Raw genomic sequence first — 115,343 nt, forward strand, 5'->3', positions numbered from 1 at the left:
TTTGCTGATTGGTTATAAAGCGGATCTGGAGAAACATATGTGGATGCTTCGATCTTATTTGGGCTAATTGGCAGAATTTCGGTCCATCACTCAATGCCTAGTTCGGTGAATTTAATTCCACTCCATAGTGATGGGGTTACGCTCTGAAATAAACTCTCTACATGTAAAACGCTACTGACGTCATGCTGTCAGTAGCGTTTTTATGGCTGAAAAGAGATCATGCATCTCATGTTTTTGTACAAATTTAAAAATATATAAACATTTGCAGGGTGTATTTTGCTATTTGTGTGCCTGGTAGGGTGAACATTTTATGAAGAAAGTTGGATAACGTGTGTCTGTTGGTTGCACCCTTAAAGATATTTATTATAAAATAACTTGAGAATCATTGAGAATCAGTTTAGAATGATTATAAATAAATTTTTAAATATTACTTGAAATCAGGGGGCTCCCCTGTTTAAATATACTTTCTGATTTCGACACCACACTACATTTTTTGGAGGGTATTGCGAATATGGCTACAAACTTTAAGATTGAAGGTCTCAAAGCGACCATTGAAGGCAAGGAAATTTTGAAAGGTATTAACCTCGAAATGAAGGGCGGAGAAATCCATGCCATCATGGGTCCTAACGGTACGGGTAAAAGTACACTCGCGTCTGCTTTGATGGGTCATCCTAAATATGAAGTCACAGATGGCAAAGTAACATTGGATGGAGAAGACGTGCTGGATATGGAAGTGGATGAGCGTGCACGTGCAGGATTGTTCTTGGCGATGCAGTATCCGAGTGAAATTGCAGGGGTAACGAACTCCGACTTTTTGCGTAGTGCGATCAACGCGCGCCGTGAAGAAGGACAAGAAATCTCCCTGATTAAGTTTATCCGTCAAATGGAAAGCAAAATGAAAGAGCTTGAAATGAACCCTGAGTTTGCTCACCGTTACCTGAACGAAGGCTTCTCTGGCGGTGAGAAAAAACGGAATGAAATTTTGCAAATGATGATGATTGATCCGAAAATTGTCATTCTTGATGAAATCGACTCCGGTCTGGATATCGATGCTTTGAGAATCGTGGCTAGCGGTGTCAACGCTATGCGTTCTGAAGAGCGTGGTTTCCTTATCATTACTCACTATCAACGTCTGTTAAACTACGTTAAACCAGATTATGTACATGTGATGATGCAAGGACGTATCGTTAAATCCGGTGGTCCTGAGCTTGCTGAGCGTCTGGAAGCAGACGGTTACGACTGGATCAAGGAAGAGCTGGGTATCGTTGATGAAACTGTAGGACAAGAGGCGTAAGCCGGAAGCGAGGAGGAAAACTAATGACTACACAAACAATCCTTCCGGTAGATTCCGAGCAACTGCGTGTTCTGTCCGAACGTAACGGCGAACCATCTTGGTTGGCCGAAGACAGACAAAAAGCACTTGAGCTTGCAGGCAAACTGGAGCTTCCGGTATTTGAAAAAACAAAAATCGAACGTTGGAAATTAAACGATTACGGTCAACATAAACAGAGCGAGGTCATTGCATCGGTAGGGCAGGTTCCTGCAGCCATTGCTGATCTTGTCAAAGAGCAACAGGAGGGCGGTCTGATTATTCAGCGCAACTCCGGCGCGGTATATGTGAAGCTGAGCGAGGAATTGGCGGCGCAAGGCGTCATTTTCACGGATTTACAAACAGCGGTTAAAGAGCATGCTGATTTGGTTAAAGCTCATCTGAACACAGTTGTTAAGGCTGAAGAAAATTCATTATCTGCATTGCACGCAGCACTCTGGAACGGTGGAGTATTTGCTTATGTGCCTAAAAATGTAGAACTGAACGTCCCGCTTCAAGCTGTATTCCTGACGGACGATGCGACTGCAACGTTTGCGCCCCATGTGCTGCTCATTGTCGAAAGCCACAGTTCCGTGACGTACGTAGATAATTATGTATCTGCGGATTTGGCGGCACCTGTTCTTCATAACGGTGCGGTAGAAGTTGTTGCAAATGCAGGAGCTAAAGTACGTTATGCGACAGTCCATCAGTTTGGAGAGCAAGTAACGGATATTTCGATTCGTCGTGCTACGTTGGGAAATGACGCAGCTATCGAATGGATTGTGGGCGAAATGAACAACGGTAATACAGCAAGCAATACCATGTCCGTGCTCAAAGGCAATGGCTCCAATTCGGATGCCAAGATCATTGCTGTAGGTTCTGGCTCACAAAAGCTGAACTATACGACACAAGCACAGCATTTTGGTAAAAATTCCGCTAGTCAGATGATTACACGCGCAGTAATGCGTGAAGAAGCGTCTTCCATCATTAACGGAATTACAAAAATTGAAAAAGGTGCTACCAAAGCAGACGGTCAGCAAACAGAACGTGTTCTGATGCTCAGCCCGAAAGCGCGTGGTGACGCTAACCCGATCCTGCTGATTGATGAAGATGATGTAACGGCAGGTCACGCAGCATCGGTTGGTCAGGTAAACCGTGAACAAGTGTATTACTTGATGTCCCGCGGGATTAGCCGTGCAGAAGCTGAACGTTTGATTATTTATGGCTTCCTGGCACCTGTCGTATCTGAAATTCCGCTCGAAGGACTTCAACATCAGCTGCAAAGCCTTGTTGAAAGGAAGTTAGGCCAATGAATACTGCATTGATCCGTGAACAATTCCCGATTTTACATCAGGAGATCAACGGTCATCCGCTGGTTTATTTGGATAATGCGGCCACTTCGCAAAAACCACTGGCGGTCATCGAAGCGATCAAGCACTACTACGAATATGATAATTCGAATGTTCACCGTGGTGTGCATACCTTGGGTAGCCGCGCAACGGATGCTTATGAAGGTGCGCGGGAGAAGGTAGCCCGCTTTCTGAATGCCAAGCGCAGTCAGGAAATTATTTTTACACGCGGAACAACAACGGCGCTGAATCTGGTCGCTTCTTCCTACGGTAGAGCTAACTGTAAGGAGGGTGATGAAATTGTCATCACACAAATGGAGCATCACAGTAATCTGATTCCGTGGCAACAGGTAGCCAAAGCCACAGGCGCGACTTTGAAATATATTCCACTTCAAGAGGATGGTAGCGTTGATCTTGCTGATGTGGAGAATACCATTACAGAAAACACGAAAATTGTAGCGATTGCGCATGTCTCCAATGTGCTTGGTGTTGTGAACCCTGTTAAAGAGATTGCAGCTATTGCGCATCGCAAAGGGGCAGTTATCGTTGTAGACGGTGCACAAAGCACACCGCATATGAAAGTAGACGTGCAAGACATCGATGCTGACTTTTATGCCTTTTCGGGTCACAAAATGTGTGCTCCTACTGGGATCGGGGCACTGTACGGCAAGAAGGCGCTGCTGGAGGATATGGAGCCCATTGAGTTCGGCGGGGAAATGATCGACGATGTGGGATTGTATGAATCCACATGGAAGGAGCTGCCTTGGAAATTCGAAGGTGGAACTCCGATTATCGCCGGAGCTGTTGGCTTGGGAGCTGCCATTGATTTTCTGGAAAGCATCGGACTGGACGCCATTGCGCAGCATGAAAGCCGTCTGTCCAACTATGCCCTCAAACGTCTCCGTGAAGTGGAGGGGTTGACAATTTACGGACCTGCAGAACGTCATGTCGGGCTCGTAACCTTTAACCTGGATGATGTGCATCCGCATGATGTAGCTACTGTACTGGATAGCAAAGGGGTAGCTATACGTGCGGGGCATCATTGCTGCCAGCCGTTAATGCGCTGGCTGAAAGCCAGTGCAACTGCACGTGCTAGCTTTTATCTCTATAACACGGAAGAAGAAGTCGACGCTCTGGTCAGCGCCTTAATCCAAACAAAGGAGTATTTTGGCGATGCAACTTGATGACTTGTACCGACGCGTGATTATGGATCATTATAAAAATCCGCGCAATCGCGGACGTTTTGAGGACGATGCCGTTACGGTGGATTTGAATAATCCTACGTGTGGTGACCGAATTTCCCTTCAACTCAAAACGAAAGACGGCGTGGTCGAAGATGCCCGTTTTACTGGCGAAGGCTGCTCGATTAGTATGTCCTCAGCTTCGATGATGACAGAAGCAGTCAAAGGAAAAACGATTGATCAGGCACTGGATATGGCGAGCCGCTTCTCTTCTTTAATGAAGGGAGAAGCCGTCGAATTTGATGATTATGAAGAATTGGAAGCTTTGTCAGGCGTAAATAAGTTCCCGGCCCGCATCAAATGTGCGACATTGGCTTGGAACGCGCTGCGCAAAGGGATTGATGAAGATCAATAATTAAAATAGAACAGAGGAGGTTTGAGAAACATGGCCAAGAAAGCACCGGAAATGGAAGAGTATAAATACGGCTTTCGTGACGAGCACAAGTCCATTTTCCAAACAGGTAAGGGTCTCACTCCGGAAATCGTAAAGGAAATCTCCAAAATTAAGGATGAGCCAGAGTGGATGCTGGAGTTCCGCCTGAAGGCACTGAAGCAGTTTGAAAAAATGCCAATGCCAAACTGGGGCGGAGATATGGATGAACTGGATTTCAACGATATCCAGTACTATGTAAGACCTTCCGAGAAACAAGGGAAGACATGGGAAGAAGTTCCGACGGAAATTAAAGAAACCTTTGATAAACTGGGTATTCCTGAGGCGGAGCAAAAGTTTTTGGCTGGTGTATCTGCACAGTATGAATCCGAGGTTGTCTACCACAGTATGCAAAAGGATCTGGAAGATCAGGGCGTTATTTTCATGGATACCGATACGGCGTTGCGTGAGCATCCTGAGATTCTGAAAGAGTATTTTGCAACAGTTGTACCTCCTGCGGACAATAAGTTTGCAGCACTGAACAGTGCGGTATGGTCAGGCGGAAGCTTCATCTATGTACCAAAAGGTGTGAAATGTGAAGTTCCATTGCAGGCTTACTTCCGTATCAACTCGGAAAACATGGGTCAATTCGAGCGTACGCTCATTATTGCTGATGAAGACAGCTTTGTGCATTATGTAGAAGGCTGTACGGCTCCAATTTACAGCACGAACTCGCTGCATAGTGCGGTGGTCGAAATTATTTGTAAGAAGAACGCACGTGTTCGTTATACAACGATCCAGAACTGGGCACCAAACATCTATAACCTGGTAACCAAACGTGCGGTTGCGGAAGAAAATGCAACGATGGAATGGGTCGATGGTAACATCGGTTCCAAGTTGACGATGAAGTATCCAGCCGTTGTATTGAAAGGCCGTGGAGCGAAAGGGATGGTCCTGTCTATCGCTGTTGCAGGCAAAGGCCAGCATCAGGATGCAGGTGCGAAGATGATCCACTTGGCACCAGACACCACGTCCACCATTGTATCCAAGTCGATCAGTAAGCACGGCGGTAAAGTAACGTATCGCGGATTAGCTTCATTCGGTCGTCAGGCTCAAGGTGCAAAATCGAATATCAAATGTGATACGTTGATTTTGGATAATCAATCAACTTCAGATACTATTCCTTATAATGAAATCATGAATGACGACATCACGCTTGAGCACGAAGCAACAGTTTCCAAGGTATCGGAAGATCAGCTGTTCTATCTGATGAGCCGTGGTTTGACTGAAGCAGAGGCAACGCAAATGATCGTTATGGGCTTTATTGAGCCGTTCACCAAAGAACTGCCGATGGAATATGCGGTAGAGATGAATCGTTTGATCAAGTTCGAAATGGAAGGTTCCATCGGTTAAAACGCAGTAATCCTTGGTGTGACAAGGTTTTTGAGGTAATTAAAGCTGTTAAATCGGAGTCGTGCCGATTTGTGCCGACTCCGATTTCCTGCTCGTATAGAAGGCGAACTTTTTAAGTTCGTCTTCTTTTATTTTTTCTGTGATGCCTAAGTCCATAAGCCTTCTTTCTGCTACATAAAAAAATTTATGCTTGGACCGCAGATAGTTGCCTAGCACTTATGTATGTTTGCTTAATAGGATGTTGTGAGTGACATAAACATAAGGAGGCATACCAACAGATGCAGAAGAATAAAACGGGAGTGAAGAAGAAAACCCTCTCTTCTAAACAGACACAGAGGCATGTACATGAATTTGAAGGTAGTACCAAACTGGCTGAAGAAGGCGCAGACCGACATAACCATCGCTTTGCAGGTGTTACTGGGCAAGCGATTCGAGTTGGAAGAAGTCATGTCCATGAAATCGATCTTACAAAAACTGATTTCGTGAACCACTTTCATAATCTGAAAAAAATTAGAACAGGACCAGCTATCCCAGTCGGAAATGGAAAACACGTACATTTTGTTACGGGCCAAACTACATTAAATGATGGTCATGTACACCAGTTTAATTTTGCAACATTGATTCAGGCACCTCTTATTTAATGAACGGTGGTTTGACCGAAGCTGAGGTAACACAAATGATTGTTATAGACATCTGCTCATAAAGAATGAGAGCATCGTCTTCGATTTTTTGGTGATGTGTAAATTACTCGAAATAAATCAAAAAGCTCTGCTAACCATAATGGGTCGGCAGGGCTTTTTAGTCTTACATTGATTCTGTACTTCTTGATTTATGACCGGCTATGATTTTATGCCTCATGATAAGCCGCCTTATTCGGATTTTAAGTATATATTTTTTGTTTCATTTTTATGGTCAGTGTCACCCAATAAGCAATCTTTAATGTTGGGAAGACTCGTCTGCTACTTGTTTATTTATCTGAAGTTTTATGGTCCAAGTCATGATGTAATTCGGTTGCTGGTATTTTGGCACTATAGATTTGTCCTTTAGCAACAGGCTTGGAGATGTATACATAGCTCCCGCTTCCATCCGGTGCACTTCCTGTTGCCCACAAACCTTCACTAGATTCTTCGCCTTCAGACAAATTCCAAAACTCATAAGCTTCAGGCTGAGACTCTTGCTCTGCTTCAGGAGGAAAAGAAGCCGGGACCACAACACCGTTTTTTTCTTCTAATTCTTGGATTGCCGCCATCCATTGATACTGGTGATAGCGGTCACGTGCTAGCATTTTCCGTAGTGTAGCTCTGACGCTTTCATCTTGTGTCATATGATATAGCCTTGCTACCTGCAATCGACCCTGACTCTCTGCGTGCAAATTGGACCGCATATCCGCTAAAAGGTTACCACTTGCGACGATATAAGAGCCGTTCCATGGAACTCCATTTGAATTACTAGGTAATCCGCCAAGACCGCTGACCAGCAAGTGCTGCGGGTTAATTCCCCCCATTATGGCAGCTGTAACAGGGTCTTTTGCAGCTTGTTCTTGATCTTCTGGTTTAGCTCCATCAAGTAGTTGACTAATTAAAGCACACAGCATCTCCACATGCCCTACTTCTTCAGTTCCAATGTCCATTAGCATATCTTTATATTTTTCCTCACCACGACAGTTAAACCCTTGAAATAAATATTGCATCATCACGGTCATTTCTCCAAATTGCCCTCCCAAAACTTCTTGTACCTGCCGGGCAAAAAGAGGATCAGGACGCTCTACTTTCACTTCAAACTGCAACTCTTTTTGATGTCTAAACATAATTACTCCTCCTATAATTAAAGCAGCTTAGTGAATTCTAACTGTATTTAACCTTTTCAAGATGTAATAAAACGAGGATCAGCATAACAACAATCTAATAGGAGTCTTTATATTTAACTTTCTGTTTGTTAGGTTTGTATAAAAATTATTAAGGAGGGAAGCATATGTTTCACTTTAGTATGAAAGTCTAAGGAGGTTTTTTGCATTGTATTTTTATAAAGAAGATTTAATTAATTAACTTAATAGTACCTGATAAGCCCGACCCTACTGCTGCTAAAGTGATTCAAGAAGTATTAGGTGGTCGATTCGGAGAAATGCGTACCATGATGCAGTTTTTCTTTCAAAGTAATAATTTTCGGGGTAATGCTGTGCAGTATAGGGATTTGATACGGGGAGTTTTTCTAGAGGAGCTTAGTCATGTTGAACTGGTCCAACATACTATAAATCAACTTCTGACTGGCTCAGGCGCAGACCAAGCCGGTGATGCTGGAATTGATCATGCTCCATTAGATGAGGCGATAAAACACGCAAATCCTCATCATTTTATTATGGGAGCTCAAAGTTCCTTACCTGTTGATGCAAGTGGAAATCCTTGGCTAGGTAGTTATGTTTATTCCCACGGCAATCTGATTAGTGATTTGCTTGATAATCTCGTACTCGAATCTACAGGGGTTCTGCAAAAATCCCGAATTTACGAAATGAGCTCGAACAAAACATTCCGGGAAACGTTGGCTTTTTTGATTGTGCGGGATAATGCTCATCAAAATGCGTTTGCCAAAGCTTTAGAGACACTTGGAGTTGATTGGGGGAAATTGTTCCCGGTTCCAAACTACGATATTAACAAGTATCCAGAATGCCAGAAGTATGTTGAAATGGGCTTTACAATGCAAAGATGGTAACTAGGTTAATAGTCCGTAACATAAAAAGAGGCTGTCCTTCGTAAAGAACCTACGAATCAAGGACAGTCTCTTTTTATTCGCGTAGCCTGTGCTTCGGCAAAACATTCCGTTCTACCGAAGTAACGCCGGGAGGCAGTAGTAGCGGATCAGGATTCCAAATAAATTTCATCAATCGATACATGGCGTTCTCTAGACAAATCTACATATTCATCATCGTTAATTCTCACTAAGGGTCTGAAGTAATCAGCAGGATTGTTTAGAATAATCGTTCCTGTCTGCCCTGTAGTCAACAGAACCTGCTTATTAATGAAATTAGGAAGCATGTGTCTGATGAACACTTGGGTAGCTTCTGGGTTTAGATGTCCAAAACTCATGCTGTGCAGCTCACGTAATACGGCCAGCAGCTCTTGCTTCGTCTGGTACACACGATTGGAAATCATCGCGCTATACACGTCGGCAACAGCTGTTATGCTGGCAAAAGGATGAATCTCTTCTTTGAACAGTCCATGGGGATATCCACTTCCATCTTCACGCTCGTGATGCTGCAAGGCGACAATTGCAGAAATTTCATCGCTGGTGGAATTGCGAATAATATCATAGCCATATAGCGAATGTTTTTTCATCTCATGGAATTCTTCGGGTGTCAGTTTATCCGGTTTGTTCAAAATTTCATCCGGTATCATGGACTTGCCTATATCGTGTAAATATCCAGCTTTACCGGCGGCATATGCTTCTTCTTCCGTATATCCAAGCCATGTGGCAATGTAATATGACAGTACGCCTACTTGGAGAGAATGATTATAGGTATAGTGATCTCCCCGTTCCATAATTAATAGCAGAGATACGACATCTTTTTGACGAGCCAGCTCTGAAACGAGAGGGCCGAACAGCTCATCAACCCGATATTCATCAAATTTGCCAGTTGAGGAGGCTTCGAGAAACATGCTTTCAAAGCCACTGATCGTCTGCTCCATGAGGGGAACGGCACGTTTGAGGGACTCGGGGGAAGCTGGGACATCGGGGGCAAAGTCAACCGGAATGCTCGCAGAACCGGCATCAATGTCGATATAATCGACGCCGTGCATAATGAGCTTGGAAATATCGTCATGCTGTAGCTCGGTGCCCTGAATCATGACAGGTACACCGTGCCCATTGTATGTATCGGATTTGAGGCGATCTCCCGGCTTGGCATCGGTAACGTGTACTCTCATGCGCTAACCTCCTTATTGTCGTAAATTTGTCGAAAATACGAAACAAACTTAATATATCAAGAATTAAATGGGATGACAACGACTAATTTACTATTATTCCAAGCTGTAAAATAGGTCCCAGGAACCCGTTTCCTATCAGATACCTACAGTAGATAACGTCAATACTTTTCACTATGTTTATGATAAGAGATTGCCCAGAGAGTACAGCGAAGCTTAAGGACTATGCCCACTCACATGTACCATATTGCTAAATAACATGATATGCTTAAACATTAGAAGCTCCAAAGTCGATATATATAAAGTATAGAGGAGGGCGGTTATGGAGATGACGACTCGGCAAACGTTGACCATTTTGCATACCAATGATATCCATAGTCATTTTGGCAGTATGCCTTCGATAGCCGCGATGATCGATGAACGAAGAGCCGCATCACGGGATGCGCTGCTTGTGCTCGACATAGGAGACCACATGGATCGGATGGCCCCCGAAACGGAAGGAACGCTCGGTGGGGCAAATGTGGATGTGATTAATCTAACAGGATACGATGCCATTACAATCGGTAACAATGAGGGACTGACTTTTACCCCGGATATGATTGAACAGGCATATGCGGGGATTCATTGTCCGGTCGTATGTGGCAATATGACAGAGCGTGCCACGGGAATGAGCCCTTTGTGGATGAAGGAATCCCTTATTGTAGACAAAGCAGGAATCAAGGTCGGTTTACTCGGTGTGACGGCTCCTTTTGTAGAGTTTTATCAATTGTTGGGCTGGGATGTACTCAATCCGTTTGAGGTGCTGGGTAAGCAGATCGCGGCACTGAGAAAGCAGGTTGATGTTTTGGTCGTGATGTCGCACCTGGGCCTACCTTCCGATAAAAAGTTAGCGTCGCAATTTCCTGAAATTGACGTTATCCTTGGGGGTCACACCCATCATGTGCTGGAGGAACCGCTTTGGATTGGAAAAACAGCTTTATGTGGGGCGGGGAAGTTTGGAACGCTACTGGGTGAAGTGACACTAAGTCGTAACAATAGCCTCGAACCGTTTCGAGTCACGTCAGGCGGCGTAGTTCCTGTGGATCTGACACTACTGGACGAAAAAGTGGCATCGGCCATTGTGGTGCATCGCAGACAAGCAGAGCGCGCCATGGAGAGCACAGTTGCGGTGACGGATCGGAAACTGGAGATCGCATATGATCAGGAATCCCCTTTCGGGAATATGCTGGCACAAGCGGTGTCCCATTTTACAGGAACAGAAATTGCTCTCGTCAATGCGGGACAACTGCTCGGCCCATTACCTCAAGGGGATATCAGCAAAGGAATACTACATTCCTTATGCCCTTCGCCGATTAATGCCTGTGTTATGAAATTGCGGGGAAGAGATATTCGGTTGGCGCTGGAGCAGTCCTTGCTGCCTGAATTTACAGACAAGCCCATGACGGGCTTTGGCTTCAGAGGCAAAGTACTTGGCACGATGTGTGTGGAAGGCTTGGCCATTCAGTATGACCCTGGCCGTGCTCCTTATGAAAAAGTGACGGACATTCGTGTAGCGGGTCAACCTTTGGAAGAGTATGAGGAATACACAGTGGGCACGTTGGATATGTTCACTTTCAAAGCAGGTTATGAGGTGCTTGCGAACGGAACAGATCTCCGATTTATGCTTCCAGAATTTTTACGGGATATGATTGAAATGGAGTTGAAGCGTCCGGGCGCGATGGAAGAATGTTTTGCAGCTAGGTGGCTTCAGGTATCAAAACAATCGGGAGAGGATTAAGCTGCGACTGGTACCTGTTACATTATTGAGAGCCGGCATGAAGCTTGGCAAAAAAATATACAATGAAAACGGAATGGTGCTGCTCTCGGAAGGTGTTGAGCTTACTTCGCGATTGATTGAACGTCTAGGCCAAGTCGGTATTGGATATGTATACATTGAGGATGCTGTGACAGAAGATATCGTCATTCCTGAGATGATCCATGAACAGACTAGGGCCGCGGCGCTACAGGAAATCAAAAAGCAGTTTCAAGGGTTGTCATCCTACTCCGTAGATCATAAGCACAAATATTTTGGCAAGTCATTTTATAAGGTGATGGAATCCATTCTGGACGATATTGGAGGCCGTCAGGATACCATCATTATGTTGATGGATATCGGGGCCGCGGATCAGGATTTATATCATCATTCTTTGAACGTATGTTTATATTCACTTGTACTGGGAATTTCTAATGGCTACGATAACAACCAGCTCATGGAGCTAGGAATAGGTTCACTACTGCACGATATCGGTAAAATGAAAATTTCACCTCAAGTACTCTATAAGCCGGGGAAATTGACGGATGAGGAATATGAGCATATGAAAACACACACGGTGATCGGCTACAAGCTGCTCAAAGACGAACCTGGAATTCCCTTGTTATCGGCCCATTGTGCATTACAGCATCATGAGCGTATCGACGGCAGCGGATACCCACACGGTTGGAAAAAGGACCAGATCCACGAATATGCGAAATGGATCGGTCTGGCGGACTCGTACGACGCAATGACAGCAAGTCGGATATACAAACAGGCTTTGTTGCCCTATGAAGCGATGGAAGTGCTGTACGCTGGGGCAGGAACGTTATATGAGCAGCGAATGCTGGAAGCCTTTCGTGACTGTGTAGCTATTTACCCTCTGGGACTCTCTGTGGTGCTCAACACGGGGGAAGAGGGGGTCGTGGTGCGTATACATCCCAAAATCCCGCAAAGACCCGTCATTCGCATTGTAAGGGACCGGGATGGGCAGGAAGTGAAGGCACCTTATGATGTGGATTTGTCCGTATCCCTCTCGGTTATGATTACAAACACATTGGGTGCTACTGTCGCCCCTTTCGGAGGAGTACACGTAGATTAGCAGATGATGTGGAAGAAAGCATGCAGACACTTTACACATCATGATATGATAATTATACGTCTTTTGAGGTTAATAACAGAAATAAGGTGAAAACATAATGACAGTTCTACAAAATAACACGCTCTCCCAAATATCGCCAACCTATGATCCGTGGGACCCGATTGTCTCACTGCGTACACATGGTCGTCATTTGCTTACGAGTGTGGAAATGACCGTAACGCATCTATGTAATATGCGCTGTGAGCATTGCGCTGTTGGCGATATGCTGGTTATGAAGGAGGCCCCTTTCCTTCCGCTAGACCTAATGCTGAAGCGTTTGGATGAAGTCGAGCATCTGGAGACGATCAGTATTACAGGTGGGGAACCTGCTTTACTCGATAAAACAGTGGATGAAGTAATCGTTCCACTGCTGAAATATGCCAAGGAGCGCGGTATTCGCTCGCAAATCAACTCCAATCTGACATTAGATATTCGCAGATATGAGAAGATGCTTCCTTATCTGGATGTGATGCATATTTCATTTAACTATTTGAATGCAGACGATTTTTATGAAGTGGGTTTTGCAAATACCGGCCGGCCGACTCCACGTGAGGGTGCTGTTCGCCTGTATGAAAAAATGATGGAAAATGCCCGCAGATTGAGTGAAATGGGGATGTTCATTTCAGCTGAATCCATGATTAATTATCGGACACACACGAAGCTGGAGGGCATTCATCAGTTAATCAACGAAATGGGATGCCAACGGCATGAGGTTCATCCAATGTATGCGTCGAATTTTGCCTCTGCTTTGCCTGTGCTCTCACTCGACGACATGCGGAACTCTATCCATAAGCTGCTGGATGTACGTAATCAGGACATGTGGATGTTGTTTGGTACATTACCGTTCTTTGCTTGTTCGGATCGGGAAGAAGACCGCAAACTGCTTCGCCGCTTGCGTCAGGAACCGAATATTACGGTGCGTAATGATCCAGACGGAAGAAACCGTGTGAATGTGAATATGTTCACGGGTAGCGTGTATGTGACAGATTTTGCAGACATTCCGGCTTTCGGAAACATTCAGGAAGACAGTCTGGACGATATTTTTGGTGAATGGCTGAATGAACATCCGCTAAATCAGACTGTGAACTGTCATTGTGATGCCGCTGCCTGTTGTGGACCGAACCTGCTTGTGGCGGATATGTACTACAAAGGAATAGATTTTAAATCAAGAAAAGCATTACAACTATAGAAATGGGGAGTTCGTATTGGATGGTCATACCGAGTTTCATTGGGGATTGCTAGCTGTGAATCTCCTCTTGGTACTGCTGCTTGTCTTTCTAAATGGTGTATTTGTGGCCGCAGAATTTTCGCTGGTCAAAATGCGCCAATCCCGATTGACGCAGCTCCAAAGCGAGGGTCATCGCCTGGCAGGCTATGCGCTGAAGGTAAACCAAAAGTTGGATGCTTATCTGTCTGCCACCCAATTGGGCATTACGCTGGCTTCATTGGGCTTGGGTTGGATTGGAGAACCAGCAATATCCGGCTACCTGATAGAGCCACTCATGCACAAACTCGGTGTAACTGACGGTACACTGATTACAACGGTATCTGTTATCGTCGGATTTTGCGTAATTACCTTTTTGCATATCGTATTGGGGGAACTGGCGCCAAAGTCCTTAGCGATTCAGAAGACCGAAGGTGTGGCGTTGTTTTTATCGGCGCCTTTGCTGCTTTTTTATAAGGTCTTTCTGCCTGTGATCTGGGTATTGAATGCTGCAGCAAACTTACTGTTGCGTGCATTCGGCATTCAGCCGGCGAGTGAAGCCGAAGCGGCTCATTCGGAGGAAGAGATTCGTATATTGATGAATCAGAGCGCCAAAAGCGGTGTGATTGATAAGGACGAAATTAAGCTGATGGATAATATTTTTGATTTTTCCGACTTACTTGCCCGTGAAATCATGTTGCCGCGTACAGATATGGATTGTTTGTATACGAATTTGTCGTTTAAGGAAAATCTCAAGATTATCAGCGAGACCAAGCATTCCCGCTACCCGGTAGCGGTTGAGGATAAAGACCAGATTATCGGTTTTGTCCATATCACGGATCTTCTGCTAGCTGAGCAGGGAGAGCAACTGGATCTGGCTTCGGTGGTACGTCCTATTTTGAATGTGCCGGAGTCCATGGAAGTAAGTCACGTGTTGCGTCTTATGCAGAAAAAACATTCCCAAATGACTCTCGTGGTAGATGAGTACGGCGGAACGGCCGGGCTGCTGACAGCGGAGGAAATTTTGGAGGAAATCGTTGGGGATCTCTATGATGAATTTGAGGATGAACGCCCAAGTGTGGAAATGAAGGAGAACTTCATCTCTGTGGATGGTCGTATGCTCATTGAGGATGTCAATGATTTGACTGGAGTGAACATTGAAGACGACGAGGTGGATTCCATCGGGGGATGGCTGTTCAAGGAATTGGAGGGCATTCCGGTGAAAGGGAAGAAAATTGAGTTTTATAACCTTACCTTTGAGGTGGAGGAAGCAACAAGGCTTCGCATAATGAGAGTGAAGATTCACCGCAAGCCTGAGCCTGTGATTGAAGATGAGCTTTCTACCGATTGATTCCTGATCCACAGATATAGGTATGATCAGTTCAGGTATGTAAGTTATTATAGAGTGCTGAAGAAAGAGCTTTTAGATCCACGTACCGTGGTTTTAAAGGCTCTTTTTTGATTAGAAACAGTTCTATAGTTATTTTCTTTGAACAATTATTTTTATCTGTGATTTTTTGTTCGAGACTTGGGCGATACGGCATATGTTGAATAGTAAAACAGATGGATCAATCAAAGGAGGTTCCGGCCCGTGAAATTTCCACAGCAAGGTGAGTTTGCCCCGTTTGTCGGCCCGTTCGATCCGTGTCCGCCCGTTCTATGTAAGACTTATGTGCTTCCGCCAAACTTGTTTATACAATTTCAGCCCCCTGGTCTACCACAATTCAGTCCAGATGAGGCGCTGACGAAGGGAACGCTATGGCCTTTGCTTTACAGCCCTTATGAGCCTAGGAGAAACCAGGGGGGAGGCGAATAGAATGGAGAATCCAAACCAGGGTCAGTCCCCATTCCAATTCCAGCAGCAAAATCAGCATGAGAGTGGGCAGCAACAGCCGAATCCATATCAAAGCCCTTATTCAAATCCGTATCCATACCAGAACCAGTATCAGAACCAAACTCAGGGCTATAGTCAAGCCGGAAACCCGGCCCAAGGCTGCACGCCCCAAACCAAGCCAGTTGATGCCCAGTTTTATGCGTTGCTGGAGAAGCTCCAAGCGGTGGATTTTGTGTTAGTGGAGCTGAATTTGTATCTGGATACGCACCCAGATGATTTACAGGCTATCGAACAGTTCAATAAGCTGACGCAGGAAAGAACGGCGATTGCGAACGAGTATCAGATGCTATATGGGCCTTTACAAAATTTTGGCCGTGCCTATTCTAAGTATCCTTGGGAGTGGAGTCAATCCCCTTGGCCGTGGCAGGTCTAGGTAGGTATAACCTTTTATAAAGGAGGAACATGAATGTGGGTATATGAGAAAAAACTGCAATATCCCGTACGTGTCAGCAAATGTGATCCTCATATGGCCAAACTGCTTATGGAGCAGTATGGTGGAGCGGATGGCGAGCTGGCAGCGGCATTGCGCTATCTGAATCAGCGATATACGATTCCTGATAAGGTGATTGGTGTACTGAACGACATAGGCACGGAGGAATTTGCGCATCTCGAGATGATTGCGACTATGATTTATAAGCTGACCAAGGACGCGAGTGTGGAGCAAATGAAGGCAGCTGGGCTAGGGGAATATTACGCGGCGCACGATCATGCGCTATATTATCAAAACGCAGGCGGTGTTCCTTTTACAGCGGCCTATATTCAAGCCAAAGGCGACCCGATTGCCGATCTATACGAGGACATAGCGGCAGAGGAAAAGGCTCGAGCTACATATCAGTGGCTGATTGATCTGACAGACGATGTGGATTTGCAGGATAGTCTGAAGTTTCTGCGTGAACGTGAAGTGATTCATTCGCTGCGTTTCCGTGAGTCAGTGGAAATTTTGAAGGGGGAAAGAGACCGGAAGAAAGTGTTCTGAGAAAGTTTTATACCATCAACGCTTTAAATTGTTAGCTTGTTCTATATATTATTACAAATAGGAAAGGCCATCTGCAAGCATCAAGTGCAGGTGGCCTTTCTTTATTTTTTACATTCACCTATCCCCTAATATTAATTGCTTGGAACGATGGATTTTTTGGCCGTCTGTACTAGAAACTGTGCTTTTAATACAAAGCCAGAGGATAGCCTTCCTCAATATTTAGATAGGTAGCCACAAAGGAATAAAATTCCAAAACTACCCTGACAGAAAACTTATTTTTGTTCTAGCTGTGCAAAATATTGCTCGTTATATAAAACACTTGGATGAGTAGGATGGTGCAACTGAGCTATGCGATGATGCGATTTTGCTTTTTCGATGTCACCGATTCGGTCGTAACACAGGCATAATTGCAAGTGTGGAAACCAGGTATAGTACGACGAATTGGTTAAGGCCATCACATCTTGTGGAGGCTCTATCAGCGTCGCCTGACGAAACCAGTAAATGGCTTGAGTATACTGCTCATCTTCAATGAACAAATTGCCAAAGGCACAGCAGAACTGGGCGCGTGGTACATCGAGATTGAGTGTGCGAAGCAGTGCCATACGCTGCTCCTGTTTTTGACCCTGGTGAGCGTAGCAATCCGCTAGCTTAAAGCAAGCAGCAATCCGATCCTCAATCCATCCTTGATCAAGTCCTAGATAGTGTTCGTACTGCTGGATGGCTTCTAGTATGCGTCCGTTATCATAAAGTTCATTAGCAAAGTAGTAGTGATCTCGCTCAGAAAATGCGGTGCCCTGCTCCCGGTGCTGGAGATAAATATGTAAATTACGGTCAGTGTAGGCACGTGTCTTTTTATGAGTCACTGCCATATTGCTGTGAAAGGTGCTGCCAGTCACATGCAGGAATTCGTGCACAAAGCCGATCCATCTGAATCTACGATCACGCCGCACAATTCGGTTTCTTTTGAGCTTATACAACGGCTGTCCTTGTTCATCTACAGACAGCACATAATCCATCGTAATGCTGTCATAAGAGAGGGTGGCTTGTTTTTTCCAGTTGAGAAATGATATTCGGTCTTTTTCTTCCAGTATGTCGTCAGCATCCAGCCAAAATTGATATTCTTGCGTTGCCTGATCAAACGCATAATTGCGGGCTGCGGAGAAATCATCGCACCATTCAAAATTGTATACCCGAGCATTGAACGATGCAGCGACCTCTTGGGTACTGTCTGTGGAACCAGTATCAACGATAATGATTTCATCTACCAGGTCATGGACTGATTTCAGACAGGTATGAAGGGCTTCTTCTTCATTTTTGACAATCATACATAAGCTGACAGTTACCATGCTCTTTGTCCCCCCCAAAAAAAAACTTGGTATAATCTCCATTTTATTAGGATAGCTTGCTCATTATGTAGTAATTCCGACGGATCGTTTAGAGGATGTGTGATGATCATAAATTCAACTTTGCTCTAATAAATTAGAAAATCAAAGTCTGATATGAGGAGGAGGAGATTGTGCGAAATTCGAAATTTTCAAGTGCAATCGGGAAATAAAATTGATGGTTAAATGTAGTTAGAAAACCGGTAAACAGAAAAAAGGCAGTTAACTGGATGGTAAAATTGTATTTTGTATGGATGTCATTTTCATTGATATTTCCAGGTGCAAGTCCATTCATACCACGCTCACTCCCATATCGCTTGGTCGCAATTATGGTATGCCTTAGGACATGGAGGGAGAACGGTTATGAGGCTTCAACCTGATGGAGGCGTTGAATCATGCGTATACTAATCGGTAGCCCGGTGCACCAGAAACCGGAAATATTGTCTTTATTTCTTCAAGCTTTGGAGCGACTGGAGGCACCTGACGTGCTGCCCGATTATTTATTTGTCGATGATAATGACAATCCGACTTCAAGCCAATGGCTTGCCGATTTTTCCAATCGGCTGCCGGGCAGGGTTTTGCCCTTGTTGACAGGCTCACAGCAAGTGGAGAACCGAAGTGATGAGCACACTCATTATTGGCCGCCTGCCCTCGTCTGGAAAGTGGCTGGCTTTAAAAATCGTCTTATTGATTATGCACTTCAGCATAATTATGACGCGCTGTTTTTGGTCGATTCAGACCTGATTCTCCATTCCCGTACCTTATGTAAGCTGGTGGAGGCGGAGAAGGATATTGTATCTGAGATTTTCTGGACACGCTGGCAGCCGGAGGGGCCTTTATTGCCTCAGGTGTGGGTTAGTGATGAATATAATTTGTTCCATCGTGAAGAAGGCGAAGTGTTGTCGGCAGAGGAGCGAGCGCAACGCGAGTTACATTTCATACACCAATTGCATGTTCCTGGTTTGTACGAGGTGGGTGGTCTAGGCGCTTGCACCCTAATCCGCAGACGTGCACTAGAAGCAGGGATTCACTTTGGTAAAATCAAAAACGTTTCCTATTGGGGAGAAGATCGACATTTCTGTATTCGGGCAGCTGCATTTGGATTTCCACTTTTTGTGGATACACACTATCCGGCGATGCATCTGTACCGGGAAGCGGACAGAATGAAGGCAGAGCAGCTACTATCCGCCCTAAAGTATTTTACAACGAGTGCTGTTCATACGGACCATTCAGAACATTTAGCATGTCTGGATCACTCCGATACTTCTACTAACTCTCCTGCCTTCAATCGTTCTGCATCATCAAGTCCCTCTAAGTTCCCTGAACCTCCTGTTATACCGTATGATCTCCGTGAGTCAGCTGTCTTTGCCAAGTACACTGCAGATTCTTTTGTTCTACCACAAACATTCTCTGGTCCACGACAAAGTGAACTTCATACGCCGCCTGTCTCCAAACCCAAATTGACACTGACCATGACGGTATACAATGAGGCAGATCGCAAGCTCATTGACGTGCTGCGGAGTCATCGGGAATATATTGATGAAGCGGTCATTATTGATGATGGCAGTCAGGATGATAGCGGAGAGTTGTGCCGTGAGATCCTAAAGGGAATCCCATTGCGTTTAATACGTAATGAAACAGCTTCTTTTACCAATGAATTAGAGCTGCGTAAGCAGCAGTGGAGAGAGACGTTGGCTTCTTTTCCAGAATGGATATTAAACATGGACGCTGACGAAATGTTCGAATCCCGTTTTGCTCAAGGGGTACATTCTTTGTTAGCGGGAACGAAAGCCGATACGATTTGTTTCAGGTTGTTTGATATGTGGTCTTCCACGCATTACCGTGATGATGATTATTGGCAGGCTCATCGGTATTACCGTCCTTTTTTGATTCGATATAAGGAAGGGTTCTCTTACAAATGGAAGGAGCAGTCCTTGCACTGTGGGAGATTTCCCGAAAATGTGCTTGACCTTCCCAGTGAAATCAGCAACTACCGCATCCAGCATTGGGGATGGTATACACCTGCTATTCGCATGGCCAAATTTCAGCGTTACCAGTTGCTTGATCCAAGTGCTCGTTATGGCTGGAAAGAGCAATATGAATCTATTTTGGACCCGAATCCCCGACTCACGCTCTGGGTGGATCAGGACAACATAAATGTAGAAAAAGAAACTGCACCAGAATATGAAGCTGCCCACCAGGTGAACGACATGGATGTTGCCGAGATTTCGAGTGTCCAGGTTATTAATGATTCCAATCTGCAAATAAAAGGTGAAACCAAGGACTTACTTTATAGTAAATGCAAACTGTGTGGCTCATCTGACACGGCAGTATTTCATAGCTATGAACGCTTTACCTTGATGGGATGCGGTTCCTGTGGATTGGTTTTTCGTAATGATGTGGATCATATACAGCCGGAGGATATGATTGCAGAGATTTATAATGCCAATTGGGTTGCTATGCGGGATAGTGCAGCAGCGTCAACTTATGGGGATCATGCCCTTTTTGGACTCATGCTGCTGGATATGTTCAGTTCCAGTAAAGGAAAATTGCTTGAGATTGGATCAGGTACCGGAGAATTTATCCATGCTGCCCTTCAAGCCGGCTGGGATGCAGTGGGCATTGAACCCTCCATAGACTCGCGTGCTTACGCAAAACACAAATATGACGTGGATTTATTGCCGGGTTACTGGGGCGATGAAGCAGAAGAAGATTCTCAAACCGAAGAAGCAGAAGAAGATACTGACTTAGCACCGGATCACAAATACGAGGCCGTAGCATGTTGGCATGTGCTGGAGCATATTGCGGACCCTGTTACTTTTTTAACAGATTTACGCGAACAGCTTCAACCTGATGGGACGTTATATATCACGGTGCCCAACAAAAACTCGTTCACCAATGAGGCTTATGGCGTTTACTCGCCTTTATTTACGGAGGAAGATCATTTATATCATTATTCTGAGCATACGCTTGCGCTCTTACTGGCAAAGTCCGGCTTGCGCCCGGTGGCTATGTTCACCCGCCAGCTTCCCTCTGGTTTGGATGCCTTGCTGCAAGCCCATCCTTTGTACGGTGAGCTTACCCTTACGGAGCAAATGGGATTGTTGGCCAAACTTCAAGGCGAGAAACGGGGTCATGAACTGTGCTGTGTCGCAAGAGTAATTTAGCCATCCCCAAAAGGAGGCAGCATCCATGAATATGTCTGATCCGTATCTGTCTCGCTTTTTTGTATATTCTGACCCCAACTCCTCCAACATGATTTACAGACTCCCCCAAAGCTGGTGGAGTCGCCCCTATGAGTATGAGTGGTGTCTCCAATTTATGTCTGGGCAAGATACAGTACTGGACGCAGCATGTGGAATCCCTCATCCATTCAAATTTGAGTTGGCCCGCCGTTGCGCTCAGGTCTATGCCTGCGATATGGATATACGGATCGTTTCCGTGGACGCCATTTTGGCCGAGGTGCGGCGGGATATCGGAGAGGAGGCTGCCGAGCGCATTCAGGAGATTTTACCAGTTCGTCTCCACTCCGCACATGCCAATCTGACGGCTCTACCCTATGAGGATGCCAGTTTTGACAAAATTGTATGTATCTCGGTACTGGAGCATTTAACGCCTGATGAATCTTTGGCAGCCTTACGTGAATTTCACCGGACTTTACGGGATGACGGAATGCTTCTGCTGACGTTTGACTATCCTACAGTGGACTTATCAGCGATGGGGCAATGGATAGAGCAGGCGGGATTTTCGTATTGGAATGGTGTGGATCTCAAGCTTCCACGGGGTGCTTTACACACGGATATGTGGGGCGGTCTGCATTGTTTTAGGACTGTTTTAAAAAAATATAAGAGTTAGCGGTATGCGCAATGAGGTTTACACGGACCTCTCTTATTGCTTATCATGAGAGGGGTTAGAGTTGTAAACCTACATAGGAAAGGAATGACTGATAACTACATGAACAATGCACCTGTGTTGAAGAAACCTGAGGCTATGGTATTTGATATGGACGGTACACTTTTTCAGACGGAGACGCTATTGCTCCCTGCGTACCACAAGCTGTTTGATACGCTGCGCGCCGAAGGGCTTTATGAAGGAGAGACTCCTCCCGAGGAGCTTATTTTGAATAGTTTGGGTATGCTGCTGGATGAAATCTGGAGAAGAGTGATGCCGGAAGCCAGCGAAGCGGCCCACAGAAGAGCGGACGAGCTGCTGCTTCAGCTGGAGCTGGAGGGATTGAAGAACGGAAGTCATGCCCTGTATCCACATGTAAAAGAAACACTCCAATCCCTTCATGAGCAAGGTGTCCGATTGTTCGTAGCCAGTAACGGGCTGGAGGATTATGTAAAGGGGATCGCTGCTGCGTACGAAATGGTTCCCATTTTTGAAGGACTGTACAGCGCTGGGGAGTACAGCACGCTTTCCAAAGTGAATTTGCTGGAAATTCTGTTGAGCAAGCACGATATTTCGAATGTATGGATGGTAGGAGATCGCTCCTCAGATGTGGAAGCAGGCAAAAAGAACGGACAGACGGTGATCGGTTGTGCTTATGCTGGATTTGGTGTGAACGATGAGTTGAAGGGGTCTGATGCGATTATTACGGACTTTACGCAACTGCTTACACTTTATAAAAACGCTGAGTAACTGTGAAACACAGGTTATTGGTTATAAATAGGCTTGACGTACCATATAATTAAAACATGCTGGCACTGTCGGGCAGACGAAAAAGAAAGGAAGGAAGGCAGCCACTTTACGCGGAGCCTTCCTTTGTCTTATTCTCAGTCTTACTCTCTGCTTTATCTTCTGTTTTATCTTCTGTTTTGTAGTCCGTCTGAGGCTTTGGATTAATTTGTGTGTGGTAGACCCACAAGGCATATTCCATGGGCTTGGCGATGGAACGACGATAGGTATCTTTTTCTCCAATACGTGAAAATACCTCGCGTGCTGGCTTCGGGTTGACTTCCAGCACGTATATATGACCGTCCTTATTAATTGCCAAATCGAGCGCAAGCTCGCACAATGCCCCGTAGCTTTCTTCCAGATACGCAGCGATGTCCAGTCCGAGTTTTTCCCCCTGCTTGATGATTTTCTCTCTATGGCCCTCATCACGAATCCATTGCGTCAGCAATTGGTTCATCGGTACCGCCTTGCCTCCACCATGCAGGTTGGAAGTGACACTCCGATGTGCTCCGATTCGCCCGGCGCATCCGGTTAGCTCCCATACTCCTTGGCTATTTTTTTGTACCAGCATACGGTAATCATGGACCCTGCCATTCGGTAACTGCACAGGAATGCCTTCCTGAACAATGTAGTTATCCATGTTCCAGCTGCTCAGACGCGGCTCCAGACGGTCTAGACGTACCCGCTGCTGGGGAATAATATGGCGTTTGCGATTGCGGCCTTCAATCAGATACAGGCCCCCTTGCTTGTTAACAGGTTCAATCCGTAAAATGCCGCGTCCTCCCGTACCATTAATCGGCTTGAGGTACACTAGTGAATTCTGTTTGAGCATCCGTTTTACACTATGAAATCCATTGAACAGCTCTGTTGCAGGCAAATGGGGGCGAAAGGCAGACCTTCTCGCAAGTTGCTGATGAATGACCCACTTGTTACTCAGCGGTCGGTTTAAATATACAAGGTCTGTATACTGCAATCGGAACTGCTTCAACTGACGATATCGCTCACTGCGCTGTACTCGGCAACGGTCGAAAATCATATCTGGGAACTCTCGCCACTTTCGGCTCCATTTTCCGCTGTGTGGATCATAGATTTGGGCAAGGAGCAGCCTTCGATCCTTGTGGACATCTGCAGGAGTGAATACATACATATCTAGTCCCAGTCTTTTCCCTTCTGCAATCATGCGCTCATATATGTCGCGTTCCTCCAATTGCTTCTTGTTGTTCAAATACAAGGTCATGATGCCTAGGACAGGTTTTGGCACAGCATTCCACCTTCCTCTGCCGTCTGCTTATCTTGGGATAACTCCCCGTGAAATATCAGCGTGGGTTTCCCGGTCGGTCCAGTCGTCATTTCATGCGCAACCAGTCCAGCGCGGAAACAGGTTTTGAGACTGGCCATATTGTCGGCGGCTACGCTGCACGTCAGACGGCGCAGCTGTTTGAGCTGGGCGGACAGCAGTCTAGCGCCCAGTCTGCGGCCCCGGTAAAGCGGACGAACAATTACGATGCAAGCATCCTTCCCGTAATTCAGAGCGAGGGAAAATCCCGCAATCCGCAGCCCCTTCTCCGTGCGCACATATGCGCACAGGAGGGAGGAACCAGGGGTGTTCAATTGCTCCGGCGTCAATACAGCCAACTGCCGTAGAGCATTACGAGTAATGCGCATGCCCCCTGAGCTGCGGGCCAGAAACAGTAACTGTCGTCGTCTCAGCAGCCAGCTCCGGGCAGGCAAATGTTGAACATCGCTAATTTGCGGCATGATTCCACTTCCTTGATCATGATTTCATTCGTCCGGCCAAAAAGGAGCTGTACTGGAATATGCGTCTAAGCGACTTTTGGCGGATTTCCGGCTCGTCAAATTTCATCGGTTTGGCATTGGCCTCAAAAAACCAGAGGGTCCCGAGCGTATCCACGCCCAAATCCATGGACATTTCGCCGTGAGAAAGACCGGATGCGCGTTCAATTTGACGTGCAATCTGTATGGCCGTACTTTTAACTTTGTTCAGTAGATCTGTGCTGTCCTCAGGCCCAAACAGTGAGGACAGTAGCTTGAACGGGTCCTCTACACTCCCGCCACGCGGGACATGTGTGGTAATGCTCCCTTTACCCGCCAGTCTGGCACCGACCCCGGTTATACTCCAGGAGCCACGGATATTTTTTTGTACCAGGATACGCAGGTCGAAGGGTTTTTTCTGATAGGTTGCCAGATCGATACCCTGTTGAATGATATAAGGCGAGTTGCCCGCTTCCCGGCGGATACGTCCCCACAGCCGGGATAGCGATACAGATCTGTAGGTTACACTTTTTTTGTCATGCTGAATGGTCAGTCTGTAAGCCATTAGATGCTCTGGGCGGAATTTAAGAATCATAATCCCTTTTCCGGCCTTACCGTTTTCCGGTTTGAGATACAGGTATGGATACGCAGACAGCATTTTTCCTAAGGAAGACAGGTTGCTTAACCGTTTGGTTGCCGGAACAAGCTGACGAGTGGTTTCCGAGGTACGCAACCACTTGAACAGTTCCCATTTGTTAAAAAAGCCTGGATTGTACAGCTCAATGCCTGAGGCATGTGAAATTTCATCCAACTTTGTGCGCACAGAGGTTTTAAGTTCATAATTACGGTTGGGGATGCGATTATAAATGACCTGTGGAGGTGGAAAATTCTGTTCCTCCCACGTCTGTAAGCTCTTGTTGAAAACGTAGCCCTTAACCGTTTCGTCTGCCAGTTTCAGGTCCCTGACGGTAACAATGTATACCTGATAGCCCATTCGTGTTCCCGTTTCAAGAATATCCCTGAAATTGCGCTGATTGCCCTTGAAGAATTGTTCTTCGTCGTGCACTGTCAATACAGCAACGACTGGCTTATGCTCCGCCCGGGTATTCATAGTTCCTCTTTTCTGCGGAATTTACTGAGGTAAAGACAGTGGTCCAAAATATGCTCCACGGATGCTTTACCCTCCGCACGCAACGATGGATGCTGAAAAATGGATCGACCTGGCTTAGAGTTGGCTTCAAACATCCATACCTTTTCATCCTGATCAATGCCCAGATCAAAGCCGATTTCACCCAGTAGATGCTGGTGATGGTGTTCAATAGCTTCTGCGAGCGTAACTGCTACGTTCTTGGCACGTTGAAGCACTTCACCCGCCCGGTCTCCGAATACCCGGTTTAACGCCTGTTCAGGTGTCATAAGGGAGCCGCCGTTTTTGATGTGGGTCGTGACACTGCCACGTCCGGCTTTTTTGGCTCCAATGCCGACGACGACCCACTGGTTATTTCCATTTTTATGCATGTGAAACCGGAAATCAATCGGGCAATTGTCAATCTCGATCAGCTGGATACCCTGTTGAATGACGTAACCCTTTAACATCTGTCCCTGATTGGAGTGAAGCATCCTGAGCATGGAGTTAAAAGAGGTGAATTTTAGCAATACATTGCTATTTTTCTTACGGTATCTCACAAAATAGCCTTGCTTGGGAACATGGGACAGACGGTAGATTCCTTTACCGAGGCTGCCTCCACTTGGCTTGTAATAAGCAAATTGATGTCGCTCCAACATACCTCGGATACGTTCAGAGCTGGGATTCATATATGATTCAGGGACATAGCGGTTAACATCTGGGTTATTCTCCAGCAGATTATAAATATCGGACTTATTGAAAAAGCTCCAGTTAAAAAAGGGAATTCGTCTGCGGGAAAAGCGTTCGCGTAGTTGATTGATCGCTGGGGAAAAATCAGAGCGTCGGCTCGGCAAACGATTATAAATTACGTCCGGCAGAGGTACAAGTTTACGTGTGAATTCCCCGCTGGAAGACAGAAAATAGCCGTTAATCGTATCATTTTGCCAGTTAATATCCCGAGGGGTGAAGGCGAAAATATAAGATTTTTTGCTGCCTTCCTTCAGCAGTTGCTTAATAAAGCCTGTGCGTGATCCGAAAGGGCGAGTGGTGGAGTTGGTACCGTCAGACAGCACGCCAATCAACGGTCCTAGCTGTATATCCCCATCCAGATTTCGCAAATAGATGGACCCGCTTTTGGGAACACGGATTGCATTACGTAAGCCCGAGGTCAAGTATAGATGGCGTCCCGCCTTCTGAATTGGTTTTACTGTAGCGGGAATCTGATCCTTACCGAGCCGCAGACGAACGGACTTGGCTCCGGATAATTTAAGGCTTTTCAACAAGGAAGTGGATATATACGCCACCTTGTCGGGCTGCTGTGAGAAATGCACATTGCAATGCGTTAAACTCATCTGTTTATCCTCCTATACCGTATGTTCAAGGGAGGCGCCCGCGCCCTTTGGCCCTGTCGCTTTGGAATGGGTCATTAAATATCGAGCATATTCGAGCGGGCGGTTGACCGACTGGAAAGCGCACTCTGGCTGACGGGTCTGAAAAAAGGAGGCCCGACCAGGTCGGGAATTAACCTCCAATAGCCAGATGTTCCCGCTCCGGTCAATACCGTAATCAATTCCCAACTCGCCAAGGCGGCCGTAACGTTCCTCCAGCGCCCTGGTAATGGTTAAGGACAGCGCCATCATCTGCCCGATGATGAGACGCGTGGTGTCCGCGCCAAATTGTTCACGAAGGTAAGGCTCAGCCGGGTGGGCTTCGCCCCCACCGTGAAGATTAGAAGTCAGAGTTCCTTGTCTGCCTTCTCTTACGGCAAAGCCCGTCAGGCGCCAATAGCCGTTGCCATCCTTTTGCATGAGTGCGCGAACATCAAAAGGATGATTGTTTTGGCTTGTTAATTTCAAATAAGGCTGCACGATATAAGCGCGTTTGTGTGCAATGCCGTGGATCCATGATAATCCTGCATCCAATTCTGAAAACAAGCGCCGGAACGGGCGGTTACGGGAGTCTCTACCCTGTACAAGTAGTCCCTGGCCTCCTTCTGCCAGCCGGAGATACAGTGTGCTCTTGCCATGTGTTCCGGTCTGTGGCTTCATAAACAGCTCCGAATGGCGTCGTAGCCATTCCACAAGCTGGATCGTGTCCCGGTATGGCGCCGTAGGCGGCACAAAGGGACGCACTTTATCTACCGCATGCAAAGCGCGATACACCTGCCATTTGCCAGGTAAGTTACGCGACCAGTAGATGAGCTTGCGCGACTTTTGCTCCGCCATATCTTCCAGTGTGCGCCTGACGTTCTGGCTCTCGTGAACATGGAGACAGCGGTTATACACAATGTCCGGCAACGGAAAGCGGCCGGATGTCCATACTCCGTTACGGTAAACATAACCTCGTATGGAGTGATCTTCAGGTGAAACTCCTTCGGCGGTAAACGCCATTACGCTAAGACCAGAGCGCCTGCCTAACAGACTTAGCCTGCGGCAAAAATCAGCTTCGGTAATAGGGGGAGTGGCGGCCTGATTCCGGCTAACAAGCACGCCCAGCGTGCCTGGCACAACAAGAGACACCGACAACAGCTCCTTTGGCAGCCAGACTCTGGAAGAGATGAATTCATTTGAAGCCGGCTGAATAACGGCAGTATTCAATCATTTTTTTAACGGACGGGCGAGTTTTCTGATCATTTAACGGCGTGTTGTCATTCTTCGATGGCTTCGAATTGACCTCTAGCAACCAGATGCGTCCCGTACTGTCTATTGCCAGATCAATACCAAATTCCGCGAAATGGGCGGGGATCGCCTTTTCCACTCCGCTTGCGATATCCAGTGCTGCTGTTTTGAGAGAGGTATGCCCATTCGATTTAACAGTTGCGGGCAGTGTGGTTTTGGCCAGTGCTTCCTTGACTGTACTCAGCGTGCCGCCTCTTGCCAGATTGGACACAAAGTGGCTGCCTCCTGCGATCCGGGCGACAATGGATGTTACGGTCCAGGTTCCGGACGCATTTTTCTGTACAAGCGCACGAAAGTCGACCGGACGCTTACCGTGATCAATCAAGGTAAGTCCCTGTTGGAGTTGAAAGCGTGTTGTTTTCATTTTTCCTGATAAGCTTTTGTATAGCTTATCGACGTTGGCATACATTTGCTTACGGGGCGTGCCCGCTGTTGTGGATAACACTGAAAAGGTGCCATCGGTTTGCTTGTTAATGCGCATTATGCCTTTACCTAGGCTTCCGCGCACTGGCTTGAGAAAAACAGCGGGATACTGGTTGCACATTTTTTTGAAAACAGCAAAGGTTTGCAGCAAGTGGGACTCGGGTAAATACTTGCGCAGGGAAGAATTTGATTTAAGCGCATCAAATACTTCATTCTTATCCAGAAACTTTTCGTTAAAAATGGTCGTGCCGTACTGCGATTTTACTTCTTTCATGAAATGCTGTACGCTAGTTCTGTTCTCGAGTTTACGGGAGGTAAGACGGTTATTGACGACATCGCCGGCGGGCATGACCGCCTTTTTCCAGCCTCCGTCATACACCCATCCCTGAACTCGCCCGGGCTGACTCCCGATATGCTCCGGGGTGAAAAAATACACATATGCTCCTTGTCTGCGGCATTCCCCGACTAGTTCACGGCAGAACAGGGTGATCGACCCGAAAGGCTTGTCGGGCTGTTCGGGATAGTCCCGACTGACCAGCACGCTAATAAGTGGGCCCACTCGAAGTGTCCGGCGACCTCGGCTGTAGGTTACTCGCAGATCACAATTGGCATGAAGCCCCATTTTTCGGGCTAGCACGCTTCCCACACGTAGGCCGCTGTAGCGGGGCACCGATATGACGGTAACCTCTTGGCGGAACGAACCGAAGGCGAGCTGAACGGGGTGGCCAGCGGATATTTTCCATTTGCGAAGCAGGGACTCGCCGACCATGAGTACGTCATCCTGCAAGATGCCCGATCCGATGATTTGAATCGTTGTTTTTTTGATGGACATCGTGGATCTCCTTCCGGGCAGCAACTTGATGTCTTGAAAGTAACGGGAAACGTGAATGGGCTGTAATAGCACTGATTCATCATATGAGGACATATATCCCTTGGTGATTGACGGACAATGTGAAATGTTGACACTACACTTGTATTGGAGGAATAAACAATCATGAACATCTATGACAAAGCCCATGATTTAGCGAAAGCATTGAAGGAAAGCAAAGAGGTAGAGGAAATTACGTCAGCGATGAAGCTGATCGAAACCGATCCAGAAGCCAAGAAAATGCTCGACGATTTCCGTGAACGCCAAATGGAAGTACAGCAACGCATGATGAGCGGCGATATGCCAGCACAGGAAGAGATGGAAAAGATGGAGAAGCTGTTTGAGGTACTTAGCTTGAACCTCAACATCCGTCGCCTGTTCGACGCTGAACGTCGCCTGAGCGTGATTATTGAGGACGTTAACAAAATTATTGCAGACAGCCTTCAACATTTGTATGGTTCATCTCTGTAAGTTTGTCTCATATTCCTTCCTGTCCTCTCATAGACTAGATACATAGAGTCACAGGGAGAGGAAGGGATACGATTGGGTTCTTTCAAAAAATGGAAACACGGTTTGTACACACTCATTGCATTGACTATGGTTTTGGTCGCGTTACCACGCATCTCGCTTGCAGGCGGTTTGAACTGGGTCAACGGCTTTGGGATGGTATGGGTACTTTTTGCGCTGCTAGTCATCGGAGCGAACATGCATTTTTTGCTGGGTGTGGATGAGGAAAAGCGCAAAACGCTGGAGCGTGTGCGGCGGGCCAAAATGCAGCAGTGGCAGATGAAATGGGATAAAAAAGCTGACAAAGGCAGCATGCAGTGAGTTTTCTCAGCTTGTCCTAGGCTTGCCTCCCAGATTACAAATCAATCATAGTAAGAAGCGGTCCTTGTAAAAGAGGGGATCGCTTTTTTTGCTATTTGCGAAGCGGAGAACTCAAAATGAACAAGGGTCTAAAATGTAGGGATATTGTGCTATAATAGATACAGAATGATACAGATTGAACGTTGGGGGTGTAACAGAGTTGGACGGGCTAGATGAAACAGTTACGAAGCATGAGCAGCTATTGCGACATATCGAGCAGTTGAAAATAGGCTCCAAAATTTCTGTGCGCAGGTTGGCTAAAGAAATGAGCGTCAGCGAAGGAACGGCCTATCGGGCCGTGAAGGAAGCTGAGAACCTGGGAATTGTCATTACCAAGGAACGAATCGGAACAGTACGAGTGGAGAAGCGCCCTCGCGGCTTGTCCGAACAGCTGACTTTTGCAGATGTCGTGAATATTGTAGAGGGACATGTGCTGGGCGGAAGTGAGGGGCTGGAGAAGCCCTTGCACAAGTATGTGATCGGAGCGATGCGCGAGGAAGCTATGGCCCGTTATATTGACGCAGGTAGTTTGCTGATCGTAGGTAACCGTGAGGATGCGCATTCACTTGCACTGGAGCAGGGGGCAGGTGTGCTGATTACAGGGGGCTTCGGTACGAGCCGAGAGGTTAAGCAGCTCGCAGATCAGATCAGTCTGCCGATCATTTCCTCACGCCATGATACTTTTACAGTGGCATCTATGATTAATAGAGCCATATTTGACCGCTTGATCAAAAAGAAAATTATGCTGATTGAAGACATTGCGGCAGGCAAACCGAAAACGTTGACCTTGAAAATCAACAGCACGCTTACCGAGTTTGAAGAACTTTCGGTGACGACCGGACATCATCATTTTGCAATAGTGGATGAATGGAATCGTTTAATTGGTATCGTCAGCCGCAAAGATGTGGAGGGGCTTCTACCTGAACATACGATGGATAAATGTCTAATCCGCAATCCGATAACGGTCACCTACCAGACCTCGCTGGCTTCAGCCGCGCAAATGATGGCGTGGGAAGGTGTAGATTACTTGCCGGTCGTGGACCGCAACCGCAAGCTGCTCGGGTCCGTTACACGGCGTGAGGTGCTGGAGGCACTGCGTAACGCCCAAAAGCAGCCGCAACTTGGCGAGACGTTCGACCAGCTGATCTGGAACGGGTTTGCCGAGGAGCGTAATGAGGACGGATCGTTATTTTTTCGCGGGTTTATCATTCCGCAAATGGCGACCAATTTAGGTACGATCTCGGAAGGCGTATTGGTCAACGTGATGACACAAGCGGGCTACCGGGCAGCTAGAGACATGAGCGGCAAGGATTATGTGCTGGACAATTTGACGACATATTTTATTAGACCTGTACAGATAGAGGATGCTGTCGTTCTTCGTCCGATGCTACTCGAGATGAGTCGCCGCACCTGCAAGCTAGAAATTGCAATTTCACGGGAAAATCATTTGGTATGCAAAGCAGTGATGACGCTTCAATCCATTGAACATGGTTAGTCTACCTATGGATCGGAGCAGGGTGTGAAGTCGAATAGATCGACTTAGTGGCTTTCAGGGAGTCTTTCTTTTGCTTCCAGCCAAATTTGCAGCACCCCTTCCATTACAAGCATCGTTTTGACCTGGATCGTATACTCCTTGTCACGAACGGTGTATTTTTTTTGGTGCAGCAACATACGTACCAGCTTGCTGTCAGAGTCAATCTCGAACATATCTCTGCCGCGCAGCACCTCCAGATCACGACTGACACGGCGAAGAAGTTCCTTCAGGTTGATAGAATCAATTTTTTCGGCCGAAGCTTCCTCCGCGATCAGCTTGATTTCTTTGACAACGGTTTGGCGCTTGCTGTATTTGCGCAATGTTTTGTTGTCCTCCTCGGCTTGCTGGAGCTGGAATTGAAGATCCTGGTTGTTCGTCCACAGCTGATTGAAGCTGGCATGCCAGATGGCATTGTAGATCATTCCTCCCGTAATCATACCGAGTACAAAGACAGAGGATAATTGCATAAAAGGGCGCAGGCGCTCAAAAGGGGGGACTCTCATAGTCGTTTCACCTCACGGTCTTCCGTTGCCGCATACCCACTTGACCAGCTCTGCACCCATATGAGCGCCTAAAAAGGCGAAAATCAAATACAATATCTGCTTAATGGCAGGTGACAAATTACCATCCAACATATTGCTTTCAATGACCCGGATCGGGTCCATCGTCCCCCCCACAGCGGCAGCAAGCGCCCATATTTTAATTCTTCCGGCAACCTCCAGCATCGTCTGGGTTGGCGGCTGGAGCGATACCACAGCTCCCATTCCGCCGAGCATGGCTCCCCCAAGCACGATGCCGAAGGCAATGAAGAAGTCGAGAATCGCTTTGGATATAAAAGTGCTCATGCTCTTTTCCTCCTTAGGTATACGAATCAGGACCGCGCTTGTCCGCCGAGGTCTGTACTTTTATTCTATGGGCGCTACTAACGCGGATATGATAAAATAGTTTGAAGAAAATCAAGCGGTGAAAGGAAGAGAAGCGCATGAGTTCATTTGTGCATTTGCATGTTCATAGCGAGTACAGCCTGCTGGACGGCGCGGCTCGTACCGCGGAGTTGGTCAAACAGGCGTCAGCTTACGGAATGAAGGCGCTGGCCCTTACAGATCACGGGGTCATGTACGGTGCCATTCCTTTTTATAGAGCGTGTGTAGAGAACGGCATTAAGCCGATTATCGGGTGTGAGGCCTATATGACGGCAGGATCGCGCAAGGAGCGTGGCAGCCGGAAGGATCAGCCCATATATCATTTAATTTTGCTCGCCAAAAATAAAACAGGCTATCAAAATCTGATGAAGTTGTGCTCCATCGGCCATTTGGAGGGCTTTCACTACAAGCCGCGCATCGACATGGAGACTTTGGCTGCCCATCATGAAGGCATCATATGCCTGAGCGCTTGTTTGGGCGGTGAAGTGCCGCAGCATTTACTGCATGGTCGGGAAGCCGAAGCACGACGAGCAGCGGAACGATATCGTAACATTTTTGGCGATGATTTTTATCTGGAACTCCAGGACCATGGTCTTTCGGAGCAAAAACGTGTAAATCCTCTCTTGATCGCACTGGCGAAGGAACTGAATATTCAATTGGTGGCGACGAATGACGTGCATTACTTGACTGAGCCAGATGCGGACGTGCAAGACGTTCTGATCTGTATCGGGACAGGGAAGACAGTTGACGATGAGGAACGCTTGCGTATACCAACACGTCAGTTGTATCTGAAAAGTCAGGAGGATATGGCTCGTTTATTCCCGCATGTGGCAGAAGCCATCGCCAACACGGTGCGTATTGCTGAAAAATGCGAACTAGAGCTGGAATTCGGTCAATCCATTTTGCCTGAATATCGCCCGCTGCCGGAAGGAATGACCTCTTCGTCCTATTTACGCAATCTGTGCGTGCAAGGGCTGGAGCGTCGCTATGGAAGCGATCCCGGATGGGAGCAACCGGAGGAACGGGAAAGGCTGAACCAACGGCTAAACTATGAGTTGAATACCATTGACAGTATGGGTTTCAGCGATTATTTCCTGATTGTATGGGATTTTATTGCCTTCGCACATAAGCATAAGATTGCAACGGGACCGGGGCGGGGTTCCTCAGCAGGCAGTTTGGTTGCCTATGTGCTTAACATCACGAATGTCGATCCGATAAAATACAACCTGCTCTTTGAACGGTTTCTGAATCCCGAACGAATCAGTATGCCGGATATAGATATTGATTTTAGTGATGAACGGCGTGACGAGGTTATCGACTATGTAGTGCAAAAATACGGAAATGAGCATGTAGCGCAAATTATTACCTTTGGAACGCTGGCGGCAAGAGCCGCAGTCCGTGACGTCGGCCGTGCATTGAACGTGCCGTATGGCGAGGTGGACAAGGCAGCCAAGCTGATTCCCGCGCAGCTCGGCATTAATATCCGTCATGCGCTGGAAATCACCCCGGAGCTGAAAACGCTATATGAAACGAAGCCCAAGACACGTGAACTGCTGGATATGGCGATCAAGGTTGAAGGAATGCCTCGTCATGCTTCGACACATGCAGCAGGTGTTGTCATTTCGCGGACTCCATTGACCGATGCAGTTCCGCTTCAAGAGGGGAGCGAAGGGGTACCTTTGACGCAGTACTCGATGGAAAATCTAGAGCGCATTGGTTTGCTCAAAATGGATTTCCTTGGGCTGCGTACGCTCTCTATTATTGAACGGTGCATACACTGGATTGCGGAAGAGCATGGAGAAACGCCTGATTTTAGTCGTATTCCCGATAACGATCCGCATACCTATGACTTGCTGGGCAAAGGAGATACAGGAGGCGTATTCCAGCTGGAGTCGGCCGGTGTACGCCGGGTACTCAAGGATTTGAAGCCGAGTGTATTCGAGGATATCATTTCTGTCCTGGCTTTGTATCGTCCGGGCCCGATGGGCTTTATTCCTAACTTTATACAGGCCAAGCATGGTCAGATTGAGATTTCTTATCCGCATCCTGACCTGGAACCGATCTTAAAGGATACGTACGGCATTATTGTGTATCAGGAGCAAATCATGCAGATTGCTTCGCGCATGGCGGGCTTTTCCCTGGGAGAAGCCGATCTGTTGCGTCGGGCTGTGTCCAAGAAAAAGCGCGAAGTGCTGGATCTGGAGCGCGGACATTTTGTCGAAGGCAGTATCAAGCAGGGATACACGGAGGAGGAGGCCGGAAGGGTTTACGATATGATTGTCCGTTTTGCTGACTACGGCTTCCCGCGTGCCCATGCAGCTGCTTATGGTGTGCTAGCATTTCAAACGGCTTATCTAAAGGCCCATTATCCGGTACAATTTATGGCTTCAATGCTGACAGCGGTGATGGGAAGTCATCGGAAAGTGGCTGAATATGTCGTCGAATGCCGTCGTATGGATATCGCAGTGTTGCCGCCTGATGTGAATGAGAGCGGGGTGTTGTTTACTCCGTTACAGCAGGGAGGCATCCGCTTCGGCCTAGCAGCGATTAAAAATGTCGGCACACAGGCGATGGAGAGCATTCTCGCTGTTCGCAAGGAACGGCCTTTCGACAGCCTACTCGATTTTTGTCGACGTGTCGATTTGCGGGTATGTAATAAGAGAGTGATTGAATCGCTTATTCAGGCAGGAGCCTTTGATTCTTTAACGGGTCATCGGGCACAATTGCTTGCCATGCTGGATGAAACGGTGGATGCAGCCGTCAAGTGGCGCAAGGAACGGGATGACTTGCAAATTGATATGTTTGGTTTTGTGGAAATGCCCAATTGGGATATCGAATATCCCAATGTACCCAAATTCAGTGCCAGCCAGCAGTTAGAGCTGGAACGCGAACTGCTGGGACTGTATTTATCCGGGCACCCGTTGGATGATTTTGAGTCGCTGCTGGAAAACAGCGAGGCGGATCGTTTGATGGAGCTGGGCGATGTGCCAGATGAAACGGTTGTTGTGACCGCAGGCATGGTAGTGTCACTTAAAACGATTACGACCAAGCAGGGTAAGGCCATGGCCTTCATTGAGCTGGAGGATCAGATTGAGCGGTGTGAGGTTGTACTGTTTCCTGAGGTATGGAAGCGAAGCCAGCAGTGGATTGAAAAGGGAGCTTTGCTTACACTTCGAGCCAAGATGCAGCAGCAGGACGAGCACTTCAAGCTCCTTGCGGATGAGACCGCCCCGCTGGCGGAAGACTCGCTGGCACGACTCCTTCAGCGCCGACGTGCCAGTACGCGCTCGTCCGCCGCAGCTGGAACATCCGTGCCAGCTGCTGGCTCTGCTGCTGGCAGCCCGGGCGGGAGAGCGTCGCGCGTGTCGCCACCGCCTACGGCAGCCAATGCATCTGCTTCGCCTCAACCGAAGGCGTCCCGTCCCGTGATGGCTGCTTCACCGCTCGGAGCCGAAGCGGCTCGCGGTGGGCAGGTGCCAGTCCCGCGCAGCTCGGAGCCGACCACTCGTCAGCGGGTGTTTGTCAAAATCACCCGCCAGGCCGAGGAGGACGCCAGCTTGCTGGTCAGTCTCAAGGCACTGCTACAGGAGCATCCCGGTGTTATGCCTACCGTACTTTTTTATGAGAGCAACCAGCGTCTGCTTGCGTTGAGCGATGCTTACAACATTAAGCCCTCTCCTCAGCTTTTGGATCAAATGGAGTCGATGTTGGGTGAAGGTACGGTGAAAGTCAAATGATAGGCACACAACAAACCGCCCTTATTGTAACGGTTTAATGAACATTTTCCTTCCCTCCCGCATACACTTGGAAAACTGGCGGAACAGGAGATTCAACACGTACCCTGCACCATAAGGTCCCGTACGGTGAAAGAATAGAACTGCACGGTGAAAGCGGGAGGGAAATTATGTCCTATGAATATGCAGAAACTTTGTTAAATCGCAGAGGCATTCGTATCGAGTCCATTGCGGACATTGTTTTTCAGCTTCAGCTAAAATATTATCCTCATTTGACGATGGAAGAATGTATAGACAGTGTCAAAGCGGTTTTGCAAAAGCGCGAGGTTCAATATACGTTGCTCACAGGTATTGCGCTCGATGAGCTGGCCGAAAAAAAACTTCTCCCCCAGCCATTGCAAGCCATTATGGAGGCTGACGAACCGCTGTACGGAGTGGACGAGACACTGGCTCTTGGAATTACGAGTGTGTACGGCATGATCGGCTTAACCAGTTTTGGTTATCTGGATAAGGAAAAGACGGGGATTATTGAACAGCTGAACCAAAAAGGCAGTGGTATTCATGTGTTTTTAGACGATCTTGTCGCCGGACTAGCTGCCGCTGCTTCTTCGCGCATTGCACATCGGAGCCTCCATGCCAAGCATTATCCTGCATCATTGGACGCTTAATTGACCTGTGTAGACAGAGTTGATGATTTTCTAGGCCCTCCGACGGAACTTGAATGATCAGGAGGGCTTTTGTTGCGGGAAAAAAGTAAGGTATGTTATCATGAGTCTATTATATGGGCTCAAAACTTGAGGCTTAGGGGGTAGAAACAAGGCATGTGGACGGTGATTTATATTGCACCGACGGCCAGACTGGCTGACATGATTAAGCTCAAACTGTCTGAAGAAGGTTTTATGGTGCAGGCCCGGGCCATCAGCGCGTCCAAGCAACAGTTTGAGATACTTGTGCCTTCGGGTGAAGTCGAAGAAATACAGGAAGTGCTTAATTCGATTTTGCGCCCTTGAGTCCGGAACGGCGGAAGTGATACAGCAGCATGAATGGAACAAAGGATGCACGATCGGCGGTAATGTTTTAGTAACAGGCGTTGACGTGTGTATGAACATAATGCTTAAAGGTGCCGCATAGACGGCAGAGGACCTTGTATCGGTTACGGCTGACAAATAAACGGCTGGAGAGGTGTAGTTGTGTTTAAAGATTTATTCCAAAAGAAGCGTAAATACGCGACCATCCCTTCGGAACGGGCGCTGAGCGGCGATCAAGCGGACATGCCGGATCGTCCCAAACGGGAAATTCCCGAAGGTCTTATGACCAAATGTGGCAAGTGTGGAAGTATTCAATACAGCAAGGAATTAGAGAAGAATTTGAAAGTGTGTCCGGTGTGCGGATACCATATGCGTTTGAATGCAATGGATCGCATTCGCATGGTGCTCGACGAAGACACGTTTACGGAATATGATGCCGATATGATTTCGGTTGACCCGCTGGACTTTCCGGGATATGCGAGCAAGCTGGAGCAACAGACCCTGAAATCTGGCTTGCGAGAGGCTGTCGTTACGGGCGACGGCCTTATTTATGGACATCCTGTTGTCGTTGCTGTGATGAGCTTTGACTTTTTTACTGGCAGTATGGGTTCGGTCGTAGGAGAGAAAATTACCCGCGCCATTGAGCAAGCAATAGACAAGCGTCTGCCGCTAATTATTTTCTCAACTTCTGGCGGGGCACGTATGCAGGAAAGTATTTTAAGCTTGATGCAGATGGCCAAAACAAGTGCTGCTCTTGCTCGTCTGGATGAGCAGGGCTTGCTGTATATTTCTGTTATTACCGACCCGACTACAGGTGGAGTGTCCGCCAGCTTTGCTACGCTTGGAGATATTAATATCGCAGAGCCAGGAGCTGTATTCGGTTTTGCAGGGCGTATTGTAATTGAACAGACGATCAGACAGAAGCTGCCGGATGATTTTCAAACTTCCGAATTTAATTTGCAGCACGGACAATTGGATATGGTTGTACATCGCAAGGAACTGCGCGATACCCTCGGGCAACTGCTTGATCTGCACAGTGTGAAAGGGGTGGAATAGATGGCTGGTGAATTGCCTTATGAAAAGCCCCTGGTCGAGATGCGACAGAAGATCGAAGAACTCAAGCAATTCGGACAGGATAAGCAAATTGATTTTACAGATGAAATCAACCGCCTCGAGGAACGTTATCTCGAGATGGAAGAAGAAATATATTCGAACATTACAGCACCACAAAAAATGCATCTGGCCCGTCATCATCAAAGACCAACATCTCTTGATCTGATTGAGCAGGTGTTTACGGACTTTATTGAATTACACGGCGACCGCTTGTTTGGAGACGATCTGGCGGTTGTGGGCGGAATTGCCAAGCTAAATGGTATTCCGGTGACCGTCATTGGTCAACAGCGTGGTAAGGATACGAAAGATAACATTGCACGTTTCTTTGGCAGTGCTCATCCGGAAGGATTTCGTAAAGGCTTGCGTCTGATGCAGCAGGCTGAGAAATTTAAACGCCCTATTATTACATTTATTGATACGAAGGGCGCTTATCCGGGTAATACAGCAGAGGAGAGAGGTCAATCGGAAGCAATTGCTCGCAACTTGCGGGAGATGGCAAAGCTTTCGGTGCCTGTTATTTGTGTGGTCATCGGCGAGGGTGGAAGCGGCGGTGCGCTTGCGTTTGCAGTCGGTAACCGTGTGCTGATGCTGGAACATGCCATTTATTCGGCCATTTCTCCAAACGGTGCAGCTTCGATTCTATGGAAAGATGCTTCCAAGGCCGATCAGGCAGCTGAAGCCATGAAGATTACGGCTAATGACCTCCTGCGCATGGAAATTATCGAGGATATTGTGCCGGAGCCGAAAGGGGGCGCGCATCGTAACTATGAAGTGACCGCTGCCGCAATCAAGGAGCTATTGGAACGTCATTTGGCAGACCTTACGAATATGAGCTGCGATGAATTGAGGGAAGATCGGTATCAAAAATTTCGAAAAATAGGTCAATACACCTTCTTGAAGCCTTCGGAATCTGGGCCTATGTTGTAATACGCTGTAAACGGGTAACAATAAATATGACGAACTTCCTATACAAATAGGAAAAAGTGTAGTAGATTTAATTGTTGGAAAAAGATATAAAGAGTAGCACCTTTGAAAACGGAGGAAAAACCCAAATGCGCAAAACTAAGATTGTATGTACCATCGGTCCTTCCAGTGAGTCATTGGAAAATGTGAAGAAACTGATTTTGGCTGGTATGAACGTAGCCCGCCTGAATTTCTCTCACGGTGATTTCGAGGAGCATGGCAACCGGATTAAAAACATCCGTCAAGCTTGTAAGGAGCTTAACAAAAACGTTGCTATTTTGCTCGATACGAAGGGGCCGGAAATCCGGACAGGAAAGCTCGAAGTTGAACCTATTGAGCTTGTTCAGGACGAGTTCATTACGCTGACAACGGAAGAAATTCTCGGTACGCAAGATCGTATTTCCATTACGTACAAGGATCTTCCCTCGGACGTGGAGCCCGGCTCCACCATTCTGATCGACGATGGTCTGATCGGACTCACCGTTATTGAAGTATCAGGCACTGAAATCAAATGCCGCATTGTTAATGGCGGAACGATCAAAAGCAAGAAGGGCGTTAACGTTCCAGGCGTTGCTATTTCTTTGCCTGGTATTACGGAAAAAGATGCTAATGATATCATTTTCGGTATTGAGCAGGACATTGATTTCATCGCGGCTTCTTTTGTTCGTAAAGCAAGTGATGTACTGGAAATTCGTGAATTGCTGGCGAAACACAACGCCAGTCATATTCAAATCATTTCAAAAATCGAAAATCAGCAAGGTGTGGACAACCTGGACGAAATTTTGGAAGCTTCGGATGGCCTGATGGTTGCCCGTGGTGACCTTGGTGTGGAAATTCCTGCTGAAGAAGTGCCTCTGGCGCAGAAATTGATGATTAACAAATGTAATGTATCTGGCAAGCCTGTTATTACGGCAACACAAATGCTGGATTCCATGCAACGTAACCCGCGTCCGACTCGTGCGGAAGCAAGTGACGTGGCGAATGCTATTTTTGACGGAACAGACGCAATTATGCTGTCCGGCGAAACAGCTGCGGGTAAATATCCGGTAGAATCCGTATTGACGATGTCACGTATTGCAGAAAAAGCTGAGTCCTCTCTGAACTACCGTGATTTGTTCAAGAAACAAAGAACGGCTCAAGAAATTAGTATTACAGAAGCAATCAGCCAATCTGTTTCTATTTCTGCACTTGACCTGCATGCCAAAGCGATCCTGACGTCCACACAAAGCGGAACAACGGCGCGTATGATTTCTAAATACCGTCCTGAAGCTCCGATTGTTGCTGTGACAACACAGGAAAGAACAGTTCGCCGTTTGGCTCTGATCTGGGGCGTACATGCAGTACAAGGCAGACCAATCGTTGACACAACAGATAGTCTGTTTGACAACGCACTGGAAGGCGGTCGCAAATCTGGCCTCGTTAAAGAGGGCGATTTGGTTGTGATTACTGCGGGCGTACCTCTTGGTGATTCCGGTTCTACGAACCTGATCAAAATTAGCTGCGTTCCAGCACAAGCGTAATTAAAGTCTCCATGAAATAATACCGAGGCTGTATGTATCGTTATAACAAGCAAAAGAGCATTCAAGTCAATAAGACTTGGATGCTCTTTTTTTATGTTCTCTAGCTTTTCATTTCCAGTCCTTCTCGTCGTATGAAATCAAGAAATGCCTGTTGTATCAAGTTCATATGTGTATCTTGTTGATACACGATGTTTATTTGATAATGGCTCCTTTTGTTATCAGCCTCGGGATAAGGAAGCCATTCCACCGAGGGAGCAGCATTGTCATTATTATCGACTCCGCTTGCAGGAAAGAAGGCAAGCGCTTCTCCGCCGCTTACGACTTGCTTTACCGCTTCCCAAGAGTTGATTTCCAGATGAGGCTTAACTAGCGAGGAATACTGATCTACAACTGATGAACCGCTATATTTTACCCATGTGTGCTTGTCCAGCATATCGGGTCCATCGACCTCCTCTAATTTGGATGCAGGTGCAAGTGCAGATGCAGAACGGATAACTCCTACTTGATCTGAAGCCACTGGCTCTGCCACCGTATACTCTGGAAGAGAATCTCTATCGTCGAGAAAAGCAAAATCAATTTCCCCCTGTTTCAGTAGCTGCTTAATTGCATCCGGGGATTGAATCTCCAACTGAATACGACAATCTGGATATCGTTGAGCAAACTTAGCCATCAAAGTGGGGAGGAGATACGTACCTGATATCGACTCTGCACTCAGATGTAATTGCGCCTGTGACTCTTCTGTCAGTTCATCTACAGCTTGTCTAGCTTCTTGCTCCAGAGAGATGATCTGCTTTGCGTAAGGTAATAATTTTTTTCCAGCTTCCGTTAGCATAATCCTGCCTTGTTGAAGAGAGAATAGGGAAATACCCATTTCCTTTTCCAAGCTTTTCATATGAAAGCTGACGGTAGGTTGTTTGACTTGCAAAGCTTCGGCCACATCCGTCGCCTTATGGAATTTGTCGATCAGCATCAAAATACGCAATTTTAGAATATTCATGGAATCCAACAGTTCTCCTTATATGTCATTCATATGTGAATTTCAAACTATAGATTAATTATATACCGAAAAATAATTTATCTATCAATATTTTATATTTGTTTTACAAAACCACGTCGTTCGTCTAACATTCCAGGCCTACAATGTAAAAGTGTTGATGGTCATAAATAAAAAACCGTCACTTAACTAAGGGGAGGACAATAAAAAATGTTGAAAAAATGGCCGTTCATTCTGATGACTCTCACCATGGTATTTGCACTTGCAGCTTGCGGATCAGGTAACAATGCTGCACCACAAGGAGAAGCTGCTACAGGAACAGACAATAAAGCAGCTGCTGAACTGACAGGAAACATTCTGGCTGTTGGCTCCACTGCACTTCAACCATTGGTAGAGCAAGCGGGACAAAAATTTATGGCTGTCGATAAATATAAAGGCATTGCAGTTCAAGTGCAGGGCGGCGGTAGCGGTACTGGCTTGACTCAGGTTTCCGGCGGACAAGCGGACATCGGTAACTCCGACGTGTTTGCAAAAGAAAAACTGGAGAGCGGCGCAGATGAGCTGGTCGATCACCAAGTAGCTGTTGTAGCCATGTCAGCGGTAGCAAATCCTAAAGTAGGTGTTACAGACCTGAAAAAAGATCAATTGGTACAAATCTTTACAGGTAAAATCACGAACTGGAAAGATGTTGGCGGTGCAGATCAAAAAATCGTTATTGTAAACCGTCCAAGCAGCTCCGGTACTCGTGCAACATTTGAAAAATACGCATTGGGACAAAAAACGGAAGATCTGCCGGGCTCCATTCAAGAAGATTCCTCCGGTACTGTGAAAAAGCTGATTGCTGAAACACCGGGTGCGATTGGTTATCTGGCTCTGTCCTACATCGACAACACAGTTACTACTTTGAAATACGATGGCGTTGAAGCTAACGTTGAAAATGTAGAACAAGGTAAATATCCAGTGTGGGCTTACGAGCATATGTACACTAAAGGTGAGCCAAAAGAGCATGTGAAAGCATTCCTGGACTACATTCTGTCAGATGAAATCCAAAAAACGGATGTCGTAGACTTGGGATACATTCCAGTAGCAGGTATGCAAGTGAAACGTGATGCTGACGGTAATATCACGAAATAAGGAGAGTCATACCTCCTGTTCGATGAACGCAGCTAACGCGAGTATATTCACGAAGAAGAGGCGGACTAGCGTCCGGCCTCTATTCTTCGGTTAAAGGAGTTACAGTATGGAACCAATTGAAGGGAAGGCATACATGGAACAGAATAAACGATCCCGAGTTATGAAAGAAAGACATTACTGGGAAGAATGGACCGGCCGCATATATACGTCGGTTTGTGTCGTTTTTTTAGTTGCAGTCATTGTCTCCATCGTATATTTTGTTGCCTCCAAAGGTGTAGCTACATTTGCGGTGAATGGAGTCAGTCTGCGAGAGTTTTTCTTTGGAACCAAATGGAGCCCGGATGGCGAGCCTAAGTCTTTCGGCGCGCTTCCGTTTATTACGGGTTCTTTTGCAGTAACCATACTGGCGGCTTTAATTGCCAGTCCGCTCAGCTTATGTGCGGCTTTATTTATGACGGAAATCGTGCCGAAATCGGGTAAACGTATCCTTCAACCCGCGATTGAATTATTATCCGGTATTCCGTCTGTTGTATATGGCTTTGTCGGCTTGACCGTGATCGTCCCGCTGCTGCGGAACGTGTTTGGAGGACAAGGCATCGGCATTCTGGCAGGCTGCCTAGTGTTGTCCGTCATGATTTTGCCGACGATTACGAGTATTATGGCGGATGCGTTGTCTTCCTTGCCGGGGGGGCTGCGTGAATCCTCTTATGCTTTGGGTGCTACCCGCTGGCAGACAATCGCCCGTGTCATTATTCCGACGCTGTTGCCTGCTCTTTTAACAGGAATTATTCTCGGTATGGCTCGTGCCTTCGGAGAAGCGTTGGCTGTACAGATGGTAATCGGGAATGCTCCGCACATACCGCATTCCTTGCTGGAATCCGCTTCGACCTTGACCAGCGTGATTACACTTAGCATGGGGAATACAGCGATGGGCTCCGTTCATAACAATGCTCTCTGGAGCATGGCGCTTGTTCTTCTGCTCATGACATTCATTTTCGTGCTGCTGGTAAGGCTGCTTGAAAGGAGAAACCGGGTTTGATGAAAGCTAAAACGACCGACAAGATCGCTACATTTGTAATCTGTTTCTTCGCCTTGTTCATTGTTGCTCTTTTGGTTGGATTACTGGGCTTCATCTTGGCCCGCGGAGTCAGTCATATTTCTTTTGACTTTCTAACCAGTGCTCCCCAAACATTACGTGCAGGCGGTGGTATTGGCCCACAACTATTTAATTCCGTATTTTTGTTAATCTTAACTTTGATTATCACCATTCCGATTGGCTGGGGCGCAGGTATTTACATGGCGCAATATGCAAAGCCGGGGAAAATTACGGACTTTATACGACTTGTCGTCGAAGTATTGTCCTCCTTCCCGTCTATCGTCATCGGATTGTTTGGACTACTACTTATCGTAAATACGTTTGATTTTGGCTTTTCCCTCTTATCAGGAGCCTTGGCTTTGGCCGTATTTAACCTGCCGCTGATGGTTCGCACAACTGAGCAGGCTTTCCGAGCTGTGCCGAAGGAGCAAAAGGAAGCTGGACTTGCACTTGGATTGTCCAAATGGAAAATCATCACCTCCATATTGCTACCAGCCGCACTGCCAAGCTTAATTACGGGTACCATTTTAGCCGCAGGCCGTATTTTCGGGGAAGCCGCCGCATTGCTGTTTACAGCAGGGATGAGTACGCCGCCGCTTGATTTTACCGATTGGAATCCATTGCATGCCAGATCGCCTATTAACCCGATGCGACCTGCTGAAACATTGGCTGTTCATATTTGGAAGGTCAACAGTGAGGGGATTGCTCCTGACTCCAAAGATATTGCTGCAGGCGCTTCTGCCGTACTGGTGCTGCTTGTGCTTGCATTCAACTTGAGTGCAAGATGGTTCGGAAGAGTTGTATACCGCCGTCTGACAGCTGCCAAACGTATGGATTAGAAAGGGGATGGAGAACAATGGAACATGTGATTACGCGAACGGCAAAAACCGCCGCACCAGCAACATCCGTTCAGTCTACGCGTTCGGAACAGCTTGCGGGGCAACCGCCGCATCCGTTCAGTACTGAGGATTTGAGTATTTATTATGGCAGCTTTGAGGCTGTGAAAAAAGTGAATCTGGCATTTCCCGAACAGACAGTGACTGCCCTGATCGGGCCTTCCGGCTGCGGTAAATCGACCTTTTTGCGCTCCCTTAATCGGATGAATGATGAGATTGCGTCTTCCTCTACAACGGGGCACATCTGGATGGATGGACAGGATTTGACGGCACCGGAAACGGACGTGATCAAGCTGCGTCAGCAAATTGGCATGGTGTGGCAACGTCCCAATCCTTTTTACAAATCCATTTACAATAATATCGCTTTCGGTCCCAAATACCGTGGGGTACGCAAGAAGAAACAACTTGATGAAATCGTTGAAAGCAGCCTGCGTAAAGCAGCATTATGGGATGAGGTCAAGGATCGCCTTCACGACTCGGCTCTGGCACTGTCTGGCGGGCAACAGCAGCGGCTTTGCATTGCACGTGCACTATCCGTTCAGCCGAAAATTCTATTGCTTGACGAGCCAGCCTCCGCACTAGACCCTGTGTCTACAGGCAAGGTAGAAGAGCTCATCAGCGAATTAAAAAAAGAACTGCGCATCGTTATTGTGACGCACAATATGCAGCAGGCTGCACGAATTTCCGATTATACTGCTTATTTTTATATCGGAAGTCTGGTTGAACATGGGAAAACGAACGATATTTTCACGAATCCTGAAAATGAGCTGACTCAGGAGTACATCATGGGTCGATTTGGTTAAGCGATGCTGCTCATCGACCTACTTTATATTAGCTCCACGTAAAATCCTCTTACTAATCCAGCATTAGTAAGAGGATTTTTATTGTTCGCAACGTTTTGTAACTTTTTTAATCTATTAATAAATTAAAATATATTGATCATTTGGGTATATTTTCATATAATACAACTAACTATTTATCATACATAAATAGTGGTTTAGTTCCCCTCGCTATCAAAAAGAATCTTCAGCAAGAATATATAGGGTTAAACTGAACGCAATTACCCAACTCAAAATAAAGGAGAGGTTCAAATGAAGAAGAAGATGTGTTCAACCGTAAATATGATAGCGCTTTCAAGTTTGGCGATTACAGTAACGTCAGGACTCCTAAGTCCCTCATGGGCTGCGGCACAGGAGATGGTGCCTGCTACATATGATTCAGGACTTGAATCGGCGACTGCTTCTTATGAACTTACCACAGATTCAGCTGTGGGACCGGACGTTTATGGTGGCGATGTAAATTCAGGTGTTTTGGATCGTGAGCAATTATTTGGGCTGTCGGCTGTGGCGAAGCCAACCGCTGTTGTGAATACAGACAGCCTCCTGAACAAAATGCGCGACTTTAGCAAGTTTTCTACGGGGAATATATCCAAGGATACTACGCTTGCCTTAAATATTGTATCCTGGCAATTGCCACATGGCGGATTCTTCAAAGCTATGGAAAAGAATTATAAATCCAAATGGGATGGCAAAACTGCACGCTCCACATGGAAAAGCAAGGATGGTGTTGAGCTCGGAACGTTTGATAACGAGGCCACGACAACCGAGATTCGTTTTTTAGCGGATGTATACAAAAAAACCAAAAATAAAGATATTAAGAACAGTGTACAAAAAGCAGTCGACTTCGTACTAACCTCTCAATATTCCTCAGGTGGCTGGCCTCAAGTATACCCTAAACGTGGTAATTATTCCGATGCCGTAACTTATAATGATGATGCGATGGTCAGAGTTATGGTTTTGGCTGACGATATTGTGAACAAGAAGCAGCCGTTTGATAGCGATATTCTGGATAACTCTTACCGCTCCAGACTTCAGCAAGCACTAAACAAAGGTATCCAGTACACAATTAAGTCCCAAATTGTAAATAATGGTACACCGACAATCTGGGGTGCACAGCATGATCCCGCCACTTATGCATCGGTTGAGGCTCGGGCATTTGAGCTACCTTCCAAAACAACTACAGAATCAGTAGGCATTACTGCTTTTCTCATGTCCCAGCCGCAAACCGCTGAAGTGAAAAAAGCGGCTCAGAGTGCTTTGAAATGGTTTGACGCGAACCGAATCGACGGTATCAAATACAATCGTCAAGGTCCGGAGTTTTTCCAAAAGGACGCATCGAGCGTAATGTGGTATCGGTTCTATAATGTGGAAGACAACAAGTATTTCTTTTCAGATAGGGATGGCAAAAAGTATACCGACATCATGAAAATTAGTGAGGAAAGACGACTTGGTTACGCCTGGGCGGGAAGTCAGGCTAAGAGCTTGCTTAAGCTGGCTTCGGATAGCGGATATTATAAACTGTCCAAACCGTTGCCACAATAATAAAGGCATTATTATATATGATTGGCGAGGGCGGACCGTTCGGTCTGCCCTCTTTTTGTTCCCGGGCTGTAAATATGGTTTAATGGAGAGAGGGTAAAATAGAGATAAAGATGCACAAAGATAGGAGAGCTTGTATGACTCAAGAGGAGAAACAAACGGAATTACGCTGGTATGGCGCACCGCTACGCGTCCGTTATCAGGAAAGCGACCAGATGGGGGTCGTATATCATGCAAATTATTTGAACTGGTTTGAGATCGGGCGCACCGAAATGATCCGACAGGCGGGTTTTAACTATCGGAGTATGGAGGAACGAGGAGTCTTGCTGCCAGTTATTGAAATCAATGCGAAATATGCGAGTCCTGCTCGATATGATGATTTAATTACCGTTTATACCGCAATTACGGACTTCTCCAGACTACGTCTAAACTATATCTATGAGGTTCGACGGGTAACGGAAGATGAGCATCAAAGGTATCTGGGAAAGGTATGGACTCAGGCAGACACGCTGCCGGGAGAGCTGCTTGTCACAGGGATGACACGGCACGTATGGTTGAACACCGAATGGAAGCCTGTTCGACTGGATCAGGCGCTACCTGAGCTGTACACTGCGTTAAGGTCTGCTTTTACAGGCGGGGAGGAACAGAAGTCATGATGATGCGTAAACGTCTGTGGCTGTTGCTGCTGCTCATTCCTTTGGCGGAGCTGTACGGGTTTATATGGGTAAGTCACTGGATTGGAGCGGGTAAAACGATTTTACTCATCATTCTGACGACCCTAATCGGGGCTGCCATGATGCAATTTGAAGGTCGTAAGGTGATTGCCGATGCGAAAAATGAAATGAACCGGGGACAAATGCCCGGCCGTAAAATGCTGGATGGATTATGTGTCTTTTTCGGTGGGAGCTTGCTGCTTATCCCCGGATTTTTAACAGATATTATTGGCTTTACGTTGGTGTTCCCTTTAACACGAGCGTTGTACCGACGTTTTTTATTGAAGTGGCTGGAGAAAAAAATGAAAAACGGCAGTATTACGTTTCGGCGGTTTTGACGTAAACTGCCGTTTTTCCTATCCATGATCTAGTGGACTCTTCCAGCGAGAATATAGTTGCGCAAGTCCTGAATGACATTCGCGCGATTGAGTGCATCAACGACAATGAGGGATACAGGTCCGATAATCAGTCCTAAAACGCCAAACAGCTTGAGCCCGATGAACATACCGATGAGGGTGGGAAGCGGGTTCAAGCCCACGCTGCTGGCCAGCACCTTAGGTTCTACGATCTGTCGTCCAACCAATAGGATGATATAAAGGATCGACAATCCTACCCCTAGTGCCAAATTACCAGACATATACGCATACAGTATCCACGGGATCATCACAATGCCAACCCCCAAATAAGGTAGCAAGTCCACCAGCCCGATCATCAAACCGATGGTAAAGGCGGATTCCACACGCAATATGAACAGCCCAACAATGACCGTTAATGCCGTAATGGAGATGATAATAAACTGTGCACGCAAATAGCCGTACAGTGCTTTACGCAGATCGTGCCATATATCCGACAATGGTTTGCGAATCGTATCAGGAATCGTATTTGAGAGCATCCGACTATGTCGGTCCCAGTCCTTACTAATAAAAAAGGCTGCTAATACAATAACCATTAAGACTGCTCCCATATTAGGCAGAGAGGTCAGCAAGTTCAAAACTCCATTGAAAAATTGAGCGACTAGCGTAGTAACAGCTGAACTGACGGTTTGGGTTGTTTTATCAATATTGCTGTTAATGGTGTGTTGGTAATCCGGATTATCCCGGATAAAATGGTTAATTTCAATAATTACATTTTGAATCAAATCGCTTTGTGTCCAATCGATAAACAGACTTTTAAAACGCTCAATATGTCCGTCGAAAGTCATGGCCAACTTTATAACTTCTCGGACCATGCGGGTGATTGCCGCAGATAGGATAATTGCAATTCCACCTAAATATACAAATAATGAGACCGTGACAGCCGTCCAACGCGGCATACGGGCTTTGTTACGCAGAAAACCAACTAGTGGATTCATGGCATAAGCCACAAGCCAGGCGAATAGGAAAGGATAGATGAGAGGGAAAAGCGCATATATGCCCAGTAACAGAGCTACAATCACGATTGCTACCCATAGAGCACGAAATATGCGATTCAGGATTAACCGGCTCAAGCTTTCACGGCTCCTTTCTTTTACGATAGTTTTTCATAAAATAAATGCTCTATTATACATATGCGGGAAAGGGGGGAGACAAGACCTGTGTAAAAAAGTGCAAATGAATCAATATTTTTTGTAAGGGGTTTCAAAAATTTATTTATGGAAGCGATAAAACATTTGAATGTGTTGGAATAGCCCTCAATGTTCACATAAACGACAAAATCCAGTATAGTGAAAGAAGGTTTAAATATTGACATATGGCGTTAACATTACTCAGCTATTTAAAAGACTTATCTTACTTTTGAAAATGTTTACATTGCAAGTCCGTTCACAATGTTTTTACAAAGGAGAGATGTAACGATGACAGCGACTAAAGGTCTGGAAGGGATCGTAGCAACCACTTCCTCCATAAGCTCTATCGTAGATGGCGTTCTCACGTACCGGGGTTATAACATTGATGATTTGGCTGTTAACGCCGATTTTGAAGAGGTAGCTTATTTGTTGTGGTTTGGAAAATTACCTGATAAAGAGCAATTGCAGGAGCTTCGCAACCAGTTAAGCGAATACGCTGCTATTCCGGAGGAAATTGTTACTCAATTAAAGTTATACCCGAAAAATTTGAGCACGATGGCTGCCTTGAGGTCAGCCGTATCGTCTCTCGCTTTGTATGACCCAGAGGCGGATGATATGTCGAGAGAGTCTAATGTGACCAAAACCGTCAAGCTTCAGGCGCAATTGCCTACCATTGTGGCAGCTATAGCACGTATACGCGAGGGCTTGGAGCCGATTGCGCCTAAAAAAGGTATTTCCATCGCTGAAAACTTTTTGTATCAGCTGACTGGCAAGGATCCAGAGGAGACGGCTATTAAAGCGTTCAATCAGGCTCTCGTGTTGCACGCCGATCATGAATTAAATGCTTCTACCTTTGCTGCGCGTGTAACGGTAGCCACATTGTCGGATATTTATTCCGGAATCACGTCTGCAATTGGAGCTTTAAAAGGACCACTGCATGGTGGGGCCAATGAGGCTGTGGCCAAAACGCTGGAGGAGATTGGTGGCTTGGATCAGGTGGACTCCTATATTCAGGCGAAACTGGATAACCGCGAAAAAATTATGGGCTTTGGACACCGAGTCTATAAAAACGGTGATCCGCGTGCCAAACACTTGCACAAAATGTCCCGCGAGCTGGGGGAAATGAACGGCGACACAACGTTGTTTGATATGTCAGTTCGAATTGAGGGAATTGTAACAGGGCAAAAAGGCTTGAAGCCCAATGTGGATTTTTATTCTGCCTCTGTGTATACCCAGCTGGGTATCAAGAGAGACCTGTTTACACCTATTTTTGCTGTGAGTCGTGTATCTGGGTGGACTGCACACATTTTAGAGCAGTATGAAAATAACCGCCTGATTCGTCCTCGCGCCGAATATACAGGTCCATTGGATCAAAAATACGTATCACCAGAGTTGCGTTAACCCTTTGTCGAAGGAAGATTGAGGTTGTATACCCTGAATTTAAAAAATAAGGTACAATAGAGGGGACGACGAGAGATGTACGTTTTTGTCTGTGATAAAGATCATGTCTTTCGTCCTGTACCCATTCATATCTGAGGAGGAAAAGGAACTTATGGCGAAATTCGAAAAGTTTGAGCTCCCAACTGAAGGCGAAAAAATTACGATTGATAACGGTCAACTACAGGTTCCGAACCATCCGGTAATTCCGTTTATCGAAGGTGACGGCACGGGTCGCGATATCTGGAAAGCTTCCAAGCGCGTACTGGACGCAGCTGTAGAAAAAGCATATAACGGCAGCAAAAAGATTGCCTGGTATGAAGTATTCGCTGGTGAGAAAGCTTTCAATACATACGGCGAATGGCTCCCTAACGATACTTTGGAAGCCATCCGTGAGTATATTGTAGCCATCAAAGGTCCACTTACGACACCTATTGGTGGTGGTATCCGTTCGTTGAATGTGGCATTGCGTCAGGAACTGGATTTGTACGTATGTCTGCGTCCTGTTCGTTATTTTAACGGTGTTCCTTCTCCAGTGAAACGTCCTGAATTGGTAGACATGGTTATTTTCCGTGAGAACACAGAAGATATTTACGCGGGGATCGAGTATGCTGAAGGGTCCGAAGACGTGAAAAAGGTTATTCAGTTCCTTCAACAAGAGCTGGGTGTGAACAAAATTCGTTTTCCTGAAACCTCTGGTATTGGCATTAAGCCAGTTTCTTCCGAGGGTTCAAAGCGTCTGGTGCGGGCTGCCATTCAGTATGCTGTTGACCACGGACGCAAAAGTGTAACGCTCGTACACAAAGGTAACATTATGAAATTTACCGAGGGTGCCTTCAAAAACTGGGGTTATGAAGTGGCTGAGGAAGAATTTGCAGATAAAGTATTTACTTGGGCCCAATATGATGTAATCAAGGAAAAAGACGGTGAGGATGCGGCGAATGCAGCTCAAAAAGCAGCTGAAGATGCAGGCAAAATCATTATCAAGGATGCAATTGCTGATATTGCACTTCAGCAAGTACTGACTCGTCCTTCTGAATTTGATGTGATTGCTACGCTCAACCTGAACGGGGACTATCTGTCAGATGCTCTTGCTGCCCAAGTTGGTGGAATTGGTATTGCACCAGGTGCAAACATTAACTATGTAACAGGGCATGCTATCTTTGAAGCTACACATGGCACAGCTCCAAAATACGCTGACAAAGACGTAGTAAACCCTGGTTCCGTAATTCTGTCGGGCGTAATGTTGCTTGAACACTTGGGTTGGAAAGAAGCAGCTGACCTGATTTACAAAGGGCTGGAGACGTCCATTAATAAGAAGATTGTAACTTATGACTTTGCTCGTCTGATGGATGGTGCTACACAAGTGAAATGCTCCGAGTTCGCAGATACCATTATTAGTAACCTGTAAGGAAGGGGAATACCACTTGTCCATTCAACGTAAAAAAATATCCATTGTTGGCGCCGGTTTTACCGGTGCCACTACCGCATTGCTGCTGGCTCAAAAGGAGCTAGGTGATATCGTACTGATCGATATTCCGCAACTAGAGAATCCGACCAAAGGCAAGGCGCTTGATATTTTGGAGGCCGGTCCGGTACAGGGATTTGACAGCCAGATCACGGGCACTTCCAGTTACGAGGATGCAGCTAACTCGGATATCGTCATTATTACAGCCGGGATTGCACGCAAGCCGGGTATGAGCCGTGATGATTTGGTAAATACGAACGCAGGAATTGTAAAATCTGTTTGTGAGAACGTGAAGAAGTATGCGCCGGATTCTATCGTCATTATTCTGAGTAATCCGGTAGATGCTATGACCTATACTGCCTATCAAACGCTTGGGTTCCCGAAAAATCGGGTTATTGGCCAATCAGGTGTGCTGGATACAGCGCGATATTGTACCTTTATTGCACAAGAACTGAACGTTTCCGTCGAAGACGTACGCGGCTTCGTTATGGGGGGGCATGGTGATGATATGGTGCCCCTGGTACGCTATTCCAGCGTTGGAGGTATACCGATCGAAACCCTGATTTCGCAGGAACGTATCGAAGCGATCGTACAACGGACACGCGGTGGTGGCGGTGAGATCGTTAACCTGTTGGGTAATGGTAGCGCATATTATGCACCGGCAGCTTCGCTTGCACAGATGACAGAAGCGATTGTAAAAGATAAAAAACGGATTATCCCGGTCATTGCCTATCTGGAGGGAGAGTACGGCTATCAGGATTTGTTCCTTGGCGTACCGACACTTCTTGGCGGTAATGGTATCGAAAAAGTGTTCGAGTTGGAATTGACAGCCGAAGAAAAAGCAGCGCTCGATCAATCCGCCGAATCGGTCCGCAGTGTGATTAAAATAGTTACCGTATAGATTCAATTTTCTACTAACGGTACTTTTACTTGAAGAGGTGTTCCCAAGCCATAGTCATGGCCACCGGACACCTCTTTTACTTTTAAACGGAATATAAGGAATCTATTCGCTTTCTTCCTTATTCCTTTGCTTTGATTCATTTCCCCAGTATAATAGAGTTCATATGCATTGACAGTTACATGAGAAATTTTGCAAAATCCTGACATAGAAAAACATGTCCCAAAACACTGTAAAGATGGTAGTCATTCGTTGGACTATGATCGTTCTATGGAAAAAGAGTTTGTGAGAAAACAAAGAAATGGAGGTTGTAAAAAATGTTTTTTATTCACATTATTGGATCACTGGCGATGGGTTTTTATTTATTGCTCCCCTTCGTTGTGGGCAAAATCGACAAATTGGCTCCTAGCGTGCAGGAGGGAACGATATCGGCTGTTCAGCTTTTGAACCGTTTAGCTCAATTTGCACTGATCCTAGTGCTTGTTAGCGGTATCTATATGATTTTTGCCTGGAATTCTTATTCGGTAGCATGGATCGTTGTCGTTTTGCTGTTGTTTCTCGCCATTTCTGGTATCGCGGGAGCCATGGGTAAGCCGTTACGGCTGTCGCTGGAAGCGATTCGTAGCCAACAGCCTATTACGCAATACGCTGGCAAAATGCGAATGTTCAGTACGCTGCTTGCCGTCTTCCTGATATTAATTACGTTTTTAATGGTATACAGCCATATTATTTAATTATGTATTTGGTGAGAGCCTATAATCGAATGATGACAAATGCTAAATTGAAAAAACGGTCTATGCTGAAATAAGCATAGGCCGTTTTTTGTGCACTCAAATAACTACATTTATCTTTTTTCGTTTAACGAATAACTTTGTGTGGTAAATCAGGAGTAGAGTGGATGCAAATGTTGCATCCTAAAAAATATCTGATTTTGAAGGGAGAATGTACAATGCCTAAAAGTAATCAACCTCAGCAAACTTTGCCCCCGCAGCATCAGGACCAGCAACCGGGGATTGAGTCCAAAATGTCGCCTGCACCCCAATTTGAAAAACCAACTTACAAAGCCGCTGGCAAGCTAACAGGTAAAGTTGCACTTATTACTGGTGGGGACAGTGGAATTGGACGGGCTGTAGCTGTCACGTATGCCAAAGAAGGTGCGGACGTAGCTATCATCTACTTGAATGAGCATAAGGATGCGGAAGAAACAAAACGTCAGGTAGAGCAGGAGGGACGCAAATGCGTATTGATTCCTGGCGATATCGGAGATGACCAATTTGCCAAAAAAGCGGTTCAACAGACGGTTAACGAGTTGGGTAAGCTCGACATTGTCGTGAACAATGCGGCAGAGCAACATCCACAACAAAAGCTGGAGGATATCACCAAAGAACAGTTGGAGCGCACGTTCCGTACGAATATTTTCGGTATGTTCTTCCTGACGCAAGCAGCATTGCCGCATTTGAAGAAAGGGAGCACAATCGTCAATACAACATCGATTACCGCGTACGCTGGGAACAAGACACTCATTGATTATTCATCGACCAAAGGGGCAATCACATCCTTTACTCGTTCCCTTTCACTTAATTTGGCCGATCAAGGTATCCGGGTGAACGCTGTAGCACCAGGGCCGATCTGGACACCGTTAATCCCGTCTACATTTGATGCTAAGACGGTCAGCGAGTTTGGAGGAGCACAGCCTATGAAGCGTCCGGGTCAGCCGGAAGAATTGGCGCCGGCCTATGTGTACCTTGCTTCAGACGATTCTTCATATGTAAGCGGGCAGGTTATTCATATCAATGGCGGTGAAGTTATAAACGGATAAGAGGACAAGGGAAAGGCTGGGGCTGTGTTATACCCTAGCCTTTTTTATTTTCACAGTGGAACATAATGAAAGTAGCCTGTAGAATGAGACTTAACTTACATAAAGGATGGGCATATTTTATGAAATCGTTTCGTTTCAGGCTTACCCTGATCATGCTGATTTTGATTGGCGTATCTGTCCTTGCTGCTGGAATCACGATGGGACAAATTTTTAAAAATTCGAATATGAAAGTGCTAGAGGAGAACATGGGACGGGAGATCGACCTACTTCGAGCTACATTCCCTTTTGTTAATGCAGATGCCCTGTCCAGCACGGATTATGTCTCCTATTATTCTCAAAAGGCGAAGGAAATTGCTCGTCTGACGGAATCGCGGGTGACTTTCATTCGCAAGGACGGGACGGTGGTTGGCGATTCGTTAAGCGATCCGCGTAAGATGGAAAACCACGCATCTCGTGAAGAAATTCAGCAAGCCTCAACAGAGGGAATCGGACGCACGATTCGTTACAGTGAAACCTTGCAGCGGAACATGCTATACGTTGCAGAGCCGGTTGTATCGGACAAGGGCTTTGACGGATATATCCGTTTGTCCATGAGTCTGAAAGCGGTGGAGGAGGGGGTTCAGCGCGGCTGGACGGCTATCGGGATTGGTCTAGTGTTGCTGTTTATTGCTGCTGGACTGGTGAGCTATCGTATTGCTCGCAGTCTCACCTCGCCCATTGAACATATTACAGGGGTAGCCAACCGTATATCAGGACTGGATTATGACGCAAGAGTTGGTGTGCAGCGCCGGGATGAGGTAGGGCAGCTGGGTGAAGCCATTAATCGTATGGCTGATAGTCTCCAAAACCAAATGAAAACGATACGTGACAATGAGGATCTTCTCCAGAGCGTCATGAGTAATATGACAGGTGGGATTCTAATGATTGATGCAAGTGAGTGTATTGCGCTTGTAAACCGTGAGTCTGAGCGAATGCTTGGTGTCGTGGGTAAACGGGTGACAGACAAGCCGTATCATGAGCTGAAGAAGCACTATGAGCTCACAAAGCTAATTGAGGGCAGCATACAAAGCCGAGAAAGGCTGCATGGTGAGGTTCATTTGTACAATCCCGAGGAGAGACTCGTTTTGCTGGACGGTGTTCCGATGTATGAGGATGAAGGCGGATACCGGGGGATGCTGTTCCTCTTACAGGATATTACGGCTATTCGACGGTTGGAAAATATGCGGAGCGAATTTGTGGCTAACGTTTCTCATGAGCTAAAAACACCGATTGCCGCGGTCAAGGGCTTTGCCGAGACGTTACTCGGTGGCGGGGTTAAAGATGAGGAGACGGCCCGTTCATTTTTGCAAATTATATATGATGAAAGCGAACGATTGAATCGACTGATCGGTGATATTCTGGAGCTATCCAAAATTGAATCCAAGCGTTCTCCGCTGGATTGTTCGCCAGTACACGTTTCGTCGTTCATAGAATCATTGCTGGAAAAACTGAACAATGTAGCTGCCAAAAAAAGAATTACGCTGCATATGGATATCCCGGATGAGCTGTTTATGGAGGCAGATGAAGATAAGCTTCAGCAGATTTTCCTGAACCTTTTGTCTAATGGCATCAACTATACACTTGATGGTGGCAAGGTAAAGATTAAGGTTTTAACGGTACAGCGGGAGAATGACACGGAAAAGGTCGTATTTACAGTCAGTGATACAGGTATTGGAATTCCAAAGAAGGACCTGCCACGTATCTTTGAACGCTTTTACCGGGTGGATAAAGGACGCTCGCGCAACTCTGGCGGAACGGGACTGGGATTGTCGATCGTCAAACACTTGGTCGATTTGCATCATGGCACCCTTTCGGTGGAAAGTGAGCTTGGATTGGGTACCACATTTACAGTTGAATTACCGCTATTGCAACAGGAAGAATGAACTATAACCTTTTTTACATTCTGTTAACAATGCCGTGATAAAATAAACGGGTGTCGCATGAGTATGGAAAAGGTTTCAGGATTTTGACCAATGCGCCTTTAACAGGTAAACAGGAGATGAAGTTATTTATGGGACAACGCTTGCTGGTTATTGAGGATGAACCAACGCTTGCCAGATTGCTATCCTACAATTTGATACAAGAAGGCTTCGAAGTGGACACGGAGGATCATGGCAGTGCAGGGTTTGAGAAAGCCTCCAGAGAGTCCTACGATTTGATCCTGCTGGATTTGATGTTGCCGGGAATGAACGGACTGGACATTCTGAGCAGACTTCGCCATCAGGGGCTGACAACGCCGATCATTATTTTAACCGCCAAAAACGGCGAAGCCGAGGTTGTCCAAGGGCTGAAGTCGGGTGCGGATGATTACATCACGAAGCCTTTTGGCGTTTCTGAGCTGTTGGCCCGTGTAACGGCTGTGCTGCGAAGAACTTCCGGCGGGGATGAAGGAGTGCTGTCTGATCAGAAAGATAGCTCCAAAATTCAATTGGGCGAGCTGGAGATTTACCCTGAAAAATATGAAGTCATTCTTGGAGGTCAGTCCATCAGCCTCAGACCAAAGGAATTTGAAGTGCTTCTTTATTTGTCCCGCAAGCCGGGTGTGGTCCTGACCCGGGATGATCTGATGAATGCTGTTTGGGGTTTTGACTATATTGGCGGTCAACGGACCGTGGATGTGCACGTCAGTTCCTTACGTAAAAAGCTGGAGCTTGATCCCGACTCGGTTCATATCGATTCGATCCGTGGAGTGGGGTACAAGCTGGTTGTAAATAAAAAAAGAAGCGCTTCTCATTTGTTATAAATGAGGAGCGTTTTTCTTTGTCCAGGTGGTGTGGGAAGACTTTTGTGTCCATTTCGTGATTTTACATTTCATTAACAAAAATAGGCGCTAGAATCAATAAATGACCGATATGATGTTCCCGTCACTCCAAGTAGTTAAAAAAAGGGGACTTCAGAACGATGATAACGGAACCAAAGACCCAGCCGAGTTCCACTGCCGTGATTGAACGTGAAGCATGCAAGCCGATTACTAACTATGTGCCATGCCGGGAGGTTCCGATCATTGGTACGGATATGTCTTGTAAACAACTGTTAGCCCTTATGAAAACACAGGAAGATATACCTTGTGTCATTGTTGTGGATAAAAATGATCTTCCATTGGGCATTATTATGAGAGATGCGTACAATCGCCATTTTACGGGCAGATTTGCTGCGGCGTTGTTCTATGACAAGCCTGCGGCCATATTTGCCGACCCCGATACATTAATTGTGGATCTGAAAAGCCGGGCATCGGACATTGTGGAATTGGCGATGCTGCGCGAAGATCAGCGTTTTTACGATTGTGTGTTGATAAAGGAAGGAACACGGTTACTCGGCGTACTTACGATTCGTGATATCCTGTCCGTCGTGCAGCGAATGCAAAGAGAAGCAGATGAAGAGCGGGGCGATGTGATTCGGCATAGCTATGACGGAGTCCAGCGTATTCAGCTCACTGTGCTGGATGCAGCTAAAGAGGCCGATGACAGTGTGCAGCTAACCCGCTCAATGAGTGAATTATCCCGCCGTGGCAAAGTAGAACTGGAGGATGTTTTGCTCTCCTATCGTGCAGTCACGGAGCAAATGAAGCGCCAGCATGAGCAGATGACGGCGTTGACTCAATCGCTGAATGACATTGCGGGCATGGCCTCTTCCATTCGTGCATTGGCAGATCACAGCGGACTGCTCGCGATCAACGCGTCCATTGAAGCGGCACATGCTGGCGAACACGGACGAGGCTTCCAGATTGTGTCTCAGGAGGTGCGGAATATGTCACTCCAGACGAAAGCCTTTTCCACACAGATTACAGGCTTACTCACCCATATCGAGCAAATGCTGCGTGACACCGCTGAACTGACGGATACGAGTATGCAGCAGATTCATGCAGGCTCTCAATATATATCTGCCGGAACACAAACTTTTGCCAAACTACTGCAGGCTGTCAATGAAATAGAAGCCAAAAACAGCGAAATGTCCCGTTCCGCAGAGGAAGCGGCTTTGAATGCAGCCGAAATTGCGCAGGAGCTTGAGCTCATGCTAAGTTCTTGATCATTTTACATACCGTTAACAAATCCACCACACTAAGTTTACACACAGCTTATATAATCTTCATATTGTGCAAATCAGGTGCAATGCTTGAGGATCATAACTGCAACACGAAGGAGATCATAAATCCATGAATGATTCCGTAATTCGGATCGATAAGCTGAATTTATATTATGAGAAATTTCACGCGCTGAAACATATAAACCTCGATATTCCTGAAAAAACGGTAACTGCCTTTATCGGCCCGTCTGGCTGCGGCAAATCAACCCTGCTGCGTACGCTGAACCGGATGAATGACATGATACCAGGTACGCGTATTGAAGGCACCGTGAGTATCGCAGGCCAGGATATATACGGCGATGCTATGGAAGTAGAAACTCTGCGTAAGCAGGTGGGAATGGTTTTTCAACAGCCTAACCCATTTCCCAAATCGATTTATGATAACGTGGCCTACGGCCCGCGTCTGCATGGAATTCGGCAAAAGGACAAGTTGGACGAATTGGTCGAGCAAAGCCTGCGGCAAGCGGCACTCTGGGAAGAGGTCAAGGACTTTCTGAAGCGTTCTGCTCTGAGCTTGTCCGGTGGACAACAGCAACGGTTGTGCATTGCCCGGGCGCTTGCTGTACAGCCAGATATTTTGCTTATGGACGAGGCGACATCTGCGCTGGATCCAATCTCCACGATGAAAATTGAAGAACTGGTTCAGGAATTGCGAGACACGTATACCATTGTCATGGTGACGCATAACATGCATCAGGCAGCGCGTGTGTCCGGTCGAACTGCGTTCTTTTTGAATGGTGTTGTGGTGGAAGCGGCGGACACACAGACGATGTTTTCCACGCCGCAAGATTCACGTACGGAAGATTATATTTCAGGGCGATTTGGCTAAAGCCTACCAGATAAATATGCCAGAAGGGGTGACTTCGAAATGATACGTAGAAGAGGTTTTGATGAAGGGTTAGATGAACTGAGAGCCGTACTGCGCGAAATGGGTGCACACGTTTCGAAGGCGCTCGATCAGGCCATTGAATGTTTGCAGACCAAAAATACAGAATTGGCTCAGCAGGTGGTCAAAAATGATGCATCCCTCAATACGCTGGAAGAGAGTATTCTCGATATGGGTTCCAAGCTCATTATTACCCAACAGCCGGTAGCGAAGGATTTGCGCCGGATCATTGTTGCATTTAAAATTTCCAGTGATCTGGAACGAATGGGCGATTTGGCGCTTGATATTGCCAAGGTGACACTTCGCTTGGAAGGGCAGCAGATCATTAAGCCGCTGGTGGATATTCCGCACATGGCTTCCATTGTTAAAGAAATGATAGATGATGCGATCAAATCCTATTTGGATGAAAATACAGATCTGGCCTACAAAATGGCCAAAGAGGATGATCGTGTGGATTCCATGTATAGCCACATGATCAGCGATCTGTACGCCTTTATGGTAGAAAAGCCGGCAGAGGCTTCACAAGCCATGCTGCAACTACTTGTAGGACGATACATTGAACGAATTGGTGACCATGCTACGAATATCGGTGAAAGCACTGTATATCTCGTGACAGGGGAGAGACCAGATTTGAACCAGTAGAGCTTTCAGGTATATAGCGGTTGTTTCTGACCCAGACTTGTCTTTGAGCAAAAGGCAAATTTGGTTAAGAAGCAGCCGTTTTTTTCTGAAAAAGGAGTCTTGTATGTTAAGATAGGAAGAGGAATGCGTAAAACGTAAGAACGTTACGAATGCATTGATGAACTTGCGAGGTGCTAAATGGATAAACTCATGCTTATAGATGGTAACAGTATCATTTACCGGGCGTTTTTTGCTATGCCACCGTTAACGAATTCGAGCGGGCAGCAGACGAACGCGGTGTACGGATTTACGACGATGTTATTGCGGCTCTTGGAGGAGCACAAACCAACACATATTCTGGTTGCCTTCGATGCCGGTAAAATAACGTTTCGCCATAAAGGATACGAGGATTACAAAGGTGGACGGGAGAAAACACCGCCAGAGCTGTCTCAGCAATTTCCGTTGCTGAAAGAGCTATTGACCGCTTTTGGCATTGCCCAGTTTGAACTGGATGGCTATGAGGCGGACGATATTATAGGCACCCTGTCCAAGACAGCGGACGAAGCCGGTTTCAATGTGCTGGTCGTGACCGGGGACAAGGATATGCTTCAATTGGCTTCAGACCATGTCACAGTCGGCTTGACCCGCAAAGGGGTTACTGAGGTGGAGACGTATGGACCTGAGCAAATTCAGGAACGATATGGCCTGAAGCCGCTGCAAATTATTGACCTTAAGGGTCTGATGGGCGATACGTCGGACAATATTCCTGGTATTCCCGGCGTGGGTGAAAAAACAGCGCTCAAGCTGCTGCATCAATACGGTTCAGTCGAAGAAGTGCTGGCGCACACGAATGAGCTGAAGGGCAAAATGAAAGAACGCGTTGAGACACATGCTGACGATGCGCGAATGAGCAAAGATTTGGCGACCATTTATCGGGATGTAACGTTGGACAAGCAGCTGGAAGATGTGGCCTTTGGCGGGCTGCAAGCAGAAACGGCCGGGCCAGCTCTGGCGAAGCTGGAGTTCAAGTCCTTACTGGAGCGTTTATCCTTTTCAGGTGAGGTTGGCAGTACTGGGGTAGACGTAGAGGAAGCTGCGGCTGACGTAACAGTGCTGGATGAGCAGCGGATTAGCGAATTGGTAGAAGTGTTGGATCATGTGGATGTGCTGCATGTTGAGACGCATGGTGATAATCCGCATCATGCTGACATTGTAGGTCTGATATTTGCCGCAACGGGGCAGCAGTTTTTTATGACACTGGATGTATTGCAAAGTGATGCAGCTACACCTATTCGCGAATGGCTTGCTGACCCTGGACGCAAAAAACGTGGTCATGATCTGCATCGTACGGATTTGGCTTTACACTGGCATGGAATTGAGTTTGCAGGTGCCGAGTTTGATGTGCAACTAGCGGGGTACTTGCTGGACCCAACCGATGCAAACCAGACATTGAGCGGATTGGCAGCCAAATATGGCTTGTCTTCGATCCGTCCAGACGAAGAAGTGTTCGGCAAAGGAGCTAAATACAAAGTTCCTGACGTGGATGTACTGTCCGATCATGTGGCGCGTAAGGCAGCGGTGATTGAAGCGTTGGTACCTGTGCAGCAGGCGGAGCTGGAAAAAACGGAAATGCACAAGCTGTTCCATGAACTGGAGATGCCGTTGTCCCGCATTTTGGCGGATATGGAGAAGCAGGGCATTTTGGTAAACGTAGAAGAACTGCGCGCTTTGGGGAAAGAATTTGAAGCCCAGATTGCAACGTTGGTGGGTGAAATCTACAGTATTGCCGGTGTAGAGTTCAATCTGAATTCACCTAAACAGCTGGGTGAGATTTTGTTTGATAAACTGGGTTTGCCTGTCATTAAAAAGACGAAAACGGGGTACTCGACTGATGCGGAGGTTCTGGAAAAGCTGGCTCCCTATCATGATATTGTGCAAAATATTTTGCAGTACCGCACCATTGCCAAACTCCAATCGACGTATGTCGAAGGATTGCTGAAAGAAATTTCGGAGAAAACGGGTAAGGTGCATACGTATTTCCGGCAGACGGTTGCAGCAACTGGACGCTTGAGCAGTCAATTTCCGAATTTGCAAAACATTCCGATTCGTCTTGAAGAGGGTCGCAAAATCCGTAAAGTATTTGTTCCATCCGAACCGGGCTGGTCTATTTTGGCGGCAGACTACTCACAGATCGAGCTGCGGGTGCTGGCTGATATTTCGGATGATGAACGTTTGAAGGAGGCCTTTGTCCACGATATGGACATCCATACCAAGACCGCTTCCGATGTGTTTGGGGTAGCAGCGGAAGATGTGGACTCCAATATGCGGCGTTCTGCGAAGGCAGTCAACTTTGGGATTGTCTATGGGATCAGTGATTATGGTCTGTCACAAAATTTGAATATTACGCGGAAGGAAGCGGCTCGCTTTATCGACCAGTATTTTGATGTGTTCCAAGGCGTTCGCCGTTACATGGATGATATTGTGAAGGATGCGAAGCGGGACGGCTACGTAAAAACGCTATTGGAACGCAGACGCTATTTGCCGGAGATTAACGCCAGCAATTTCAACCTGCGTTCATTCGCTGAGCGTACAGCGATGAATACGCCGATTCAAGGTACCGCAGCCGATATTATCAAGTTGGCGATGGTACAGATGGATGAGGCGCTACGTGAACGTAAACTTCGCAGCAGAATGCTGCTCCAAGTACATGATGAGCTTGTGTTCGAGGTTCCGCCTGAGGAAATGGAAACGATGAAAGAGCTTGTCCCGGCTACCATGGAAGCTGCATTAAAGCTGGCTGTGCCGCTCAAAGCCGAAGTAAGCTATGGTAGTAATTGGTATGAGGCCAAGTAAGATATTTCAATGAGTAGATAGTCCCGATTTGACGCTGCTTCCGTTATAATATAGGGTGAGGTGAAGACATCATGCCGGAATTACCGGAAGTAGAAACAATTAAACGAACGCTAAACGAGCTTATCGTTGATAAACATATAGATCATGTCACCGTGAATTTACCGCGGATCATTCAACGGCCCGATGATATCCATGCTTTTGCCATGGAATTGGCTGGTCACCGGATTACAGGGGTGGAGAGACGCGGAAAGTTTCTGCGGATTTTGCTGGACGGGCTGGTGTTGGTCTCCCATCTCCGAATGGAAGGGCGATATGGATTGTATTCACAACATGATCCTGTGGAAAAGCATACCCATGTCATCTTTCATTTTAAAGATGGCACGGAGCTGCGTTATCAGGATGTGCGCCAGTTTGGCACGATGCACTTATTTCCGGCAGGACAGGATTTGCTGGAAAAGCCGCTGAACAAGCTTGGTTTGGAACCGATGGACGAGGCCTTTACACCGGAAATGCTGCGTGCCGCTGTTGGAACTCGTTCGACTTCGATCAAGGCAGCGCTGTTAAATCAGTCATATGTGGTGGGCATCGGGAATATTTATGTAGATGAATCGTTGTTTAAGGCGGGGATTCATCCAGCACAGCCAGCTAAAAGCCTAACAGATAGTCAGTTTCGTGTCTTGCATGAAGCTATTGTCTCCACGCTGGGTGCGTCGATTCAGGTTGGAGGCTCGTCCATTAAATCGTTCGTTAATGGACAGGGTAAAACGGGCGACTTCCAGCATCAATTGCAAATCTATGGACGTAACGCGAAGCCTTGCATTAACTGTGGTACATTGATCGAAAAGTCTGTCGTAGCCGGACGTGGCACGCATCATTGTCCGGTCTGCCAACCTCTGCGCTAAACAGGCACAGTCACCCCAAGCCCATCCCTCTCATATATTGTTCCAAGTACCAATACTGCGGAGGGTTTCGGTTGTTATAAGGCCCTGCCTTCGCAATGGGAGGGAATTGGAGTGGCTAATCATTGGGGAGCCCTGCTGTTACTGGCATTTGCGCTAAGTTTGGACAGTTTCGGAGTCGGAGTTACATATGGTCTGCGCAAAATGAAAATTCCACTGTTGTCGATTGCTATCATCTCCGTATGTTCAGGTTTGGTGATCGGCATATCCATGCAATTGGGCGCATTACTATCTCATGTTCTGTCTCCTGTATATACGACCGTTTTCGGCGCTGTCATCCTGATCTGTATCGGCTGTTACTCTTTGATTCAAGCTCTGCACCGCAAAGAGGATTCGCCAGAGGATTCAGCGGAAGCCTCTCGGCGGCTGCTTCTTACAGAACAGACTGATCCAGTGAGCAGATCTGTTCTTGGAGAGAAGAAGAGTATAGAGGATGCTGATACAGAGTCTTTCCTTAGCTCAAGAAAAGATCTGTCGGCAGAAGCTTCTGTGGAGCAGCAGGAGCGAACGCTATTTACTCTGGAGTTCCGCAAATGGGGACTTGTTATTCGGATTCTTCGAAGCCCGTCTGCTGCGGATATGGACCGTTCCGGCAGTATATCTGCTACCGAAGCGATTTGGCTGGGTATTGCATTATCGGTCGATGCGTTCGGAGCGGGATTAGGGGCAGCTATGCTTGGTTTTCAGCCACTGTCTACTGCGCTGGCTATTACGTTATTCAGTGGAACATTTTTGATTGCAGGGATGAAGGCGGGCTTCTTTCTATCAGCATTTCGATTTATGAAGGCGCTGGGTCTATTGCCGGCATTATTACTGATTATGATGGGCATATTGAAGCTGTTATGAGGTGAAAGAGCATGAATATCGGATTAACCGGAGGTATAGCTACCGGAAAAAGCACCGTGTCGGCTCTTTTGGTCGCCAAGGGTGCGCTGCTGATCGACGCAGATGCCATTGCCCGGGAAGTGATGCTTCCGGGGCATCCGGTGCTGGCGGCGGTCATACAGCATTTTGGACAAGCTATAGTGAACAATGACGGAACCCTGCACCGCAAAAAACTGGGAGAGATTGTATTCGGAGACCCTGCCCAGCGGCAGGCACTCAACGATATTACACATCCTGCTATTCGTAAGGAAATGCGTATGCGCATGGAAGCATTTGAACAGGAACAGCCGGACAAGCTTGTTTTGGCAGATATTCCGTTACTGTACGAGTCCGGGCTGGATAGCTTATATGAGGAAATTATGGTTGTGTACGTACCACGTGATATTCAGCTCCAGCGTCTGATGCTCAGAGACGGTCTGACGGAGGAGCAAGCTGGACTTCGGCTGTCCGCACAAATGGATATTGAGCAAAAGAAAAGCTTGGCCGATATCGTTATCGATAATAGCGGAACACAGACTGAGACGAAACGACAAATTGATCAATTTTGGCAGCGGAAGGGACTTGCATGAATATTTTGCGAAAGAAAAGAGTCCTGCTCACTTTGTTTGTCGGGTTTGTCCTGATTCTGTTCCTTAATTCAAATTGGATGTCCTGGTTCTATCCGATTCAATATAAGGATGAGATTCGTCAGTATTCAAAGACTTATGAAGTGGACCCATTTTTGGTGGCGTCTATTATCCGTGTAGAAACCAATTTTAAAACCAGCAAGCAGTCGCATAAGGGTGCACTGGGTCTGATGCAGATTATGCCGAATACAGCAAATTGGATTATGGACAGCGCCCAGATTCAAAAGGTTCCGCTGGACAGTGTCAAGCACGAGCCTGGCACCAATATTGAGCTGGGAACCTGGTATCTGCATAACCTATCCATAAAGTTTCAGGATAATCCTGTAGCAATCGTAGCTGCTTACAATGCAGGGCCGGGTAAAGTTCAAGAGTGGCTGGATAAGGGAGTGTGGGATGGAACAGAAGAGTCCATTAAGCAAATCCCTTTTGGTGAGACACGACATTATGTACAGCGGGTCATTTATTACTACAGGCAATACACGAAAATTTATAATGATTTTTAAATGACAAGTTAATGACATGATGAGCCTTTTCGCTTTAAAATGAAAAAAGCGCAGGACAGGCTGTTTTTAGCAGCCCATCCATACACTTTATCTTGTTATTTCTGCATTATTACCGCGATTATTGGTATTGACCTGCCAATTGTTGTTCGGCGATCGTTACGAGGCGTTTTGTGATGTAGCCCCCGATCGAACCGTTCTCATAGGAAGTCATGTTACCTTGGTATCCATCTTGAGGAATGCTGATACCCAGCTCTTGAGCGATTTCATATTTCATTTGCTCCAGAGCGCCGGAGGATCTGCTGACTACCAGATTGTTGGAGTTGCCATTGTTTCCTTGTGCCATTGTTGTTCACCTCCTCGCGATGTGGTAAACATATTATGATCCGTTTCGACAAAATTATTACTAAAAATATTCGGGAATTTATTGGAAAAAGAAAGTGGTGAGATTATGAAGTGTCCGTATTGTGCCTACAATGGCACGAAAGTGTTGGATTCGCGACCTGCGAATGATAACAAGTCCATCCGTCGCCGCCGTGAATGTGAACAGTGTGCCAGGCGTTTTACCACCTTTGAAATGGTGGAGGAAACCCCACTCATGGTCATCAAAAAAGACGGCAGCCGTGAAGAGTTTAGTCGTGATAAAATGCTGCGCGGTCTCATTCGGGCCTGCGAGAAGCGCCCAGTATCCGTTGAGCAACTGGATATGATCGTATCCCAGGTAGAGAACGCTATCCGCAACACAGCTGCCACAGAAGTCGATAGCCAGCAGATCGGTGAGCTGGTCATGGAACAGCTTTACCCAGTGGATGAAGTCGCCTACGTACGTTTTGCGTCCGTCTATCGTCAGTTTAAAGACATCAATATGTTTATGAAGGAACTGAAAACACTGTTATCTAAAGATACAGCCAGCGACTGATCGCTGACTGTATCTTTTCTGGGCCATGGAGGGAGAAAATTATATTTTTTTTATAAAAGTATTGACACAGGGATATAAATTTTATATGATATAGAAGTCGCTTGAAACACTTACATATTTGGGGCCTTAGCTCAGCTGGGAGAGCGCATCGCTGGCAGCGATGAGGTCAGGGGTTCGATCCCCCTAGGCTCCACCATAATTTTATTGTGGACTCTTAGCTCAGTTGGTAGAGCAGTTGACTCTTAATCAATTGGTCCAGGGTTCGAGTCCCTGAGAGTCCATCCTTTAGAAAAACGGCAGAAATGCCGTTTTTTTGTCGTTGATTAGTATGGTTTATAGAATTTTATGGAAGGTTCAGACTCAAAATCTGTTAGCTACATGCATTTCTTGAATGAAGAGTAGTTCAATGAAAACAATATTTTAGTGAATTGCGTCATAGGGCATCTATCGTATTTTAGTGTAGTTTAGATAAATAAGAAAGATAAACAAATTCATCCTGAAAACTGCAAAAGACAAAATTGATTTTAAAGTCTGGAGCGCTACAGATATTTGCCAAAAATGGTGGGCTTATATGAAGCCTTTAATGGAGACCAATCCTGATGACAGTCCTGTGTCAAGAAATTTAAAGGAAGTATTTTATTTGGAATAATAAATATAAAGAAAATGCTAAATCCGAATTTGTATCATTCCCGAACTGAGGGAGCTGTTTCATGTTCATGAAGAAGATATGGTTTTACTTTGCGAATTTATATATAAATTCAAAGCTAAACGTAAAGCTTTTCTTAACGATTACATTGATTATGCTGACAACACTAGTATTTGTATTAGGAGGCCTTCAATATGCCTTTTCCCTCTATGATGAGCAAATCTATGCAAAATCCTCACAAGTGCTGATGATGTCGTCCAACAATGTAGAAGAGAAGCTTGAAAGAGTAGAAGAAGTTAGTTATAACATAGCAGTCGATCCGTATATTCAAAAAAATTTATTAGATCTTCAAGGAAATGTAAAAGGCTATGATTTCTATCGTCTTGAACAGAAAATTGGAGATGAATTGGAGAAATATGTGGATCCGGCAAATTACGTTCATTCCATTTATCTGTACGATTCAGCAGGTAGGGAGTTTGTGGCCGGGGATAGTAGCGATCCAATAAAGAATAAAGATAGGGAACTTGCTCTTAGTCAGGCGGATAAGGATGAGGGTAAAAACCATTGGATGGAGCTGGAAGGATATAATGGGGATTTAATTTCTGTTCGCCTTATCCAGTCTTATGAGAACCTAAACTTTGAAACCATTGGCAAACTGCTTATTCGTGTTGATTTAGACGAGATTGTAAGCGGTTTACCAAAACCTCATGGAGAAATAGCAGGAAATATTGTGATTACAAAAGAAGATGAGGTTTTTTATTCGGAAAAAGGAATAGATGATTTTAAAGAATATCATTTCAATGCAAAAAAAGACCAAGGCTATAGTATTGAATACATTAATGGGGAAAGAACCTTTGTCAGCCATATTACAACCGATTTTAAAGACTGGACATATTGGAGCATCATTCCCTTTAACATGATGTTTTCCAAGATTACTGCTGCGAAATATACCTTGGTACTGGTTTTTATGCTAATGTTTGTTTTTCTTATTTCCCTTGGTTTTAAATTTTTAAGAAAGTTTACCAATCCCATTCAAGAATTAGCATCTACCATGCAGGAAGTCCAAAAGGGGAACTTTCACGCAGTAAATTTATTAAATCCCTCTATAATTAATGAAGGCGAGATAGGGATTCTTTATCGGAATTTTATAACAATGATCCAAAGAATTGATGAGTTGATCCAGGAGAACTTTTCTAAGCAGTTGCTGATAAAGGAAACTGAATTTAAAGCACTGCAGGCTCAGATAAACCCACACTTTTTATACAATACACTGGAATCTGTTAATTGGTTGGCTAAAACAAATAAACAGAAGCAAATTTCAAGCATGGTAGAAGCCCTTGGTCATCTTATGAGATACTCCACAAATTTTAACCGGGATATTATCACTTTCGAAGAAGAACTTGAGATTTTAAAAAGCTATTTAACAATCCAAAAATACCGGTTTGACGACCGGATTGATTTTCAGATGGACTTTCCCTCCCATATTGCAAAATATAAGATTCCAAAGTTAATATTGCAGCCGCTTCTGGAGAATTCGTTCAAGCATGCAGTTGAGCCTTCCATCTATTTGTCAGTTATTAAATTGCATGTTTATCAGGAAGAGGACAAGCTATTTATTCGGATAGAAGATAACGGGCCTGGCATAGATCCTCTAATCCTTCAAAAAGTAAAAGAAGGCAAAATAAATCCTATAGGTACTGGAATAGGATTGAATAATATCGATGATAGGATCAAGCTTTATGCTGGTGAACAGTATGGTTTAAGAATTGAAAATCTTTCGGGAAAAGGGACCGCAATTACGGTAGTTTTACCTGTTCAAACGGGGTGATAGAATGTCATATAAAGTGTTATTGGTGGATGACGAAAGAATTATTGTCGAAGGTATTTCCAGTGTGGTCGATTGGGCAGCATTGGATACGGAGCTTGTAGCAACGGCGAGAAATGGGATTGATGCGTACGAGAAAATTGTTGAACTAAAACCTGATATTGTTATCAGTGATATTAAAATGCCTGGTATGGACGGACTTAGTCTTATCTCAAAAGCGCATGAAAAATATCCTTCTATAAAATTCATCCTACTGTCCGGATACAGTGAGTTTGAATACGCGAGAACCGCCATGCACTATGATGTTAAAAATTATTTGTTAAAGCCATGTAATGAGGATAAAATTACAGCTGCACTTAACGATACCGTTAATGAACTAAATGAAAAAAAGGTTCATGAAACCTTTATTAATGAAACGTGGGAAAAATATCAAAACGCTCAACCTTATATCAAAGCACATTTGCTAACCGAATTCTTAACGAGTAAAAACTACTTAGATAATGATTTATCATTCTATGAGCAGCTTTTTGATTTTGAAATAAATAATCAGCAGTTAAGAATCGTTCTTTTTATGATGGAAGGTTATTTTTCTTATGAACATTTGTTTGCCATCAAAAATATTGGAGCTGAGATCCTCGACTCTGTCTTGGTAACTACCAATATTGGTGAATATGCACTGTTCCTTATCAAGGATGATCATGACTCGGAAAAATTACATCAACAAATTAAACAAATAAGAAAGACCATTTATCAATATTTCAAAAGAGATACCACTGTTGCCATAAGTGAAGGGAACTATTTCCGAAACGCTAGGAACTTGTACCTTGAGGCAATGGAGTGTTTGGAGCATCGTTTTTATTTGGGGGAAGGAAGCATTATAACGAGAAAAGATATTTTACCGGCAAATACAACCGTCCCCAATGATTTTATTATCGATGAGCAGCAACTTGTTCTAAAAATCAAATCCGGGCATATCCAGGATGTATGTAAAGAAATAACCAGCTTTTTTGAAAAAATGACGGATTTACGGCTAGGGATTGATTCGACAAAATCCTTTTATATACAGCTCTATATTGCAATTGTGCAGACGGTAGATACAAATCGCATGCAAGGTTACCTCATGGGAACATCTGCACTGTTAGAGATGGAAACTGTCCAGCAGATGAAAGACTATATCGAAGCAATAGCCAGCAAAATGACCAATGAGTACTATAATCGTCTCAAGTCAAAACAGTCTTCCGTAATTAGTAGAGTAATAGAAATTTTAATCGAGAATCTAGGAAATCCTGATTTATCACTAAAAATGGTAGCCAATGATATTCTATATATGAATCCAGATTATCTGGGAAAACTGTTCAAACAGGAAACGGGCCAGAGATTCTCAACCTATCTTACTAAATTAAGAATTGAAAAGGCAGTGGAGTACATTTCAAAAATGGACGATGTGAAGGTGGGCACGTTGGCCAAAATAATCGGTTTTGGTGACAACCCCCAATACTTTAGTCAGGTTTTCAAAAAATATACTGGTTATACACCTTCTGAATACCGAAAAGGTACATGAATCCACCGCTTGTTTTGCCAGCTAAGAGCTAACAACGAATAATATAGGCTCACTCGCAAAAGGGAGGCTAAAGCTTGAAAAAGTTTGGCTTGTTATTATTTGCTTTTATAATGTTCCTTTCAGTCGCTGCTTGCAATTTAAACAATATAGGAAATAATGAAGAAGAAAGTGAAAAAGTAACCCTGCGCGTGGCATGGTGGGGTGACCAATCCAGACATGAATATACGTTGAAAGTTATTCAAATGTATGAGAAAGAAAATCCAAATGTAAAAATTGTAGAGGAATATGCCAACTGGGAGGATTATTGGAAGAGGCTTGCTCCAATGGCTGCCGCTAGCCAATTACCAGATGTGATTCAAATGGATAGAGCCTACCTGTTTCAATATGGTGAAAAAGGTCGACTGGATGATTTAACTCCGTATATAAAAAATGGGACGATTGATATTCGATCCATTGATGAAAACGTCATTTCCGGTGGAAGGATTACAGATAAATTATATGGCTTCACACTTGGATCGAACGTTCTTTCTGTTATTACAAATGATAATCTGTTAAAAGAAGCTGGTATTAAAATTGAAGATGAAAATTGGTCTTGGGATGACTTCGAAAAAGTAGCAATCGAGGTCAAAAATGCTACAGACGTATACGGTACAAATGGAATGTACCCTGCCGATGTATTTTTCCCTTACTATTTAAGAACACAAGGTTCGCGTCTTTATAATGAAAAGGGTACAGGCCTTGGTTATACGGACGATCAATTATTCATTGATTACTTTAAAAGGCAGCTTAGGTTAGTTGATGCAAAGGCCTTCCCTACTCCAGAAGTTCAAGCACATGTAGCAGGAATTCATGATGAATTTATCGTAACAGGAAATGCAGCAATGAGTTGGAACTGGTCCAATCAATATTCAGGATTTGCCGAATCGGCTAAAGCACCCTTATCAATCAAACTGCCTCCTGAGTACGGGAAGGAAACTGCTTTATTTTTAAGACCGAGTATGTTCTTTTCAATCCCTAAGAGTTCAAAACAAAAAGAACAAGCGGCTAAGTTCATTAATTTCTTTGTAAATAATATGGAAGCCAATAAGTTGATCAAAGGTGATCGAGGTGTCCCCGTATCTTCAAAGGTGATCAAAGGAATCAAGCCAGAATTATCCGAAGTTGAAACCAAAATTTTTGATTATGTTGAAAAAGTGTCTCAAAATGTACACACCACGGATCCGATTGATCCACTGGGCCATTCGGAAATAATGAAAGCGCTTGATAATATATCCGAACAGATTTTATTTAAGAAAATTACTTCGGAAGATGGAGCGAGGTCCTTTAGAAAACAAGCTGAAAGGATTTTAGAAAAAAATAAGTAATCAAAACACCTTCAAGAGAATTCATCCGTATCGTCAGATATGGAAATAACCTTGGAGGTGTTTTTGCGTTGCAACCAGAGTGAGTTTCCCCGTGGGCATAACAATGAAAGCAATCAGTCTATTGAAACAAGTATGTTTTTTAAACGTAATCCACTGTTTTTTTTATAGTTTCAAGAAAGCACTTTCAATACAATAACAGTATAAGTGTAAGCGATGACAAATGAAGATAAAGAGATCATTATTTGGAGGGATTGTTGTGTTGCAGGTAAAAGCTTTCGAAAAGAAAGAGGTCATTGATTGTATTCATTTATTAATGAATAATCTCACACAAATCAAAGACCAAAGCGGTGAATTTTTACTCAATTTTGACGGGTTAATTGTGGATGATAAAAGCTGGAATATTTGGAACTGGCCTCAGGGTGTAGGGTTATATGGAATCTATAAATATTGGAAATTAACTGATGACCCAAGAGCTTTGGATATTATCAATGAATGGTTCAATGCAAGGATCCAAGAAGGTGCACCGCCGAAAAACGTCAATACGATGGCGCCGTTATTAACATTGGCATTTTTATATGAAGATACCGGAAACCAGACATACCTGCCCTATTTGGAAGATTGGGCTGAATGGGTAATGCATGATATGCCTCGTACAAAAGAAGATGGGTTACAACATATGACCTATGGACCGGAGAATAAAAATCAGCTTTGGGACGATACCTTAATGATGACTGTGTTGCCTTTGGCGAAAATCGGTAAGCTGCTAAACAAACCTGAATACCTGCAAGAAGCCAAAAAGCAGTTTCTAATCCATATCAAATATTTAACGGACAAAAAGACAGGCTTATGGTTCCACGGCTGGACATTCGAAGAAAACCATAATTATGCCGAAGCGCTTTGGGCAAGAGGAAATTGCTGGATTACCATTGCGATTCCCGAGATTATTGAGATATTGGAATTGGAAAAGGGGGATTTTCTTCGTGAATTCCTAATTGATACATTGAACAGGCAAATTGAAGCTCTTGCCAACTATCAGGATGCAAGCGGATTATGGCATACACTAATTAATGATCAGACCTCTTATTTGGAAGCCTCAGCTTCAGCTGGATTTGCATATGGAATTTTAAAATCCATTCATAAGCGGTATATCGACCAGGATTATAAAGAAGTCGCCCACAAGGCTATTTGCGGAATTATTAATGAAATTAATAAAGAAGGAGCATTGCAAAGGGTATCTGTAGGAACAGGTATGGGAGATACTTTAGAATTTTACAAGGAAATCAGACAGACTACCATGCCTTATAGACAATCGCTGGCTGTGCTTTGCCTATCCGAATATCTTCATACTTATATCTAATACAACCCCAAAATGGAGGAGAGTAAAGTGGTTAGACAACCCAAATTTATTAATTATTTGTCCTATGGGTTAGGTGATTTCTTAGGGGCAGGCGCGTTTGCATTGACAGCAGCATGGTTGCTTTTCTTCTTAACAACTTTTTGTGGCCTAACTGCTATTCAAGCAGGTTCTATTTTCGCTATTGCTCGGATTGTTGATGCGATTGCAGCGCCAACTATGGGATATATTACAGATAATTTTCATAAAACAAAACTTGGCCGTCGCTTTGGAAGACGAAAATTCTTTATATTAGCCGCCATTCCACTTGTACTTGTCTATGCAGCCATTTGGGTTTCCGGTTTTTCTTACTGGTATTACTTATTAACCTATATTTTGTTTGAAATTGTATACTCCATGATTTTAATTCCTTATGATACACTTGCCGCTGAAATGAGTAACGATTATAAAGTGCGTTCGAAGTTTACAGGTGCAAGAATGTTTGTTGCTCAGGCTTCAGCTGTATTCGCTGCATTTATTCCTGGCCGTCTTGTGGAAGCATTGGGTAAGGATGATCCTCTTACATTCCTGTACTCAGGTATTATTTTCACTGTCATATTTGTAGTGGTATTGTCACTGCTTTACAGAAATACATGGGAACGTCCTCTTGAAGAAATACCTGAAGAGGAAGTGATTGGTAATAGAAAATTTTTACAAAATGTTCATAAGATCTATGCGGATTTATTCTCGACTTTACGAGTAAAAACATTCCGTCACCATCTGGGTATGTATTTGGGTGGATATTTAAGTCAGGATGTATTCAACGCCGTATTTACATATTTTGTTGTTTTTGCTCTCCTGCAAAATGCCGTTGCCGCATCCAACTTATTAACCTTTATGTATGTCATGCAGCTTTTTGGCGTATGGATTGCTCTTACCTTAACGATTAAATTGAATCCTGCCCCGGCGTTTAGAACTGCAATTTCTCTCTTTATCGCAGGAGTTATTGGATTTATTGTATTAAAGGTCACTGGAACGCTAAATAACACTGTTTTACTGTTTGCTATGATTGGAATTTGCGGGTTGGGACGCGGTGGTTTGAACTACATCCCATGGAACAACTACGCATTTATTCCAGACGTAGATGAAGCTTTAACTGGTCAAAGACGTGAAGGTGTGTTCGCCGGTGTAATGAGTTTGATCAGAAAAGGGACTCAGGCGCTAGCAGTTTTTTTAGTAGGTGTTGCATTGCAAGAAGCAGGCTTTGTATCCGGGCAAGCATCACAACCGGATTCAGCTGTAACAGCTATTATTTCTATCTTGCTGTTTGGTACGCTCTTCTTTTTGGTGGGAGGTTTGATTATCTCCTATCGTTACAAATTAACTAAAGAAAATCATGTCGTTTTGTTGGATGAAATTAAACGTTTGAAAAATGGCGGTTCTAAAAAAGAGGTTACACCGGAAGCCCGACAAGTTTTTGAACAATTAACAGGTTGGGAATATGAAAAAACATGGGGAAATAACCCTGTGGGGTATGAAAATCTTAGAAAATATAAAGATAATCATGAAACCAAACATGAAGTAATGGTATAAGTGTGAAGCTGGTTTAATTGAAATGATCAAGTCAATAAAGCAGGTCATTGGATTTCATATGATACGGCTTTTTGAAATCTAAAATGGAGGACGGCTATGAATGCAAATTTAGGAATTCGGGTACACGATATTGAAAACGTTTCTTTACAAGAAGCAGTGAACATCATATCAAGTAAAAGTCTAACATCCGTTCAGTTAGCCGTAAGTAAATCACTACATGAAGTGAATACAAAATTAGGAAGTTTTAGTCCTGGCATTGCTCACTATATAAGTAGTATTTTTCGGGAAAAAGATGTGCAAATAGCGGTTTTAGGTTGCTACATCAATATGATCCACCCTGACCCAAGTCAAAGAAGAAAAGAATTGGATCGATTCAAGGAGCATATCCGGTTTGCACGTGATTTTGGCTGCAGCATTGTTGGAACCGAGACGGGAAATGTAAACCCGGAGATTGTCTATACCGAAGAGAATTTTACTGAGAAGCCTTTTTTGGATGTAGTGGAAAATGTCAGAGAACTTGTAGCGGAAGCAGAAAAGTTCGGTGTAATCGTAGGAATTGAGGGGGGAATTAATCATCCTATTCATACACCGGAGCGAATGAGAAGATTGCTGGATAGTGTTCCGTCTAATAATCTTCAAGTTATCTTTGACCCGGCTAACTTTATTTCCCTAAATAATTATCAAAACCAGGAATCTGTTTTCCAAGAAGCATTTGATCTTTTTGGAGACAGAATCGTGATTATACATGCAAAGGATTTCATTATTGAGGATAATGCGACAAAGTTTGTGCCTGTTGGAAAAGGGATATTAAACTATAATTTTCTACTGAAATTATTAAAAGATAAGAAACCTTATATAAATATTCTATTAGAAGAAACAAAGGAACAGGATATCGACAAGAGCGTTGCTTATATAAATGGGTTATATGCTTCTTTCCATGTTGACTGAACGTCTCTGCAAGTAGCACTAGCAACCCATTGTTCGCGAGTGTAACTTTGATCGTTGTTTCATCGCAGTTCGCATTTTACAATAACATGAGTTGAGTTCCTAATCATTGAACTGGACTAAGTGAAAACCAATATGATGTCAAAAAGGAGGGGGAACGATGTATCGTATCATTGATTTCGTACTCAATCTGCTCCATGCAAAGCCTGCGGAATAAACAAGGCGAAGCTTGGTATGGAGCGAATATATTTCGCCTGTAAGGATTAGTTATTGGCAGACGCAGGCTTTGCCCTTAAAATGTAAAATTTATTTTAAGGAGCGAGCCCTACATGAATTATTTGAAGGCAACTGATCTACTTCCTGATGATTTGCTTAAGGAAGTTCAGCGGTATATACAAGGAGAACTCATTTATATCCCAAGTCGTCCAAGTGAGCGTCGGGGATGGGGAGAAAGCTCAGGCGCAGCCCTTTATTATCTCATTCGGAACGAAGAGATACGTGCAAGATTCAGCGAGAGGGTGCCCATTGACGAACTCTCAGAACAATACGGACTGTCTGTAGACCGCATTAAGAAAATCGTTTATTCAAAAAAATAAAAAATGTGCCCGCAGAGATGATCTGTGGGTTTTTGTTGTCCTCTTATAAGTATAACGTTACAAACATTTGATAAAAGAACTTGGCATATATCTAAACTTCCAGAATCTTTACAATAAGGTCATTGCAGAAGAGCAGGAGGTAAATAATGAAGTATACTCAGAAAAAATTCGAAACGCATGACTTTTTAAGGATTAGAGATTTTTTGAAACACTCCCTCAAAAGTAGCCCAAACCTCAAAAATTGGTTTATAGACCGATGGAATTTTTGTAGATATTGGGGACAAATCATGCACAATACATTTGAAATGTGGCCTGAGACTGTTGGGATTTGGGAGGATGAGCATAAAGAAATTGTTGCTGTTGTTCACCCGGAAGGAGAAGGTAACATAGGTGAAGCCTATTTCCAGCTTGCAGATCGAGATTTTTCAAATGAATTTCTAAATGAATTAATAGATTATGCTGAAATAAAATTAGCTTTACACAATGAGGGAGTAACCACTTTAGATTTAATCGTAAACGAGGAGGGAGAACAACTTAAGGAGCTTTTGAAAAAAAGAAGTTATATCTTGCAAGATGGGAAAGAAACGACGTCCTATATGAATGTACCCCATGATGCAAAGGTAGAATTACCAAAAGGGTTTAGAATTTCGGATGCGAATGAAGTGGGGGATTTTGAAAAAGGGTTTGCTCATGGAAGAGCATTTGGGTATTACAAGGGCGATTATCCAGATCATAATGTCGCGGAACGATGTTATATATCATTGAGAAATGCCCCTGATTATATACCGGAATTGGATGTAGTCATCCTGGATCAAAACAATGAAGTTGCTTCTTTCACTACTCTCTGGTACGACGAGCTAAATAAAATAGGAATACTGGAGCCGGTAGGTACGATACCTAAGTATAGAAAAATGGGGCTTGGAAAAGCCGTTATTTATGAAGCTATAAAAAGAGTCAAAGACAAAGGTGCAGAAAGAATTTTTGTGGGTTCCGGTCAGCCCTTTTATCTGTCGATGGGGTTTTCATTAGCATATTCAAAAGAAGTATGGCAAAAAAAGAACATCCTTGTTTAACGCTGACTGACATAATCGGCAAGGATTTTCAGGTACTCGTCATTCACCAATTTTCTTGGGGCGAATACGGCTATTAAAAAAGTTAGAGATTTTGAACGCGCGATTTTTTCATCCATCATGGAATGGTCGGCTTCAGGTAAATGAATCACGGACAGCAGCTCAGAAGGTATTTTTTGGCGATATACTCGCTCGGTATCCTTTACATCAACATTAATATCTTTACCAGCCAGAACCAAGAGTATAGGAGAATGGAAGTGACTTAATTCTTCGGTGGAATCAGACAGAAAATTTTTGCCTATAAAGCTCCATCTTTCTTTGGAAATCATATCGTCAGGATCGGCTATGCTTAGACATTCTTAATAAGAAGCATGTTTTTTCAGTAACTGTAGAATTTCTTGATCGTAGTTCAATGTCTTTTGAATTTCTTGCGGAGTAGCTCCTTCTTGTTCCATTTCTTTTCTGGTATTAAATTGTCCTTGGGAAATCCAGTTCACGGCAGGCGATACAAGGATGCTGAAAGCAATATTGTGCTCCTCTTTAACGATCTTCGGAATGACCCATCCTGCTTGACTGGCTCCCCATAGGCCGATTTTTTGCTTATCAACTACAGGTAAGCTTCTTGCCCAGTCTATTGCATATCGGATCTCCTGTGCGCGGTCCTCCATGCTTTGGTCAAGCCAATTGCCAGGAGCGCTGTTAATACCGGGCTTATTCAGTGATAGGGAGGCATAACCCTTGGAAGCGAACTTTTCCCACAGTGGTTTGTATCCATCATCATATGTGTCATTAATAGGACCATCCCCATGGACAAAAACAACCAATCCAACCTTTCCCGAGTAGTTCTTAGGCAAAGCTAATGTACCTGTTAACAGCCCTTTAGGTGTCTTAATTTGTATTTTTTCTTCTGTCATCTTGTAGGAATTTTGATATAGAACAATTAGTATCAAGGCAACAGCCAGAGCTGCCACAATACCAAAAGTAAGCTTAAATGTTTTTTTCAACGATGTTCTCTCCTCGAATGCAGATTCTCTTTCCAACTCATCAGATACCATACAGGCTCCTTGAACCAAAAATGCCGTAACCCATTATACTTGGATTGTTCTACTTCAAACGCTAGTTTGTGATACAAACAAATAGCCCCTTGGTTCTTATACGCTACATGAAGCGTCAATGCATGAAAACCAGATTCAACTGTGAATTGCTGTGCGAAAGCTAGAAGACGGCGTCCTATTCCCTGGTTACGATGACTTGAACGAATTGCCAAATGATCAATGTAACACTCATTTGCAGCGGGGGTATACTCCAGCGCATGCATACCTGTCAAAAATTTAAATACATTGAAGCAACCAAACTTTTTTAGGAGCGGAGCTAAAGAAATGGGGTTTGTTTCAGGAAGTGAAGAGGAGGGGGCCTTCCATTTGAGGGAAAGAACACCGACAACATCTTCGTTCTCTTTGGCTACAAATTGTTTCATAGATGTAGAATAAGGATTTTGAACCCAGATCTTCATTAACAACTGCTGTATAGCTTGATCCTCCAGTGTAACAAGAGATTGGAATTTTGCTTTAAACGATTCAACTAAAAGACTGCAAACAGCTTCATGGTCTTGTTTCTGGTATGCAACAATGTCAAAGGATTTTGCACTCATGTAACGCCCTCCAAGATTTATTCTACTTTAACTTGAATTTCATATTGCAGCTTGTTGTTGTCGAACATCGAAAGATAAGATTTTTCTACTAGAACAATCTTGCTTTGGCAGTTATATCGATGATGAGCTACATATCGTTCCATTTGTTTGATTTCATAATCAATCTCAGGTTCTTCAATGACGGAAAGATGCTTATAAAGATAGTTGCCTTCTTCCAGAATATAGTCAGCCACATCCGCCGTTTCATAACATAGCTTCACCTGTCCGGCATCAGACAAGTAATGCAGGTCATTTTCAAATAATCGAGGTGGGGCAGGGCGGTGTTTAAATAGGTTTCCGGCAGTGAGCTCTTGACCATTCTCCAATGCAAACCATAGCTTTAAATGACGGAGACCTAATCGTTTGACCTGATACTCATCATCCTGCTGGGTCCGATTATTATGTTCTTCTAAAACTTTGTGAATAAACTGTTCATGCATCTTCAAGTTGGCTATTTCAGCCTGTACCTTCTGCAACGAATGCTCTAAAAGCTGGTTATAGTCATCGGCAGCATAGGAAGTCATACATTCTTGAATCTGACCGACAGGGACATTTAATTTGCGTAACAATAAAATATGCGAAAGCTGATAAATCTCATGAAGCCCGTACATTCGATATTGATTTTCTTCTGTATGTGATGGATGCAAAATTCTCTTTTCTTCAAAATATCGCAGTTGATGTACAGATACCTTCATGAGCTGAGCAAGCTGGCTGATCGTAATGTGTTCTTTCAATGACAGGACTCCTTACTGATAGTTGAATAACTCCACTATAAACCTTAGGTCAGACCTAGGGTCAATAGAAAATATCAAATCAAATTTTGGATAGGCGTAGGTGTCGAGCATTTGATGCCCACACCAAGGGGGAGACTGGAGAGTTTACCTGTCGGTGATAACCCGTTATAATCATAAGATTAGTGAGCATAAACAAGATGCTCTGGATGAAGGTTAGAATGGGGAAATCATGTTGAAAACTTTTAAAAAGGTATACATTGAGATAACGAGCATTTGCAATCTCGCATGCAGTTTTTGTCCTCAAACACAGCGTGTCAAAAAATTTATTGATCCGGAAGTCTTTCGAAATGTGCTTGATCAGGTCAAACCACATACAGATTACATCTATTTGCATGTAAAAGGAGAACCGTTGCTCCATCCGAAAATTGATCTTTTGCTGGAAAGTGCTCATGAGAAAGGATTGAAGGTCAATATTACCACCAATGGTACCTTGCTGCCGAAGACCGGACATAAGCTGCTTGGGCAACCAGCGCTGCGTCAGATGAACTTCTCTCTTCACAGTTTTGACGGACATGAAGGCTCCGTGGATCGAGAAGGATATTTGGGTAATATTTTCACGTTTGTAAGAGAAGCGGTGAAACACAATGTCATTATTTCGTTCCGTCTCTGGAACTTGACTGAAGATAATTTGACTAATGTGCAGCGTCAGCGCAACCGGGAAACACTTGAACGACTGGAGCAAGAGTTTGGACTGGACTATCGGATTGAGGAAAAGGTGATACCAGGCAGTGGGGTCAAAATCGCACCAAACGTTTATTTGAATCAAGACCATGAATTTGAATGGCCGAGCCTCAGCGCCCCGGAAGATGACGGAAAAGGCTTTTGTCATGCACTCCGTAGCCAGGCGGCGGTATTGGTGGATGGAACAGTGGTCCCTTGCTGTCTTGACGGAGAAGGTGTCATTAATTTAGGTAACGTGCACGAACAATCTTTTTCCGACATTGTGGAAGGGGAGCGTGCAAACCGTCTGTACTTCGGATTCTCCAAGAGAGAAGCGGTAGAAGAGTTATGCCGAAAATGCGGGTACCGCAAACGATTTGGAACATAATCATACAGATAGAGCTCCAATTAGCAATAGAATGAATCGCAAGAAAGATAGCCCTTTGACAGGGCTTTTTCTTATATTTTGCTGTTCAGAGGAGTTTGGATATAATCGATTGCTTGTGAGAATGGTTATCAATTATAATAAATTTAATTCTGATAGGGCGGAATAAGAGCTGAAGAAACGGTTTGGATGGGGATTGAGTGGTAGTAATGAAGTTGAACGATCACATTTTGCTGTAGAATCATGTTTTTATACAGGTGATGGATGTTCGTCATAAGAAGATCGAAAAAGGGGAGGAGCTACGAACCTATCGACTTCCTGCCAGTGCGTTCTTGTATGCTGTGCGTGGAAGCGCACGGGTACGGTTGGGTAACAGTATTCATAGGGTAGAGCGTTTCCATGTACTGCATGGCGGAAAAGGAATGTGCCTGAGTATCCTGGCGGAGTGACGTGCTTGAATATTACATCATTCTGTATAAGCAACGTTGGCCCTGCCTGGTCGCAAAGAGATTGCATAATTGCTGGAAAAGGAAAATCCTTTTCAGAATCAGTATGCTTTCGCATCTCATTACCCGCTGCCCCTGTACGATAAAGTGAAGCTGTTGGAGCAAGAATGGAGTGAAGCTTCTGGACTTGGCAAACAGCATGTTAAAGCCTTGTTTCATCAATTTGTATACGAGTTGTTGCAGCAGTTGTATTGACAGGGCAACATCCAACAGCGATGGACAAGCGGCAGTGCAAGCGCAGACAAGAATGGTTAAGACATTAAAAGGCGATGTGGAAGTACCTGCAAACCCGAAACGAGTGGCATCTGAATACGAGAAGAAAGCTGCAGAGGCCAGAACGAAAATTTAAGGTATCGTTAAAGACGGAGAGACGGTTTCAATTGTACAAGTCGCCAATAAATCAGTATATGTTTTGGCAGCGAAAGGCGGCAATTATGGAAGTCCGACCATTTATCATTTTACCCGAGTATATGGGAGATCACATCTTTGTATACGGCTCGGAAGATGAAGGGGCCAATCAGATTCTGCATAGTGAGCTATGGAAAGGACTTCCGGCTGTAAAAAAGGACAGGTGTTTATATGTACGGTTCATTCAGCGATAAAGAGGATGAGTTTGTGATGGAAGATCCTTATTCATTGGAGCTTCTGCTGGATACCATAGTTAATCTCTTATTAGCCCACAAAAAATAAAAGGATGTACAATAACATCTCCTATCTAAACAAGGGGAAGCTTTTAGAAATTCAAGCTGTGATAGTCATATAGACGAAATCCGCTTAACACAAAGATTCCTAAGTGTTTGGCGGATTTTGTCATGTCTATATTTCTTCTTCTCTGTATGTTTTGGTATATCTTTGAAACTCAGATTTCTGATGATCGTAATAATCAGCTCTCGTCCAAAAAATAATTTGAGAGAATGAATCGGAATGTTCCAAATAAGTGATTAAATATACAACTTTTACTTTATCGTTCTCTGCCCATACTTCGTATTGCAAGCCTTGATTCCCGCTAATATTGACCTTTATTGGTCCCGTCAAAATAATTCCTTTTCCAGATCTTTTAAGTACTAATTGAGCTGAAAACTCAGCGTATTCTTTCAATGTGATCATTGAGGATTTCTTATAAGGCAGTTCGGATTTCCAATCCTTGATGATTGCCATGTATGCATCGTTTTTTTCATACCAGGCTTGAATTAACGCATCTGGATTAAGAATTAAACCAGTCTTCCATACATAAGGGAGACGGATTTGTTGCTGGGCATCTTCACTTTTAAATGTTTTCAAAATGGTTGTTGAGCGAAGGTCAGGCTTAACTTGAGAGTCGCTTAATACTTTCAAGGAGCTGGCTATAGTTGCAAATTCGTGATGTTTTTCTACAGCAGAGCCTTCCCTTGAATAGATTAATACTTGAAGATAGTGCTGTTTGCTTTCAAACATGGCACTGAAGTAATAGACCTGTTTACCGTTGAAATTTCCGCTATAATTGGCTGTTCTGGCGGTTGTGGAATCAATCTGGATTGGAGTAGTTTCCACAGCCTTAAAGTTTTCAAGGTCAAGTGCGGAGACTTCTTCACGTTGCTGTACAAATTCATCGAGCGTCATATTACTTGCATAAGCTGACTTAGGGATACGGAAAACCAGACCTACATTCTTGTTTCCTTTGTCAGCAACACTAAGCACTGCGTCCAGTTGTCCTTGTTTAAATTTACGCCAGCCAGCGGGAATTGTGAGAGCCACAAGATCCTTATCCGAGGTAACGGTATGAGCCGGCGACTCTGTGACGGGTGGAACAGGCAGACTTTCTTTGTCTACAACTTTTGTATTGTGAGTCGCATTGTCTACATCAGAATTTGTTTGGACTGCAGTTGCAGCATTTTTGGAGGTGCAGCTGGTAAGCATGAGCACTGCGATCAGTGCAACAACATAAAATCGGAAATGCGCAAAATTGAATTTCATGGAAATAACTCCCTCTGTTTCATATTTACAAAGGGAATTTTACCCTTTTATAAAATCATAAAAAAGAGGCGTTTGTCCTGTTTTACGTAGCTCAGTCGCTTATGGTAGTCGTTACGGTGACATTGTTGACAGAGGTTGAGGAGGCAAGCACGACAATAGCTGTGTAACGATTAACCACTGGAGTGACATTGATACTTGTAGTGATGCGATGTTTCCAGATACGATACTGTCTGCTTCCAGATAGATTCGAATAACAGACATAGAATTCCTCCATTCCTAATATTCCAGATAAATATCATAGCCTATGTGAATATTCTAGATATGGATTGGATGGGGAGGAGTCTTCCAATTATTTCTCTTTGTTCAAGCTTCTTTGGGCCCGGGTTACTATTCGCTTCGTTTCTTTGGTATCCAAGTCATCAACCATGTATTACGAGCCCCTTTTCGTGGCACAGGGTATACAGAATCATAATATAATTATAGCTTCTCTAAGGTATTTTAAGCGCTATTACTCACTTGTTTGCGCTATAAATTTGGGGGAATCTCTTGGATTTATATAGAGGAGGGGTTGGTATAAAATAGATATACATAATTAATAGTAGATACATAAAGAGTGAGGGAATAACGATGATTAAATTAAAAGATGTAGGCAATTTCGAGGTTCTTCCTGAGATAGCGATGCATATCGTTCAAGGCAATATATCCGCTTTACGCTAAGCGCTGACCGAAGGCTGGGATATAGAACAAGGAATCGTACTCAGCAAATATACGACATTAAGTCCATTAGATATTACACTCATCACTGAGCAAATGGAAGTCTTGAAGCTACTGGTCGATGAGGGGGTTCAACTTAATGTGAAAGATAATCCCGCATTCCTGACGGCTGTTCGCTATAGTACAGAAGAGATTGTCCGTTATGTGGTTGCCCATGGCGCCAAGCTGGACGGGAAAAATCATGTCAAATCCGGTGCCTATGAGCAAGCCTACTACGGTAACAAAAGCAATATCCTGCTTATCCATGAGCTTGGCCTCGATATAAAGCAGCATGCTGGAGCAACACTCCGCAGCGCAGTTAGTAAGCATGACCTAAAAACAGTAGCATTACTATTGGAACATGGCGTAGATATTAATTTCAATGCCCCTAATATGGTATATCCTTATAAAGCCACGCCTTTGACAGTGGCGGTACGCAACAACGATTTTGCGATGGTGAAGTATTTGGTTCAGCAAGGCGCTGATGTGACGCTGGCAGAAAAAGATGGAGAACGGGCATATACAATTGCACTAAGTAATAAAAACGTAGAAATGGCTGAGTATTTAAAGTCTGTCGAGCCTCCGGCATTTCATAATCTGGAAAATAAACGACATACTTTGAAAAGCTACAAGCTTCCAAAGGATATTATTTCCTTTCTAATGGGGGATCAGCTCCGTGTGAACCTGCCAGAAAATGATCTTGATATTCAATTTGTTGAGTTCTTCTCATTCATAGATACGGTTGAGATGAAGGCGGGTCGGCAAAAGCTGTTGCGTCTGTCTCTAAAAGTAGATAATTACTCGGATATTATATTGGTGTGGAATCCGAAGCAGAAGTGCCTGGGTTATTATGACGAGGAGCATCAGGAATATGCGGATGTGTGCAGCTTTGCCGAGTTTCTTGCACAGCCGGAAGATTATCTGGAGAAGATTATTGAGGGTGAATATTTATCATAACAAGGTGAGCCATGAATGCGGTATGCACGCAGTCATGGCTCTTGTTATTTTAAAATACAGCACTAGTGTACACAGGTGCCTTATGCTCATCAGGAATGGTTACGTATGAGCTGAATGAGATTTAGAGTAGCGGTAGATAGGGGGTCGTTCTTACGGGTACAGATGGCGATTGAATTGAGAAGCTGGATGTCTTCTACGTATACCCGGCACAGCTCGCCACGTTCTACATATTCACGCACGACCAGTGAGGACACAAAGTTGGCGCCATATCCGGCAATAACTGCGGTAATCGCCTCGTGCAGCCCTGTGAAGTTTAGGGTGACTTTAGGGGCGGGGGCATTGTAGGTTCGACATAAGGAAAATAATCTCTCCCGTGTCGAGCTCCCCTTTTCACGCATAACAAAGGGTTCATGCATCATTTCCAATAAAGAAACCTGCTGATTTGCATACCGATGATCTGGAGCTACCACGAACCATAATTCATCACGAAATAATTCTTCAGTCTGAATCGTATCGGGATACTGCTCAGGCAGTCCTCCGTAGATAGCCAAATCCACTTCTATATTTAATAGCTGCTGCAAAGCATCGTTGGAATTTGTAGTGTTAATCGTCATTTCAACATGTTCATATTGTTGTTTGAATTTTGCAATCCAGGCCGGAATGAGAAAATGAGCCGGTAAATAAGTAGCCGCTAGCCGGATATGACCATGGGCTCCATCACGATAATCTTGTGAAAATTGTTCGATTTGCTGTTCGACAGCAAAGAGCCGTCTGGCGAGTACAGCAAGTTTTTCACCAGCATCCGTTAAGGCAATCCCTCTTCCTAGCGGCATGAGCAGTGTGAGAGATATTTCTTTTTCAAATTTTTTAATCTGGGCGGTAATCGCAGGTTGGCTAATATTTAAAAGTTCAGAGGCACGTGTCACACTCCCTGTAGAGGCGACCACGTGAAATAAGCGTAATGCATGCAGGTTCAAGACCATTCTCCCTTTCCGACAGATTCATATATGTAGATTATGAATAGAGCAAAAACATATATTATTTTTATAATAATAATTCATTTACAATCAAATTGTAAGTTAATCCAAAGGAGAGTGGAGCGAATGAATCAAACGAACACGTGGGATCAAGTAGACCAGTATATCTCGGAGTGTCTCATTCCGCATGATGCTGTCTTGGAACAAGTATTGGCCGCTAATCAAAAGGCGGGACTACCTCCGCATGATGTATCCCCTAATCAGGGAAAGCTATTAAATATCCTTGCTCAAATGCAAGGCGCGCGACGTGTGCTGGAGATCGGTACTTTGGGAGGCTACAGTACAATCTGGTTGGGAAGGGCGTTGCCGGAGGATGGAGAAATAGTTACGCTGGAAGCCAATCCGATCCATGCTAAAATTGCCCGGTCGAATATATCGTTGGCTCAGTTGGATGGAATAGTGGAACTTCGGGAGGGAGACGCTTTAGAGCAGTTAGCACAGATGAAAGAGGAGAGAGTTGACCCCTTTGATCTTATTTTTATCGATGCGGATAAACCCAATAATCCATTTTATCTGGATTGGGCACTTCGCTTCTCACATCCTGGCACCGTTATTATCGGTGATAATGTTATCCGTGAAGGAGAAGTGGTTCAAGCTTATAGCACAGACCCTCGTGTGCAGGGAGTAAGAAAGTTTTATGAGATGCTAGCTGAGGAATCAAGAATTACAGCTACAGCTGTCCAAACCGTGGGGAGCAAGGGGTATGACGGTTTCGTCATTGGAATCGTTAAGGGCTGAACGCTGAGCATCTCGATTGGCTAAACACAAAGGGGAGCAATCTTCGTGTTTAGCCTTTTTCTGAGTAGTAGAGAAGGTGGGGACGAATTGTGCGCATAATGGTAAAATAGTACTGATGGAAGCTTTAGAACGCTTTTGAACGTTTACTGCTGAATTCCTATGTAAGAAGAATGAATTTACATAAAAGTGGATGTATTTTCTTTAAAATGTAAACGCAATCATGATGATTGGAGCAGGAATTCACCATTTTGTAAAAAATTGAATTAGAAATGAATTTTTTTGAATCTTTTTGAAGAAAAATGATTGTTTTTTGTCAAGTTTGTGGTACGATATGAACAGTTGGGGGAATGATGATGCTGACGGAAGAAAGATACAAGTTAATAATACAGCGCTTACAAGAATGTGGTGTTGTAAAGTTGCAGGAATTGGCTGATCTGTTGGGAGCTTCTGAGTCAACGATTCGGCGTGATTTGATAGATCTTGAGGGCCGTCAGTTGCTCAAGCGGATTCATGGCGGGGCAACCTTGCTGAATCAGAAAAGTCAGGAACCTGGCATGGAAGAAAAAACATTCAAAAACGTTCAACAAAAAAATGCGGTGGCCCGTATAGCAGCCAAAGAAATTTTGGATGGCGAATGTATTTATCTGGATGCGGGAACAACAACGATGGCGATGATTCCTTACATTGAAGCTAAAGACGTGACGGTCGTGACGAATGGACTATCCCACGTAGAGGCACTGGTAAGCAAAAGAATCAGAAGCTATCTACTGGGAGGGATGATGAAAATTCATACCAAAGCCGTAATCGGGAGTATTGCCCTACAAAATTTGGACAATTTTCGATTCGACAAGTGCTTTCTGGGAACGAACGGGGTGGATATGGAAATGGGGTATACAACTCCTGATCCTGAAGAGGCGCTGATCAAGCGGCGTGCCCACCAGCTGTCTGGCAAAACGTATGTGTTAGCCGATTCCAGCAAAATTGGAGAAATAACCTTCGCCAAACTGTTCGAGCTCAAGGAAGCTATACTTATTACTGAATCGATGCCAGAACGGTCACGCCGATCCATCGCTCAGAAAACTAAGATAATCGAGGGATAACAATGATATATACAGTAACGCTGAACCCTTCCATTGATTATATCGTGGAAGTTGATGATTTGAAGCTTGGTGATTTGAACCGGATGAAACGTGATTTAAAACTGCCAGGTGGTAAGGGAATTAATGTATCACGTGTACTGAACCAGTTGGGAGCAGATAGCACGGCGATTGGTTTTCTCGGAGGATTCACAGGCAGGTTTATCGACGATACATTGCGGGAAGAATCCATTAAAACTGATTTTGTAATGATCGAAGATGACACACGGATTAACATTAAGCTCAAGCATGGCGATGAAACGGAAATTAATGGTTTGGGACCTGCGATTCGTGAGCAAGAGGCCGATGCGTTGGTGCAAAAGCTGGCGGGACTCCAGAAAAATGACATTGTCGTCTTGTCGGGAAGTATTCCGCCGTCACTTGGAGGAGACTTCTATGATCGGCTGATTAGCGTATGCCAGCAAACTGGAGCTGAATTCGTCATCGACACCACAGGTGAGGCGCTGATGAAGGCACTGATTCATAAACCGCTGCTCATCAAGCCGAATCATCACGAGCTGGCTGAGTTGTTTGGCGTAACGATTCATTCAAAGGAGGAGATCGTCACTTACGGTCGTAAGCTGCTGGAAGCAGGCGCAAAAAATGTACTGATTTCCATGGCAGGAGAAGGGGCTTTGTTCATTACGGCAGATGAAGTGTATCACGCAAATGTACCAGCAGGTACGGTAAAAAATTCTGTAGGCGCAGGTGATTCAATGATTGCTGGATTCGTGGGTACGCTAGCTCTTCATGGCGATCCGATCGAAGCATTCCGTGCAGGAGTGGCATCCGGAAGCGCAACTGCGTTTTCCGATGATCTGGCTACTAGAGAGAAGATTGAACAATTACGGCCGCAAGTCACGATTTCAAAACGGTAATCCGGCTGCATCATGAGCTTATTATGCGTGTATCGACACGCTGACCGAACTTAGGAGAGTGTGAAAAATGAAAATAACAGACCTGATGATTAAAGAAACGATGATCATGGACCTGCAGGCGACGACAAAGGACGAGGCGATTGAGGAGCTCATCGCTAGTCTCGAAGCAAGTGGACGTATTAATGACCGGGCCTTGTTTAAAGAAATGATATACAAACGCGAAGCAGAATCCAGCACCGGAATTGGCGGCGGCATTGCGATGCCGCATGCCAAGACCAAAGCCGTGAATGAAGCGACCGTCGTTTTCGCCAAAAGCAGTAAAGGCGTAGAATTTGAATCGTTGGACGGTGAGCCGGCAAAAGTATTCTTTATGATTGCGGCTCCAGAGGGAGCAGCAAATACGCATCTTCGCACACTGGCTGCCCTTTCCCGACTGTTGATTGATACCGATTTCATCGATAAGCTTATGAATACGCAAACACCGGATGAAGTATCCGAGCTGTTTGATACCAAGCAGGCGGAAGAAGAAGCTGCCAAGAAAGCAAAAGAGGCTAAGAAAGAAGCAGAAGCTGCCAAAGCACAGCAAACGCCAGACGTTATCGTTGGCAACCCTAATTCTGACGAGTTTGTGGTGGCGGTGACCGCTTGTCCTACAGGCATTGCACACACGTTTATGGCTGAAGACGCTCTCATTAAGAAAGCGACAGAGATGGGCGTGAATATCCGAGTGGAAACGAATGGCTCGGAGGGTGCACAAAACGTACTGACAGCGGATGAAATTCGTCGTGCCAAAGGTGTAATCGTCGCGGCTGACAAAAAGGTTGAAATGGCCAGATTTGACGGTAAGCCTGTATTGCAAAGACCAGTAAGCGACGGTATTCGTAAACCTGAAGAACTGATCCGCAAAGCGCTTAACGGCGATGCTCCAATTTATCGTAGTGAAGGTAAAGGCAGCGCTGAAGAGTCCCAAGCGGAGAAGAGCAGTGTGGGCAGTAAAATCTACAAGGATTTAATGAACGGTATTTCTCATATGCTGCCATTCGTTGTAGGTGGGGGGATTTTGTTAGCGATTTCCTTCTTGATTGAACAGGTGGCAGGTGAAGATAATGTATTGTTCCAGCTGTTGCAAACGATTGGCGGAGGAACAGGTGCGTTCCACTTCCTGATTCCGATACTGGCCGGATTTATCGCGATGAGCATTGGAGACCGCCCGGCACTGATGCCAGGTATGGTTGGGGGTCTGATGGCTGTAAACTCTAATGCAGGCTTCCTTGGCGGTCTGGCTGCTGGTTTCATGGCTGGTTACGTCGTTATCTTCCTGCGTAAAGCTTTTGCAGGCCTACCGAAAGCGCTGGATGGTTTAAAACCAATCTTGTTATACCCTGTATTTGGTCTCCTAATTTCAGGCGCGATTATGTTCTATCTGTTTGATCCGATTTTCGGTGGTATTAATACGTGGCTTGTCAATGTTCTGAACAATTTGGGAACAGGTAATGCGGTTATTCTGGGTCTAATCCTGGGCGGAATGATGTCGATCGACATGGGTGGACCTTTCAACAAAGCAGCTTACGCATTTTCAATCGGTGTCTTTACTTCCAGCGGTAACACGAACGGAGCTATGATGGCGGCTGTTATGGCGGGCGGTATGGTACCTCCGCTGGCGATTGCATTAGCTTCGACGTTCTTCAAAAATAAATTTACTGAGCAAGAACGCAAGTCTGGTTTGACGAACTATGTACTCGGGTTGTCCTTCATTACGGAAGGAGCGATTCCATTCGCAGCTGCTGATCCTCTGCGTGTCCTAACCTCTTGTATTGTAGGTTCAGCGATTGCTGGTGGTCTGACGCAGTTCTGGCAAATCAATCTTCCAGCACCACATGGCGGAATTTTTGTAGCAGCTCTTGCCAATCATGCTTTGCTGTTCTTGCTTGCAGTGGCAATTGGCTCCGTGATTTCTGCGCTCATTCTGGGACTGTGGAAAAAACCGCTCGAAGCGAAATAACGGTTATAATAGGAGTATAAAAATAAAGAGAGGGCCACATTTTCTTAGGCCTTCAAAATAGTAAAGCCGCTAAACACCAGGTTTCTGAGTGTTTAGCGGCTTTTTCTTTATGTAAAGGTGTCGGCTTTGCCTATATAGCTTATTAGTAGTTATTGCATTGGAGCTATAGCCTACAAAGCTCCTTAACCAGCTGCATAAACAGCTTTCGGGCCGAAGACATATACTGCTGGTGATGGTTGTTTTGTAGGAGTCCAATGGGAATATTCGGGTCTGTTAACTGGATGGGGACGGTGACCATTTCCTCCTGCATAGGCATTGACGATAGAACCACTCCAACTGATGGAATCGTTTTTACGAATGTGGGGATCGACGAGATTTGACTGACAGTATAAAAAAACGGCATCGACGGGAAGCGTGAAAGCTCTTTCTCCAGTCGTATATGGTACAAGCAGTTCTTACCTCCGACGATAAGCGGATACTCGTACAGATCTTCGAGATGAAGCTCACTTTTTGCCGCGAAGGGATGATTACGGGACACAATAAAGGCGATGTGTTCGTGATACAAGGGTTCAAAGTGTAAGGAAGGAATCGAGTGAGGTTCCCCGGAGATTGCAAAATCCAGCTTACCGTCCACCAAAGCATTTGCGAGTGCATCCGTGTTTCCAACTGTAAAATGGCACGTAATATTCGGTTTATGCTCTCGAAACTGCTGCAGAACCAAGGGCAGTACGGTAGCCGCCATCGTTTCAATCACACCGATATGGAGCGTGCCAATCTCCTCCTTTTTCAAAGACTTCGCCTGATCCATCACAAAATTCCAATGCTGAATAAGCCCGTCTATCTCCTCGGCATATAGTTTGCCTGGGGACGTTAACTCCGCATCCCATCCCCTTTTAAAAAGTTGAAACCCCAGCTCCTTCTCTAGCCTCTGGATTTGGCTCGTGACTGTAGACTGAGCGTAGTTTAATTTGACAGCAGCTTTTGAAAACGTTCCTTCTTCGATTATAGTACGAAATGTAGTTAATTCTTTCAGATCCATGCTTGCTCATCTCCATCGGTGAAATTGAATATATTTATGATTATTTTCAATTATACAGATGAAGGTAAGGGGAGTACAATCATCTTATCCCAACAGATAGGAGAGATGAACATGCCATTTGTACGAGTTGGCTACATGGAGCAGCAATACACAGAGCAAGAGCTGCCTGGGATTAGTCGCTGTATCATGAATGCTTTGATCGAACATTTTCAGGTTCCGGAAAAAGATTACTTTCAGGTTTTTCATGCTCATAAGCAAAGCGAGTTTTATTATAGTCCCGATTATTTGAATGTACCCAGAACAGATAAGCTGCTGTATATCCAAATTACAATGGGAACGGGTAGAACTACGGAACAAAAAAAGGGTTTCTACCAAAAGTTAGCGGAACTCTTATCTATTGAATGTAAGATTAGACTGGAGGATGTATTTGTGACACTGGTAGAGACTGAATTAGAGGATTGGTCCTTTGGCAACGGACTTGCCCAAATGATCTTATGAAGCATAAATTAATCAGATCGAGTGTTCGGGAAACCATCGGTGATTTTGCTCCCGCTTTTGTAGGTTATACGGAGGATGTTCTTTTTGGAGATGTATGGAGAAGAAGTGAGCTATCTCTAAGGGAACGGAGTCTCATTACAGTTGCCGCTCTGGTAGCGGGTGAGCATGTAAATCAACTCCCTTATCATCTGGTGCTGGCCAAGGAGAATGAGATTTCGGAGGAAGAACTGGTTGAGGTCATTACACAGCTTGCCTTTTACGTAGGATGGCCGCGGGCAGCCTCAGCTATTCAGGTTGCCAAAGAGATATTTTGCAAAGAGAAAGAGAGTTAAGCATGAACCCAAAAGCTGCTAAGCACAAAGGATTCCGAGTGTTTGGCGGTTTTTTGGCATGATTGTATTGTTATTCTGTATTGAAAGCGGTATAGTAAAGGTAATTGAATGAGGGGTGAAGTGCCCTTCGGGATTGTTACTGGTAAGCAGGCGATACCCAAATAATGACTAATTGATTTAGTCGTTATTTGGTTTTTTTTGTTATTACAAACTTTGTCATTACATCAATGAGGTGAGCAGATAAATGATCATCCGGCAAATTTTTAACAACAATGTCATCCGAGTCGAAAATCAGGTGGGTCATGAATTTGTTGTCATAGGGAATGGCCTGGGCTTTAAAAAGAAAAATGGCCAGAGGGTCGATGAGGAAAAAATAGAAAAAACCTTTGTATTAAAGTCTGATAAAATTCCACAAAAATTAATAGATCTTATTGGGGAAACATCTGTAGAGTATTTAAAGGTGGCGGATGAAATTGTAGGCGGCGCAAAAAAGGAAATGGGAGATATTTTTAGTGATAATATCTATATTTCTCTGATTGACCATATTCAATTTGCCATCTCTCGATACAGAAAATCCGTGGGACTTAAAAATTCACTCTTATGGCAAATTAAAAAATTCTACAAAAAAGAATTTATGATCGGAATGAATGCATTGGACATCATCCATGCTCAATTTGGCATCCAAATGGATGAGCATGAAGCAAGCTTTATTGCTATGCATTTTGTAAATGCAAGACAAGACGGTCAGGGAATGAAACAAACGGTTGAGATCACCGAGGTCATTGATGACATTTTCAACATTGTAACCGATTACTATCAGATTACACTGGATGAAACTTCGTTCAATTATTCCCGGTTTATTACTCATTTGCAGTACTTTGCCCAACGATTGCTGAGCAATGAACAAGAACAACTAGCTTCAGGGGATAATTTCTTGTATGACCAAGTCAAAGATAAATACGAGAGGGCTTTTCAATGCACCCAATTAATTAATCAATATTTGGAGTTAAAGCATGAAAGTGCTATGTCAATTGACGAAAAAGTGTATTTGACGATTCATATACAGCGTGTAACCTCCAGAAACGATATGGCTACTTCTTAGAAAAAAAAGCTTGCAAACGATTTCTAAGTGATTTATAGTAGGCTCACAACTTAAATATAAGGATTGTTACTGGTTAAGCAGGCGATACCTAAATGAATGGCAGTGATCATGTTCTTTGATCATACAGGCCTTTCGTTTAGGTATTTTTTTGTTTTCAGGCAATCTGCCCAAGAGGAGAATGAACATGGACCATAAGAAAATGGGCGAAGACATCGTACGTCTCGTTGGAGGAGAAGAAAATATCAATGGGCTTGTCCACTGTGCTACACGACTCCGATTTGACCTGAAGGATTCACGAAAAGCCGAAAGAGAAGCGCTTGAGAAGCACGAGGGGATCATTACAGTTGTTGAAAGCGGAGGACAATTTCAAGTTGTTATTGGCAGCCATGTTGCCTATGTATATGCGGAGATTATGAAAAACAGGGATTTTGGATCGAATTCCCCTGCAGCCAGTGAATCCAGTGGTAAAAAAACATCGGTCATATCCACAATCTTTGAAGTCATTTCGGGCAGTTTCTCCCCGTTGATTCCGGCGATGGCGGGCTCGGGAATGATAAAAGCATTGCTGACGGTTTTGACCTTGCTGGGATGGATGTCTGCAACAAGTGATACCTATCTGATTCTGTCTGCTGCAGGGAATGCTGTGTTTTACTTCTTGCCTATTTTGCTGGGGATTACGCTTGGTATAAAGCTGAAGGCGAATCCTTATGTAGCTGGTGTGATCGGTGCGGCTCTCATGGAACCCAACTTTACGGGGCTGATGGACAAAGGAGCTGATGTATCGTTTTTAGGAATACCGGTGGTCATGATGAACTACTCCGCCAGCGTTTTCCCGATTTTCATATCCATTAGCATCTATGCGTTAGTGGATAAGTTTTTGAAAAAGATCATTCTTAAGGATTTACAGCTTTTTTTAGTTCCGATGTTGGCTTTAATGATTATGGTTCCGCTATCTGCGATGGCTTTCGGACCTTTCGGTACAGGGGTAGGAGATTGGATTTCTTCAGGTGTGACATGGTTAATCGGTGTAAGTGGCATTTTGTCAGGGATTGTTCTTGGCGGTTTTATGACTTTTATGGTCGTCTTCGGACTTCACTGGGGTTTTACGCCCATTACGATTCAAAATATCGGTGTTGGCGGTGATCCGATTGAGGCGATGGCAGCAGCAGCTGTATTTGCTCAAATTGGTGTCGCATTTGGTATCTTCCTGAAGGCGAGAAAAGATAAAACACTTAGAACTCTTGCTGGTTCCACAAGTATTACAGGATTGCTGGCTGGTGTGACAGAGCCGATTGTGTATGGACTTGTACTTCGCTTTAAACGTGTCATTCCAATCGTTATTATCGCAGGGGCTATAGGCGGTGCCATCAATGGACATTTTGGGGTGAAAATGACGGCTTATGTGTTTCACAACATTTTTGCGATTCCAGTGTATACGCCAACCTTGGTTTACGTGATTGCCATTGCCTGCTCATTCGCGGCAGCAACCGTACTAACCCTAATTTTTGGGTATGAAAGCAAGGTAAAGGAGGAGACCCCAGAAACAGTTGAATCCGTGAAAACAGCAGAACCAGAGCCTGTTGTTACAGCAACCAAGGCCGTTGATATTAAGAAAGAAACAATATACAGCCCGATCACAGGCAGGACCACACCACTGAGTCAAGTGAATGATTCCGCATTTTCTACAGGTGCTATGGGAAAAGGGTTAGCCATTGAACCGTCTGTGGGTGAGGTTGTAGCCCCAATAGATGGAGTCGTAACCTCGCTGTTCCCCACAGGACATGCTATAGGATTGACTTCCAGTGCAGGTACAGAGATATTAATTCATATCGGAATTAACACCGTTGCGCTGAAAGGGAAGCATTTTAATCCAGTGGTTAAAGAGGGCGACAGCGTGAAACAGGGGGATTTGTTAATCCAATTTGACAGGGAACAGATCATAGAAGCAGGATACGAAATCGTAACGCCTGTCATCGTCACACTGACGAAACATAAAGTGGACGTATTTGAGACAAATCAGGAGCAGATTCAAAAAAATGAAGTATTGTTAACTTTGGTTGTGTGATACTGGCAAGCATCATCACATATATGAATTGCGAACATCAAAAGGATATAACTATAACTGGAGGGACTATATCATGAAACATAATCAATTGAAGGCATTTCCTGAAAATTTTTTCTGGGGAGCTTCCACTTCTGCTTATCAAGTAGAGGGTGCATGGGACGAAGATGGTAAAGGACCTTCTGTCATTGACATGGCTAATCACGTCGAAGGGGTCACTGATTTTAAGGTAACCAGTGATCATTACCATATGTTCAAAGAAGACGTAGCTCTGATGGCTGAAATGGGCTTTAAAGCATATCGTTTCTCTATTGCTTGGACACGTATTTATCCCAAGGGCGCAGGTGAAGTTAATCAGAAGGGAATCGCGTTTTACGGCTCATTAATTGACGAACTAATTAAATACGGAATTGAACCGATTGTTACTATGTATCATTTTGATCTGCCTTATGCTCTTGAAAAACAAGGCGGCTGGTCGAAGAGGGAGACGATTGATGCCTTCGAACAATATGCTAAAACATTGTTTGAGAACTTTGGAGACAGGGTGAAATATTGGTTAACCATTAATGAGCAGAACATGCTGATTCTCCATCCCGGTTCTATTGGCACATTAGATACAAGTTTGGAAAATCCGCAAAAGGTACTGTACCAACAAAATCATCATATGTTAGTAGCGCAGGCGAAAGCGATGGTATTGTGCCATGAAATGCTACCTGACGCGAAAATTGGACCAGCGCCGAATATCGGGGTTATCTATCCAGCCAGTTCCAAGCCGGAAGATACACTGGCGGCTGATAACTATGCAGCCATTCGCAACTGGCTCTATCTGGATATGGCTGTATTTGGCCGTTACAATCACATTGCGTGGAGCTATTTGGTCGAGAAAGGCTATGAGCCTGTCATTGAAGAAGGGGATATGGACATTTTAGCGAAGGGGAACCCGGACTTTATCGCATTTAATTATTATACCTCTCAAACCGTAGGAGAAAGTTTAGATGACGGAAATGATTTTTCACATACAGGAGATCAGCATGAAATTGTGGGTGAACCCGGAGCGTACCGAGGTTCCGTCAACCCCAACCTGCAAACGACGGAGTTTGGTTGGGAGATTGATCCGGTCGGCTTTAGAACTACGTTACGCCAAATTTATTCTCGCTACCACTTGCCTTTAATCGTGACAGAGAACGGCTTGGGCGCTTTTGACGAGCTTGAAGAAGGGGATGTAGTGAATGATCCTTATCGTATTGACTTTTTCAAGAAACATATCGAGCAGATTCAACTGGCTATTACAGACGGTGTAGAAGTATTCGGCTTCTGTCCGTGGTCTGCGATTGATCTTGTTAGTACCCATCAGGGCTCCAGCAAGCGTTATGGGTTTATCTATGTGGATCGTGAGGAGTTTGATCTCAAAGATCTGCGTCGTATTCGTAAACAAAGCTTCTATTGGTATCAAAAGCTGATCTCCACAAACGGTGAAATTCGTTAATTAAAGCAGCCGTGAAAAAGCACCTCCTTGAAATGGAAGATTTCCATTTAGGGAGGTGTTTATATTTTTTAAACCTTAGGGGAGAGGCTGATTTCATTTAAGCAACAATTATCCCTTTTCCAGAAGTGTGATTATGTATTATATAATAGAAGAAACACAAACGGAAAGGACATCATGCATTGACCTTACAACAATTAAAATATGTCATTGAGGTTGCCAATCGCGGTTCCATGAATGAGGCGGCGAAGCGGTTGTTCATTTCCCAGCCCAGTCTGTCGAACGCGATTCGTGATCTGGAGGAAGAAATTCATATCACCATTTTTGAGCGTACCAATAAGGGGATTTCTTTGTCCAAGGAAGGCGTGGAATTCCTCGGTTATGCACGTCAGGTCGTTGAGCAGGCAGAGTTGCTGGAAAGTCGCTATCTGGATGCCAAGCCTTCACCACAACATTTTGCTGTGTCCACGCAACATTACGCTTTTGCTGTAAATGCATTCGTAAATCTGGTAAATCAATATGGTCAAGAAGAGTATGAATTGGCTTTGCGAGAGACCAAAACCCATGAAATCATACAGGATGTCAAAAGCCTGCGCAGTGAGATTGGAATCCTGTATCTGAACGAATTTAACGCCAAGGTCATTAACAAGCTGCTAAAAGATGCGAATCTGCAATTCAATAGCCTGTTTACGGCCAAGCCGCATATTTTTATCAGTGCCAATAATCCGCTATCCCGACAGTCTATCGTGACCATTGATCAGCTTCATCCGTATCCGTATTTGTCCTTTGAACAAGGGGAGTACAATTCCTTTCACTTCTCCGAGGAGATTCTCAGTACGTTATCGCATCCCAAAAGCATTCGTGTCCATGACCGGGCGACCCTCTTTAATCTGCTCATTGGCTTGAACGGCTATACGATTTCTACCGGGGTGATCAGTGCGGATCTGAACGGTAACGACATTATTTCCGTCCCTCTGGAATGTGATGAGTCTATTAATGTGGGATGGATTTGCCATAAAAACGCTGCGCTCTCCAAGCTGGCCACTGTCTATGTAGAAGCGCTGCATGAGGCGATAGGGGAATAAAAGGTTGGGTATAGCCTTAGGCTATAACTAGCTATAGTTTATTGGAGTTACCTTATAACTGAAAATGTATGTTATCTTTCTTACAAGAACTTCACTACAGAAGCGAAAAAGGAGATAACCCTAATGAGCAGCATCCTTGATAATGCATCCCAACGTAAAGTGACCCCTTTTAGACATGATATGGTCGGCAGCTTTTTGCGCCCGCAAGCGATTAAAGACGCCAGAATTCAATTTCAAAATAATGAAATCTCTGCGGACGAGCTGAGAAAGATTGAAGATAACGAAATTATCAAGCTAGTGGAAAAGCAAAAATCCGTAGGACTTCAAGCCGTGACAGACGGTGAATTCAGACGCTCCTGGTGGCATCTTGATTTTATGTGGGGTCTGGACGGCGTGGAAAAGGTACAGCTTTCGAACGGCTACCAATTCCAAGGTGTGGAAACAAGAGCGGAAACCGCACGCTTGTCCGGTAAAATTGGACATTCCCGTCATCCTTTCATTGAAGATTTCAAATTCCTGAAGCAAGTAGCAGGTGAGGATGCGATCGCGCGCCAAACGATCCCGGCACCTGCGCAATTCCTGGCCGAGCTGTTGCGTGGCGAAAATAAAGAAACAACCAATACGTATTACAGCAATCTGGATGAGCTGGTGACGGATATCGCCAAAGCTTACAAATCCGTGATTCAAGCGTTGTACAATGAGGGCTGCCGCAGCTTGCAACTGGATGATTGCACATGGGGTATGCTCTGTGATAAAAACTATTGGGAAGCTAGACAGCATGCGGGTGAGAATGTGGAAGATACCAAAAAGCTGTTTGCCCGTGTGAATCAGGAAACGGTGAAGGATCTTCCAGCCGATTTGGTCGTTACGACCCACGTATGCCGTGGTAACTACCATTCCACCTGGGCATCTTCTGGAGGCTATGAGCCTGTAGCTGAAACCCTGTTCGGCATCGACAACATCGACGGCTACTACCTCGAATTCGATACCGACCGTGCAGGTGATTTCACACCGCTTAAGCATCTGAAAGATCAAAAGCAGGTCGTACTGGGCCTCGTTTCCTCCAAAACGGGTGAACTGGAAGACAAGCAGACGGTCATTAATCGTATTAAGGAAGCGACTCAATTCGTCGACATCAACCACATCTGCCTCAGCCCACAATGCGGTTTTGCTTCGACAGAAGAGGGCAATGTTCTGACAGAAGAGCAGCAGTGGAAAAAGCTTGCTTTCATTAAAGAGATTGCGGACGAGATTTGGAAGTAAGGGTTAATAGATTCTCAAACAAAAACACGCCACTTGTGGGCGTGTTTTTTATATGAAAACCGACCTACAGCATATGAATCGGCACCGTAGGGCAAGAACCTTTATTGGACATTGAAGGATAGATACAACAATTAAAATCCGACTTGAAGGAATTAATGAATCTCAAACGACTGAATCATATATGATGAAGAGACGAACTGCTTTCCAGTGAACTCAACGAGCTACGATAACAGACTCTGATATTAAAGGATAGAAGAGGTAGAGGGTTAGCAAGCGAAAATCAAGGACCGTGGAGATGAGATTATTCAAATTTCAAACAATCGGCAAGCTATACTAGAACAATTTGTTGATAACCTAATTAATGCGTTGGTGGAGAAGATCACGATTCTCTCACCAGTGCATTTTGTTTTTACCTTGAAATGTGGAATGAGCATAGATGAAATATTGGACTAACAAAATCATAGGCTAAAACGATCAATAGGCTAACGAATAGCTGCGGGTTGTATGACGGGAAGAATCAATCAAATCCCGTCTTTTACCCTTCTATATACATGGATTGTTTGTCCTGACTTAGCTGATAACCTATGGCTTCTTCCCGTTCAGATAACAGGCGTTGATTATCCTCGTTTTGGTTAATTTTGAATTGATTCATTTGAGTGAATAGATGCTCGTCTTCTGATGAACAAGAAGCTTGCTGTTCATTGGCTAGTTCCAATTGATAAAATCGCTAGCGTAATGCTTCTTGAAACCAATCTGGCCAACTTGACATGAAACAGTTGTAGGATTAGTCGGCTCTGGACTTACTGGCAGCATCAGCGGCTGGAGTGGTTAATGATCGTTCACAAGCTAGATCTAGTCTTAAACAAGCATATAATTATATTCAACGTATGTAATTTTCGAATGAAGAGTAATAAAATTAGCAAAGGTGATATTAAACCTTTGCTAATTTTATTTTAAAGGGGGACATGCAAATATGGTTTTCGTTATTATCTCGATAGTATCTTTCTTACTACTATTTTTTCTGATTTATAGAATTATTAAATATAAGACAAGGAAATATAACCGTGAAAATTTTGGGCTATCATTAATTATGCTTCTTATTCTAGGAGGAAGAATATATACCAATACAGGAGAATCTAATCTAAAACCCTTGCTAATAGGTTATACATTTTTGTTCTCTGGTTTATTATTAATTTTTTTATTTGGCATGATTCGTAAGAAAAATAGTAAGCAATGAAGGGAAGACCGTTTTACTGGTCGTCGTTGGACTTTTTATGTTGTGAATTTTTATCATGGAAAATCAAATAAGGGAAAACATCGAGGCATCCATGCCCTAGTGATCAGGTCGGTCAATATGCCAGCCTTTTTTCATAAACAAGGTTTGTGAAAACGTTTTGTTTTTTATATATATTGTTGTGAGAAGTCAGGGGAGATGATTGACTTAAAGTTTTAATAACAGGGAAATAGACCGACTCCTTTAGAGAAGGCGGTCTATTCCTTTGTATTTTTATGACTAACTCACTGCGACAGTGATGATCATCGTTGCAATACGATAGTCGGTGTAAGTCCCCGATTAAAAAGGTACATAAAGAATTGTAACACGGTAGATACTGCATAGAGGCCAATATTTTGTGAGGTTTAAACTGCTTCAGGACTTTGAGAAATCTCTTATAAGGTGGAACTTAAACTCAAAATTTAGTCAAATACCCATACAGCTTACTCTCCACCGAATTCTCCAATACTAGATTCATATGCACAACGGATATTGAATTACCATTTTTATCGAGCATGGTCGCCTGATAGGCGCTGTTTTGGCCGGGGTGTACTTTACCCAGATAATAAAATTCAATTCCATCCGCATCGTTTCTTTTTACGAATAAATGCAAGTCGATCTTTAACTGGTCTGCCTTAATAATGGTTTGAACTTCCTCAGATTCAAGGGTTCGTCTATTTTTTGTCGACCATTTCAGAATCTCTGGACTAATAAATTCTTCCTGATAGTTTGTGCTCGCTTCCACCTTTTCGTGTTTGTGATAAGTTACAAAGATTGGACAGGTCTGATGCTTCGTCTTGTACCCGTACATGGTGGAACTTTCATCGCTGTACCACTTTAATAGTTTACATGAGTCTTTTCTAGAATACTTTTTATATAAAGTTAGCGGCTCACTATATACATACTGCTCATTTTTAAGAAAAGCACTATGAACAATATCTACAATCATTTGTCTAAAATATGCATTGTTCTGCAAGGAGCGACTCATCATCGGATGAAAAGAAAAATGTTGGTCCTGAACGAATTCAACGATTGCCAAGTCTCCGTATTTTTTCTTCGTCGGTTCAGTGAAAAAAGACATGTCCAGAACCCGTTTAACGGATCTAATCGTTTCAGAATCTGTATAGCAGCCTTTTTCATTGAGGGAATTTACATACTCCTCATAGGAAACATTATCTTTGGCAAGCAACAGCTTCAGCAGTACAAGTTCATGCCTGCGTTTCCCATTCAAAATCTCAGCCGATAGCATCGTCAAATATTTTTGCTCCTGCTCGGATAGGTGGGGCACAGTTTCCTTGATCTTCTGTAAAAAGTGATAGTAGCTTGAATGCTTGTCTGCAAAAACAAGTGGATCAATTGAGTCATGCTCAATAAAATCTATCAATTGAGGAATTCGATTCAACCGATTTTTGAGTTCGATATATGCTTCTCTCAGGATTTTAAGCTCTGTTAAATTACTCTCGCTAATTGAGCGGAAAATCTGTTGCATCGCGATTTCTTCAAAGTTGATGGTAGATACACCTTTAATATAACTGGTGTCCTTCATATGGCGACGTATGTTGTCCTTGTTTTGCGACTTGTCTCCGGAGAGAGCAATGGGTATCAAATAGTTGTTTTTATAGTTGCCAATAAAGTCGATGATTGTGACGAACTCTTTGTCTGGATGTTTGCGTAGACCGCGTCCTAACTGCTGGATAAAGACGATACTCGATTGTGTTTGACGAAGCATTATGACTTGGTTAATACATGGAATGTCGATTCCTTCATTAAAGATGTCCACCGTAAGGATATAATCCAGTTTTCCAGATTCAAGATCAGTGACACAACGAATACGTACTTCCTGACGATCATTTCCAGTCAAAGCTAAGGTACGGTAACCTCTCGCATTTAGCATGTCCGATAGCTGAAAGGTCTCTTGTTTGCTACTGCAAAAGACCAATCCTTTTACGGATTCACCAGAATGTCCATAATATTCTATCTTTTCGATTAAGTAAGAAACACGTTCGCTCGTAACGAGTTGAGAGAGCATTGAAGTATCATCAATAAGCTGACCGTTGTGTTCAAAATCAGTGACGCCAAAATAGTGAAATGGACACAGCATATCCTCTTCCAAAGCTTCCTGTAGACGGATCTCATAGGCGATATTATAATCGAACAGTTCATAAATGTTAAAGTTATCGGTTCGCTCTGGAGTAGCGGTCATGCCGAGCAGAAATGTGGGCTCAAAATGATTAATAACTTTAAGATAAGAATCTGCTCCGGCTTTGTGAACTTCATCAATCAAGATGTAGTCAAACGCTTTAGGATCGAAATTTGTTAGTACGGAGCTTTTAGAAATAGTCTGTATTGTTGCAAAGAGATATTTGGCATGTTCAACTCTGCTGGTGCCCGATAGAATGCCATAATCGCCATCCTTCCCTCCAATAATTCGTTGGTAGTCGGACATGGACTTTTGCAATATTTGTTCTCGGTGTACTATGAATAGCATTCGATTTGGTGCAAAGTTTCTTACGTCAAACGCAGAAAGATAGGTTTTGCCTGTCCCAGTCGCCGAAATGACCAAACCTTTATGCGATCCGCTATTGCGGAGTTCCTGCAGATTCTTTAATGCACGCTGCTGCATTTTATTAGGTAAGATTGGACTATAGATGGGCTGAGGAATTGTTTCAGGAATCAGAGGCATTGCCTCTTGAACTTTTCGGTTTGCTTTTTGAGTCTCTTCATAAAGAATTTGATACGCTTCGATCCATTTGTGTGTTAGCGGAACAGCATTTTGCCATGCCTTTTCAAATTCACTTTGGAATTGTCCCAAAAGCCCCCCATGTTTGAAGGAAGTCAGTTTCACGTTCCACTCGTAGTTAGCTTTTAACGCCTGTGCTGTTAGGTTGGAGCTTCCCATAATAATAGTAGAGTAACCTTCATGATGGAAGACATACCCTTTGGCATGAAAACCACTTAGATCTGTTAAACGAACTTCAACATTTGTGATTTTCAACAACTCTCTAAAAATTTTGGGTTTATTGAAGTTCAAGTAATTTGAGGTTAAGATTTTTCCGGTTATTCCACGTGCTTTTAGATCAGCTAATTGAGACTTGAGGGTGGCCAAACCACTCTCTGTAATAAAAGCAACGGAAAAAGTGAAAGAGTGACAGTGAGATAGTTCTTCCAGCAAAGGTGTAAGGACATAATCGTTTGTCTCCTTATTGTTGACCAGAAGTTTAGGCTTATATTGATCCAGAGAGTTTTGCTGCTGATTAATAAACGCCCAGTTTAAAGAATCATTTAAATGCTGGATGGGAGTGTTCATTTTATTTGGCCAACTGCTCCCGAATTTTCTTTACAGCAGGAATGTCAGCAGGTGCCCATTCCAGAGACATCAGCTCATGTGCGGGCAGCCACTGGATCGCAACGTGTTCAGTCAATTTGGGCTTACCACTCACTAGGTGACAATAGAAAGTAGATAGGTGGACAAAACCAAAGTCATATTCGTACACGGTCGTCTCGATCTTCTCGCCAATCTCAATCTCGCAGTTCATTTCTTCGTCGATCTCACGTTTTAGTGCAGCCTGGGGTGTTTCGCCTTCCTCAATCTTTCCGCCGGGGAATTCCCACTTGTAGGCCAACGTTTTAGTAGCTCCTCGCTGCGCACAGAGGATATTTTCATTTTCGATTATGACAGCTCCAACAACATGAATATGTTTTTTCATAAGTTCCCTCCGGTTATGCAGCTTGATATTTATGTAGCGAATTCTACATTTATATTCCTATTCTATTCTATTATAGTGTGGGGATTTCGGCTACATGCTAGGGATGGAAAAGGAGGGAGGCATTTGTAAGCATATTTTAAATATAACAACTAAGCATTTTACGCTATTCAAGCTCGATACATTCTTGTCTAGTACGATGTACAATGCTATTGCCTTTCATTTAAACGATTCCATATTGATTTTATATAAATAGGATATTGTGGTAATTATAAGATAATTATACATTAATATCGAATATTTATGTTTGTTCGGGGGAATTGCATGATCAGCTTGATTTGCTTTAAATTTCATTCTCCCCACAGTAGTTGAATGCCATTTCGTTCGCTTCGATTTTTATAACGATGAACGAGACGCACTGAAAACTAAAAAAACTGACACCAATGGAATATTGGCGTCAGTACACGACTACATTCCATTGTCTGCTAGATGGGGATTGACCAGATCACTAAGAGACAGTTGGGGGTGTTTGGCATGAAAACAAAAAAATCCTTTTAATTTGTAATCTCCCGTATCACATTCCTCGCCAAACGTACTTTCTCAGGACTCGATTTTTTGAGCATCGTAATAATTTCTATAATATCTTCATCAGACTCCACAATTTGGGGGTCCTCGCTTACATATGAAAACAACTGAACTAAGTTTACGTCTAGAGCTTTTGCGATCTTAGCTACATTTATCAAAGAAACATTCTTTTCTCCACGTTCAATCTGTCCAATGTATGTAAAATGAAAGCCACCTTTTTCCCCAAGAGCTTCTTGTGAGAGGCCTTTTTCTTTGCGTAACACTCTAATTCTAGCCCCAACTAGCTTTAACACTTCTTTGTCCTGCATTTGTCTACACCCCTTCATACTAAAAAGTGTAGACAAGATTTTCTTGGGTAAACATGAGATTAAGAATCGTATATTTAGCACTCGTTATATCTATAAGTATTATTTCAGAGTATAATAAGACTAATATTGAAATTCTCTGGAGGAATAGATATGAAAGAAGCTCCTTCTACCTTTATTCCAAGTCCCACCCAACCATCCAGACCCTCACAACACCTGCATAAATCAATAACCGATTTCCACAATCTATCCCAATACCACATGAAACTAGCCAAAATCCTATACAAGCACAATCAAGTCCAATGCTGCATTATCCTATGTGACTGGGCGTTAACCTCCATGTTAAAAGCTATATATATGAAAGAAAACAACAGCCTTTTCCCTCCCGGATTCCTGTCTATGACTGACCTGCTGCACTTATTACATACCGAAACCAACCCGGGATTGGATGTTGTCGTATTTATAGGCACCACTCAATTTCTTTCATCCCAGTTAGAAACCCCGCTCCTTCAAAAAATGAAGTACAAGGATGTGAGCAGGTTACTGCGAAGAACGGACGACATTCTCTGCCAGTTGTCATCCAGAGTCATTAGCGATCTATCTCAAACGTATCAGTCCATTTTCTGAGTAGCCCTTCCATGGCAAATAAACTTGCCGATTCGCCCTGTCGTTATCCGCTTTTCTTCATACGATAAGAGTAAGCTTTAACGCAAGGAGGGATTCAGACATGGGTGAAGTAGGTTACGGTGGAGCATGGACATCCACAGGAGCGATTTTGGTATTGTTTATTTTGTTGGTAATTATTACTAAGTCTTTTCTGATCTAACAGCAGGTTAGCATCGCTTAAATCCACAAATCCGCCTTCTTTCACGACATCGTGAGGGAGGGCTTTTTTATGCAGAATGGGTGTTAGCCCAACATGTTGTCTGGTCCTGCAAGCATTGCTATACTTTACATACAGGGAGATTTTCCCTCAAGTATATTGCAATATGGATAGCGTAAGACGTGGAAAAACAAGAAAATCGCTGACCAAAATCAGGAGGATCGCATGATGAATACGGCAAGCAGTCCATTTCAATTTACAACAGACACGGCGACTCTTTGCTTATTTGATCCGCAAGCACTTAAGCACCGCTTGGACGATGATCCGGATTGGTGGTCCATCGAAGAGGACGAGCTGGGCGAGTTGAACAAAGGAAATGTAGCTTTTTTGAATCTTGGAGCCGATGGGACCTATGAGGTTGTGATGACAGATCATATCGACAAGCCTGCTGTACGGCTGTTTTTGAAGGTTCCCTCAGGCAACCTATTTATTGGAGCAGGGGAGGAAGCCACAAGTGATGGACTGGAGCCTGAATGTGTATGGGGAGGGACGTTCCTTTCTGTGCAACCGGGACTTTATGAATGCTTGGCGAGCAAAGAAGACAACCGTATTTATCTTTCTTTAAAAAAAGGAAGCGAAGGCAGCAATAGCTTTACAGGTCTGATTCGATTGTAGGTTGCAGGCTCAACCCGTAACGGCCCATACAAGCCACCTGAACCGGTGGAAGCAGGAACAACTGAAACCGGGGGAAATGAAAAAAGGGTTATCCCCACGGCTTACACATCCGTGAAGATAGCCCTTTATCTGTCTATTGAAACTTTACAATAATGGCATTGCTGATTTGGCGGCCGGGTGTGGTGAGGTAGGAGCCGTTGTAATACAGCCCGCTGGAAGCACCGCCGTCCAGATTCATGGCCTGATAAGCGCCGGCCTGCTTCATCATTTGGGCGAGCTGCGGTATAGTCGCTCCACTTGTGGTCAGGAGGATTAGCTTATGATCCCGACTCATTCCGAGTGCGCTGCGGGCGCCGCCGCCTGTTAATATTTTAGGGTCCTTGAAGCCTTCGACTTTGACATTTAGGGAAACCTGTCCGTTTGTGACCAGACGAGGCCCAGCTTGCAGGGCACCTTCGATGTTACCTTGGCTTAAGCGTTGTTCAAAGGCAGAACCCGACATTAACTCAGATAAATGGTTAGCATCGTAGGTGAAGACCGTCCGTTGGTCGCCGGAGCTTTTTTTCAATATCTTTCCGTGACTGACTAGGTAGCCGTAAGGCGTTTTGTAGGAGCTTTTGGTATAGGCGTCAAAGAATGTGCCATTTATGGCTACAACCGCTTGATTGCGTTTGGCGAGACTGCTCAAGTCTTCCACTTTGCCGATAGTATTGCCTGCCAGAGCCACATCCAGGCTTACCTTGGGATGGAGCATAGAGATGGTGACCACCTTAGCGGAAAAGGTACGAGATCCGACCTTGAAGCTTTTATGAGCCGTCGTAATGGGTATAGTATTTCCGGGTAGCTTACCGGTAAGTACCGGAAGCGTGACGGACGTTGTACCCTGCTTAATGCGTACAGCTGAGGTTTCCTTTTGCCATGAGACTTGCAGGTTTAGATATTGGCTGATGAACTGCAAGGGTACATAGGTCGAACCATTATCGGTAAAAGGAGCATTTTGCAAACGGACCGTTTGATCGTTCACTTTGGCAGTAGATTTTCCGGTAAATAGGGTAATCCGAGTATTGCCTTGCGCAATTTCTATTTTTTTGTCCGCTGCCGTCATGTTGAGTGTGATCCCTTCATAGCTGTTCAGGAGACGAAGCGGGATGAAGGAGTGGTTACTCTGGTCCACATAGACCAGCATAGGTGCTGGGGCAGCAGCGTAGATCGGGGATACAAGTAATAGCAAGGACAGGATAACAAGTGCGGTGATTCTTTTCATGAATAGATCAATCTCCTTATGTAGTCTTGACACTTTACGAGGTGCTTGTAATTATATCGGGTTTTATGAGTTGTAAATGTATGTTATGCGAATTTGAGTGTTAGCTGATATAGGAAGCGGGGGGTTGAAGATGAGCAGGTATGAGACAAGACTTGAGGATTACCGTCGCAGAGAGCGCCCGTCTTATCGTGTATTTGAAGGATTGCAGGAATTGGTGCGTAGCGTGGGGCAACTGCATAATAACTGGTTATATGTGAATGTAGATCAATGGGATCAGGACCCTGTTCACACACCGATTTATTATTGGGATGAGCATTGGCTAGAGGAATGTGCAGAGGAGGGTACAGTCGTAACCAACGAACAGGACGAGTATATTCCCAAGTGGGTGCCGGATCGTCAGGTTCAAACCTGGTTTGAGTTGGCGACCTTCGAAAGTATTGTGGAAGTCCTTAAGGCTGCTGGACAGCCAGTGACGCTTCAGATGGTGATTATGGCGGTAAAATACTATGACAAACGAGATGCCTATCTGGACTATGAAGAGGTGAAGGCAGTGACAGACCTGTGGTCTGTGCTGACAAAGGTGAGAAACCACCTTACATAATGAACAAAGCCTGTAGAACAAACGGGGCATACATACACTGGATGGGGGAAGCAAATGAGTTGGTTGAATCATGAAATGGCAGCAAAGTGGTGACAGGAAGGAAAAAGGTATGCCGCAGATGTGAATGAATTTGTCAGAGTCGGCATGGAAAGTGAATGGCAGCAGGAGCAATCAGAGCCTAAGCAGGACGAACGCCCCAAGCTGGCCAAAGATATTTTTCGTATGATTCAGGAGGCAAATCAGGCTGGTGAAATGGAGCAGTTACGTCGAGAGATTCCAGCCGCGTCTTGGCCGCTTACACCAGCGTTCGAGGAGGCTTTGCAAGCCGTTAGGCCGATAGCTTTTGTGAATGGAGGCAATGAAATCATTGTACATGCGGGCAATCCTCGGGAACGTGGGACGATCTATGTGACGGGAAAAGATAGAATCTTGCAAATCCCCGGACTGCATCGAGTAGGCTGTTCGCCGGACGGGACTTATTTTGCGTTGGTGGATGGACAGGGGATTCGTATTGTTCGTCAACCGGACCGAAATCTGCAAGGAGAAGAGACAGCACATTTTCAGTGGAAGGATATACAAGGACGCTTAAAAGCATCCATTCCTGATCTGGAGTGCTTGGGAGATGAGGATCATCCTGAGGATATATTAGATGAAGTGATTCCGTTTGGCGATGGACAGCGACTTCTGCTGGTTTGCGGTTACGGCGTTTATTTGCTGGGTGTTGATCAGGTGGATTTGATCCATCCCAAGGCGTCTGAACGAAGAGAACTAGAGCTGGAAGACACGATTGTGGATATGGCTCATGGAGCTGTTTCGAGGGATGGACGCTGGATCGCTTACGGCAGCCAGATGAGTGAGCATATGCTTATGGATCTGTCCGATAAGACGGTGCATACATTGGGGCCAAATTCTAGTTATCCGCATTATGCTCTGTTTTCCAAAGATGATCTGGATGTCTGGTATAATGCCTGTCATTTCTATAACGGTGCCACCATTCAAGTGTCGATTGCTGAGGTGGAGCAGGGTCTTGCTCAGAATAAGGAAGAATGGCCGATGATGAATGAAGAAATGCGAGTATACGCTGCAACAGCGCTGACACAAGGATCTATTTTGGGTGATGCCTACGGTTATCTCCGTCTGATTGACAGGGAGGGCCGTGAACTTTGGCGCTATTTTGTCGGCAATACGATATCCGGGCTGGCAGTTACACCTGATGAAAGTATGTTGGCGGTTGGAACGTATGGCGGTATGCTTCATTTGATTGATTTGCAGAGCGGCACGAAGGACGAATATAGCATTGGCACCGCTCCAATTCAAGAGACGGCGCGTTGGATGATCTGGCGTAACTATGAGCCATTGCGCTGGTAATACTAATATTCCGCAAATGGTGATAAAAGCAAGTTCTGATAAGCTGAACTTAAAAAGTGTAGAAACACATGATTACAATGCTATTTTCAAATAGAGGGCATTTGGCATTAACCCATGATGCAAAATGTGAATAGAGAGGAAAGAGGTGTGAGGACATGGACAAGAAAGCGGATATTCGTACATCCATGAAGGAACTATTTGCTCAGATGGATGAAGCCTTTTTTATGGATGTGGAAGAAAATGTACCGATTGAAATGCGTGATGGGAATGTCGACGAGGAGGGATGGATCAAGTGGAAGCCTCTTCCTTCACAGATTACTGAACAGGAAGTTCGGGAGATGGAGGAAAAATACCATTTTGAGCTGCCGCCCCTGCTGAGGAGTTTTATCATGTCCTACCATTATGTATCTTTACAATTCGATAATGAATCCATTCCGGGAGTATACTGGAGCGATTGTACGTTTGTTGAGTTTCCACGTCTGCCTGTAGGTCAAGGCTTAAAGGCATTTTATGATTTGCTCGATCAATGGTCACCTCTGCTGTCAGCAGGCTACATTCCTTTTGCAATAGCAGAGGACGACCAGGGTCCCGTTTGTTTAAATGCAGGCAGCAGACATAAGGACGGCGATTATCCTATTGTTTGGTTCTTTCATGAGGACCTACAGCATTTGAATGAGGATGAGCTGCGGATCAGGAGTAATCTGCTTCCCCATGTACAGGGGCTGTTTCCATCTTCTGTCGAAATGTTTAACGTGATGTTTAAGCACATTAGACACTAGCGATTTCCTAAAATGTAATTTTAATGTTCAGCCGACCGAGATATTGACATAAAAAATGAGGAATGTTATAAAAAAGGTAGGCTAGCACTCGAATGATGGGAGTGCTAACAAAGTTGAATCGTTTGCATAGCTCATATCCGCTGGCCTTACATAGGTTTATATCTGAAAGGAGATATCCGAATGGAGAAAAAACAGTTTCAGGCTGAGTCCAAGCGTCTGCTCGAAATGATGATTAACTCGATTTACACGCAAAAGGAAATTTTCCTAAGAGAGCTGATCTCCAATGCAAGTGATGCGATTGACAAAATTTATTACAAAGCATTGACGGATGATCAACTGGTCTTTGATAAAGAAAATTACTATATCAAAGTAACTGCCGATAAGGATAACAGAACGCTAACCCTGCGTGATACCGGGATTGGTATGACCAAGGAAGAACTAGAAAATAACCTGGGTGTTATTGCTAAAAGCGGCTCGCTGGCATTCAAAAATGAAAATGAATCCAAGGATGGTCATGACATCATCGGTCAATTCGGCGTGGGCTTCTATTCAGCTTTCATGGTAGCCGATGTGGTTACAGTAACTACCAAGGCTTTGGGAAGCGATACTGCATATAAATGGGAATCCACAGGTGCAGACGGGTATACCATTGAGGCAGCTGAGAAGGACGAGGTCGGAACCGAGATAGTTCTGAAAATCAAGGCAAACACCGAAGATGAGTCCTACGACGAATATTTGGACGAGTATCGTTTAAAAGCACTGATTAAAAAATACTCCGACTTTATCCGCTATCCGATTAAAATGGATATTACAGGCAAGCGTCTGAAAGAGGGAAGCGACAACGAGTTCGAGGATTACGAAGAAGAACAGCGTATCAACAGCATGGTTCCTATCTGGAGAAAAAACAAAAGCGAGCTGACCGACGAGGATTATCAAAATTTCTACGCGGAAAAACGCTATGGCTACGACAAGCCGCTCCAGCATATCCACGTCAGTGCGGATGGCGCGGTAGTGTACCAAGCTATTCTGTTTATTCCTGAAAATATTCCGTTTGATTTCTACTCCAAGGAATATGAAAAAGGGCTGGAGTTGTATGCCAACGGTGTGCTGATTATGGAAAAATCTCCTGACCTGCTGCCGGATTATTTTAGCTTTGTCAAAGGTATGGTCGACTCCGAAAGTCTGTCGCTCAACATTTCCAGAGAAATGCTGCAGCATGACCGTCAGCTGAAGCTGATTGCCAAAAATATCGAAAGCAAAATCAAAGGCCAATTGCTGACCTTGCTCAAAAATGACCGGGAGAAATATGATCAATTCTACAAATCATTTGGCAGACAATTAAAATTTGGTGTCTACAACGATTACGGCAGACATAAAGAAACTCTGCAGGATCTGCTCATGTTCTACTCTTCTACAGAGAAAAAGCAGGTTACTTTGGACGAATACGTATCGCGTATGCCAGAGGATCAGAAGTATATTTATTATGCTTCCGGGGAGTCCAATGAGCGTATTGAAAAACTGCCGCAAACCGAAATGGTGGCTGACAAAGGCTACGAAATTCTGTATTTCACCGATGATATTGATGAGTTCGCTATTAAAATGCTCTTAAGCTACAAAGAGAAAGAATTCAAATCTGTATCGAGCGGCGATCTGGGCATTGAGCCTGACGAAAACGAGAAAGAAACAGAAGCAGAACAAAACGACAACAAAGAGCTGTTCGAGTACATGAAGGGCTTGCTGGAAGGCAAGGTATCCAGTGTTAAAGCCTCCAAGCGCTTGAAGACACATCCGGTATGTCTGTCCGCAGACGGCGAAGTGACGATTGAGATGGAAAAAATCTTGAACGCCATGCCTAATAACGCCGATGTGAAAGCGAATAAAGTGCTGGAAATCAACGTAAACCATGCGGTGTTCAACTCTTTGAAAGAAGCTTTTGCCGAGGATAAGGAGAAGGTAAACCTCTATACGGCATTACTGTATAATCAGGCTTTGCTGATCGAAGGCTTGCCGCTGCAAGATCCGGTTGAATTCACGAACGATATTTGCAAAATCATGGTTTAACAAGCTTTATTATTGTATAGAGCCGTTCCCATAATGGGGGCGGCTTTATTTATCATAAACGCTTCTTAAAGCTCATAGGTCATATAGCGCTTACAGAAAAAAAGGATGGGCCCACACAATGATCATACTCAAAACAAAGGAGGGCGATTACATGAGTCTGGATCGAGCCAGCGAGGAACTCCAAAATTTAGACCGAAGTGAGCTTATAGAGTTAGTGGAAAAAATCATCAGAGGTGAGGGAACAGAAGAGGAAATCGACAGTATGCTGACCATAGTGAAGCAAAATACGCCCCATCCGGGGATCAGTAATTTGATCTACTGGGATGATCGTGATTTGAGTGCGGCAGAGATCGTAGATGAGGCATTACGCTATCAGCCCATTATTTTACCTCCACATGAATCTTCTTCATAGGATGCGGAGGGGTGGTCTTTTGTTTAGAAATAAGATAATATTAACTCTTTAGGGCTATGAGCATTATATTCAAAAAAACTTCCGTTAAATGCGTGCTGACTTCCTTGGATTGTATGGGGTAATGTTTGTTTTCCGCACACTTTACGGAGTCTTTATGCCTAATTTTGGGATTTTTAAAGTTTTTGTGACATGTTCCTGTGAATTTTGATACAGCAAATTGTCGTTTTTCTTGATTATTTGGTGGGATGTCT

102 protein-coding genes, 2 tRNA genes and 3 pseudogenes (1 of these 107 cut by a window edge) are annotated in these 115,343 nt (G+C 44.5%); 83 read left to right on the forward strand and 24 right to left on the reverse strand.

The window, feature by feature from the left end:
• From T3H97_RS08150 to T3H97_RS08180, 7 genes are all read left to right on the forward strand, one after another.
• Positions 1 to 67, forward strand: partial view of a Dps family protein gene (locus tag T3H97_RS08150; protein ID WP_328802803.1) — the final stretch only. Its footprint begins 404 nt before the window's first position; 67 of the gene's 471 nt are visible here — the last part of the coding sequence; the start codon falls outside the window, past its left edge; it ends in the stop codon at positions 65 to 67.
• 444 nt (positions 68 to 511) lie between these two features.
• Positions 512 to 1,294: a Fe-S cluster assembly ATPase SufC gene (gene sufC, locus T3H97_RS08155; protein ID WP_013309552.1), complete on the forward strand. Its 783-nt coding sequence runs from the start codon at positions 512 to 514 to the stop codon at positions 1,292 to 1,294.
• Between the two features lie 23 nt (positions 1,295 to 1,317).
• Positions 1,318 to 2,622, forward strand: coding sequence for a Fe-S cluster assembly protein SufD (gene sufD, locus T3H97_RS08160; RefSeq protein WP_328802227.1), 1,305 nt, complete (start codon positions 1,318 to 1,320; stop codon positions 2,620 to 2,622).
• Positions 2,619 to 3,842: a cysteine desulfurase gene (locus T3H97_RS08165; protein ID WP_328802228.1), complete on the forward strand. Its 1,224-nt coding sequence runs from the start codon at positions 2,619 to 2,621 to the stop codon at positions 3,840 to 3,842. The genes sufD and T3H97_RS08165 overlap by 4 nt, the downstream gene beginning before the upstream one ends.
• The gene (sufU, locus tag T3H97_RS08170) at positions 3,832 to 4,254 is read left to right on the forward strand and encodes a Fe-S cluster assembly sulfur transfer protein SufU (RefSeq protein WP_328802229.1); all 423 of its coding nucleotides are present in this window, start codon (positions 3,832 to 3,834) and stop codon (positions 4,252 to 4,254) included. Before T3H97_RS08165 ends, sufU begins: the two co-directional genes overlap by 11 nt.
• Positions 4,255 to 4,284: 30 nt before the next feature.
• Positions 4,285 to 5,682 (forward strand): Fe-S cluster assembly protein SufB, encoded by a 1,398-nt coding sequence (gene sufB, locus T3H97_RS08175; protein WP_069291582.1) that lies wholly within the window; start codon positions 4,285 to 4,287, stop codon positions 5,680 to 5,682.
• 278 nt (positions 5,683 to 5,960) lie between these two features.
• The gene (locus tag T3H97_RS08180) at positions 5,961 to 6,323 is read left to right on the forward strand and encodes a YmaF family protein (protein WP_250244326.1); all 363 of its coding nucleotides are present in this window, start codon (positions 5,961 to 5,963) and stop codon (positions 6,321 to 6,323) included.
• Positions 6,324 to 6,649: 326 nt separating this feature from the next.
• Here T3H97_RS08180 and T3H97_RS08185 read toward each other — a convergent pair whose 3' ends face one another.
• Positions 6,650 to 7,489 carry a manganese catalase gene (locus tag T3H97_RS08185; RefSeq protein ID WP_069291583.1) on the reverse strand — a complete coding sequence of 280 codons (840 nt, stop codon included), beginning with the start codon at positions 7,487 to 7,489 and terminating at the stop codon, positions 6,650 to 6,652.
• A gap of 233 nt (positions 7,490 to 7,722) precedes the next feature.
• Here T3H97_RS08185 and T3H97_RS08190 point away from each other — a divergent pair.
• Positions 7,723 to 8,370, forward strand: a pseudogene (locus tag T3H97_RS08190) (manganese catalase family protein); the annotation flags it as partial.
• A gap of 164 nt (positions 8,371 to 8,534) precedes the next feature.
• Here the strand turns inward: T3H97_RS08190 and T3H97_RS08195 are convergent.
• Positions 8,535 to 9,599: an HD-GYP domain-containing protein gene (locus T3H97_RS08195; RefSeq protein ID WP_328802230.1), complete on the reverse strand. Its 1,065-nt coding sequence runs from the start codon at positions 9,597 to 9,599 to the stop codon at positions 8,535 to 8,537.
• 319 nt (positions 9,600 to 9,918) lie between these two features.
• Here T3H97_RS08195 and T3H97_RS08200 point away from each other — a divergent pair, with 319 nt between their 5' ends.
• From T3H97_RS08200 to T3H97_RS08230, 7 genes are all read left to right on the forward strand, one after another.
• Positions 9,919 to 11,373, forward strand: coding sequence for a bifunctional metallophosphatase/5'-nucleotidase (locus tag T3H97_RS08200; RefSeq protein WP_328802231.1), 1,455 nt, complete (start codon positions 9,919 to 9,921; stop codon positions 11,371 to 11,373).
• Complete coding sequence (locus tag T3H97_RS08205) at positions 11,327 to 12,487, forward strand: HD-GYP domain-containing protein (RefSeq protein WP_250244335.1); 1,161 nt, start codon at positions 11,327 to 11,329, stop codon at positions 12,485 to 12,487. The genes T3H97_RS08200 and T3H97_RS08205 overlap by 47 nt, the downstream gene beginning before the upstream one ends.
• A gap of 97 nt (positions 12,488 to 12,584) precedes the next feature.
• Positions 12,585 to 13,715: a radical SAM/CxCxxxxC motif protein YfkAB gene (gene yfkAB / locus T3H97_RS08210; RefSeq protein ID WP_328802232.1), complete on the forward strand. Its 1,131-nt coding sequence runs from the start codon at positions 12,585 to 12,587 to the stop codon at positions 13,713 to 13,715.
• A 16-nt stretch (positions 13,716 to 13,731) separates the two neighbouring features.
• The gene (locus T3H97_RS08215) at positions 13,732 to 15,081 is read left to right on the forward strand and encodes a hemolysin family protein (protein WP_023987891.1); all 1,350 of its coding nucleotides are present in this window, start codon (positions 13,732 to 13,734) and stop codon (positions 15,079 to 15,081) included.
• Between the two features lie 240 nt (positions 15,082 to 15,321).
• Entirely contained in the window at positions 15,322 to 15,546 is a 225-nt protein-coding gene (locus T3H97_RS08220) for a spore coat associated protein CotJA (protein WP_328802233.1), read from the forward strand.
• Position 15,547: 1 nt separating this feature from the next.
• Complete coding sequence (locus T3H97_RS08225; protein ID WP_269465968.1) at positions 15,548 to 15,997, forward strand: spore coat protein CotJB; 450 nt, start codon at positions 15,548 to 15,550, stop codon at positions 15,995 to 15,997.
• 33 nt (positions 15,998 to 16,030) lie between these two features.
• The gene (locus T3H97_RS08230; protein WP_061831696.1) at positions 16,031 to 16,600 is read left to right on the forward strand and encodes a manganese catalase family protein; all 570 of its coding nucleotides are present in this window, start codon (positions 16,031 to 16,033) and stop codon (positions 16,598 to 16,600) included.
• A 272-nt stretch (positions 16,601 to 16,872) separates the two neighbouring features.
• Here T3H97_RS08230 and T3H97_RS08235 read toward each other — a convergent pair whose 3' ends face one another.
• The gene (locus T3H97_RS08235) at positions 16,873 to 17,946 is read right to left on the reverse strand and encodes a glycosyltransferase (protein ID WP_328802234.1); all 1,074 of its coding nucleotides are present in this window, start codon (positions 17,944 to 17,946) and stop codon (positions 16,873 to 16,875) included.
• Positions 17,947 to 18,377: 431 nt separating this feature from the next.
• On the opposite strand from T3H97_RS08235, the gene T3H97_RS08240 reads away from it, so the two are divergent.
• From T3H97_RS08240 to T3H97_RS08250, 3 genes are all read left to right on the forward strand, one after another.
• Positions 18,378 to 21,149: a bifunctional glycosyltransferase/class I SAM-dependent methyltransferase gene (locus T3H97_RS08240; RefSeq protein ID WP_328802235.1), complete on the forward strand. Its 2,772-nt coding sequence runs from the start codon at positions 18,378 to 18,380 to the stop codon at positions 21,147 to 21,149.
• A gap of 25 nt (positions 21,150 to 21,174) precedes the next feature.
• Entirely contained in the window at positions 21,175 to 21,837 is a 663-nt protein-coding gene (locus T3H97_RS08245; RefSeq protein ID WP_328802236.1) for a class I SAM-dependent methyltransferase, read from the forward strand.
• Positions 21,838 to 21,921: 84 nt separating this feature from the next.
• Positions 21,922 to 22,623, forward strand: coding sequence for an HAD family hydrolase (locus T3H97_RS08250; RefSeq protein ID WP_328802237.1), 702 nt, complete (start codon positions 21,922 to 21,924; stop codon positions 22,621 to 22,623).
• 106 nt (positions 22,624 to 22,729) lie between these two features.
• Here the strand turns inward: T3H97_RS08250 and T3H97_RS08255 are convergent, their stop codons facing one another.
• The 6 genes from T3H97_RS08255 to T3H97_RS08280 are packed head-to-tail and all read right to left on the reverse strand — an operon-like array spanning position 22,730 to position 29,491.
• Positions 22,730 to 23,920, reverse strand: a complete 1,191-nt coding sequence (locus tag T3H97_RS08255; protein WP_328802238.1) for a YheC/YheD family endospore coat-associated protein — start codon at positions 23,918 to 23,920, stop codon at positions 22,730 to 22,732.
• Positions 23,902 to 24,417, reverse strand: coding sequence for a GNAT family protein (locus T3H97_RS08260; protein WP_061831701.1), 516 nt, complete (start codon positions 24,415 to 24,417; stop codon positions 23,902 to 23,904). Before T3H97_RS08260 ends, T3H97_RS08255 begins: the two co-directional genes overlap by 19 nt.
• 16 nt (positions 24,418 to 24,433) lie before the next feature.
• Positions 24,434 to 25,543, reverse strand: coding sequence for a YheC/YheD family endospore coat-associated protein (locus tag T3H97_RS08265; RefSeq protein ID WP_165175997.1), 1,110 nt, complete (start codon positions 25,541 to 25,543; stop codon positions 24,434 to 24,436).
• Positions 25,540 to 26,910, reverse strand: a complete 1,371-nt coding sequence (locus T3H97_RS08270) for a YheC/YheD family endospore coat-associated protein (RefSeq protein WP_250244345.1) — start codon at positions 26,908 to 26,910, stop codon at positions 25,540 to 25,542. The genes T3H97_RS08265 and T3H97_RS08270 overlap by 4 nt, the downstream gene beginning before the upstream one ends.
• A 12-nt stretch (positions 26,911 to 26,922) precedes the next feature.
• On the reverse strand, positions 26,923 to 28,077 hold the full coding sequence (locus T3H97_RS08275; RefSeq protein WP_328802239.1) for a YheC/YheD family endospore coat-associated protein: 1,155 nt from the start codon (positions 28,075 to 28,077) through the stop codon (positions 26,923 to 26,925).
• A 43-nt stretch (positions 28,078 to 28,120) separates the two neighbouring features.
• Complete coding sequence (locus tag T3H97_RS08280) at positions 28,121 to 29,491, reverse strand: YheC/YheD family endospore coat-associated protein (RefSeq protein ID WP_272640324.1); 1,371 nt, start codon at positions 29,489 to 29,491, stop codon at positions 28,121 to 28,123.
• A gap of 162 nt (positions 29,492 to 29,653) precedes the next feature.
• On the opposite strand from T3H97_RS08280, the gene T3H97_RS08285 reads away from it, so the two are divergent.
• From T3H97_RS08285 to T3H97_RS08295, 3 genes are all read left to right on the forward strand, one after another.
• Entirely contained in the window at positions 29,654 to 29,998 is a 345-nt protein-coding gene (locus T3H97_RS08285) for a YlbF/YmcA family competence regulator (RefSeq protein ID WP_025685398.1), read from the forward strand.
• A 72-nt stretch (positions 29,999 to 30,070) separates the two neighbouring features.
• Positions 30,071 to 30,355 (forward strand): hypothetical protein, encoded by a 285-nt coding sequence (locus tag T3H97_RS08290; protein WP_272640325.1) that lies wholly within the window; start codon positions 30,071 to 30,073, stop codon positions 30,353 to 30,355.
• A gap of 199 nt (positions 30,356 to 30,554) precedes the next feature.
• Positions 30,555 to 31,889, forward strand: a complete 1,335-nt coding sequence (locus T3H97_RS08295) for a DRTGG domain-containing protein (RefSeq protein WP_328802804.1) — start codon at positions 30,555 to 30,557, stop codon at positions 31,887 to 31,889.
• Between the two features lie 44 nt (positions 31,890 to 31,933).
• On the opposite strand, the gene T3H97_RS08300 is transcribed toward T3H97_RS08295, so the two are convergent.
• Complete coding sequence (locus T3H97_RS08300; protein WP_061831708.1) at positions 31,934 to 32,431, reverse strand: sporulation membrane protein YtrI; 498 nt, start codon at positions 32,429 to 32,431, stop codon at positions 31,934 to 31,936.
• A gap of 12 nt (positions 32,432 to 32,443) precedes the next feature.
• Positions 32,444 to 32,773, reverse strand: a complete 330-nt coding sequence (locus T3H97_RS08305; RefSeq protein ID WP_013309582.1) for a YtrH family sporulation protein — start codon at positions 32,771 to 32,773, stop codon at positions 32,444 to 32,446.
• A gap of 137 nt (positions 32,774 to 32,910) precedes the next feature.
• On the opposite strand from T3H97_RS08305, the gene T3H97_RS08310 reads away from it, so the two are divergent.
• From T3H97_RS08310 to pyk, 6 genes are all read left to right on the forward strand, one after another.
• The gene (locus tag T3H97_RS08310) at positions 32,911 to 36,588 is read left to right on the forward strand and encodes a DNA polymerase III subunit alpha (RefSeq protein WP_328802240.1); all 3,678 of its coding nucleotides are present in this window, start codon (positions 32,911 to 32,913) and stop codon (positions 36,586 to 36,588) included.
• Between the two features lie 167 nt (positions 36,589 to 36,755).
• Positions 36,756 to 37,253 carry a phosphatidylglycerophosphatase A family protein gene (locus T3H97_RS08315; RefSeq protein WP_023987905.1) on the forward strand — a complete coding sequence of 166 codons (498 nt, stop codon included), beginning with the start codon at positions 36,756 to 36,758 and terminating at the stop codon, positions 37,251 to 37,253.
• A gap of 153 nt (positions 37,254 to 37,406) precedes the next feature.
• Positions 37,407 to 37,595: a hypothetical protein gene (locus tag T3H97_RS08320; RefSeq protein ID WP_013309585.1), complete on the forward strand. Its 189-nt coding sequence runs from the start codon at positions 37,407 to 37,409 to the stop codon at positions 37,593 to 37,595.
• Between the two features lie 180 nt (positions 37,596 to 37,775).
• Entirely contained in the window at positions 37,776 to 38,669 is an 894-nt protein-coding gene (gene accD / locus T3H97_RS08325; protein ID WP_013309586.1) for an acetyl-CoA carboxylase, carboxyltransferase subunit beta, read from the forward strand.
• Complete coding sequence (locus tag T3H97_RS08330) at positions 38,670 to 39,653, forward strand: acetyl-CoA carboxylase carboxyltransferase subunit alpha (RefSeq protein WP_328802241.1); 984 nt, start codon at positions 38,670 to 38,672, stop codon at positions 39,651 to 39,653. It begins immediately after the preceding gene.
• Between the two features lie 125 nt (positions 39,654 to 39,778).
• A complete protein-coding gene (pyk, locus tag T3H97_RS08335; RefSeq protein WP_103048104.1) occupies positions 39,779 to 41,209 on the forward strand; it encodes a pyruvate kinase in 1,431 nt (476 codons plus the stop codon).
• A gap of 100 nt (positions 41,210 to 41,309) precedes the next feature.
• On the opposite strand, the gene T3H97_RS08340 is transcribed toward pyk, so the two are convergent.
• Entirely contained in the window at positions 41,310 to 42,206 is an 897-nt protein-coding gene (locus T3H97_RS08340) for a LysR family transcriptional regulator (protein WP_328802242.1), read from the reverse strand.
• A gap of 207 nt (positions 42,207 to 42,413) precedes the next feature.
• Between T3H97_RS08340 and T3H97_RS08345 the strand changes: the two genes are divergently transcribed.
• The 7 genes from T3H97_RS08345 to T3H97_RS08375 all read left to right on the forward strand — a co-directional run bounded on the left by T3H97_RS08345 (position 42,414) and on the right by T3H97_RS08375 (position 48,758).
• Positions 42,414 to 43,337, forward strand: a complete 924-nt coding sequence (locus T3H97_RS08345; protein WP_103048102.1) for a phosphate ABC transporter substrate-binding protein PstS family protein — start codon at positions 42,414 to 42,416, stop codon at positions 43,335 to 43,337.
• Positions 43,338 to 43,443: 106 nt separating this feature from the next.
• A complete protein-coding gene (pstC, locus tag T3H97_RS08350) occupies positions 43,444 to 44,376 on the forward strand; it encodes a phosphate ABC transporter permease subunit PstC (protein ID WP_013370343.1) in 933 nt (310 codons plus the stop codon).
• Entirely contained in the window at positions 44,376 to 45,272 is an 897-nt protein-coding gene (gene pstA / locus T3H97_RS08355) for a phosphate ABC transporter permease PstA (protein WP_023987910.1), read from the forward strand. Before pstC ends, pstA begins: the two co-directional genes overlap by 1 nt.
• Positions 45,273 to 45,289: 17 nt before the next feature.
• Complete coding sequence (gene pstB / locus T3H97_RS08360) at positions 45,290 to 46,132, forward strand: phosphate ABC transporter ATP-binding protein PstB (RefSeq protein WP_250244360.1); 843 nt, start codon at positions 45,290 to 45,292, stop codon at positions 46,130 to 46,132.
• A gap of 288 nt (positions 46,133 to 46,420) precedes the next feature.
• Positions 46,421 to 47,710: a pectate lyase gene (pelA, locus tag T3H97_RS08365; protein ID WP_328802243.1), complete on the forward strand. Its 1,290-nt coding sequence runs from the start codon at positions 46,421 to 46,423 to the stop codon at positions 47,708 to 47,710.
• 134 nt (positions 47,711 to 47,844) lie between these two features.
• Positions 47,845 to 48,363, forward strand: a complete 519-nt coding sequence (locus T3H97_RS08370; protein ID WP_250244364.1) for an acyl-CoA thioesterase — start codon at positions 47,845 to 47,847, stop codon at positions 48,361 to 48,363.
• Positions 48,360 to 48,758, forward strand: a complete 399-nt coding sequence (locus T3H97_RS08375) for an FxsA family protein (protein ID WP_013309596.1) — start codon at positions 48,360 to 48,362, stop codon at positions 48,756 to 48,758. The genes T3H97_RS08370 and T3H97_RS08375 overlap by 4 nt, the downstream gene beginning before the upstream one ends.
• Before the next feature lie 29 nt (positions 48,759 to 48,787).
• Here T3H97_RS08375 and ytvI read toward each other — a convergent pair whose 3' ends face one another.
• On the reverse strand, positions 48,788 to 49,906 hold the full coding sequence (gene ytvI / locus T3H97_RS08380; protein WP_328802244.1) for a sporulation integral membrane protein YtvI: 1,119 nt from the start codon (positions 49,904 to 49,906) through the stop codon (positions 48,788 to 48,790).
• Positions 49,907 to 50,251: 345 nt separating this feature from the next.
• Between ytvI and citZ the strand changes: the two genes are divergently transcribed.
• From citZ to T3H97_RS08455, 15 genes are all read left to right on the forward strand, one after another.
• Positions 50,252 to 51,364, forward strand: a complete 1,113-nt coding sequence (gene citZ / locus T3H97_RS08385) for a citrate synthase (protein WP_328802245.1) — start codon at positions 50,252 to 50,254, stop codon at positions 51,362 to 51,364.
• Between the two features lie 151 nt (positions 51,365 to 51,515).
• Positions 51,516 to 52,811 carry an NADP-dependent isocitrate dehydrogenase gene (icd, locus tag T3H97_RS08390; RefSeq protein WP_029516624.1) on the forward strand — a complete coding sequence of 432 codons (1,296 nt, stop codon included), beginning with the start codon at positions 51,516 to 51,518 and terminating at the stop codon, positions 52,809 to 52,811.
• A gap of 16 nt (positions 52,812 to 52,827) precedes the next feature.
• Positions 52,828 to 53,769, forward strand: a complete 942-nt coding sequence (mdh, locus tag T3H97_RS08395; RefSeq protein ID WP_061828678.1) for a malate dehydrogenase — start codon at positions 52,828 to 52,830, stop codon at positions 53,767 to 53,769.
• A gap of 314 nt (positions 53,770 to 54,083) precedes the next feature.
• Positions 54,084 to 54,500 carry a hypothetical protein gene (locus T3H97_RS08400; protein WP_134904278.1) on the forward strand — a complete coding sequence of 139 codons (417 nt, stop codon included), beginning with the start codon at positions 54,084 to 54,086 and terminating at the stop codon, positions 54,498 to 54,500.
• Between the two features lie 215 nt (positions 54,501 to 54,715).
• Complete coding sequence (locus tag T3H97_RS08405) at positions 54,716 to 55,585, forward strand: SDR family oxidoreductase (RefSeq protein ID WP_013309602.1); 870 nt, start codon at positions 54,716 to 54,718, stop codon at positions 55,583 to 55,585.
• Positions 55,586 to 55,704: 119 nt separating this feature from the next.
• Positions 55,705 to 57,507, forward strand: coding sequence for a two-component system histidine kinase PnpS (gene pnpS / locus T3H97_RS08410; RefSeq protein ID WP_328802246.1), 1,803 nt, complete (start codon positions 55,705 to 55,707; stop codon positions 57,505 to 57,507).
• Positions 57,508 to 57,635: 128 nt separating this feature from the next.
• Entirely contained in the window at positions 57,636 to 58,367 is a 732-nt protein-coding gene (locus T3H97_RS08415; protein WP_013309604.1) for a response regulator transcription factor, read from the forward strand.
• A 158-nt stretch (positions 58,368 to 58,525) separates the two neighbouring features.
• Complete coding sequence (locus tag T3H97_RS08420; protein WP_328802247.1) at positions 58,526 to 59,650, forward strand: methyl-accepting chemotaxis protein; 1,125 nt, start codon at positions 58,526 to 58,528, stop codon at positions 59,648 to 59,650.
• A 127-nt stretch (positions 59,651 to 59,777) separates the two neighbouring features.
• Entirely contained in the window at positions 59,778 to 60,536 is a 759-nt protein-coding gene (gene pstB, locus T3H97_RS08425) for a phosphate ABC transporter ATP-binding protein PstB (protein WP_328802248.1), read from the forward strand.
• A gap of 39 nt (positions 60,537 to 60,575) precedes the next feature.
• A complete protein-coding gene (phoU, locus tag T3H97_RS08430; RefSeq protein ID WP_328802249.1) occupies positions 60,576 to 61,235 on the forward strand; it encodes a phosphate signaling complex protein PhoU in 660 nt (219 codons plus the stop codon).
• Positions 61,236 to 61,412: 177 nt separating this feature from the next.
• Positions 61,413 to 64,067, forward strand: a complete 2,655-nt coding sequence (gene polA, locus T3H97_RS08435; protein WP_328802250.1) for a DNA polymerase I — start codon at positions 61,413 to 61,415, stop codon at positions 64,065 to 64,067.
• Between the two features lie 71 nt (positions 64,068 to 64,138).
• A complete protein-coding gene (mutM, locus tag T3H97_RS08440) occupies positions 64,139 to 64,969 on the forward strand; it encodes a DNA-formamidopyrimidine glycosylase (RefSeq protein ID WP_328802251.1) in 831 nt (276 codons plus the stop codon).
• Positions 64,970 to 65,080: 111 nt separating this feature from the next.
• Positions 65,081 to 65,872, forward strand: a complete 792-nt coding sequence (locus tag T3H97_RS08445) for an MntP/YtaF family protein (RefSeq protein ID WP_328802252.1) — start codon at positions 65,081 to 65,083, stop codon at positions 65,870 to 65,872.
• Positions 65,873 to 65,883: 11 nt separating this feature from the next.
• On the forward strand, positions 65,884 to 66,480 hold the full coding sequence (coaE, locus tag T3H97_RS08450) for a dephospho-CoA kinase (RefSeq protein WP_328802253.1): 597 nt from the start codon (positions 65,884 to 65,886) through the stop codon (positions 66,478 to 66,480).
• Positions 66,477 to 67,040 (forward strand): lytic transglycosylase domain-containing protein, encoded by a 564-nt coding sequence (locus T3H97_RS08455; protein WP_328802254.1) that lies wholly within the window; start codon positions 66,477 to 66,479, stop codon positions 67,038 to 67,040. Before coaE ends, T3H97_RS08455 begins: the two co-directional genes overlap by 4 nt.
• A gap of 118 nt (positions 67,041 to 67,158) precedes the next feature.
• On the opposite strand, the gene T3H97_RS08460 is transcribed toward T3H97_RS08455, so the two are convergent.
• Positions 67,159 to 67,383 (reverse strand): alpha/beta-type small acid-soluble spore protein, encoded by a 225-nt coding sequence (locus T3H97_RS08460; protein ID WP_013309613.1) that lies wholly within the window; start codon positions 67,381 to 67,383, stop codon positions 67,159 to 67,161.
• A gap of 105 nt (positions 67,384 to 67,488) precedes the next feature.
• Between T3H97_RS08460 and nrdR the strand changes: the two genes are divergently transcribed.
• From nrdR to T3H97_RS08520, 12 genes are all read left to right on the forward strand, one after another.
• Entirely contained in the window at positions 67,489 to 67,956 is a 468-nt protein-coding gene (nrdR, locus tag T3H97_RS08465; protein ID WP_013309614.1) for a transcriptional regulator NrdR, read from the forward strand.
• Positions 67,957 to 68,076: 120 nt separating this feature from the next.
• A tRNA-Ala gene (locus T3H97_RS08470) sits at positions 68,077 to 68,152 on the forward strand.
• 12 nt (positions 68,153 to 68,164) lie between these two features.
• Positions 68,165 to 68,237, forward strand: a tRNA-Lys gene (locus tag T3H97_RS08475).
• 200 nt (positions 68,238 to 68,437) lie between these two features.
• On the forward strand, positions 68,438 to 68,605 hold the full coding sequence (locus T3H97_RS08480) for an L-rhamnose mutarotase (protein ID WP_374703721.1): 168 nt from the start codon (positions 68,438 to 68,440) through the stop codon (positions 68,603 to 68,605).
• A 67-nt stretch (positions 68,606 to 68,672) separates the two neighbouring features.
• The gene (locus T3H97_RS08485) at positions 68,673 to 70,430 is read left to right on the forward strand and encodes a cache domain-containing sensor histidine kinase (protein WP_328802255.1); all 1,758 of its coding nucleotides are present in this window, start codon (positions 68,673 to 68,675) and stop codon (positions 70,428 to 70,430) included.
• 4 nt (positions 70,431 to 70,434) lie between these two features.
• Positions 70,435 to 71,988, forward strand: a complete 1,554-nt coding sequence (locus T3H97_RS08490; RefSeq protein ID WP_328802256.1) for a response regulator transcription factor — start codon at positions 70,435 to 70,437, stop codon at positions 71,986 to 71,988.
• Positions 71,989 to 72,062: 74 nt separating this feature from the next.
• Positions 72,063 to 73,352 carry an ABC transporter substrate-binding protein gene (locus T3H97_RS08495; RefSeq protein WP_442955638.1) on the forward strand — a complete coding sequence of 430 codons (1,290 nt, stop codon included), beginning with the start codon at positions 72,063 to 72,065 and terminating at the stop codon, positions 73,350 to 73,352.
• 256 nt (positions 73,353 to 73,608) lie between these two features.
• Positions 73,609 to 74,709 carry a beta-galactosidase BglB gene (gene bglB / locus T3H97_RS08500; RefSeq protein ID WP_328802257.1) on the forward strand — a complete coding sequence of 367 codons (1,101 nt, stop codon included), beginning with the start codon at positions 73,609 to 73,611 and terminating at the stop codon, positions 74,707 to 74,709.
• A 27-nt stretch (positions 74,710 to 74,736) separates the two neighbouring features.
• Positions 74,737 to 76,278 carry an MFS transporter gene (locus tag T3H97_RS08505; protein WP_328802258.1) on the forward strand — a complete coding sequence of 514 codons (1,542 nt, stop codon included), beginning with the start codon at positions 74,737 to 74,739 and terminating at the stop codon, positions 76,276 to 76,278.
• Positions 76,279 to 76,374: 96 nt separating this feature from the next.
• Complete coding sequence (locus T3H97_RS08510; RefSeq protein ID WP_103048087.1) at positions 76,375 to 77,226, forward strand: sugar phosphate isomerase/epimerase family protein; 852 nt, start codon at positions 76,375 to 76,377, stop codon at positions 77,224 to 77,226.
• A 326-nt stretch (positions 77,227 to 77,552) separates the two neighbouring features.
• Positions 77,553 to 77,819 carry a CD3324 family protein gene (locus T3H97_RS08515; protein WP_328802259.1) on the forward strand — a complete coding sequence of 89 codons (267 nt, stop codon included), beginning with the start codon at positions 77,553 to 77,555 and terminating at the stop codon, positions 77,817 to 77,819.
• A gap of 146 nt (positions 77,820 to 77,965) precedes the next feature.
• Entirely contained in the window at positions 77,966 to 78,892 is a 927-nt protein-coding gene (locus tag T3H97_RS08520; protein WP_328802260.1) for a GNAT family N-acetyltransferase, read from the forward strand.
• On the opposite strand, the pseudogene T3H97_RS08525 reads toward T3H97_RS08520, so the two are convergent.
• From T3H97_RS08525 to T3H97_RS08535, 3 genes and pseudogenes are all read right to left on the reverse strand, one after another.
• Positions 78,889 to 79,893: pseudogene (locus T3H97_RS08525) on the reverse strand (alpha/beta hydrolase family protein). The gene T3H97_RS08520 and the pseudogene T3H97_RS08525 overlap by 4 nt on opposite strands.
• The gene (locus T3H97_RS08530) at positions 79,890 to 80,540 is read right to left on the reverse strand and encodes a GNAT family N-acetyltransferase (protein WP_328802261.1); all 651 of its coding nucleotides are present in this window, start codon (positions 80,538 to 80,540) and stop codon (positions 79,890 to 79,892) included. The pseudogene T3H97_RS08525 and the gene T3H97_RS08530 overlap by 4 nt, the downstream one beginning before the upstream one ends.
• 17 nt (positions 80,541 to 80,557) lie before the next feature.
• On the reverse strand, positions 80,558 to 81,313 hold the full coding sequence (locus tag T3H97_RS08535) for a helix-turn-helix domain-containing protein (protein WP_328802262.1): 756 nt from the start codon (positions 81,311 to 81,313) through the stop codon (positions 80,558 to 80,560).
• A 229-nt stretch (positions 81,314 to 81,542) separates the two neighbouring features.
• On the opposite strand from T3H97_RS08535, the gene T3H97_RS08540 reads away from it, so the two are divergent.
• A complete protein-coding gene (locus tag T3H97_RS08540; RefSeq protein WP_025719701.1) occupies positions 81,543 to 82,421 on the forward strand; it encodes a radical SAM/SPASM domain-containing protein in 879 nt (292 codons plus the stop codon).
• A 515-nt stretch (positions 82,422 to 82,936) separates the two neighbouring features.
• Positions 82,937 to 83,119, forward strand: a complete 183-nt coding sequence (locus T3H97_RS08545; protein WP_328802263.1) for a hypothetical protein — start codon at positions 82,937 to 82,939, stop codon at positions 83,117 to 83,119.
• A gap of 621 nt (positions 83,120 to 83,740) precedes the next feature.
• Here T3H97_RS08545 and T3H97_RS08550 read toward each other — a convergent pair.
• Positions 83,741 to 84,877: a hypothetical protein gene (locus T3H97_RS08550; protein ID WP_328802264.1), complete on the reverse strand. Its 1,137-nt coding sequence runs from the start codon at positions 84,875 to 84,877 to the stop codon at positions 83,741 to 83,743.
• 627 nt (positions 84,878 to 85,504) lie between these two features.
• On the opposite strand from T3H97_RS08550, the pseudogene T3H97_RS08555 reads away from it, so the two are divergent.
• Positions 85,505 to 86,587, forward strand: a pseudogene (locus tag T3H97_RS08555) (ankyrin repeat domain-containing protein).
• A gap of 89 nt (positions 86,588 to 86,676) precedes the next feature.
• Here the strand turns inward: T3H97_RS08555 and T3H97_RS08560 are convergent.
• Entirely contained in the window at positions 86,677 to 87,564 is an 888-nt protein-coding gene (locus tag T3H97_RS08560) for a LysR family transcriptional regulator (protein WP_328802265.1), read from the reverse strand.
• Positions 87,565 to 87,690: 126 nt separating this feature from the next.
• Between T3H97_RS08560 and T3H97_RS08565 the strand changes: the two genes are divergently transcribed.
• From T3H97_RS08565 to T3H97_RS08580, 4 genes are all read left to right on the forward strand, one after another.
• Positions 87,691 to 88,362: an O-methyltransferase gene (locus T3H97_RS08565; protein WP_328802266.1), complete on the forward strand. Its 672-nt coding sequence runs from the start codon at positions 87,691 to 87,693 to the stop codon at positions 88,360 to 88,362.
• Between the two features lie 353 nt (positions 88,363 to 88,715).
• The gene (locus T3H97_RS08570) at positions 88,716 to 89,462 is read left to right on the forward strand and encodes a DeoR/GlpR family DNA-binding transcription regulator (protein ID WP_025719685.1); all 747 of its coding nucleotides are present in this window, start codon (positions 88,716 to 88,718) and stop codon (positions 89,460 to 89,462) included.
• A 2-nt stretch (positions 89,463 to 89,464) separates the two neighbouring features.
• Positions 89,465 to 90,376, forward strand: coding sequence for a 1-phosphofructokinase (pfkB, locus tag T3H97_RS08575; RefSeq protein WP_328802267.1), 912 nt, complete (start codon positions 89,465 to 89,467; stop codon positions 90,374 to 90,376).
• A 67-nt stretch (positions 90,377 to 90,443) separates the two neighbouring features.
• Positions 90,444 to 92,378: a PTS fructose transporter subunit IIABC gene (locus T3H97_RS08580; protein ID WP_328802268.1), complete on the forward strand. Its 1,935-nt coding sequence runs from the start codon at positions 90,444 to 90,446 to the stop codon at positions 92,376 to 92,378.
• Positions 92,379 to 92,541: 163 nt separating this feature from the next.
• On the opposite strand, the gene T3H97_RS08585 is transcribed toward T3H97_RS08580, so the two are convergent.
• Positions 92,542 to 93,417: a LysR family transcriptional regulator gene (locus T3H97_RS08585; protein ID WP_328802269.1), complete on the reverse strand. Its 876-nt coding sequence runs from the start codon at positions 93,415 to 93,417 to the stop codon at positions 92,542 to 92,544.
• 111 nt (positions 93,418 to 93,528) lie between these two features.
• Here T3H97_RS08585 and T3H97_RS08590 point away from each other — a divergent pair, with 111 nt between their 5' ends.
• The 7 genes from T3H97_RS08590 to T3H97_RS08620 all read left to right on the forward strand — a co-directional run bounded on the left by T3H97_RS08590 (position 93,529) and on the right by T3H97_RS08620 (position 101,242).
• The gene (locus T3H97_RS08590; protein ID WP_328802270.1) at positions 93,529 to 93,915 is read left to right on the forward strand and encodes a tautomerase family protein; all 387 of its coding nucleotides are present in this window, start codon (positions 93,529 to 93,531) and stop codon (positions 93,913 to 93,915) included.
• Positions 93,912 to 94,247, forward strand: coding sequence for a carboxymuconolactone decarboxylase family protein (locus tag T3H97_RS08595; protein ID WP_328802271.1), 336 nt, complete (start codon positions 93,912 to 93,914; stop codon positions 94,245 to 94,247). The genes T3H97_RS08590 and T3H97_RS08595 overlap by 4 nt, the downstream gene beginning before the upstream one ends.
• 244 nt (positions 94,248 to 94,491) lie before the next feature.
• Positions 94,492 to 95,349 (forward strand): BglG family transcription antiterminator LicT, encoded by an 858-nt coding sequence (licT, locus tag T3H97_RS08600; RefSeq protein WP_028542871.1) that lies wholly within the window; start codon positions 94,492 to 94,494, stop codon positions 95,347 to 95,349.
• Between the two features lie 184 nt (positions 95,350 to 95,533).
• Positions 95,534 to 97,414 (forward strand): beta-glucoside-specific PTS transporter subunit IIABC, encoded by a 1,881-nt coding sequence (locus T3H97_RS08605; RefSeq protein ID WP_328802272.1) that lies wholly within the window; start codon positions 95,534 to 95,536, stop codon positions 97,412 to 97,414.
• A gap of 73 nt (positions 97,415 to 97,487) precedes the next feature.
• The gene (locus tag T3H97_RS08610; RefSeq protein ID WP_328802273.1) at positions 97,488 to 98,897 is read left to right on the forward strand and encodes a glycoside hydrolase family 1 protein; all 1,410 of its coding nucleotides are present in this window, start codon (positions 97,488 to 97,490) and stop codon (positions 98,895 to 98,897) included.
• A 179-nt stretch (positions 98,898 to 99,076) separates the two neighbouring features.
• The gene (locus T3H97_RS08615; RefSeq protein ID WP_023987954.1) at positions 99,077 to 99,979 is read left to right on the forward strand and encodes a LysR family transcriptional regulator; all 903 of its coding nucleotides are present in this window, start codon (positions 99,077 to 99,079) and stop codon (positions 99,977 to 99,979) included.
• A 123-nt stretch (positions 99,980 to 100,102) separates the two neighbouring features.
• On the forward strand, positions 100,103 to 101,242 hold the full coding sequence (locus T3H97_RS08620; protein WP_328802274.1) for a 5-methyltetrahydropteroyltriglutamate--homocysteine S-methyltransferase: 1,140 nt from the start codon (positions 100,103 to 100,105) through the stop codon (positions 101,240 to 101,242).
• A 1,688-nt stretch (positions 101,243 to 102,930) separates the two neighbouring features.
• On the opposite strand, the gene T3H97_RS08625 is transcribed toward T3H97_RS08620, so the two are convergent.
• From T3H97_RS08625 to T3H97_RS08635, 3 genes are all read right to left on the reverse strand, one after another.
• Positions 102,931 to 105,822 carry a DEAD/DEAH box helicase gene (locus T3H97_RS08625; RefSeq protein ID WP_328802275.1) on the reverse strand — a complete coding sequence of 964 codons (2,892 nt, stop codon included), beginning with the start codon at positions 105,820 to 105,822 and terminating at the stop codon, positions 102,931 to 102,933.
• A 1-nt stretch (position 105,823) separates the two neighbouring features.
• Positions 105,824 to 106,222, reverse strand: a complete 399-nt coding sequence (locus T3H97_RS08630; protein WP_328802276.1) for a (deoxy)nucleoside triphosphate pyrophosphohydrolase — start codon at positions 106,220 to 106,222, stop codon at positions 105,824 to 105,826.
• Between the two features lie 551 nt (positions 106,223 to 106,773).
• Complete coding sequence (locus tag T3H97_RS08635) at positions 106,774 to 107,112, reverse strand: helix-turn-helix domain-containing protein (RefSeq protein WP_328802277.1); 339 nt, start codon at positions 107,110 to 107,112, stop codon at positions 106,774 to 106,776.
• Positions 107,113 to 107,448: 336 nt separating this feature from the next.
• Here T3H97_RS08635 and T3H97_RS08640 point away from each other — a divergent pair, with 336 nt between their 5' ends.
• The 3 genes from T3H97_RS08640 (at position 107,449) to T3H97_RS08650 (ending at position 108,607) form a co-directional block, all read left to right on the forward strand.
• Entirely contained in the window at positions 107,449 to 107,736 is a 288-nt protein-coding gene (locus T3H97_RS08640; RefSeq protein ID WP_254664440.1) for a hypothetical protein, read from the forward strand.
• Between the two features lie 100 nt (positions 107,737 to 107,836).
• Positions 107,837 to 107,935 carry a hypothetical protein gene (locus tag T3H97_RS08645; protein ID WP_014599622.1) on the forward strand — a complete coding sequence of 33 codons (99 nt, stop codon included), beginning with the start codon at positions 107,837 to 107,839 and terminating at the stop codon, positions 107,933 to 107,935.
• Positions 107,936 to 108,157: 222 nt separating this feature from the next.
• On the forward strand, positions 108,158 to 108,607 hold the full coding sequence (locus T3H97_RS08650; protein ID WP_328802278.1) for a DUF6386 family protein: 450 nt from the start codon (positions 108,158 to 108,160) through the stop codon (positions 108,605 to 108,607).
• Positions 108,608 to 108,740: 133 nt separating this feature from the next.
• Here the strand turns inward: T3H97_RS08650 and T3H97_RS08655 are convergent, their stop codons facing one another.
• Positions 108,741 to 109,871 (reverse strand): phosphodiester glycosidase family protein, encoded by a 1,131-nt coding sequence (locus T3H97_RS08655; protein WP_328802279.1) that lies wholly within the window; start codon positions 109,869 to 109,871, stop codon positions 108,741 to 108,743.
• 130 nt (positions 109,872 to 110,001) lie between these two features.
• Between T3H97_RS08655 and T3H97_RS08660 the strand changes: the two genes are divergently transcribed.
• The 5 genes from T3H97_RS08660 to T3H97_RS08680 all read left to right on the forward strand — a co-directional run bounded on the left by T3H97_RS08660 (position 110,002) and on the right by T3H97_RS08680 (position 115,092).
• Positions 110,002 to 110,472 (forward strand): DUF7716 domain-containing protein, encoded by a 471-nt coding sequence (locus T3H97_RS08660; RefSeq protein WP_328802280.1) that lies wholly within the window; start codon positions 110,002 to 110,004, stop codon positions 110,470 to 110,472.
• Between the two features lie 120 nt (positions 110,473 to 110,592).
• The gene (locus T3H97_RS08665) at positions 110,593 to 111,840 is read left to right on the forward strand and encodes a hypothetical protein (RefSeq protein ID WP_328802281.1); all 1,248 of its coding nucleotides are present in this window, start codon (positions 110,593 to 110,595) and stop codon (positions 111,838 to 111,840) included.
• Positions 111,841 to 111,995: 155 nt separating this feature from the next.
• Positions 111,996 to 112,619, forward strand: coding sequence for an SMI1/KNR4 family protein (locus T3H97_RS08670; RefSeq protein WP_053325132.1), 624 nt, complete (start codon positions 111,996 to 111,998; stop codon positions 112,617 to 112,619).
• Between the two features lie 180 nt (positions 112,620 to 112,799).
• On the forward strand, positions 112,800 to 114,680 hold the full coding sequence (gene htpG, locus T3H97_RS08675) for a molecular chaperone HtpG (protein ID WP_328802282.1): 1,881 nt from the start codon (positions 112,800 to 112,802) through the stop codon (positions 114,678 to 114,680).
• Positions 114,681 to 114,831: 151 nt separating this feature from the next.
• Entirely contained in the window at positions 114,832 to 115,092 is a 261-nt protein-coding gene (locus T3H97_RS08680) for a bacteriocin immunity protein (RefSeq protein ID WP_328802283.1), read from the forward strand.
• Positions 115,093 to 115,343 lie beyond the last annotated feature (251 nt).

This window comes from Paenibacillus sp. LX16 (genome assembly GCF_036252815.1).
In the GTDB taxonomy this organism is placed as follows: domain Bacteria; phylum Bacillota; class Bacilli; order Paenibacillales; family Paenibacillaceae; genus Paenibacillus; species Paenibacillus polymyxa_B.

Excerpts from the sequence above, each read along its gene's own strand:
- T3H97_RS08245 (WP_328802236.1), top strand. The coding sequence starts at position 21,175 with ATGAATATGTCTGATCCGTATCTGTCTCGCTTTTTTGTATATTCTGAC.
- yfkAB (WP_328802232.1), top strand. The coding sequence starts at position 12,585 with ATGACAGTTCTACAAAATAACACGCTCTCCCAAATATCGCCAACCTAT.
- T3H97_RS08285 (WP_025685398.1), top strand. The coding sequence starts at position 29,654 with ATGAACATCTATGACAAAGCCCATGATTTAGCGAAAGCATTGAAGGAA.
- T3H97_RS08540 (WP_025719701.1), top strand. The coding sequence starts at position 81,543 with ATGTTGAAAACTTTTAAAAAGGTATACATTGAGATAACGAGCATTTGC.
- citZ (WP_328802245.1), top strand. The coding sequence starts at position 50,252 with ATGACAGCGACTAAAGGTCTGGAAGGGATCGTAGCAACCACTTCCTCC.
- nrdR (WP_013309614.1), top strand. The coding sequence starts at position 67,489 with ATGAAGTGTCCGTATTGTGCCTACAATGGCACGAAAGTGTTGGATTCG.
- T3H97_RS08420 (WP_328802247.1), top strand. The coding sequence starts at position 58,526 with ATGATAACGGAACCAAAGACCCAGCCGAGTTCCACTGCCGTGATTGAA.
- pstB (WP_250244360.1), top strand. The coding sequence starts at position 45,290 with ATGGAACATGTGATTACGCGAACGGCAAAAACCGCCGCACCAGCAACA.
- T3H97_RS08515 (WP_328802259.1), top strand. The coding sequence starts at position 77,553 with ATGAATTATTTGAAGGCAACTGATCTACTTCCTGATGATTTGCTTAAG.
- T3H97_RS08680 (WP_328802283.1), top strand. The coding sequence starts at position 114,832 with ATGAGTCTGGATCGAGCCAGCGAGGAACTCCAAAATTTAGACCGAAGT.
- T3H97_RS08405 (WP_013309602.1), top strand. The coding sequence starts at position 54,716 with ATGCCTAAAAGTAATCAACCTCAGCAAACTTTGCCCCCGCAGCATCAG.
- T3H97_RS08485 (WP_328802255.1), top strand. The coding sequence starts at position 68,673 with ATGAAGAAGATATGGTTTTACTTTGCGAATTTATATATAAATTCAAAG.
- pyk (WP_103048104.1), top strand. The coding sequence starts at position 39,779 with ATGCGCAAAACTAAGATTGTATGTACCATCGGTCCTTCCAGTGAGTCA.
- T3H97_RS08400 (WP_134904278.1), top strand. The coding sequence starts at position 54,084 with ATGTTTTTTATTCACATTATTGGATCACTGGCGATGGGTTTTTATTTA.
- sufC (WP_013309552.1), top strand. The coding sequence starts at position 512 with ATGGCTACAAACTTTAAGATTGAAGGTCTCAAAGCGACCATTGAAGGC.
- T3H97_RS08625 (WP_328802275.1), bottom strand. The coding sequence starts at position 105,822 with ATGAACACTCCCATCCAGCATTTAAATGATTCTTTAAACTGGGCGTTT.
- T3H97_RS08660 (WP_328802280.1), top strand. The coding sequence starts at position 110,002 with ATGAGCAGGTATGAGACAAGACTTGAGGATTACCGTCGCAGAGAGCGC.
- htpG (WP_328802282.1), top strand. The coding sequence starts at position 112,800 with ATGGAGAAAAAACAGTTTCAGGCTGAGTCCAAGCGTCTGCTCGAAATG.
- pstC (WP_013370343.1), top strand. The coding sequence starts at position 43,444 with ATGGAACCAATTGAAGGGAAGGCATACATGGAACAGAATAAACGATCC.
- T3H97_RS08565 (WP_328802266.1), top strand. The coding sequence starts at position 87,691 with ATGAATCAAACGAACACGTGGGATCAAGTAGACCAGTATATCTCGGAG.
- T3H97_RS08630 (WP_328802276.1), bottom strand. The coding sequence starts at position 106,222 with ATGAAAAAACATATTCATGTTGTTGGAGCTGTCATAATCGAAAATGAA.
- mutM (WP_328802251.1), top strand. The coding sequence starts at position 64,139 with ATGCCGGAATTACCGGAAGTAGAAACAATTAAACGAACGCTAAACGAG.
- T3H97_RS08530 (WP_328802261.1), bottom strand. The coding sequence starts at position 80,540 with ATGAGTGCAAAATCCTTTGACATTGTTGCATACCAGAAACAAGACCAT.
- icd (WP_029516624.1), top strand. The coding sequence starts at position 51,516 with ATGGCGAAATTCGAAAAGTTTGAGCTCCCAACTGAAGGCGAAAAAATT.
- T3H97_RS08320 (WP_013309585.1), top strand. The coding sequence starts at position 37,407 with ATGTGGACGGTGATTTATATTGCACCGACGGCCAGACTGGCTGACATG.
- T3H97_RS08605 (WP_328802272.1), top strand. The coding sequence starts at position 95,534 with ATGGACCATAAGAAAATGGGCGAAGACATCGTACGTCTCGTTGGAGGA.
- T3H97_RS08620 (WP_328802274.1), top strand. The coding sequence starts at position 100,103 with ATGAGCAGCATCCTTGATAATGCATCCCAACGTAAAGTGACCCCTTTT.
- pstB (WP_328802248.1), top strand. The coding sequence starts at position 59,778 with ATGAATGATTCCGTAATTCGGATCGATAAGCTGAATTTATATTATGAG.
- T3H97_RS08375 (WP_013309596.1), top strand. The coding sequence starts at position 48,360 with ATGATGATGCGTAAACGTCTGTGGCTGTTGCTGCTGCTCATTCCTTTG.
- T3H97_RS08305 (WP_013309582.1), bottom strand. The coding sequence starts at position 32,773 with ATGAGCACTTTTATATCCAAAGCGATTCTCGACTTCTTCATTGCCTTC.
- T3H97_RS08200 (WP_328802231.1), top strand. The coding sequence starts at position 9,919 with ATGGAGATGACGACTCGGCAAACGTTGACCATTTTGCATACCAATGAT.
- T3H97_RS08180 (WP_250244326.1), top strand. The coding sequence starts at position 5,961 with ATGCAGAAGAATAAAACGGGAGTGAAGAAGAAAACCCTCTCTTCTAAA.
- pfkB (WP_328802267.1), top strand. The coding sequence starts at position 89,465 with ATGATATATACAGTAACGCTGAACCCTTCCATTGATTATATCGTGGAA.
- T3H97_RS08610 (WP_328802273.1), top strand. The coding sequence starts at position 97,488 with ATGAAACATAATCAATTGAAGGCATTTCCTGAAAATTTTTTCTGGGGA.
- T3H97_RS08570 (WP_025719685.1), top strand. The coding sequence starts at position 88,716 with ATGCTGACGGAAGAAAGATACAAGTTAATAATACAGCGCTTACAAGAA.
- T3H97_RS08270 (WP_250244345.1), bottom strand. The coding sequence starts at position 26,910 with ATGAGTTTAACGCATTGCAATGTGCATTTCTCACAGCAGCCCGACAAG.
- T3H97_RS08455 (WP_328802254.1), top strand. The coding sequence starts at position 66,477 with ATGAATATTTTGCGAAAGAAAAGAGTCCTGCTCACTTTGTTTGTCGGG.
- T3H97_RS08230 (WP_061831696.1), top strand. The coding sequence starts at position 16,031 with ATGTGGGTATATGAGAAAAAACTGCAATATCCCGTACGTGTCAGCAAA.
- T3H97_RS08590 (WP_328802270.1), top strand. The coding sequence starts at position 93,529 with ATGCCATTTGTACGAGTTGGCTACATGGAGCAGCAATACACAGAGCAA.
- T3H97_RS08550 (WP_328802264.1), bottom strand. The coding sequence starts at position 84,877 with ATGAAATTCAATTTTGCGCATTTCCGATTTTATGTTGTTGCACTGATC.
- T3H97_RS08595 (WP_328802271.1), top strand. The coding sequence starts at position 93,912 with ATGAAGCATAAATTAATCAGATCGAGTGTTCGGGAAACCATCGGTGAT.
- T3H97_RS08265 (WP_165175997.1), bottom strand. The coding sequence starts at position 25,543 with ATGAATACCCGGGCGGAGCATAAGCCAGTCGTTGCTGTATTGACAGTG.
- T3H97_RS08185 (WP_069291583.1), bottom strand. The coding sequence starts at position 7,489 with ATGTTTAGACATCAAAAAGAGTTGCAGTTTGAAGTGAAAGTAGAGCGT.
- T3H97_RS08490 (WP_328802256.1), top strand. The coding sequence starts at position 70,435 with ATGTCATATAAAGTGTTATTGGTGGATGACGAAAGAATTATTGTCGAA.
- T3H97_RS08235 (WP_328802234.1), bottom strand. The coding sequence starts at position 17,946 with ATGGTAACTGTCAGCTTATGTATGATTGTCAAAAATGAAGAAGAAGCC.
- T3H97_RS08240 (WP_328802235.1), top strand. The coding sequence starts at position 18,378 with ATGCGTATACTAATCGGTAGCCCGGTGCACCAGAAACCGGAAATATTG.
- pelA (WP_328802243.1), top strand. The coding sequence starts at position 46,421 with ATGAAGAAGAAGATGTGTTCAACCGTAAATATGATAGCGCTTTCAAGT.
- pnpS (WP_328802246.1), top strand. The coding sequence starts at position 55,705 with ATGAAATCGTTTCGTTTCAGGCTTACCCTGATCATGCTGATTTTGATT.
- sufB (WP_069291582.1), top strand. The coding sequence starts at position 4,285 with ATGGCCAAGAAAGCACCGGAAATGGAAGAGTATAAATACGGCTTTCGT.
- T3H97_RS08195 (WP_328802230.1), bottom strand. The coding sequence starts at position 9,599 with ATGAGAGTACACGTTACCGATGCCAAGCCGGGAGATCGCCTCAAATCC.
- coaE (WP_328802253.1), top strand. The coding sequence starts at position 65,884 with ATGAATATCGGATTAACCGGAGGTATAGCTACCGGAAAAAGCACCGTG.
- T3H97_RS08330 (WP_328802241.1), top strand. The coding sequence starts at position 38,670 with ATGGCTGGTGAATTGCCTTATGAAAAGCCCCTGGTCGAGATGCGACAG.
- T3H97_RS08165 (WP_328802228.1), top strand. The coding sequence starts at position 2,619 with ATGAATACTGCATTGATCCGTGAACAATTCCCGATTTTACATCAGGAG.
- T3H97_RS08415 (WP_013309604.1), top strand. The coding sequence starts at position 57,636 with ATGGGACAACGCTTGCTGGTTATTGAGGATGAACCAACGCTTGCCAGA.
- T3H97_RS08635 (WP_328802277.1), bottom strand. The coding sequence starts at position 107,112 with ATGCAGGACAAAGAAGTGTTAAAGCTAGTTGGGGCTAGAATTAGAGTG.
- T3H97_RS08310 (WP_328802240.1), top strand. The coding sequence starts at position 32,911 with ATGAGTTCATTTGTGCATTTGCATGTTCATAGCGAGTACAGCCTGCTG.
- polA (WP_328802250.1), top strand. The coding sequence starts at position 61,413 with ATGGATAAACTCATGCTTATAGATGGTAACAGTATCATTTACCGGGCG.
- licT (WP_028542871.1), top strand. The coding sequence starts at position 94,492 with ATGATCATCCGGCAAATTTTTAACAACAATGTCATCCGAGTCGAAAAT.
- T3H97_RS08315 (WP_023987905.1), top strand. The coding sequence starts at position 36,756 with ATGTCCTATGAATATGCAGAAACTTTGTTAAATCGCAGAGGCATTCGT.
- T3H97_RS08585 (WP_328802269.1), bottom strand. The coding sequence starts at position 93,417 with ATGGATCTGAAAGAATTAACTACATTTCGTACTATAATCGAAGAAGGA.
- pstA (WP_023987910.1), top strand. The coding sequence starts at position 44,376 with ATGAAAGCTAAAACGACCGACAAGATCGCTACATTTGTAATCTGTTTC.
- T3H97_RS08655 (WP_328802279.1), bottom strand. The coding sequence starts at position 109,871 with ATGAAAAGAATCACCGCACTTGTTATCCTGTCCTTGCTATTACTTGTA.
- T3H97_RS08370 (WP_250244364.1), top strand. The coding sequence starts at position 47,845 with ATGACTCAAGAGGAGAAACAAACGGAATTACGCTGGTATGGCGCACCG.
- T3H97_RS08260 (WP_061831701.1), bottom strand. The coding sequence starts at position 24,417 with ATGCCGCAAATTAGCGATGTTCAACATTTGCCTGCCCGGAGCTGGCTG.
- T3H97_RS08640 (WP_254664440.1), top strand. The coding sequence starts at position 107,449 with ATGTTAAAAGCTATATATATGAAAGAAAACAACAGCCTTTTCCCTCCC.
- T3H97_RS08650 (WP_328802278.1), top strand. The coding sequence starts at position 108,158 with ATGATGAATACGGCAAGCAGTCCATTTCAATTTACAACAGACACGGCG.
- sufU (WP_328802229.1), top strand. The coding sequence starts at position 3,832 with ATGCAACTTGATGACTTGTACCGACGCGTGATTATGGATCATTATAAA.
- T3H97_RS08250 (WP_328802237.1), top strand. The coding sequence starts at position 21,922 with ATGACTGATAACTACATGAACAATGCACCTGTGTTGAAGAAACCTGAG.
- T3H97_RS08460 (WP_013309613.1), bottom strand. The coding sequence starts at position 67,383 with ATGGCACAAGGAAACAATGGCAACTCCAACAATCTGGTAGTCAGCAGA.
- T3H97_RS08345 (WP_103048102.1), top strand. The coding sequence starts at position 42,414 with ATGTTGAAAAAATGGCCGTTCATTCTGATGACTCTCACCATGGTATTT.
- T3H97_RS08670 (WP_053325132.1), top strand. The coding sequence starts at position 111,996 with ATGGACAAGAAAGCGGATATTCGTACATCCATGAAGGAACTATTTGCT.
- T3H97_RS08225 (WP_269465968.1), top strand. The coding sequence starts at position 15,548 with ATGGAGAATCCAAACCAGGGTCAGTCCCCATTCCAATTCCAGCAGCAA.
- T3H97_RS08645 (WP_014599622.1), top strand. The coding sequence starts at position 107,837 with ATGGGTGAAGTAGGTTACGGTGGAGCATGGACATCCACAGGAGCGATT.
- T3H97_RS08510 (WP_103048087.1), top strand. The coding sequence starts at position 76,375 with ATGAATGCAAATTTAGGAATTCGGGTACACGATATTGAAAACGTTTCT.
- T3H97_RS08520 (WP_328802260.1), top strand. The coding sequence starts at position 77,966 with ATGAAGTATACTCAGAAAAAATTCGAAACGCATGACTTTTTAAGGATT.
- T3H97_RS08580 (WP_328802268.1), top strand. The coding sequence starts at position 90,444 with ATGAAAATAACAGACCTGATGATTAAAGAAACGATGATCATGGACCTG.
- T3H97_RS08280 (WP_272640324.1), bottom strand. The coding sequence starts at position 29,491 with ATGTCCATCAAAAAAACAACGATTCAAATCATCGGATCGGGCATCTTG.
- T3H97_RS08300 (WP_061831708.1), bottom strand. The coding sequence starts at position 32,431 with ATGAGAGTCCCCCCTTTTGAGCGCCTGCGCCCTTTTATGCAATTATCC.
- phoU (WP_328802249.1), top strand. The coding sequence starts at position 60,576 with ATGATACGTAGAAGAGGTTTTGATGAAGGGTTAGATGAACTGAGAGCC.
- sufD (WP_328802227.1), top strand. The coding sequence starts at position 1,318 with ATGACTACACAAACAATCCTTCCGGTAGATTCCGAGCAACTGCGTGTT.
- T3H97_RS08340 (WP_328802242.1), bottom strand. The coding sequence starts at position 42,206 with ATGAATATTCTAAAATTGCGTATTTTGATGCTGATCGACAAATTCCAT.